107 protein-coding genes (1 of these 107 running past the window's edge) are annotated in these 114,995 nt (G+C 70.8%); 67 read left to right on the forward strand and 40 right to left on the reverse strand.

Going from position 1 to position 114,995, the window contains the following annotated elements; translation table 11 throughout:
• Positions 1-384: 384 nt before the first annotated feature.
• The 7 genes from LV75_RS18260 to LV75_RS18290 all read right to left on the reverse strand — a co-directional run bounded on the left by LV75_RS18260 (position 385) and on the right by LV75_RS18290 (position 9,007).
• Positions 385-1,383, reverse strand: coding sequence for a toll/interleukin-1 receptor domain-containing protein (locus LV75_RS18260; protein ID WP_253888149.1), 999 nt, complete (start codon positions 1,381-1,383; stop codon positions 385-387).
• A 91-nt stretch (positions 1,384-1,474) separates the two neighbouring features.
• A complete protein-coding gene (locus LV75_RS18265) occupies positions 1,475-2,410 on the reverse strand; it encodes a GNAT family N-acetyltransferase (protein ID WP_253888150.1) in 936 nt (311 codons plus the stop codon).
• A 172-nt stretch (positions 2,411-2,582) separates the two neighbouring features.
• Entirely contained in the window at positions 2,583-4,229 is a 1,647-nt protein-coding gene (locus tag LV75_RS18270; RefSeq protein WP_253888151.1) for a glycosyl hydrolase family 18 protein, read from the reverse strand.
• Positions 4,230-4,378: 149 nt separating this feature from the next.
• Positions 4,379-5,884, reverse strand: coding sequence for a glycoside hydrolase family 3 N-terminal domain-containing protein (locus LV75_RS18275; protein WP_253888152.1), 1,506 nt, complete (start codon positions 5,882-5,884; stop codon positions 4,379-4,381).
• Positions 5,884-6,717, reverse strand: a complete 834-nt coding sequence (locus LV75_RS18280) for a carbohydrate ABC transporter permease (protein WP_253888153.1) — start codon at positions 6,715-6,717, stop codon at positions 5,884-5,886. The genes LV75_RS18275 and LV75_RS18280 overlap by 1 nt, the downstream gene beginning before the upstream one ends.
• Positions 6,718-6,721: 4 nt before the next feature.
• Complete coding sequence (locus LV75_RS18285; protein ID WP_253888154.1) at positions 6,722-7,699, reverse strand: carbohydrate ABC transporter permease; 978 nt, start codon at positions 7,697-7,699, stop codon at positions 6,722-6,724.
• A gap of 9 nt (positions 7,700-7,708) precedes the next feature.
• Positions 7,709-9,007 carry a sugar ABC transporter substrate-binding protein gene (locus LV75_RS18290; protein WP_372504195.1) on the reverse strand — a complete coding sequence of 433 codons (1,299 nt, stop codon included), beginning with the start codon at positions 9,005-9,007 and terminating at the stop codon, positions 7,709-7,711.
• A 182-nt stretch (positions 9,008-9,189) separates the two neighbouring features.
• Between LV75_RS18290 and LV75_RS18295 the strand changes: the two genes are divergently transcribed.
• Positions 9,190-9,978: a GntR family transcriptional regulator gene (locus tag LV75_RS18295; RefSeq protein ID WP_253888156.1), complete on the forward strand. Its 789-nt coding sequence runs from the start codon at positions 9,190-9,192 to the stop codon at positions 9,976-9,978.
• A gap of 245 nt (positions 9,979-10,223) precedes the next feature.
• Here LV75_RS18295 and LV75_RS18300 read toward each other — a convergent pair whose 3' ends face one another.
• The 4 genes from LV75_RS18300 to LV75_RS18315 form a co-directional block, all read right to left on the reverse strand.
• The gene (locus tag LV75_RS18300; protein ID WP_253888157.1) at positions 10,224-11,744 is read right to left on the reverse strand and encodes a beta-N-acetylhexosaminidase; all 1,521 of its coding nucleotides are present in this window, start codon (positions 11,742-11,744) and stop codon (positions 10,224-10,226) included.
• A gap of 111 nt (positions 11,745-11,855) precedes the next feature.
• Complete coding sequence (locus LV75_RS18305; protein ID WP_253888158.1) at positions 11,856-12,857, reverse strand: lactonase family protein; 1,002 nt, start codon at positions 12,855-12,857, stop codon at positions 11,856-11,858.
• Between the two features lies 1 nt (position 12,858).
• Entirely contained in the window at positions 12,859-14,466 is a 1,608-nt protein-coding gene (locus tag LV75_RS18310; protein ID WP_253888159.1) for an N-acyl-D-amino-acid deacylase family protein, read from the reverse strand.
• A gap of 1 nt (position 14,467) precedes the next feature.
• Complete coding sequence (locus LV75_RS18315; RefSeq protein WP_253888160.1) at positions 14,468-15,769, reverse strand: amino acid deaminase; 1,302 nt, start codon at positions 15,767-15,769, stop codon at positions 14,468-14,470.
• 290 nt (positions 15,770-16,059) lie between these two features.
• On the opposite strand from LV75_RS18315, the gene LV75_RS18320 reads away from it, so the two are divergent.
• The 5 genes from LV75_RS18320 (at position 16,060) to LV75_RS18340 (ending at position 19,617) form a co-directional block, all read left to right on the forward strand.
• Positions 16,060-17,058, forward strand: a complete 999-nt coding sequence (locus LV75_RS18320) for a sugar kinase (protein WP_308211003.1) — start codon at positions 16,060-16,062, stop codon at positions 17,056-17,058.
• Positions 17,055-17,828, forward strand: a complete 774-nt coding sequence (locus tag LV75_RS18325) for an IclR family transcriptional regulator (RefSeq protein WP_253888161.1) — start codon at positions 17,055-17,057, stop codon at positions 17,826-17,828. The genes LV75_RS18320 and LV75_RS18325 overlap by 4 nt, the downstream gene beginning before the upstream one ends.
• Positions 17,829-17,838: 10 nt before the next feature.
• Positions 17,839-18,216: a RidA family protein gene (locus LV75_RS18330; RefSeq protein WP_253888162.1), complete on the forward strand. Its 378-nt coding sequence runs from the start codon at positions 17,839-17,841 to the stop codon at positions 18,214-18,216.
• Between the two features lie 77 nt (positions 18,217-18,293).
• Positions 18,294-19,235: a sporulation protein gene (locus LV75_RS18335; RefSeq protein ID WP_253888163.1), complete on the forward strand. Its 942-nt coding sequence runs from the start codon at positions 18,294-18,296 to the stop codon at positions 19,233-19,235.
• Positions 19,236-19,245: 10 nt separating this feature from the next.
• A complete protein-coding gene (locus LV75_RS18340) occupies positions 19,246-19,617 on the forward strand; it encodes a pyridoxamine 5'-phosphate oxidase family protein (protein ID WP_308211004.1) in 372 nt (123 codons plus the stop codon).
• 6 nt (positions 19,618-19,623) lie between these two features.
• On the opposite strand, the gene LV75_RS18345 is transcribed toward LV75_RS18340, so the two are convergent.
• Positions 19,624-19,920, reverse strand: coding sequence for a hypothetical protein (locus LV75_RS18345; RefSeq protein ID WP_253888164.1), 297 nt, complete (start codon positions 19,918-19,920; stop codon positions 19,624-19,626).
• 74 nt (positions 19,921-19,994) lie between these two features.
• Here LV75_RS18345 and LV75_RS18350 point away from each other — a divergent pair, with 74 nt between their 5' ends.
• Genes LV75_RS18350 through LV75_RS18360 form a run of 3 tightly spaced genes read left to right on the forward strand, consistent with a single transcriptional unit; the run spans position 19,995 to position 23,832 of the window.
• Positions 19,995-22,859, forward strand: coding sequence for an RHS repeat-associated core domain-containing protein (locus LV75_RS18350; protein WP_253888165.1), 2,865 nt, complete (start codon positions 19,995-19,997; stop codon positions 22,857-22,859).
• Positions 22,856-23,224: a hypothetical protein gene (locus LV75_RS18355; protein ID WP_253888166.1), complete on the forward strand. Its 369-nt coding sequence runs from the start codon at positions 22,856-22,858 to the stop codon at positions 23,222-23,224. The genes LV75_RS18350 and LV75_RS18355 overlap by 4 nt, the downstream gene beginning before the upstream one ends.
• Complete coding sequence (locus tag LV75_RS18360; protein ID WP_253888167.1) at positions 23,221-23,832, forward strand: hypothetical protein; 612 nt, start codon at positions 23,221-23,223, stop codon at positions 23,830-23,832. The genes LV75_RS18355 and LV75_RS18360 overlap by 4 nt, the downstream gene beginning before the upstream one ends.
• On the opposite strand, the gene LV75_RS18365 is transcribed toward LV75_RS18360, so the two are convergent.
• Positions 23,833-24,615: a peptidase M10A gene (locus LV75_RS18365; protein ID WP_253888168.1), complete on the reverse strand. Its 783-nt coding sequence runs from the start codon at positions 24,613-24,615 to the stop codon at positions 23,833-23,835.
• Positions 24,616-24,831: 216 nt separating this feature from the next.
• On the opposite strand from LV75_RS18365, the gene LV75_RS18370 reads away from it, so the two are divergent.
• Positions 24,832-25,557, forward strand: a complete 726-nt coding sequence (locus tag LV75_RS18370) for a response regulator transcription factor (RefSeq protein ID WP_253888169.1) — start codon at positions 24,832-24,834, stop codon at positions 25,555-25,557.
• A 98-nt stretch (positions 25,558-25,655) separates the two neighbouring features.
• Here the strand turns inward: LV75_RS18370 and LV75_RS18375 are convergent, their stop codons facing one another.
• Together LV75_RS18375 and LV75_RS18380 are read right to left on the reverse strand one after the other, a co-directional pair.
• On the reverse strand, positions 25,656-26,447 hold the full coding sequence (locus tag LV75_RS18375) for a peptidase M10A (protein ID WP_253888170.1): 792 nt from the start codon (positions 26,445-26,447) through the stop codon (positions 25,656-25,658).
• A 105-nt stretch (positions 26,448-26,552) separates the two neighbouring features.
• Positions 26,553-27,374 carry a DNA/RNA non-specific endonuclease gene (locus tag LV75_RS18380; RefSeq protein WP_253888171.1) on the reverse strand — a complete coding sequence of 274 codons (822 nt, stop codon included), beginning with the start codon at positions 27,372-27,374 and terminating at the stop codon, positions 26,553-26,555.
• Positions 27,375-27,422: 48 nt separating this feature from the next.
• Between LV75_RS18380 and LV75_RS18385 the strand changes: the two genes are divergently transcribed.
• From LV75_RS18385 to LV75_RS18405, 5 genes are all read left to right on the forward strand, one after another.
• Positions 27,423-27,626: a hypothetical protein gene (locus LV75_RS18385; RefSeq protein ID WP_253888172.1), complete on the forward strand. Its 204-nt coding sequence runs from the start codon at positions 27,423-27,425 to the stop codon at positions 27,624-27,626.
• Between the two features lie 138 nt (positions 27,627-27,764).
• Complete coding sequence (locus LV75_RS18390; RefSeq protein WP_253888173.1) at positions 27,765-30,260, forward strand: nitrate- and nitrite sensing domain-containing protein; 2,496 nt, start codon at positions 27,765-27,767, stop codon at positions 30,258-30,260.
• A 26-nt stretch (positions 30,261-30,286) separates the two neighbouring features.
• Complete coding sequence (locus tag LV75_RS18395) at positions 30,287-30,754, forward strand: roadblock/LC7 domain-containing protein (protein WP_253888525.1); 468 nt, start codon at positions 30,287-30,289, stop codon at positions 30,752-30,754.
• Positions 30,754-31,125: a DUF742 domain-containing protein gene (locus LV75_RS18400; protein WP_253888174.1), complete on the forward strand. Its 372-nt coding sequence runs from the start codon at positions 30,754-30,756 to the stop codon at positions 31,123-31,125. Before LV75_RS18395 ends, LV75_RS18400 begins: the two co-directional genes overlap by 1 nt.
• Positions 31,106-31,702 carry a GTP-binding protein gene (locus LV75_RS18405; RefSeq protein WP_253888175.1) on the forward strand — a complete coding sequence of 199 codons (597 nt, stop codon included), beginning with the start codon at positions 31,106-31,108 and terminating at the stop codon, positions 31,700-31,702. The genes LV75_RS18400 and LV75_RS18405 overlap by 20 nt, the downstream gene beginning before the upstream one ends.
• 1,136 nt (positions 31,703-32,838) lie before the next feature.
• On the opposite strand, the gene LV75_RS18410 is transcribed toward LV75_RS18405, so the two are convergent.
• A complete protein-coding gene (locus LV75_RS18410; protein WP_301319416.1) occupies positions 32,839-33,876 on the reverse strand; it encodes a hemolysin family protein in 1,038 nt (345 codons plus the stop codon).
• Positions 33,873-35,216: a hemolysin family protein gene (locus LV75_RS18415; RefSeq protein ID WP_253888176.1), complete on the reverse strand. Its 1,344-nt coding sequence runs from the start codon at positions 35,214-35,216 to the stop codon at positions 33,873-33,875. The genes LV75_RS18410 and LV75_RS18415 overlap by 4 nt, the downstream gene beginning before the upstream one ends.
• A 719-nt stretch (positions 35,217-35,935) precedes the next feature.
• Between LV75_RS18415 and LV75_RS18420 the strand changes: the two genes are divergently transcribed.
• The 5 genes from LV75_RS18420 (at position 35,936) to LV75_RS18440 (ending at position 40,964) form a co-directional block, all read left to right on the forward strand.
• A complete protein-coding gene (locus LV75_RS18420) occupies positions 35,936-36,955 on the forward strand; it encodes a tryptophan dimethylallyltransferase family protein (protein ID WP_253888177.1) in 1,020 nt (339 codons plus the stop codon).
• 47 nt (positions 36,956-37,002) lie between these two features.
• Positions 37,003-38,373, forward strand: coding sequence for a tryptophanase (locus LV75_RS18425; RefSeq protein WP_253888178.1), 1,371 nt, complete (start codon positions 37,003-37,005; stop codon positions 38,371-38,373).
• Between the two features lie 34 nt (positions 38,374-38,407).
• Positions 38,408-39,055: a DUF998 domain-containing protein gene (locus LV75_RS18430; RefSeq protein WP_253888179.1), complete on the forward strand. Its 648-nt coding sequence runs from the start codon at positions 38,408-38,410 to the stop codon at positions 39,053-39,055.
• A 69-nt stretch (positions 39,056-39,124) separates the two neighbouring features.
• Entirely contained in the window at positions 39,125-39,928 is an 804-nt protein-coding gene (locus tag LV75_RS18435) for a hypothetical protein (protein WP_253888180.1), read from the forward strand.
• A gap of 55 nt (positions 39,929-39,983) precedes the next feature.
• The gene (locus LV75_RS18440) at positions 39,984-40,964 is read left to right on the forward strand and encodes a DNA topoisomerase IB (RefSeq protein WP_253888181.1); all 981 of its coding nucleotides are present in this window, start codon (positions 39,984-39,986) and stop codon (positions 40,962-40,964) included.
• Here LV75_RS18440 and LV75_RS18445 read toward each other — a convergent pair.
• Together LV75_RS18445 and LV75_RS18450 are read right to left on the reverse strand one after the other, a co-directional pair.
• On the reverse strand, positions 40,944-43,319 hold the full coding sequence (locus LV75_RS18445) for a glycoside hydrolase family 65 protein (protein WP_253888182.1): 2,376 nt from the start codon (positions 43,317-43,319) through the stop codon (positions 40,944-40,946). The two genes, LV75_RS18440 and LV75_RS18445, sit on opposite strands and share 21 nt — an antisense overlap.
• A complete protein-coding gene (locus LV75_RS18450) occupies positions 43,316-44,050 on the reverse strand; it encodes an HAD family hydrolase (RefSeq protein ID WP_253888183.1) in 735 nt (244 codons plus the stop codon). Before LV75_RS18450 ends, LV75_RS18445 begins: the two co-directional genes overlap by 4 nt.
• A gap of 102 nt (positions 44,051-44,152) precedes the next feature.
• On the opposite strand from LV75_RS18450, the gene LV75_RS18455 reads away from it, so the two are divergent.
• Together LV75_RS18455 and LV75_RS18460 are read left to right on the forward strand one after the other, a co-directional pair.
• On the forward strand, positions 44,153-44,527 hold the full coding sequence (locus tag LV75_RS18455) for an STAS domain-containing protein (RefSeq protein WP_253888184.1): 375 nt from the start codon (positions 44,153-44,155) through the stop codon (positions 44,525-44,527).
• A 451-nt stretch (positions 44,528-44,978) separates the two neighbouring features.
• Positions 44,979-45,218, forward strand: a complete 240-nt coding sequence (locus LV75_RS18460) for a WhiB family transcriptional regulator (RefSeq protein WP_253888185.1) — start codon at positions 44,979-44,981, stop codon at positions 45,216-45,218.
• Between the two features lie 218 nt (positions 45,219-45,436).
• Here LV75_RS18460 and LV75_RS18465 read toward each other — a convergent pair whose 3' ends face one another.
• Positions 45,437-45,877, reverse strand: coding sequence for an ATP-binding protein (locus tag LV75_RS18465; RefSeq protein ID WP_253888186.1), 441 nt, complete (start codon positions 45,875-45,877; stop codon positions 45,437-45,439).
• Between the two features lie 114 nt (positions 45,878-45,991).
• Between LV75_RS18465 and LV75_RS18470 the strand changes: the two genes are divergently transcribed.
• The 3 genes from LV75_RS18470 to LV75_RS18480 are packed head-to-tail and all read left to right on the forward strand — an operon-like array spanning position 45,992 to position 46,949.
• Positions 45,992-46,396 (forward strand): phage holin family protein, encoded by a 405-nt coding sequence (locus LV75_RS18470; protein ID WP_253888187.1) that lies wholly within the window; start codon positions 45,992-45,994, stop codon positions 46,394-46,396.
• On the forward strand, positions 46,393-46,677 hold the full coding sequence (locus LV75_RS18475; protein ID WP_253888188.1) for a DUF3618 domain-containing protein: 285 nt from the start codon (positions 46,393-46,395) through the stop codon (positions 46,675-46,677). The genes LV75_RS18470 and LV75_RS18475 overlap by 4 nt, the downstream gene beginning before the upstream one ends.
• The gene (locus LV75_RS18480; protein ID WP_372504196.1) at positions 46,674-46,949 is read left to right on the forward strand and encodes a DUF4235 domain-containing protein; all 276 of its coding nucleotides are present in this window, start codon (positions 46,674-46,676) and stop codon (positions 46,947-46,949) included. The genes LV75_RS18475 and LV75_RS18480 overlap by 4 nt, the downstream gene beginning before the upstream one ends.
• 20 nt (positions 46,950-46,969) lie before the next feature.
• Here LV75_RS18480 and LV75_RS18485 read toward each other — a convergent pair whose 3' ends face one another.
• The gene (locus LV75_RS18485; protein WP_253888189.1) at positions 46,970-47,188 is read right to left on the reverse strand and encodes a hypothetical protein; all 219 of its coding nucleotides are present in this window, start codon (positions 47,186-47,188) and stop codon (positions 46,970-46,972) included.
• 101 nt (positions 47,189-47,289) lie between these two features.
• On the opposite strand from LV75_RS18485, the gene LV75_RS18490 reads away from it, so the two are divergent.
• Entirely contained in the window at positions 47,290-49,224 is a 1,935-nt protein-coding gene (locus tag LV75_RS18490; RefSeq protein WP_253888190.1) for a SpoIIE family protein phosphatase, read from the forward strand.
• Between the two features lie 3 nt (positions 49,225-49,227).
• Here the strand turns inward: LV75_RS18490 and LV75_RS18495 are convergent, their stop codons facing one another.
• Genes LV75_RS18495 through LV75_RS18505 form a run of 3 tightly spaced genes read right to left on the reverse strand, consistent with a single transcriptional unit; the run spans position 49,228 to position 51,716 of the window.
• Positions 49,228-50,202, reverse strand: coding sequence for a TIGR03557 family F420-dependent LLM class oxidoreductase (locus LV75_RS18495; protein ID WP_253888191.1), 975 nt, complete (start codon positions 50,200-50,202; stop codon positions 49,228-49,230).
• Entirely contained in the window at positions 50,202-50,597 is a 396-nt protein-coding gene (locus LV75_RS18500) for a hypothetical protein (RefSeq protein WP_253888192.1), read from the reverse strand. The genes LV75_RS18495 and LV75_RS18500 overlap by 1 nt, the downstream gene beginning before the upstream one ends.
• A 24-nt stretch (positions 50,598-50,621) precedes the next feature.
• Positions 50,622-51,716: a carboxylate-amine ligase gene (locus tag LV75_RS18505; protein ID WP_253888193.1), complete on the reverse strand. Its 1,095-nt coding sequence runs from the start codon at positions 51,714-51,716 to the stop codon at positions 50,622-50,624.
• 77 nt (positions 51,717-51,793) lie between these two features.
• On the opposite strand from LV75_RS18505, the gene LV75_RS18510 reads away from it, so the two are divergent.
• The 3 genes from LV75_RS18510 (at position 51,794) to LV75_RS18520 (ending at position 55,391) form a co-directional block, all read left to right on the forward strand.
• Positions 51,794-53,281: a CYTH and CHAD domain-containing protein gene (locus LV75_RS18510; RefSeq protein ID WP_253888194.1), complete on the forward strand. Its 1,488-nt coding sequence runs from the start codon at positions 51,794-51,796 to the stop codon at positions 53,279-53,281.
• Positions 53,282-53,430: 149 nt separating this feature from the next.
• The gene (locus tag LV75_RS18515; RefSeq protein WP_253888195.1) at positions 53,431-54,087 is read left to right on the forward strand and encodes a hypothetical protein; all 657 of its coding nucleotides are present in this window, start codon (positions 53,431-53,433) and stop codon (positions 54,085-54,087) included.
• Positions 54,084-55,391 carry a calcium:cation antiporter family protein gene (locus LV75_RS18520; RefSeq protein ID WP_253888196.1) on the forward strand — a complete coding sequence of 436 codons (1,308 nt, stop codon included), beginning with the start codon at positions 54,084-54,086 and terminating at the stop codon, positions 55,389-55,391. The genes LV75_RS18515 and LV75_RS18520 overlap by 4 nt, the downstream gene beginning before the upstream one ends.
• On the opposite strand, the gene LV75_RS18525 is transcribed toward LV75_RS18520, so the two are convergent.
• On the reverse strand, positions 55,370-55,804 hold the full coding sequence (locus LV75_RS18525) for an anti-sigma factor antagonist (RefSeq protein WP_253888197.1): 435 nt from the start codon (positions 55,802-55,804) through the stop codon (positions 55,370-55,372). The two genes, LV75_RS18520 and LV75_RS18525, sit on opposite strands and share 22 nt — an antisense overlap.
• Positions 55,805-55,967: 163 nt before the next feature.
• Here LV75_RS18525 and LV75_RS18530 point away from each other — a divergent pair, with 163 nt between their 5' ends.
• From LV75_RS18530 to malQ, 3 genes are all read left to right on the forward strand, one after another.
• Positions 55,968-56,504: a hypothetical protein gene (locus LV75_RS18530; protein WP_253888198.1), complete on the forward strand. Its 537-nt coding sequence runs from the start codon at positions 55,968-55,970 to the stop codon at positions 56,502-56,504.
• Between the two features lie 37 nt (positions 56,505-56,541).
• A complete protein-coding gene (locus LV75_RS35530; RefSeq protein WP_253888199.1) occupies positions 56,542-57,879 on the forward strand; it encodes an SDR family oxidoreductase in 1,338 nt (445 codons plus the stop codon).
• A 123-nt stretch (positions 57,880-58,002) separates the two neighbouring features.
• Complete coding sequence (gene malQ / locus LV75_RS18540; RefSeq protein ID WP_253888200.1) at positions 58,003-59,862, forward strand: 4-alpha-glucanotransferase; 1,860 nt, start codon at positions 58,003-58,005, stop codon at positions 59,860-59,862.
• Positions 59,863-60,124: 262 nt separating this feature from the next.
• On the opposite strand, the gene LV75_RS18545 is transcribed toward malQ, so the two are convergent.
• Positions 60,125-60,709 (reverse strand): DUF7711 family protein, encoded by a 585-nt coding sequence (locus tag LV75_RS18545; protein WP_253888201.1) that lies wholly within the window; start codon positions 60,707-60,709, stop codon positions 60,125-60,127.
• A gap of 124 nt (positions 60,710-60,833) precedes the next feature.
• Between LV75_RS18545 and LV75_RS18550 the strand changes: the two genes are divergently transcribed.
• Both LV75_RS18550 and LV75_RS18555 read left to right on the forward strand, forming a co-directional pair.
• Entirely contained in the window at positions 60,834-62,033 is a 1,200-nt protein-coding gene (locus LV75_RS18550; RefSeq protein ID WP_253888202.1) for a cytochrome P450, read from the forward strand.
• Positions 62,030-62,248: a ferredoxin gene (locus LV75_RS18555; protein ID WP_253888203.1), complete on the forward strand. Its 219-nt coding sequence runs from the start codon at positions 62,030-62,032 to the stop codon at positions 62,246-62,248. Before LV75_RS18550 ends, LV75_RS18555 begins: the two co-directional genes overlap by 4 nt.
• A gap of 7 nt (positions 62,249-62,255) precedes the next feature.
• On the opposite strand, the gene hisG is transcribed toward LV75_RS18555, so the two are convergent.
• The 3 genes from hisG to LV75_RS18570 form a co-directional block, all read right to left on the reverse strand.
• Positions 62,256-63,122 carry an ATP phosphoribosyltransferase gene (gene hisG, locus LV75_RS18560; protein WP_253888204.1) on the reverse strand — a complete coding sequence of 289 codons (867 nt, stop codon included), beginning with the start codon at positions 63,120-63,122 and terminating at the stop codon, positions 62,256-62,258.
• Between the two features lie 409 nt (positions 63,123-63,531).
• The gene (locus tag LV75_RS18565) at positions 63,532-64,122 is read right to left on the reverse strand and encodes an SRPBCC family protein (RefSeq protein ID WP_253888205.1); all 591 of its coding nucleotides are present in this window, start codon (positions 64,120-64,122) and stop codon (positions 63,532-63,534) included.
• The gene (locus LV75_RS18570) at positions 64,119-64,466 is read right to left on the reverse strand and encodes an ArsR/SmtB family transcription factor (RefSeq protein ID WP_253888206.1); all 348 of its coding nucleotides are present in this window, start codon (positions 64,464-64,466) and stop codon (positions 64,119-64,121) included. Before LV75_RS18570 ends, LV75_RS18565 begins: the two co-directional genes overlap by 4 nt.
• 106 nt (positions 64,467-64,572) lie before the next feature.
• Here LV75_RS18570 and LV75_RS18575 point away from each other — a divergent pair, with 106 nt between their 5' ends.
• Positions 64,573-64,989: a VOC family protein gene (locus LV75_RS18575; protein ID WP_253888207.1), complete on the forward strand. Its 417-nt coding sequence runs from the start codon at positions 64,573-64,575 to the stop codon at positions 64,987-64,989.
• A 103-nt stretch (positions 64,990-65,092) separates the two neighbouring features.
• Positions 65,093-65,446, forward strand: coding sequence for an STAS domain-containing protein (locus tag LV75_RS18580; RefSeq protein WP_253888527.1), 354 nt, complete (start codon positions 65,093-65,095; stop codon positions 65,444-65,446).
• 438 nt (positions 65,447-65,884) lie between these two features.
• On the opposite strand, the gene LV75_RS18585 is transcribed toward LV75_RS18580, so the two are convergent.
• The 3 genes from LV75_RS18585 to LV75_RS18600 all read right to left on the reverse strand — a co-directional run bounded on the left by LV75_RS18585 (position 65,885) and on the right by LV75_RS18600 (position 69,232).
• Complete coding sequence (locus LV75_RS18585; protein ID WP_253888208.1) at positions 65,885-66,295, reverse strand: hypothetical protein; 411 nt, start codon at positions 66,293-66,295, stop codon at positions 65,885-65,887.
• Positions 66,296-66,368: 73 nt separating this feature from the next.
• Positions 66,369-67,688 carry an FAD-dependent monooxygenase gene (locus LV75_RS35535; RefSeq protein WP_308211006.1) on the reverse strand — a complete coding sequence of 440 codons (1,320 nt, stop codon included), beginning with the start codon at positions 67,686-67,688 and terminating at the stop codon, positions 66,369-66,371.
• Positions 67,689-68,092: 404 nt separating this feature from the next.
• Positions 68,093-69,232, reverse strand: coding sequence for an MFS transporter (locus LV75_RS18600; RefSeq protein WP_253888209.1), 1,140 nt, complete (start codon positions 69,230-69,232; stop codon positions 68,093-68,095).
• A gap of 165 nt (positions 69,233-69,397) precedes the next feature.
• Between LV75_RS18600 and LV75_RS18605 the strand changes: the two genes are divergently transcribed.
• The 3 genes from LV75_RS18605 to LV75_RS18615 all read left to right on the forward strand — a co-directional run bounded on the left by LV75_RS18605 (position 69,398) and on the right by LV75_RS18615 (position 73,763).
• The gene (locus tag LV75_RS18605) at positions 69,398-71,950 is read left to right on the forward strand and encodes a terpene synthase family protein (protein WP_253888210.1); all 2,553 of its coding nucleotides are present in this window, start codon (positions 69,398-69,400) and stop codon (positions 71,948-71,950) included.
• 125 nt (positions 71,951-72,075) lie between these two features.
• A complete protein-coding gene (locus LV75_RS18610; protein ID WP_253888211.1) occupies positions 72,076-72,747 on the forward strand; it encodes a hypothetical protein in 672 nt (223 codons plus the stop codon).
• Positions 72,744-73,763 (forward strand): GNAT family N-acetyltransferase, encoded by a 1,020-nt coding sequence (locus tag LV75_RS18615; protein WP_253888212.1) that lies wholly within the window; start codon positions 72,744-72,746, stop codon positions 73,761-73,763. The genes LV75_RS18610 and LV75_RS18615 overlap by 4 nt, the downstream gene beginning before the upstream one ends.
• Here LV75_RS18615 and LV75_RS18620 read toward each other — a convergent pair.
• A complete protein-coding gene (locus LV75_RS18620; RefSeq protein ID WP_253888213.1) occupies positions 73,747-74,931 on the reverse strand; it encodes a hypothetical protein in 1,185 nt (394 codons plus the stop codon). The two genes, LV75_RS18615 and LV75_RS18620, sit on opposite strands and share 17 nt — an antisense overlap.
• Position 74,932: 1 nt before the next feature.
• The gene (locus LV75_RS18625; protein ID WP_253888214.1) at positions 74,933-75,745 is read right to left on the reverse strand and encodes a hypothetical protein; all 813 of its coding nucleotides are present in this window, start codon (positions 75,743-75,745) and stop codon (positions 74,933-74,935) included.
• 121 nt (positions 75,746-75,866) lie between these two features.
• On the opposite strand from LV75_RS18625, the gene LV75_RS18630 reads away from it, so the two are divergent.
• Positions 75,867-76,607 carry a hypothetical protein gene (locus tag LV75_RS18630; protein ID WP_253888215.1) on the forward strand — a complete coding sequence of 247 codons (741 nt, stop codon included), beginning with the start codon at positions 75,867-75,869 and terminating at the stop codon, positions 76,605-76,607.
• Here the strand turns inward: LV75_RS18630 and LV75_RS18635 are convergent.
• Together LV75_RS18635 and LV75_RS18640 are read right to left on the reverse strand one after the other, a co-directional pair.
• Entirely contained in the window at positions 76,598-77,398 is an 801-nt protein-coding gene (locus LV75_RS18635) for a hypothetical protein (RefSeq protein ID WP_253888216.1), read from the reverse strand. The two genes, LV75_RS18630 and LV75_RS18635, sit on opposite strands and share 10 nt — an antisense overlap.
• Positions 77,395-78,393: a hypothetical protein gene (locus LV75_RS18640; protein ID WP_253888217.1), complete on the reverse strand. Its 999-nt coding sequence runs from the start codon at positions 78,391-78,393 to the stop codon at positions 77,395-77,397. Before LV75_RS18640 ends, LV75_RS18635 begins: the two co-directional genes overlap by 4 nt.
• Before the next feature lie 50 nt (positions 78,394-78,443).
• Between LV75_RS18640 and LV75_RS18645 the strand changes: the two genes are divergently transcribed.
• From LV75_RS18645 to LV75_RS18730, 18 genes are all read left to right on the forward strand, one after another.
• Entirely contained in the window at positions 78,444-78,827 is a 384-nt protein-coding gene (locus tag LV75_RS18645) for a YybH family protein (protein WP_253888218.1), read from the forward strand.
• Between the two features lie 283 nt (positions 78,828-79,110).
• Positions 79,111-80,118, forward strand: a complete 1,008-nt coding sequence (locus tag LV75_RS18650; protein ID WP_253888528.1) for an NAD-dependent epimerase/dehydratase family protein — start codon at positions 79,111-79,113, stop codon at positions 80,116-80,118.
• Positions 80,115-81,095, forward strand: a complete 981-nt coding sequence (locus LV75_RS18655) for a glycosyltransferase family 2 protein (RefSeq protein WP_253888219.1) — start codon at positions 80,115-80,117, stop codon at positions 81,093-81,095. Before LV75_RS18650 ends, LV75_RS18655 begins: the two co-directional genes overlap by 4 nt.
• On the forward strand, positions 81,092-82,306 hold the full coding sequence (locus LV75_RS18660; protein WP_253888220.1) for an ATP-grasp domain-containing protein: 1,215 nt from the start codon (positions 81,092-81,094) through the stop codon (positions 82,304-82,306). The genes LV75_RS18655 and LV75_RS18660 overlap by 4 nt, the downstream gene beginning before the upstream one ends.
• Before the next feature lie 414 nt (positions 82,307-82,720).
• Positions 82,721-84,274 (forward strand): amidohydrolase, encoded by a 1,554-nt coding sequence (locus LV75_RS18665; protein WP_253888221.1) that lies wholly within the window; start codon positions 82,721-82,723, stop codon positions 84,272-84,274.
• Between the two features lie 40 nt (positions 84,275-84,314).
• The gene (locus tag LV75_RS18670; protein WP_253888222.1) at positions 84,315-85,484 is read left to right on the forward strand and encodes a sensor histidine kinase; all 1,170 of its coding nucleotides are present in this window, start codon (positions 84,315-84,317) and stop codon (positions 85,482-85,484) included.
• Positions 85,481-86,119, forward strand: coding sequence for a response regulator (locus LV75_RS18675; protein ID WP_253888223.1), 639 nt, complete (start codon positions 85,481-85,483; stop codon positions 86,117-86,119). Before LV75_RS18670 ends, LV75_RS18675 begins: the two co-directional genes overlap by 4 nt.
• A 91-nt stretch (positions 86,120-86,210) precedes the next feature.
• Complete coding sequence (locus LV75_RS18680; protein ID WP_253888224.1) at positions 86,211-87,476, forward strand: DUF8832 domain-containing protein; 1,266 nt, start codon at positions 86,211-86,213, stop codon at positions 87,474-87,476.
• On the forward strand, positions 87,473-87,892 hold the full coding sequence (locus LV75_RS18685; protein WP_253888225.1) for a FixH family protein: 420 nt from the start codon (positions 87,473-87,475) through the stop codon (positions 87,890-87,892). Before LV75_RS18680 ends, LV75_RS18685 begins: the two co-directional genes overlap by 4 nt.
• Before the next feature lie 36 nt (positions 87,893-87,928).
• On the forward strand, positions 87,929-89,014 hold the full coding sequence (locus LV75_RS18690; protein WP_253888226.1) for a hypothetical protein: 1,086 nt from the start codon (positions 87,929-87,931) through the stop codon (positions 89,012-89,014).
• A gap of 2 nt (positions 89,015-89,016) precedes the next feature.
• Positions 89,017-89,538, forward strand: a complete 522-nt coding sequence (locus LV75_RS18695; RefSeq protein ID WP_253888529.1) for a hypothetical protein — start codon at positions 89,017-89,019, stop codon at positions 89,536-89,538.
• 9 nt (positions 89,539-89,547) lie between these two features.
• Positions 89,548-90,030, forward strand: coding sequence for a molybdenum cofactor biosysynthesis protein (locus tag LV75_RS18700; RefSeq protein WP_253888227.1), 483 nt, complete (start codon positions 89,548-89,550; stop codon positions 90,028-90,030).
• A gap of 44 nt (positions 90,031-90,074) precedes the next feature.
• The gene (locus LV75_RS18705; RefSeq protein WP_253888228.1) at positions 90,075-91,028 is read left to right on the forward strand and encodes a small ribosomal subunit Rsm22 family protein; all 954 of its coding nucleotides are present in this window, start codon (positions 90,075-90,077) and stop codon (positions 91,026-91,028) included.
• Between the two features lie 162 nt (positions 91,029-91,190).
• Positions 91,191-91,367, forward strand: a complete 177-nt coding sequence (locus tag LV75_RS18710) for a sigma factor-like helix-turn-helix DNA-binding protein (protein WP_253888229.1) — start codon at positions 91,191-91,193, stop codon at positions 91,365-91,367.
• Between the two features lie 49 nt (positions 91,368-91,416).
• Positions 91,417-91,842, forward strand: a complete 426-nt coding sequence (locus LV75_RS18715) for an ester cyclase (protein ID WP_253888230.1) — start codon at positions 91,417-91,419, stop codon at positions 91,840-91,842.
• A 314-nt stretch (positions 91,843-92,156) separates the two neighbouring features.
• Positions 92,157-94,556, forward strand: a complete 2,400-nt coding sequence (locus LV75_RS18720; RefSeq protein WP_253888231.1) for an immune inhibitor A domain-containing protein — start codon at positions 92,157-92,159, stop codon at positions 94,554-94,556.
• A 97-nt stretch (positions 94,557-94,653) separates the two neighbouring features.
• Positions 94,654-95,343, forward strand: a complete 690-nt coding sequence (locus LV75_RS18725) for a DUF2306 domain-containing protein (RefSeq protein WP_308211007.1) — start codon at positions 94,654-94,656, stop codon at positions 95,341-95,343.
• Between the two features lie 103 nt (positions 95,344-95,446).
• Positions 95,447-96,115, forward strand: coding sequence for a hypothetical protein (locus LV75_RS18730; protein ID WP_253888232.1), 669 nt, complete (start codon positions 95,447-95,449; stop codon positions 96,113-96,115).
• A 25-nt stretch (positions 96,116-96,140) separates the two neighbouring features.
• Here the strand turns inward: LV75_RS18730 and LV75_RS18735 are convergent, their stop codons facing one another.
• The 4 genes from LV75_RS18735 to eccCa form a co-directional block, all read right to left on the reverse strand.
• On the reverse strand, positions 96,141-96,629 hold the full coding sequence (locus tag LV75_RS18735) for a sigma-70 family RNA polymerase sigma factor (protein ID WP_253888233.1): 489 nt from the start codon (positions 96,627-96,629) through the stop codon (positions 96,141-96,143).
• A gap of 150 nt (positions 96,630-96,779) precedes the next feature.
• Complete coding sequence (locus tag LV75_RS18740) at positions 96,780-97,145, reverse strand: nuclear transport factor 2 family protein (protein WP_253888234.1); 366 nt, start codon at positions 97,143-97,145, stop codon at positions 96,780-96,782.
• A gap of 10 nt (positions 97,146-97,155) precedes the next feature.
• A complete protein-coding gene (locus LV75_RS18745; protein ID WP_253888235.1) occupies positions 97,156-98,301 on the reverse strand; it encodes a S8 family serine peptidase in 1,146 nt (381 codons plus the stop codon).
• Complete coding sequence (gene eccCa, locus LV75_RS18750) at positions 98,298-102,245, reverse strand: type VII secretion protein EccCa (RefSeq protein WP_253888236.1); 3,948 nt, start codon at positions 102,243-102,245, stop codon at positions 98,298-98,300. Before eccCa ends, LV75_RS18745 begins: the two co-directional genes overlap by 4 nt.
• A 166-nt stretch (positions 102,246-102,411) precedes the next feature.
• On the opposite strand from eccCa, the gene eccD reads away from it, so the two are divergent.
• The 9 genes from eccD to LV75_RS18795 form a co-directional block, all read left to right on the forward strand.
• Positions 102,412-103,794, forward strand: coding sequence for a type VII secretion integral membrane protein EccD (eccD, locus tag LV75_RS18755; RefSeq protein ID WP_253888237.1), 1,383 nt, complete (start codon positions 102,412-102,414; stop codon positions 103,792-103,794).
• 82 nt (positions 103,795-103,876) lie between these two features.
• The gene (eccB, locus tag LV75_RS18760; protein ID WP_253888238.1) at positions 103,877-105,211 is read left to right on the forward strand and encodes a type VII secretion protein EccB; all 1,335 of its coding nucleotides are present in this window, start codon (positions 103,877-103,879) and stop codon (positions 105,209-105,211) included.
• A gap of 18 nt (positions 105,212-105,229) precedes the next feature.
• Positions 105,230-105,526 carry a hypothetical protein gene (locus LV75_RS18765; RefSeq protein WP_253888239.1) on the forward strand — a complete coding sequence of 99 codons (297 nt, stop codon included), beginning with the start codon at positions 105,230-105,232 and terminating at the stop codon, positions 105,524-105,526.
• A 63-nt stretch (positions 105,527-105,589) separates the two neighbouring features.
• A complete protein-coding gene (locus tag LV75_RS18770; RefSeq protein ID WP_253888240.1) occupies positions 105,590-105,880 on the forward strand; it encodes a hypothetical protein in 291 nt (96 codons plus the stop codon).
• Between the two features lie 118 nt (positions 105,881-105,998).
• Positions 105,999-106,373: a type III PLP-dependent enzyme domain-containing protein gene (locus tag LV75_RS18775; protein WP_253888241.1), complete on the forward strand. Its 375-nt coding sequence runs from the start codon at positions 105,999-106,001 to the stop codon at positions 106,371-106,373.
• A 42-nt stretch (positions 106,374-106,415) separates the two neighbouring features.
• Positions 106,416-108,725, forward strand: a complete 2,310-nt coding sequence (locus tag LV75_RS18780) for a hypothetical protein (RefSeq protein WP_253888544.1) — start codon at positions 106,416-106,418, stop codon at positions 108,723-108,725.
• A 225-nt stretch (positions 108,726-108,950) separates the two neighbouring features.
• A complete protein-coding gene (locus LV75_RS18785; RefSeq protein ID WP_253888242.1) occupies positions 108,951-109,349 on the forward strand; it encodes a YbaB/EbfC family nucleoid-associated protein in 399 nt (132 codons plus the stop codon).
• Positions 109,346-109,651, forward strand: a complete 306-nt coding sequence (locus LV75_RS18790) for a hypothetical protein (protein ID WP_253888243.1) — start codon at positions 109,346-109,348, stop codon at positions 109,649-109,651. Before LV75_RS18785 ends, LV75_RS18790 begins: the two co-directional genes overlap by 4 nt.
• Positions 109,652-109,718: 67 nt before the next feature.
• Positions 109,719-114,995: the 5' end (the start) of a toxin glutamine deamidase domain-containing protein gene (locus LV75_RS18795; protein ID WP_253888545.1), read on the forward strand. 5,727 nt of this gene lie beyond the right edge of the window; the window shows 5,277 of its 11,004 coding nt (coding positions 1-5,277); its start codon is at positions 109,719-109,721; its stop codon lies off the right edge, out of view.

Here is a 114,995-nt window from a genome sequence, read left to right on the forward strand (position 1 = left end):
ACACCCGTGGCAGGACCGCACAGCAGGGGCCGAAAAGCATGGCCCTGTCCGCTACCGACGCTACGGGTGCCGTCCCCCCACGCAAAACAAGTCCGCCCCATCGAGCTGGCCTGGCACCAGCGACTCCGACTGCGCGGGGCTGGGAAGGCGGGCTGAGGCGGACCTGACGAAAGCGAGTTGGCACCGCCGAGTCCGAGTGTCTAGGGGCTGAGCAGGTGGGCTGGGGCGGACCTGACGGGGACGGGTTGGCACCGCAACTTCCGAGTGTCCAGAGGGGCTGGCACTGTGGGTTGGGGTGGACCTGGCGGGGGGCGAGTTGGCGCCAAGGGGTCCGAGTGTCCAGGGCTTGCTAACCACAGCATTTGGGGTATCCAAGGGCGTGGGTTAACCGCCGGTGGGGTCGATGATGCCGAGTAGCTTGCTCTGGTGGGTGAACTCCCTGTGCAGCTTCAGAGTGTGGACTCCGGCTACCGAGGCGGTGACTGGCGGGATGAGACCCAACGCGGCTGGTCTGCTCGCCCACCTCTCCATCCACATCGCGGTCATGCCATAAGCGGCCAAGAGGCGCAGATAGATCTCCTGCCATTGGCGTATTCGGCGGCGGTCTTCCTCACTGGTCGGGAGGCGCACGGAGCTGAGTTTCCACCAGCCCGCGTCGAGGACCTCGTGGTAGCGGCGCATCTGGAGCGCGTTCGCCTTCCGCCCTGCTTTGGTCCGCAGAGGGGGGACCTCGATGTCCTGGTCGACCTTGACCAGGTTGGCGCGGATCGCCAGGCACAGTGGAGATATCTCGGCCGCGTACCGCTTGATGTCCTGGGGTGGGGCCGACCGGTGTTGGGCGGGTTCGGGCTCAGGGGGCAGCGGCGGAACGTCCCCGGGAGCGGGCTTGACCCGGCGTCGCTGTTTGGTGATCACGCGGACCAGGTCCTCGATCCCGGGGCTGCTCAGCTCGGTGACCGCGTAGTGACCGGTCAGCGCGGGCATCAGGAACCGCGGGAGGTCGGCGGGGGAGTGGGTGGGTAGGACGACCGGGAGGATCTTGGCGGTCCACTCGCGGGGGGACTGGTGCAGAAGGTCGCGCAGGATCGTCGTCTCGGCGAGCACCCGGTCGGCGTGGGCGGTTCCGCTGGCCGCGGCGGCGTAGCGGGGTGAGGCGACGGCGATGGTGTGGTCGGTGGTGAGGATCGCGCGGGTGGCCCAGGCCTGCCAGTCCTGGCGCTCGTGCACCCACTGGTCCAGCACGACGTCGATGCCTGCGGCGACCAGGAGGCGGGCGAGGAAGCGGACGTCGTCCTCGTGCTCGGTTGTGTCGTGCGCGTAGCTGACGAACACCTGGGGCAAGGTCGGGTCCCCTCCGGCGGGCGCGTGGGCGTCGGCGATCATCCCACGGGTTTCCCGGCCGCAGAAGGTAGCCGCAGAAGGCAATCGCGCCCTCAGCCGAGCATGAGGACGCGATCGTCAACCAGCGGGGTCCCTAGCCGATGGGCAGTTCGGCCCGCACGTCGTCGCCCCGGTGGGTCAGGGTGGCACCGCAGGTGCGCAGTGCCCCGAGCGCCGCGGCGTTGCCCGTCGAGGTGTCCGCGACGATCGTGCGCACGCCCGCGGCGGCGGCCTCGGTGACCAGGGCCCGCAGGGCGGCGGTCCCGATCCCCTTGCCGCGCGCGGAGCGGCCCAACCACATGCCGGTCTCCGCCTCGTCCTGCGAGAGCCGGGCCATCCGGATCATGCCGGTCAGGCTGCCCTCCGCCTCCACCGCGTACATCACCGTCCCGTTCGCGCCGTGGAAGTGCGCGCGGTGGAACTCGCGGAACGCGTTCTCCGTCGCCGGGGTCCACGTGCTCGTGCTGTCCGGGACCGGCATCACGTCGATCGGGCGCGCCTCGTGCACCGCCACGCTCAGCAGCCGCTCGGTGGTCGCCTCGTCCAGCGGCACCAACCGCACCGTCGGGTTGGTGGGCTTGTCCGCGCGCACGACGTCGTGGATGCGGTCCAGGAAGCGGCGGGCCAGGGCCAGCTCGGCCCCGTCGAACTCGCGCATGGCGTCGACCATGTCGGTGATCAGGCCGCCGTAGAACGACCAGCCGAGGCGGATCGCGTCGTCCTGGACGCTGAGCAGGACCCGTCTGCGGTCCCGGTTGTCCCGGGTTCTGCGCACGTAGCCCGCGCGGACCAAGCGGTCGACCAGGGCCGTGACCGAGGCCGAGTTGAGCGCCAGCTTGCCGCTGAGCCACCCCGGCGTCGCCGGGACCTCTTCGCGCCGCGCGTCGAGCAGGTGCATCAGCGCGCGCAGGTCCGTCGGATGCAGGCCGTTGGCGGCGGCGAACTCCGCGGCCATCAGGTCGAGTCTGCCGGTGATCCGGCGCAGCAGGTGTACCAGCTCCAGTCCCGCGTCCCCGTCGTCCACGTCCACGTGGCACCTCCGCGTGAGCGCCGCCTCGTGGGCAGGCGCGCCGAGTGAGAAGAAGTTCTAAGGGGCAGACCGGCGGTCTGCCTGCCACAACACACCCGGCTGCAACGGGCTGAGCGGCTGCCCGGGGTTGACCCGAGCAGCCGCCCACATCCGGCCCGTCCCAGCCGGAGATCTAGCCGCGCAGCGCGGTGATCAGCTCACCGTTGGAGGTGTCGCCGGAGAGCTCCCAGAAGAAGGAGCCGCCGAGACCCTGCGCCTTGCCCCAGTTGCGCTTGCCCGCGACAGTGGCGGGGGTGTCGTAACCCCACCAGTTGCCGCCGCAGAACGCGTACGCGGTGCCACCGATGGTGCCGGTGGAGGGGCACTTCGTCTTGAGGACCTTGTAGTCCTCGAACCCGGCCTCGTAGGTGCCCTGGGCCGCACCGGTCGCGGTGCCGCCCGGGGTGGCCTGCGTGACGCCGGTCCAGCCGCGGCCGTAGAAGCCGACGCCGAACAGGATCTTGCTCGCCGGGATGCCCTTGGACTTGAACTTGTTGATCGCGCCCTCGGTGGTCCACTTGTCCTTCGGGATACCGGGGTAGGCGGTCAGCGGCGAGTGCGGGTTGGTCGGGCCCTTGGTGTCCCACGCGCCGAAGAAGTCGTAGGTCATCGGCATGACCCAGTCCAGGTACTGGACCGCGCCCGCGTAGTCGGCGACGTCGAGCTTGCCGCCGTCGGCACCGTCGGCCGAGGTCGCCGCGGTGATCAGGTTGTTCGCGCCGAACTTGTTGCGCAGGGCCTGGGTCACCGCCTTGAACGAGTCCGGACCGCTGGTGTCGCAGGTCAGACCGCAGGCGTTCGGGTACTCCCAGTCGATGTCGATGCCGTCGAACACGTCGGCCCAACGGGGGTCCTCGACCAGCTTGTAGCAGGAGTCGGCGAACGCGGCCGGGTTCTTCGACGCCTGGCCGAAGCCGCCGGACCAGGTCCAGCCACCGAAGGACCAGAGGACCTTCAGGTTCGGGTACTTCTTCTTCAGCTTGCGCAGCTGGTTGAAGTTGCCGCGCAGCGGCTGGTCCCACGTGTCGGCGACACCGTCGACGCTGTCGGCGGCGGTGTAGGCCTTGTCGTAGTCGGCGTAGGAGTCACCGATGGTGCACTGGCCGTTCTGGACGTTGCCGAACGCGTAGTTGATGTGCGTCAGCTTCGCCGCCGAACCGCTGGTGTCGACGTTCTTCACGTGGAAGTTGCGCCCGTAGACGCCCCACTGGATGAAGTAGCCCACGAGCTTGTTCCCCGGCGGGGGGTTGCCCGTCGTGGTGGTCGTGGTCGACGACGAGGAGGAGGTCGTGGTCGTCGTGGTGGACGACGACGTCGTGGTCGTGGTCGACGAGGTCGGCGACGTCGTGGTCGTGGTCGTCGTGGTGGTGGTCGGGTTGGTGCCGCCGCCACACGCCTGACCGTTGAGCGTGCAGTTGCTCGGCGAGCCGGGGCCCGAGCCGTTGAACCCGAACGAGGCCGTGCCACCGGCCGGGACGTTGCCGTTCCAGGACAGGTTCGAGAACTTGTAGTGATTACCCGTCTTGGTCAGCGACGCGTCCCACGCGGACGGGATGCTGGTGCCCGCGGGCAGGTCGAACTCGACGACCCAGCTGGTGAGCGCGGAGCTGCCACCGTTGCGCACGGTGACCTTGCCCGTCCAGCCGGATCCCCAGTCCTGCGTCTTCTGGAACTCGGCGGTGGGCGAAGCGGCGCCACTGGCTGGCGCTGCCACGATTCCGAACGTGACGGCGGCCGCGGCGATGGCCGCCGCGGTCAGGTGCCATCTGATCCTGGACAATTGTTCACCTCGGAAGGGAGCAGGGATAACACTGTCTACCGTGGTCCAGACCAATTATTCGGGACAAGGTCTAGACCAATAGTCTCACTCGAATGGAGTAGTGCCGCCAATCGAACGGACCGTCTGGGTGCGCGTGCGAACACGCGCGGTCACCGATCGGTGAGACCGGTGGGGTTGGTGTGCCTGGCTCGACCGGACACCGCGGCTGCGCTGATCACCTCCGCCGCCGCGCGCAGGCTCGAGCGCGAGCCGCCGAAGGTGTCGATCCGGCCCAGCGCGCCCAGATCGGGCCCCGCCGTGCCGGTCTCCACGTGCACGACGGCGGTGGCGGCCCGCACCAGGCCCGCCACCAGCTCGAGCACCGCGGGGTGCCGGTGCGCGTCACGGGTGGTCACGACGACCTCCCGCCCGCGCGCCAGCTCGAACAGCCCGCCCGGCTCCGCCGCGGTCACCCGCAGGGCCCTCGTGCCGGGGAGCAGTTCGACCAGGTGCGGTCCGAGTCCCCAGGGGACCGGGCCCGCGGCGATGGTCGGTTCGACCTCGACGTCGACCACCACCAGTTCTTGGGACAGCGCGGGCAGGTGGGTGGTCCGGGTCGCTTTGCGCGCCACGGCCATGCCCAGCTCCACCTCGTCGCGCGCGGCGACACCGCCCGCTGGCGCGACCCCCAACGAGCGGGTGCGCTCGGCGGCCTCGGCCAACCGCTGCTCGGACAGCGTGCCCGCCACGACCTCCGCGACGATCCGCTCGACGATCACGGCCACCGCGTCGGCGTCGGCGATCTCGCCGCCGATGCACAGCGCGTCCGCGCCCGCGCGCAGCGAGCGCACCGCGGCGTCGGCGAGGCCCGCCGCGTTGCCCAGGTGCCCGGCCACCGCGCCCATCTCCAGCGCGTCGGTGACCACCGCCCCGGTGAAGCCCAGCTGCCCGCGCAGCACGTCCAGGATCGCCGTCGGGTTGACCGTGGCGGGGTCGTCGCCCCACTCGGGCACCACCAGGTGCCCGGTCATCACCGACCGCACCCCGGCGGCGATGGCCGCCCGGAACGGGACGAGCTCCACCGCGTCGAGCTCCTCCGGCGTGCGCGGCAGCACCGGCAGCGTGAAGTGCGAGTCCGAGGTGGACGCGCCGTGGCCGGGGAAGTGCTTGGCGCAGGCGGCGACACCGGCGCTCTGCATGCCGCGCACGTAGGCGGCCACGTGCGCGGCCGTCGCGTAGGGGTCCGCGCCGAAGGCGCGCACCCCGATGATCGGGTCGTCCAGGGTCAGCGTCAGGTCCGCGCACGGCGCGAGGTCCAGGGTGACCCCGCAGGCGGCGAGCCGGGCGCCCAGCGCGGTGCCGACCTCGGCGGTGAGGCCGAGGTCGCCCGCCGCGCCGAGCGCCAGCGGCCCGGGCAGCGTGGAACCGGTGGCGGCGTCGAGCCTGGTGACGTCGCCACCCTCCTCATCGATGCCGATGACCACGTCACCGCGCTCGGCCCGCAGTTGCGCGGTCAGCGCGGCGACCTGCTCGTCGTCGACGATGTTGCGCCCGAAGAGCACCACCCCGCCCAGGCCCTCGGCCAACCTGGCCAGCACCCAGTCCGGGGCGCTCGTGCCCGCGAACCCGGGCAGCAGCACGGCTTCGGCCAGCGCGTGCAAGCGCGAGGTGGCCATCAGCCCTTCACCGCCCCGGCCGTGGAACCCGAGACCAGCTTGCGCTGCACCAGCAGGAAGAAGATCAGCGCGGGGATCGCGTAGATCACCGAGGCCGCCATGATGCCGCCCCAGTCGGTGCCGAACGCGGTCTTGAACGAGGAGAGCCACACCGGCAGCGTCTGCTTGTCCTTCTCCCGCATGAACACCAGCGCGTAGAGGAACTCGTTCCACGCGGTGATGAAGCTGAACACCGAGGTGGCGACCAGGCCGGGGCCCAGCAGCGGCAGCGTGACGCGGGTGAACACGCCCCAGCGCCCGCAGCCGTCGACCATCGCGGCCTCTTCCAGCTCGATCGGGATGCCCTTGACGAAGCCGCGCAGCGTCCACACCGTGAACGGCAGCGTGAAGGCCACGTAGACCAGCAGCAGGCCCCACAGCGAGTTGAGCAGGTCGGCGTCGCGCATGATCAGGTACATCGGCACGAACAGCGCTTCCAGCGGCGCCAGTTGCGCGATCAGCACCAGCAGGATGAAGCCCTTGCGGCCGCGGAAGCGCAACCGCGCCAGCGGCACCGCGGCCAGCAGCCCCGCCGCCAGCGCGCAGGCGACCGCGCCGAGGGTGACGATCAGGCTGTTGGTCAGGAAGGTCGTGAAGTCGGGCTTGGTGATGGCGTTGACGAAGTTCTTCAGCGTCGCCGTGGTCGGGATCAGGTCGTAGGCGGGCGAGAGGATCTGCGCCGGGGTCTTGAGCGCGGTGGTGAACATCCAGTAGGTCGGGAACAGGAAGAACCCGGCCAGCACCAGGCCGAACACCGCGAGGGCCACGCGCTGGGCGGGCGACTTGTGCAGCATGGCTCTACAGCTCCGTTTCCGGTGAGCGGACCAGCAGTCGCATGTACCGCCAGGTGACCGCGACCAGGACCACCAGCATCAGCACCGCGACCGCGGCGGACACGCCGAAGTGGCTGGCCGCGATGCCCCTGAGGTAGAGCAGCACCGGCAGGGTCGTGCTCTCCCCGTCCGGGCCGCCCTGGCGGATGGCCCAGACCTGGGTGAAGACCTTGAAGTCCCACAGCACCGACAGGAACGTGACCAGGGTGAGCAGCGGGCGCACCGAGGGCCAGCTCACCGCGCGGAAGGCCGCCCACCCGGACGCGCCGTCGATCGCGGCGGCCTCGTAGAGGTCCTTCGGCGTGCTGACCAGCCCGGCGTAGAGGGTGAAGGCGATGAACGGCACCGCCTGCCACACCACCAGCAGGCCGACCACGGCCAGCGTTGAGGTGCCGCTGGTGAACCAGGAGTAGCCCTTGAAGGAGTCGAACCCGATCAGCACCAGGGTCTTGTTCAAGATCCCGTACTGCTGGTCGAAGATCCACTGGAAGACCGTGGTGGTGGCGATGATCGGGGTGGCCCAGGCCAGCACCAGGCAGACCTGCAGCACGATGCGCACCCACCCGCTCAGGTGCCGCATCAGCACCGCGATGCCCAGGCCCAGCAGCAGCGTGGTGAGCACGACGACCGCGGTGAACAGCACGGTGCGCAGGCCGATGACCCAGAACTCCGGGTCGGTCAGGATCGCGGTGTAGTTGTCGAAACCGATCCACTTGAGCTCACCGCGGACGAGTTCGCCGAGGTCGAGCTTGCGGAAGCTGATCGCCAGCACCTGCAGCGCGGGCCAGGCCAGCAGCGCCAGCATCAGCACGACCGCGGGCGCGAGCATCAGGTAGGGGAGGGCTGTCTCGGACAGGGGGCGACGGGCCCGGCGCCGCGCGCCGGGCCGCGCGGCCGGCGGGGGGTTCCCCGCAGGCCGCGCGGTGTCCACGGTTGAGGTCATCTCGTCCCGCTAGCCGGAGAACGCCTTGTTCAGCGCGTCATTGGCGTCCTTGGTGGCCTGGTCGATCGACTTGGCACCGGTCAGGTAGGCGGTGAGCAGGTCCTTGATCGGGTTCTGCCCGGCCTCGATGGTCGCCCAGCCCGGGGTGGCCGGGACGGCCTTGCCGTTGGCCGAGGCCTTGGCCATCGCGGCGTTGATCGGGTCGGCCTCCAGGGCGCTGACGTCCTTCGAGGTGCCCGGGATCATGCCGACCTTGGCGAACTCACCCTGGTACTTGTCGCTGGCGATCAGCTTCAGGTAGTCGCGGGCGAGGTCCTTGTCCTTGCTGTTGGCCGGGATGGCCAGGTTCGAGCCGCCCTGGAAGACCGGCGCGGTCTTGCCAGCGGTCTTGGACGGGATCGGGAAGGCCCCGGTCTTGTCCTTGATCGTCGGGTCCGACTTGGCGGCGGTGGGCAGCTCCCACGGCAGGCCGATGAACATGGCGACCTTGCCGCCGCCGTAGATGCCCGCCTGCTCGGGGGTCTGCTCGTCGGCGTCCTTGGGCGCCTTGGTGCCCGACTCCTCGACCAGCTTCTTGTAGAACTCCAGGCCCGCCTTGGCCTCCGCGCTGTCGAGCGTGGCGGTGAACTTGGTGCCGTCCTTCTTGGCGATGTCGCCGCCCTCGTCCCAGATGAACGACAGCAGCGAGTACCAGTTCTGGCCCGGCAGGTACAGCGCCTGGAAGTCCGGGTCGCTGCCGAACTTGGCCTTCAGCTTGCCGATGGCGGCCAGCCACTCCTCGCGGGAGGTGGGCGGCGCGGTGATGCCCGCCTGCTCGAAGAGGTCCTTGCGGTAGAGGATCTCGCGGTTCGCGGCGTAGAACGGGATGGCGTACTGCTTGCCGTCCCACGAGCCGGAGTCCTTGAGGCTGGCCAGCCAGTTGGGGCCGTTGAAGTCGGCGACGTTGGCGGTCAGGTCCTCCAGCACGTTCTCGCTGGCGAACTTGGGCGCCTGGGTGTTGCCGATCTCGATCACGTCAGGCGCGTCGTTGCTGGCCAGCGCGGTGGTCAGCTTGTCCTGGATGCCGTTCCACTGCTGGATCTCGTACTTGACGGTGACGTCCTTGTGCGAGTCCTGGAACTCCTTGTGCAGCGTGTCGGTCAGCACGGTGGGAGCCGACCCGTTCATCAGCCACACAGTCAGCGTGCGCGGACCCGAGGGCGCGGGAGCCGAGGACGAGGTCCCCGTCTCACCTCCGGAACCGGCACACCCCGCGACCGCGAGCGCGACCGCGAACCCCCCGACCAAAGCCTTCGACCAACTTCTCACGGTGATGCATTCCTTCCGGACGCTGCTCCTCCCGGCACGAGAGGAGCGAAGGACTTGAGTGGTTTAGACCATTGCGATTAGAGTGGTCCGAGCTTCTCCGGCTGTCAAGATAAATGCTTAAACGTGACATCAGATGTCCGTCTCGACACGGGTCGCCGACGCATGGGCGAGCAAGGAACAACATGGGCGAGAACCTGCCTGGCGATGCCGTGGAAAACGGGAAGAAATCGCCTCGAACACCGAAGCACTGGGAGCTCAAGGAGCGCCTGGCCGACCTCTTGCGGGCGGTGTCCCCGGGTGGCTCGCTGCCCGGGGAGCGAGCCCTGGCCAGCGAGTTCGGCGTCTCCCGCACGACCGTGCGCAAGGCCCTCGCGGAGTTGACCGCGGAGGGCAGGCTGACCCGCGTGCACGGCAGCGGGACCTTCGCTGGCGAGGGCAAGCTGACCCAGCGGCTGCAGCTGTCCTCCTACACCGAGGACATGCGCTCGCACGGCCGCAGACCGACGTCGTCGCTGCTCGACGCCCGGATCGGGGCCGCCGACCCGGAGCTGGCCGCCCTGCTGGGCATCCGCTCCGGCGACGACGTGCTGCGCCTGCGCAGGCTGCGCCGGGCCGACGGCGAGCCCATGGCGATCGAGACCTCGCGGCTGCCGCTGCCGCGCTTCCCCGGCCTGGACCGCTTCGTCGGCGACGGCTCGCTCTACGGCGTGCTCTACCAGCACTACGGGGTCGAACTGGGGCACGCGGAGGAGACCATCGAGACCGCGCTGGCCACCCCGGCCGAGGCCGCGCTGCTGGGCAATGAGGCGGGCGCGCTCATGCTGCTGCTGTCGCGCCATTCCTTCGACACCGAGGGCCGACCGGTGGAATGGGTGCGGTCGGTATACCGGGGAGACCGTTACAAGTTCGTTGCGACCTTGGTCTCCCCGCAATCGTCGGATGAATCCACCGAACGCGAGCGGGAGCGCTGAACGACCATTCCGGTTCGGCGGGTTCGCCGGGCCGGAATGCATTCCCCGAACGCCACCGGGCACCGCGCGCGCATTGTCGCTGCCGCGGTTTCCCCGGGGGGCTCCGGTGCGGTGGGGCTGGGACGCCGCGGGGGACGTCCTGGCGGCCGCCTCGGCGGTCGCGGGGTGCTCTCCTCTGCTCGGCTGCGGGGTCGTGGGCCGGGTGGTCATCGGTGCCGACTTCGGTGGGGACGACGTCGCGGGGGTCACCGGTCCGGGTAGGGCCGGCCGGGCACTCCAGGTCTGCGCTGCCAGGGCCGGGGACCGGTCAGTGGCCGGTACTCCACCCCGAGCGCGTCCAGCCGGGGCAGGTGGTGGGTGGCCACCCGCTCGACGAACTCCTCGGTGTCCGCGCGACCGGGTGCGGTCCGCGGGCTCCAGACCACCTCGGCGAACGCGGCGAGGCGGGGGAAGGCAGCGTAATCGACGCGCCGCGGGTTGTCGAAGTGCTCCGACCACAGCTGCGCCTGCGCGCCCAGCACCCGCGGGTGCGCCGCCGCGGGCAGCTCGGCGGGGATCGGCTCGTAGCCGCGCACGTCGGCCAGCGTGCGCACGAAACCGACCGGGATCGGCTCGTCCGGGTCGTCGGACTGCCGGTGGTCGAGGTAGACCCGCTGCTCGGGGCACATGACCACATCGTGCCCCGCCAGCGCCGCGCGCACACCCGCTGCCTCGCCGCGCCAGGACGCCACGATCGCGCCGTCGGCCAGGTCACCGGCGTCGAGGATCTCGTCCCAGCCCAGCACCCGTCGCCCGTTCGCGGCCAGGTGCGCGGCCATCGTGCGGATGAACCAGCCGTGCAGCTCGTCGGGGGAGTCCAGGCCGAGCTCCTCGACCCTGGCCTTGACCGCGGTGCTCGCGTGCCACTGGGTGGTCGGCACCTCGTCGCCGCCCAGGCAGATCACCGGCGAGTCGAAGATCGCGAGCACGTGGTCGAGGACCGCGCGCAGGAAGTCCAGGGTGGACTCCGCCGGGTCCAGCACGGCCTCGCTGACCCCCCAGGCGTGCCACACCTCGACCGGGTCCTTGGTGACGCCCAGGTGCGGGTAGGCCGCGATGGCGGCCTGGCTGTGCCCGGGCAGGTCGATCTCGGGCACCACGGTGATGTGCCTGGCCCGCGCGTAGGCGACGATCTCGCGCAGGTCGTCGGTGCTGTAGAAGCCGCCGTGCGGGCGGTTGTCGTGGCTGTCGTCGCCGTCGGGCTGCCTGCCGACCCACGAGCCTGCGCGCCACGCGCCGACCTCGGTCAGCAACGGGTACCCGGGCACCTCGACCCGCCAGCCCTGGTCGTCGGTCAGGTGCAGGTGCAGCACGTTGAGCTTGTGCGCGGCCATCAGGTCCAGGAACCGCAGCACGCCAGCCTTGGGCATGAAGTGCCTGGCCACGTCCAGCAGCACCCCGCGCCAGCCGAAGCGGGGGTGGTCGGTGATCTCGCCGCAGGGCAGTTCCCACGGTCCCCGGTGGACGTCGGCGGCGCGGAAGGCGTCCGGACCGAGCAGTTGGCGCAACGTCTGCACGGCGTGGAAGGCGCCAGCCGGGTCGTGCGCCCGAGCGTCTACGCCCGTGGGCGATATGGAAAGTCGGTATCCCCCGGGGCGTGGCACGGCGACCGGGTCGAGCGCCACTGTGGAGGTGTCGAGCACCGCGGCGGGGGAGTCGACCAGCAGCGCGCCGGGGTCCCGCCTGGCCGAGACCGGCCGGGGGAGCAGGGTCTCGAAGCCGGTCATCGGAGCGGCGGTCCCTTCCACGTTCGGTTGCGCTCTGTGCAACCTTCGTTTCACTGGCGGCAATGGTGTGGATGGTAGGGCCGCCGTCCCGGTGGCACAAGCACCGCCGGATCAGGCGAAGGCGACCCAGCAGGCACCACGCACGGTGACCTCTCCCGCGACCGGTCCGGGTAGCCCGGTGGCCGGGTCGAGCGGCAACCAGGCGACCGTGCCGGAGTGCTGGTTGGCCACGTACAGCCAGGTCCCGTCCGGTCCGAGCGCGCAATGCCGTGGCCATGCGCCACCCGCTGAGGAGGTCTGGACCAATTGTGGCGCACCGGGGCCGATCCGCAAAACCCCCACCGCGTTCTCACCGCGCGTGCTCACGTAGAGGAACCGGCCGTCGGGGCTGGTGATGATCTCCGCCGGGTAGGTCGGGTCCGGCGCGCCGGGGCCGGTGACGGTCACCGCGGCGCCGCGCTCGAGCACCCCGGTGGCCGGGTCCCACGCCGCCGCGGTGACCGTCGGGGTCAGTTCGCCGAGCACGAACACCCGGTCACCGTCCGGGTGGAACACCAGGTGCCGGGGCCCGGTCCTGGCCGGGAGGTCCATCCGGGAGTGTTCGGCGAGCTCCCCGGTGGCCTGGTCCAGGCGCAGCACGAACACCGCGTCGAGGCCGAGCGCGGTCGCCAGCAGCCACCGGCCGCTCGGGTCCGGCACCACCTGGTGGGCGTGCGGGGCCGCGCCGCTCGCCGGGTCTTCCAGCAGCAGCGCCGACCCCAGCGGGCGCGGTGAGCCGTCGGGGTCGAGCGGGTGGCTGGTCACGACGCCGTCGCTGTAGTGCGCGGTGACCAGGTGCCTGCCGAACACCGCCAGGTGCGTCGGACCCGCGCCGCCCGAGGGTTGCGCGGCCAGCACCACGGGCCGCTGGGGGTCGGTGACGTCCACCGCGGTCACGACCCCGTCGGGCAGTTCCGACACCGCGTAGAGGGTGGACCGGTCCGCGCTGAGGGCCAGTGCGGAGGGCTCGCGCACCTGCCGGAGCGCGCCGGTGACGGTGAGCGGCCCACCGTCCTCGGTGGCCACCACCAGCCCGTCGCCGTCGAGGGTGCCGATGTAGGCGGTACGGGTCATCTCAGGCACCTGTCCGTCGGATGGAGTGGCCGGGCAGCGCGCCGGTCGGCTCGCCGCCCTCGAGCACCGGGACACCGTTGACCAGCACGTGCGCGATGCCGGTCGCCCGCTGCCGGGGCTCGGGGTAGGTGGCGGTGTCGGCGACCGAGACCGGGTCGAACAGCACCAGGTCCGCGGCGTGGCCCACCCGGACCAGGCCGCGGTCGCTCAGCCGGAGCCTGCGCGCGGCCCGCCCGGTCAGGTGCGCGACGCACTCCTCCAGGCCCAGCACGCCCGCCTCGCGCACGTAGTGGCCCAGGTAGCGGGGGAAGGTGCCCCACGCCCGGGGGTGCGGCCGGTCGCCGACCAGCAGGCCGTCGCTGCCGCCGGTGTGCGCGGGGTGGCGCATGATCGCCCGCACGTTGTCCTCGTGGCCCACGTGCATCAGGCACGAGGTGCCCAGCCGCTCGGCGAGCAGCGTGTCGGCGAACAGGTCGAACGGGGCGACCCCGGCCGCGGCGGCCGACTCGGCGACGGTGCGCCCGACCAGGTGCCGGTTGGCCGCCAGCCGCACCGCGTTGATCTCGATGGTGGTCCAGTCCACCGGGACGCCGTGGCAGCCGTCGGAGCCGCGCACCTCCAGGTCCACCCGGACCCGCTCCCTGGTGTCCACATCGGACAACCGGACCAGGGTCTCGGCCACGCCGCCCGCGGCCGCCCAACTCGGCAGCAACGCCGACAGGTAGGTCGCGCCAGCCAGGTAGGGGTAACTGTCCAAGGTGATGTCAGCGCCCCGCGCGATCGCGTCGTCGAGCAGTGCCAGCAGGTCGCCTGCCTTGCCTGCGTTCTCGGGGAAGTTCATGGTGGCGTGCGCCAAGTGCAGCGGGCAGCCCGTGCGCAGGCTCAGCTCCACCATCTCTCTATAGGCCTCCAGTGCGCCCGCCCCGTAGCTGCGGTGGTGCGGGCTGAAGTACCCGTCGTGCGCGGCCACGACCTCGCACAGCGCCTCCAGTTCCGCCATGTCCGCGTACATGCCGGGCGTGTAGGTCAGCCCCGCGGACAGGCCCACCGCGCCCTCGCGCAACCCCGCCGCGGTGACCTCCCGCATCCGCTCGAGCTCCGCGGCCGTGGCGGGCCGGTCGTCCAGGCCCATCACCAGCATCCGCACCGTCCCGTGCGGCACCAGGTAGGCGGCGTTGACCGCGATCCCCTTGTCCAACCGGCCCAGGTAGCAGCCCACGTCGCGCCAGTTCCAGTCGAACCCGGGCGGGTCGCCGTTCCAGCCCGACAGCTGCTCGCGCAGCACCTCGATGGTGCGGTCGTCCACCGGGGCGTAGGACAGCCCGTCCTGCCCCAGCACCTCCAGCGTGACCCCCTGCGACACCTTGGCCAGGTGGTCGGGCTCGGCCAGCAGCCGCAGGTCCGAGTGCGAGTGCATGTCGATGAACCCCGGCGCCAGCACCAGCCCGTCGGCGTCCACCACCCGCCCCGGGCCCCGCCGCGCCAGCTCACCGGCCGGGTCGAGGGCGGCGACCCGGCCCGCGCTCACGAGCACGTCGGCCCGGTAGCCGGGCGAGCCGGTGCCGTCTACGACTGTTGGCCCACGGAAGAGGATGTCCGGTGCGGTCATGTCAGAAGAAGGTACGGACCAGGTCCACGACGGTCTCACCGTCGGTCCCGGTGAGCGGCAGCAGTTGCCACTTGTCGAACACCGTGCACGGGTGCGACAGGCCGAGACCGACCCAGTCGCCCACCGCGATGCGGGTGTGCGACCCGACCGCGAGGAACGCGTGCTGGTCGTTGAGCGCGCTCACCCGGGCGTCGTGCAGCCCGTGCGTGCCGGTCGCGGTCCGCAGCACCTGCGGCTCGGGCAGGTCGATGTCGTAGGGCACGTCCCGCTTGCCCACCGCCAGCAGCGCCAACCCCGGCTCCGGCCGCGACACCACCTGCGCCCAGGCCCGCAGCGCCGAGCGCAGCGGCGGCACCGAGGACACCCTCGGGTGCGCGCCCAGCGGGGAGACGCCGCGGTAGAAGCCGTCGTCGTGGGTGATGTAGGCACCGCTGCGCAACACCGGCAGCACGGGCAACCCCGCGGGCCACGGCGCGGTGAGCGCGTCGGCGACCCGGTCGAAGAACGCGCTGCCGCCCGCGGTGACCAGCACGCTGTCGGTCTCGAACTGGCCGCGCAGCATCGCCACCGTCTCGCGCATCCGGCCCAGGAACGCGTCCACCGCGGCCAGGCTGTCCTCGCTCCCGTCCGACCCGGCGGGCCCCTCGTAACCGCCCACCCCGGCCAGCCGCAGCGCCGGGCTCGCGGTGATCGCCGCGGCCACCGCGCGGGCGGTGGACTGGTCGCGCACGCCCGTCCTGCCGCCCGCGATCCCGACCTCGACCAGCACCCGCACCGGGCGCGTCAGCGGCACCGCGGTCAGCGCCTCGGTCATCAGCTCCACCCCGCGCACCGAGTCCACCCAGCAGGTGAACTCGAAGTCCGGGTCCGCGGCCAGCTCCCCGGCCAGCCAGGCCAGACCGCCCGGGTCGAGCAGCTCGTTGGCGAACAGCACCCGGCTCACCCCGAACGCCCGGTACACCCGCAGCTGCCCGACCGTGGCCGCGGTGATGCCCCACGCGCCGTGCCCGAGCTGGCGGGCGAACAACGCGGGCGCCATCGTCGTCTTGCCGTGCGGGGCCAGCGCCAGCCCGCGCTCGGCGCACCAGGCGGCCATGGTGGCCAGGTTGTGCTCGAGGGCCCCGTTGTCCAGCGCCACCACCGGCCCGGTGAACCCGTCGCGGAACAGGCCGGGGCGCCTGGCCAGCGCCTCCCGGACGGTCAGCCCGAACAGCCCGTGCGGGATCGACTTGAACCGCCAGTCCAGCCGCTCCCCGGCCAGCTCCGCCACCGCGTCCTGGTCGATGCGCGCCGTAACAGCCACCCGTGCCCCCTCGTTGTCCGGGGCGTCGGGCGCCCCGCCGGTGAATCCACCACAAGCCAACCGTGCGGTGGTGGCGGCGTCACCCGCCGACCAGGCACTCTGGCGGATCCCACCCCCGGGACGGAGCCCCGGGCGGACTCGGTTGCGTTCCGCGCGCCGACCTGGCCGCGATCCACGCGCGATCTGATTGCGTTGCGCGCAACGAGTAGTGCGCTATGTGATACGCAGTGTGTAGCATCTGGCGGGTACCGGTCAACGGCGCCGGATGCTCTGGTGGGTGTGGAGGCTGGGTGCGCGACTCTGGTGACGGGGTGTCCGGGGCACGGGTTGTGTGCCTGGGCGAGTCGATGGCCGTGTTCGTCCCGGCCGAGGCCGGGCCCGCCGAGGGGGTCACCGCGTGGACCCGCACCGTCGGCGGTGCCGAGTCCAACGTGGCCAGCACGCTGGCCAGGATCGGTGTCCCGTCGGCCTGGGTGAGCGCCGTGGGCGACGACCCGTTCGGCCGGGCCGTGCTGGCCGCGGTCGGCTCGGCGGGGGTGGACGTCAGCGGTGTCGTGGTCGACCCGACCCGGCCGACCGGGCTCTACGTCAAGGAAAGCGACGCGGCGGGCAGCCCGGTCCGCTACTACCGGCGCGGGTCGGCGGCCTCGGCGATGGGACCCGACCTGCTCGAGCGGCTCGACCTGACCGGCGTCGAGGTCATCCACGTCAGCGGGATCACCGCCGCGCTCTCACCGGACTGCCTCGCCCTGCTGCGCGCCGTGATGGACCTGCCGAGGACGGGCCACAAGGTGAGCTTCGACCTCAACTGGCGTCCCGCGTTGTGGGCCGACGCCGACCCGGCCGTGCTGCGCGAGCTCGCCGACCGCGCCGACACCGTCCTCGTCGGCGCCGACGAGGCCGAGACCGTCTGGGGCGCGACGACCCCCGCGCAGGTCCGGGCGGTCCTGCCGAACCCGGGGACCCTCGTGGTGAAGCAGGGCGCCGTCGGGGCGACCCTGCTGCGCCACGACCGGCCCGAGGTGTTCGAACCGGCGCTGGCGGTCGAGGTCGTGGAGCCGGTCGGCGCCGGGGACGCCTTCGCCGCCGGGTACCTCGCCGCGACCCTGGACGGGGCGGCACCGTCGCGGGCGCTGCGCTGCGGCCACGTGCGGGCCGCGACCGTGCTGCGCACCCACCACGACGTCGCCGACCCGGTGCCCGCCGACGTGCTCGAGCGCCTCGTCGACGTGGACGCCGCGACCTGGGCGGCGACCGCGTGGACCGGCGCCGGGGTCGGTGCCCGGTGAGCCAGAGCCTCGACCGCGCGCTGATCCTGCTCGACGCCCTCGCCGGGGGGCCGCGCACCCTCGACCAGCTCGCCGAGCACGCGGGCGTGCACAAGACCACCGTGCTGCGGCTGCTGCGCACCCTGGAGTCGCGCCGGTTCGTCCAGCGCGACGACGCCCGCCACTACCGCCTCGGCACCGCCCTGTTCGACCTGGCCAACCGCTCCCTCGACAGCCGCGACGTGCGCCGCTGCGCCGAGGCGGCGCTGCGCGAGCTCAACGAGCTGACCGGGCACACCGTGCACCTGGCCAGCTACGAGGGCGGCGAGGTCGTCTACATCGACAAGTACGAGAGCCGCCACCAGGTCCGGATGTACTCCCGGGTCGGCAAGCGGGCCGCGCTGCACTGCACCGCGGTCGCCAAGGTGCTCGTCGCCGCGCTCGAGCCGGGCCGCCGCGACCGGGTCGCCGCGGAGATCGACTACGTGCCGATGACGGCCAACACCATCACCTCCGCCGAGGCGTACCTGGCCGAACTGGCCGGGGTCGCCGCGCGCGGGTACGCGCTCGACGACTCCGAGCACGAGGACTTCATCCACTGCGTCGCCGCCCCGGTGCGCGGGCAGCGCGGCGAGGTCATCGCCGCGGTGTCGGTGTCGGTGCCGCGCGTCCTGCTCGACCACGACGGCCTGCTCGCCCTGGTGCCCGACCTGCTGCGCGCGGCGGAGCGGGCCTCGGCGGCGTGCGGGCACAACATGGCCGCGGCACCACCGACCGCGGTCGAACTCTGAGAGGAAACCCATGCCAAGGACCGCCCTGACCCCGCACACCGCGCCGTCGGACATCCCGCTCTCGCCGGGGGTGCGCAAGGGCAACATCGTCCAGGTCGCCGGCCAGGTGGCCTTCCACCCGGAGACCGGGGCCGTGGTCGGCACCACCGTCGCCGAGCAGACCGAGCAGGTCATGCGCAACGTGCTCGCCGTGCTCGCCGAGGCGGGCGCCACCGAGGCCGACGTGGTGATGTTCCGGGTCTACCTCACCGACACCGCGCACTTCGCCGAGATGAACGCCGCGTACGCGAAGTTCCTCTCCGACCCGCGCCCGGCCCGGACCACGGTCTACGTCGGACTGCCCGCGGGCCTGCTGGTGGAGATCGACGCTTTGGCCGTGCTTGACTGAACCACGGGGGGAACCACACGGGGTGTGGCGCGTCAGTAGGGGCGAGGAACGGCTCCCCGTGCGAGGAAAGGGTCACGATGGTCTTCAAGAAGATGCTGCGGGCGCTGGGGGTTGGCGGCCCGTCCGTCGACACCGTGCTGTCCAACTCCCGCGTGCATCCCGGCGGTGTGCTGACCGGTGAGGTCCGCATGGTCGGCGGCGACGCCGACTCCGACATCGACTACGTCGCGCTGTCGCTGGTCACCAGGGTCGAGCGCTCCGACGACAGCGTGGCGCCGGTCGAGTTCGACCGCGCGGTGGTCGCGGGCCGCTTCAGCCTGCCAGCCGGGCAGCAGCGGTCCATCCCGTTTCAGCTGCCGGTGCCGTGGGAGACCCCGGTGACCGAGGTGTTCGGCCGCCACCTGCACGGCATGGCGCTGGGCCTGCGCACCGAACTCGCCGTCGCCAAGGCGGTCGACAAGGGCGACCTCGACCCGCTGCACGTGGTGCCGCTGCGCTCGCAGGAGGCGGTGCTCGCCGCGTTCAGCCAGCTCGGGTTCCAGTTCAAGACCGCGGACCTGGAGGCGGGCCGCATCCACGGCGTGCACCAGCAGCTGCCCTTCTTCCAGGAGATCGAGTTCTACCCGCCCGCGCACCTGGCGCGCGGCATCACGCAGGTCGAGCTGACCTTCGTCACCGAGCCCAACGGCATGGCCGTCGTGCTGGAGGCCGACAAGCGCGCGGGCCTGTTCACCGCGGGCGGCGACGTCTACGGCCGCTTCAACGTCAGCCACGCCGACGCCGAGCGCACCGACTGGCGGGCCAACATCGAGCAGTGGCTCACCCAGGTCGCGGGCCGCCGCGCCCAGCACGGCGGTCACTCCGGTCACGGCGGGCACGGCTTCCACGGCGGCGGCCACCACGGCGGCCCCGGCGTCGGCGGCGTCGTGGCCGGTGCCGCGGCGGGCATCGTCGGCGGCATGGTCCTCGGCGAGGTCTTCGACGAGATCGGCGACTTCTTCGGCGGCGACGAGGACTAACCTGGGCGGCGTGTCACCGGACTTCGACCAGTTCTGGCGAGAACGCCACCTCTGCACCCTCACCACGGTGCGCCCCGACGGAACCCCCCACGTGGTCCCGGTAGGCGCCACCTACGACGCCGAAGCGGGCGTCATCCGCGTCATCACCTCCGGCGCGTCCCGCAAAGCCAGGAACGTCCTGGCGACGGGACGCGCCGTTGTGTGTCAAGTGGACGGTCGCAGGTGGACATCAGTGGAGGGTGCCGCCATCGTCCACACCGAACCATCCCGGATCGCCGACGCCGAACGCCGCTACGCCGAGCGCTACCGCACACCCCGGGCCAACCCGGAACGCGTGGTCATCGAGATCCGGTTCGAGCGCGTCCTGGGCACCGTGCGTTGAGCGCGCTCATGTGACCTCCAACACGGCCAACTCGACGTTGCCGGGCGTGAGGACGACAGCGTGGCTGCCGGTGACGAGCGCGGTGAACTGCACCCGTCCAGTGCCACCGCCGATCTCGGTTGTGAGGCCGAGGTCGGCGATAGACACCCGACCAGCCGCATCGGAGGCGACGGTCAGGTTGACGACCGAGCCGAGGGCGACGCGGTGCCTGCTCGACCGGTGATCGACACCGGTGTGTTCGATGTGGACGTTCACGACCGGTCGCGGGTCCGGGGTGGCCGGACCGGTCGCCGTCAGCGGCACCGCGACCGGGTTGGACGACGGTGCGGGCGGTGCCGGTTCGTCGGCCGTGCACGAGGTCGTCAGCAGTGCTGTCGGTGACCACGACGATCGCGGTCGACGCGCTCGGTCGTACGGTGAGCGAGACGCAGCCGCTCACCGCGAGCACTTCGGCCACCACTGGCTTCGGGTACGACGCGGCGGGCAACCAAACCCGCCTGACCGACGCCAACAACAACAAGACGATCTCCGGCTACAACGCCTGGAACCTGCTGGAGTCGGTCTTGGAGCCGACGACGCCGCAGCACAGCGCGGTTTCCAACCGCACCTGGACCACGACCTACGACGCCCTGCACAGACCTACGAAGATCGCGCAGCCCGGCGGTGTGGTGCGCAACCGGGTGTACGACGTGCTCGGCAACCTCACCAACGAGACCGGCACCGGCACGGCGGTCTCAACAGACGCCCGTGAGCTCGGCTACGACCTCGAAGGCCGCATCACCTCGGCGAAGGCGGGCACCGGGAACAACACCTACACCTACGACGATCGGGGAAACCTGCTGACCATGGCGGGCCCGTCCGGCACCGCGAGCCACACCTACGACGACAACGGCAGGCTCAGCAGCCGTACCGATGCCGCGGGCACTTCCTCGTTCACTTACACGCCAACCGGGAACCTGCTCACCGCGGCTGATCCCAGGACCGGGACCACCGCGACCTACGGCTACGACAACGCGGGACGGATGACCTCCGTCGGCTACGGCACCGGCAACGGCTCGCGGGCCTACACCTGGGACGACCTGGACCGAATGCTCACCGACAAGGTCAAGAACGCGGCGGGTGCGGACACCGCGTCCATCAGCTACGGCTACGACGACGCCGACCGGCTCACCAGCAAGACCACCAGCGGGACGGCGGGCGCGGCGAGCAACACCTATGCCCACGACCTGGCCGGGCGGCTCACCAGTTGGACCAGCGGTAGCACGACCACGGCCTACACCTGGGACAAGAACGGCAACAGGCTCACCGCAGGCTCGACGTCGTACACCTACAACCAGCGCAACCGGCTGGTGACCGCGGGCAGCACCGCGTACGACTTCACCGCCCGCGGGACGTTGGAGGGCACCACGACCGGCGGTGTCACCACGCAGTACCGGGCGGACGCCTTCGACCGACTGGTTGTCGACGGCACGCGCAACTACGGTTACGACAGCCTCGACCGCAGGATTGGCACCGGGGTTTCCTACAGCAGCATGGGCAACGACCTCGCGGCCGACGGGACCGCGACCTACAGTCGGCTGCCCAGTGGTGACCTGCTCGGTCTCACCCAGGGCGCCGCCAGCGGTCTGGCCTTCACCGATCGGCACACCGACCTCGTCGGCACCTACACCGCAGCCGGTGCGATCAGCGACTCCGCCGCCTACGACCCGTTCGGTTCCGTCCAAGCCCGTACCGGCCCGGCGCACCCGCTGGGCTACCAGTCCGAGTGGACCGATGACGTGACCGGTCGGGTCAACATGGCCGCCCGTTGGTACAACCCCGGCACTGGCACCTTCTACGCCCGCGACGACATCACCGGCCCGTCGGGTCCGGGCGCGGTCGGCCACAACCGCTACACGTACGGCAATGCCAGTCCGATGAACTACACCGATCCCTCCGGCCATCTGGGGCACTGCGCCGGGCCGGTGGCGTTGACTGCCCCCGCACCCCCTGTCGCCGCAGCGGTCGGGGCCATCTGCACCACCGCGACGATCCTCGTCCTTGTCTCCCGCATCGAGAAGTCGAACCTCGTGCGCAGCTTGGGACCGATGCCCCAACCGAAGCCGATCCTGCCCAACCAGCACGGTGGCCCCGACAGCCTCAGCGATGTGCCAGGGTGTCGAACGGTGGGGTGCGGGTCCAAGAAGCAGAACTCGAACCCGGTCTCGGTCGTGCCCGCTGGTGCGGGCGGCGGCGCCCCACCCAACCGTCCGCCGAAGTCGCGCGTGAGCACCGCGGCACCGGGTGGCGGTGGCGGTGGGTCGAACGGGGCGGCCGCGGCGGCGACCCGAGCGGCCCAGGCCGCTCGGGTGCTGCTCAAGGCGCTGACGCCGGTCGTCAAGCCGCCATCCGGTCCGACGCTGGCTCCCTCGGTGCTCACGCTGATCGCCGACGCGGGAACGATCGTCGCCTCGGTGGTGAGTGGCCAGACCGCCCTGCAGGGTGCGCTCCCAGGCTCTACCGATGAGCCACAACCTGGCCCGGGCGCGGGTGGGGGAGGCTCGACGGGCACGACCGGCGGGACCGATGAGAACCGCGGCAGGTGCACGCACAACTGGCAGGTATACGGACCACGTCAGCCGATCGTTCACAACGGGTTGGATGACAACCGTTCGACAATGGCAGTGGCCTGCGTCGTCTCAGTCAACACCGACGACCGGGTTGATCGGCGCTTGGAGCTTCCCGGACTCGACACCTCAGGGACATCGCGCATGGCGCGCTGCCACCTCATCGCGCACAAGCTCAACGGGTCGAACACCGACATCGCGAACTTTGTGCCCTGCGGCCAGGACCTGACCAACAACAGTTGGGGGTATTGGAAGTTCGAGTACAAGGTGGTCAAGCAGGTCAGGGATCACAACAACCCGGTACATATGACTGTGGTCCCCGTATACGCCGACGCCAACAACCCGGTGCCCACAGCCATCGTCGCGACCGCTGTGGGCAACGACAACAAGTGGGTGTGTACCGTATCCATCCCCAATGTGAACAAGGCGAAGGCAGCGGCGCATGGCATCACCTTCAAGGGGTGGCTGATTTGGTCAGTGCGATCGGTTGGTCCGGCACGCCGCACTACCTGCCGGACTGGTCGGTCACGGAGCGGTTGCTCGGGTTCGCGTTGCCCGACGACTACAAGCAGTTGCTCACCCTCGTGCCTGCGGGAGATTATGCGGGTGCAGTGCTGCTGGCGCCGCCTACGGTGAGCGGGCGTGAGGGGGACTTGCCGCACATGTTCGCGGGTGCCCTGGCGATCCTGCGGGAGGAGGTGGAGGACCTCCCGTACGGGGTCTACCCGCAGATCCCGGGCTTGTTGCCCTGGGCACGATGTACCCGCCCCGGAGCTGGCCTGCTGTTCTGGCTCGTGGACGGTGGGGATCCGGACAAGTGGCCGGTTGTGTTGTCGGATCTCAACTACGACCACTGGGAGGAGTTCGACGGCACGGCGGTCGACATCCTCTCCGCGTTGGTGGCGGGTGAGCTACCCAGTCAGATCTTGTCGCGATCAGAGGGCGCTGAGCCCTATCGCCCGCGGCAGGCCCGATCGGATGCGCACGGGAGCCTGTGGTGAGCGCGGTCGCGGAGTTGGCGACAGTGGTGGGGTGGGACGGGGCGTCCTACGCCACCACGGACTGGGACGTGGTGCACCGGGGGCTCGGGTTCGAGTTGCCCGAGGAGTACCTGGAGCTGCACCGGGTCTTCCCGCCGGGGGAGTTCTGGAGTCCTTCCGGTGACAGTGTGATCGTGCAGCCGCCGTACCGGGTTGATGGGGTTCCGGTGTTGCAGCGGCAGTTCCGCGTCGAGCTGGACGAGTTGCGGCAGTGGCGGGACGAGCACCCCGAGGACGTTCCGGATGCCGTGTTCCCCGAGCCCGGTGGGCTGGTTCCGTGGGCGCGGGGGAGCAGGCCGGTGCTGTTGTGGGATCCCTCGGCGTGGACGGTGGTTGTTTCCAGTGGCGGCATCTGGCGCTTCGACGACGACCACCCCGTTCTGGAGCGGTTCGCCTTGAGCGCCGTGGAGTTCCTGGTCGGGTACCTGACCGGGGAGGTCCGCAGTGTGCTGCTCGACCCGGAACCGGGGCCTGGTGGTCAGCCCCGGTTCCGGCCGTTGCCGAGCGACGAGTGGGAGCGGATGTCGGCGGTGCGTGGGCCGACGGTGCGCAAGATCTCGTTGCGGTGACTACTTCTTCGAGGTTCCTGCGGCCTTGAGGCCCGCGAGGTCACCGGCGCCGAGCAGCCTGCGCGAGGTGTCGCACGGGGCGCTGGAGGGGGTCATCGTCTGGGCGGCGTTGCGGACCTGGTCCACGTGCGCCAGACCCGCGGTGTGCAGGCGCTCGTGGGTCATGGTGGTCTCCAGGTCGTAGAGCTGCCCGGCGCAGTTGGCGGGCTTGGCGGTGAACCAGGTGTAGACCACGTTGTCGATCAGCGCGTCCGAGGCGATCACCACGCCCTTGGCGTTGAAGAACGTGCAGGTGTAGGCCAGCACCTTCGGCGGCAGCGCGCCCCAGCCGGTCACGCTCTTGCCGTCGTTGCCGGTGCAGGTCAGGTCGCTGGCGACCTGCGGCTTGATCTTCTCGGTGCCCGCGTACTTGTAGACCGTGGTCAGGCCGCTGGTGATCCCGCACCGGTTGAGGCCCTTCGCGACCGTGTCGCCGGAGCTGGTGATGGCGGCCAGCGCGGTGCTCGCCACCGCGGCCGGGGCGCCGTCGCCGTTGTAGTACCAGTTGTAGGTGCCGCTGACCTTCCACGTCTTGAGCGCGTAGCTGCTGTCGGTGCACGCGGTGTCCTCCGCGGGGGCCGAGGCGCCCGCGTACTGCGCGTCGTCGTCGGCGGCGTAGATCGCCTGCCCCACGACGAACACCTGCTCGTCTGCGGTCCCCGTCGACTCGGGCGCCGCCGGGGCCACCGCGAGTCCGGCGGCGAGGGCGATGGCGAGGGCGACGGTGACCTTGCTGCGGCGCATGACAAGTCCTTCCACTCGACAAAGTGTGGCGTGGGTCACTATGGCAGTCAGCTTGACACGGCCTGGGAGCGAAAGAGTTGAGCGGACAGTTGCCGTTCGGTTGCGCAACGTAGCCACCTGTGGGTGACATCCGCGTTGTGCGGGGCGGTTCGTCCGGATTTACCGTGGATCACGCCGGGCCCGTCGGGGAGCCCGGCGTCGGAGGGGGTGAGCGCGGTGCCGTCCCGGATCCTCGCGGTGGAGCACGACCCGGACGTCCTCGTGGTGCTGCGGCTGCTGTTCGACGGCGCGGGCCACGACCTGCGTTGCGCCCGCGATGGGCGCTCCGGGTTGCGCGCGCTGCACGAGTACCGCCCCGACCTGCTGCTGCTGCACCTCGGCCTGCCCGGCGTCGGCGGCATGGACGCCTGGAAGGTGCTGCGCCGGGTGCGCGAGCTCGCCGACCTGCCGGTGCTGCTGCTCTCGCCCGACCACGGCGTCGCCGACACGGTCCGCGGCCTGCGCGCGGGCGCCGACGACGTCCTCACCACCCCGTTCGCCCCGATCGAGCTGCTCGCCAGGGTCGAGGCGCTGCTGCGCAGGACCGGCCGCGACCACGCGGGCGTCGGCGAGGTCTACGACGACGGCGACGTCCGGGTCGACCCGCGCACCCGCCTGGTCACCGTCGGCGGCCGCGAGCTGGAGCTGACCGGGACCGAGTTCCGCCTGCTCACCGTGCTCGTGCGCAACGCGGGCGCCGCCCTCACCCTCACCGACCTGCTCGCCTCGGTGTGGGACGACCCGACCGGCATCGCCACCGACCGGGTCAAGTTCGCGGTGCTGCGCCTGCGCCGCAAGCTGGGCTGGGCGGGCAACGACGCGCCCCTCTCGGCCGTGCGCGGCGTCGGTTACCGCTACCGACCGGCGGGGGTCCGCCGCTACGGCCCGCTGACCTCGGTCTGACCGCTTCCTTACCGCGCCGCGTCCGCTGGCAGACCCCGAACAGGCCGGTGGCCCGCTCCCTGGTTGGGAGCGGGCCACCGGCCGTGTCGAGTGGGGGACTACCGGGTCGCGCGGGCGGCGAGGGCCTTGAGGCCCGCGTAGTCACCGGCGCCGAGCAGGCGGCGCGAGGTGTCGCAGGGCGAGCTGGCCGGGGTCATCACCTGGGCGGCGTTCTTGGCCTGGTCGACGTGCCCGAGGCCCGCGGTGTGCAGCCGCTCGTGGGTCAGCGTGGTCTGCAGGTCGTACTGCTGGCCGGTGCAGTTGGCGGGCTTGGTGGTGAACCAGGTGTAGGCCACGTTGTCGATCAGCGTGTCCGAGGCCACCACGGCGCCGCGGGCGTTGTAGTAGGTGCAGGTGTAGGCGAGCATCTTCGCCGGCAGCGCGCCCCAGCCGGTGACGGACTTGCCGTCGTTGCCGGTGCAGGTGGCGTTGGTGGCGACCTGCGGCTTGACCGCGGTGGTGCCCGCGTACTTGAAGGTGCTGGCGGTGATCGCGGCCTGGCCGCAGCGGTTGGTGGCCTTGGCGACGGTGTCGGTGGCGGCGGTGATGGTGCCCAGCGCGGTGCCCGCGATCTTGGCCGGGACGCCCGCGCCGTTGTAGAGCCAGTTGAGCGAGTTCACCTTCCACGTCTTGAGCGCGTAGGTGGAGTCGGTGCACGAGGTGTCGGCGGCGGCCTTCGCGGCCGAGCCGGTGGCGGCGTCCCCGCCGACCGCCTCGTCGTAGGTGTAGGCGGTCGCGACCAGGTACAGCTCGGTCTCGTCGGCGGCGTCGGCGACCGGCTGCTCGGCGAGGATCACGGCGCAGGCAGCGAGAACAGTGGCCAGTGCTGCGGTCATCTTGCTGCGGCGCATCGGTGGTCCCCTTCGGCTCTTGGCTTGATAGGACAAGCCTCAGCCGCGCGGGGAGTGCCCCGGTTGTGATCACGGGTGTGTTTCGGGTGTCGCCCCGAACCCTGGTCAGGACCAGGAAATGTCGGCCAACGAGCCCAACGGCGGCCGCTGCCCGAGCCCGGCCGCGACCGGCGCCACCGCGTCCGCGGCCAGCAGCGCGGGCGGGAAGCCCAGTGCCACCCGGGTTCCCAGTTCCGCCAGCGGCACCTGGTAGACCCGGAACTCGGCGAACTCCAAGCTCTCCACCCGGTTCAGGTCCTGCGTCAGCACGAACGCGCTCGCCTTGAGCACCCCGGCCTGCACCGAGGCGATCACCTTCCAGAACTCGCGCGGCAGCAGCACACCCCGGTACGCGCGGTCGTCGGCGCCGAACACCGGGCCGCCGAACACGCTGACCCGCAACCGGTCCACCTCGACCTCGGCGTAGAGCGCGTCCTCCAACCGGCCCCACAGCCCGGCGCGCACGCTCTGGTTGAAGTCCTCGACCTGCGGGGTGATGTTGGTGAAGTAGAACGAGTCCCGGTTGGCCCGCCGCGCTTCCGCCTCGGTGCCCCACAACAGGTCCGCGCGCCGCGCCAGGTGCCCGCGGTCGAGCCGGTTGCCCTGGTACACCTCGTCGCCGACCTGGACGTCGGCGGGCAGCCGGGGGTCCTTGAGGAACGGGATGCCGGTGCGGGCGAGCTTGCGCAGCCCGCCGCCGTCGACGTTCCACGCCACCCAGAACGCGAAGCCGCGCGACGCGCTCAGCGCCAGGGAGAAGTGCGTGTAGTCCACGCGCGTGGACCCGTCGAGCCGGACCGCGTCGGCGTCCGGCCCCGGACCGAGCGCGGGTACCGGCAGCGGTGGGCCGAGGAAGTCGGGGTCGTAGCCGGATCGCGGGGGTGTCATCGGGGTTCCCTTCCGCCGTGCGCCGGGGACGGGGTGAACGGTGCCGCCGTGGACCGCCCGGGGCAAGGGCCCGGCGGCCGAGGACACCGCACCGCGCCCTCGGGGGTGCCCGGGTGGGCAACCCTGCGTGCCCGCCGCCGCGATTGGTACAACGACCCGCCGCGCGCCGGGGACGCCGTCCGCCGGGTCTCCCTGCTGTTCGCCGGGGTCGCCATCTCAGGACACGGACCGGTCACGTCCGCTTACGGGTGAACCGGTACGCTCCATTCTTGCGTACCGCGTGTGATCGCTGGCGCTGAGTTAGATTGATCTTGTTTGGATCGGGTCTGTCACTCGCCAGGGCGAAACCCGCCTGGTGGCGTCAGTGGCAGCCGACGAGTGTGGAGAGCTGTGAAGCGGAACAGCGGGTCGCCCGCGAAGTCGACCACGACGATCCGGTCCCGCCTCACCGGTGTCGTGGTGGTGCCCAGCGTCATCCTGCTGGTGATGTGGGCGGTGTTCTCGTCCTACACCGTGTTCGACGGCATCTACCTCAAGGCCGTCACCAGCGGTGTGCAGGACGCTTCCATCCCCGCGGTCGACACCTTCGCCGCGCTGCAGCGCGAGCGCCAGCTCACCATGACCGTGCTGAGCTCGACCAACCCCGACACGCTCGCGCTCAAGACCCAGCAGCAGACCACCGACAAGGTGGTCCAGGAGCTGCGGGTGGCCCTCGACGGCCTCTCCGCCAACGCCCCCGCCGAGGTCAACGCCCGGGTGCAGGCCCTCAACCAGGCGCTGGCGCCGCTGCCGCAGCGGCGCGCCCAGGTCGAGTCCGGCCGCGCCAACGCCACCGAGATCTACACCTACTACAACACCGTGCTCGACGCCGGTACCGCGCTGTTCGACACCCAGGCGCGCATCGTGCCCGACTCGGTCGTCGTGCAGGCCGGTCTGACCGCCACCGACATCTTCCGCGCCGCCGACCGCATGTCGCGCGCCTCCTCCGTGGGCGCCGCCGCGCTGACCGCGGGCGCGTTCACCGCCGACCAGCACGTCGAGTTCGCCAACCTGGTCGGCTCCTACCGCGCCACCGTCGCCAACGCCGCCGCCGCGGGCACCGACGAGGTCAAGGCGCACTACCAGCGGCTGATCACCTCGGAGTCCTGGCTGCGGCTCACCGGCGCGGAGAACGCCCTGATCGGCGCCGCGCCGCGGCTGTCCGACACCGGCGGTCGCCGCGCCGAGCCGGTCGTGCTGCCGGTCAACGCCGGTGAGTGGGAGGCGATCACGCAGAGCGCCTCGGAGGAGCTGATCAAGCTCGCCGTGGAGCAGGCCACCGGCGGGGTGGAGCTGGGCCTGGACCGGGCCGACCAGAAGTTCTTCGAGGTGATCATCGGCAGCCTCATCGCGCTGCTGGCCGTGGTCACCGGCATCGTGCTCGCCGTGCGCATCTCGCGCAGGCTGGTCAACAAGGCCCTGGTCACCCGCCTCGACCAGCTCAAGAACGACTCCCTGCAACTGGCCCACGAGAAGCTGCCCGGCATCGTCGACCGGCTGCGCCAGGGCGACCGGGTCGACGTCGGCGCCGAGGTGCCGCCGCTGGACTACGGCACCGACGAGATCGGCCAGGTGGCCGACGCGTTCAACGCCGCCCAGTACACCGCCATCGCCGCCGCGGTGAAGGAGAGCCAGGCCCGCGAGGGCGTCAACCGCGTCTTCCTCGGCATCGCCCACCGCCACCAGGGCCTGGTGCACCGCCAGCTCAAGATCCTGGACAAGATGGAGCGCGAGGAGGAGAACCCCGAGCACCTCGACTCCCTCTTCCAGCTCGACCACCTCGCCACCCGCGCCCGCCGCAACGCCGAGAACCTGATCATCCTCGCCGGTGAGCAGCCCGGTCGGCAGTGGCGCAAACCGGTGCGGCTGCTCGACATCCTGCGCGCCGCGGTCGCCGAGACCGAGCAGTACGTCCGCGTCCGCGTGCGCCAGGTCCCCGACGTCGCGCTCAACGGCGTCGCGGTCGCCGACACCATCCACCTGGTCGCCGAACTGGTCGACAACGCGGCCTCGTTCTCCCCGCCGCGCTCGCAGGTCGAGGTCTACACCAGCCAGGTCTCCGGCGGCGTCGTCGTGGAGATCGAGGACCACGGCCTGGGCATGACCGCCGAGGACCGCGAGCAGCACAACCAGATGCTGACGCACCCGCCGGAGTTCGACGCGATGGCGCTGCGCGGCGAGTCCCGCCTCGGCCTGTTCGTCGTCGCCCGCCTCGCCGCGCGCCGCGCGATCCGCGTCGAGCTGCGCGAGTCGCCCTACGGCGGCACCGTCGCGCTGGTGTTCATCCCCTCCGACATCGTCGCCGAGACACCCGAGTTCGTGCCCGAGTCCGACGCGCCGAGCCCCCGGCCGCGCAAGGCGCTCGACCGCGCGGCCCCGGTCGTCGACAGCGACGCGGTGGTGGGGCCGCCGCAGCGCGGCATCGACAAGTTCTGGTCCGACGCCGGTGACGACCTCACCCGCGCGGAGGCCGAGGTGGCGGCGCAGTGGCCGCTGACCGACGAGGAGGCGCCGGAGCACCCGGTCGCCGTGGCCGGGAACGGGGTGGGGGACTCGCCGCACACGGACAACGGGCACCGCGACGGTGGCCGCCCAGAGGGTGCTCGGGCAGAGGGTGCTCGTGCGGACGGTTCCGCGGCAGCTCAGGGGGAGCGCCCGGTCCTGCCGCGCAGGCAGCGCCAGCAGAACCTGGCCCCGCAGCTGCGCGACGAGCCGGTGCTGCCGGACTGGGAGGTCGACGCCGAGCCCGAGCAGAACGAACAGACCGCGAAACGGGTCCGCGACACCATGGCCGCCTTCCAGCGCGGCACCAGGCAGGCGCGCCGAACCGATGGAGCGCAGCAGTGAACCCCCCGGGTGCGGCCGAGGGGTTGATGGCGGGGACGACGGGGAAGGAACAGCCGAAGGTGAACGACAAGATCGGTCAGGACCACCAGCTGAACTGGCTTTTGGACGACCTGGTCCGCCGGGTCGTGGGGATCCGCCACTCGGTCGTGCTGTCGGCGGACGGGCTGCTGCTCGGCCGCTCCGCCGAGCTGTCCAAGGACGACTCCGAACACCTCTCGGCGATGGCCTCGGCGTTCCAGAGCCTGGCCAGGGGCACCGGCCGCCAGTTCGGCGGCGGCCAGGTCCGCCAGACGATCGTGGAGATGGACCACGCGTTCCTGTTCGTCACCGCGGCCGGTCGCGGCGCCTGCCTGGCCGTGCTCGGCGAGGAGGACGCCGACGTGGGCATGATCGCCTACGAGATGAACATGCTGGTGAAACGGGTCGGTGCCCACCTGGCGTCGGCCCCGCGCGGTGGCGCCCCGGTCACCGTGTCCGGTCGTCGGCCCTCGTGATGTCCGGCGAGGCGGACTGGTGGTTCGACGAGGCGGCCGGACCCCTGGTCCGCCCGTACGCGATGACCAGGGGGCGCACCCGGCCCAACGCGCCCAACCTGAACCTGGTCACCCAGGTCCGGGTAGCCCGCCCGCCGTCGGACCCCTCGACGCTGAGCCCGGAGCACCTGCAGATCATCGACCTGTGCAAGGTCCCGCTCTCGGTCGCCGAGGTCGCCGCCTACCTGAACGTGCCGCTCGTGGTGGTCAAGGTCCTGCTCAGCGACCTGATCGAACGCGGCGACGTGCAGGCTGGCGCGCTGTTCCAGACCACGGAGATCAACGACACGAAGTTGCTTCAGGCGGTACTCGATGGCATTCGGAGGATCTGAACAGGTGAGCGACACCCCGGTGGTCCCCACCTCAATCAAGATCGTCGTGGCAGGCGGCTTCGGCGTCGGCAAGACCACCATGGTCAACTCGGTGAGCGAGATCCCCCCGCTGCGCACCGAGGAGGTCCTCACCGAAGCCAGCGTCGGCGTGGACGACATGCGCGGCATCGAAGGCAAGGAGACCACCACGGTCGCCCTGGACTTCGGCCGCATCACCATCAACCCCCAGGTCGTGCTGTACCTGTTCGGCACCCCCGGGCAGAACCGCTTCTGGTTCATGTGGGACGAACTCGCCCACGGCGCCCTGGGCGCGATCGTCCTGGTCGACACCCGGCGGCTGGACTCCAGCTTCCCCTCGATCGACTTCTTCGAACGCCGCGACATCCCGTTCATCATCGCGGTCAACGGCTTCGAGGGATCCTGGGAGCACACCGCCGAGGAAGTCCGCCAAGCCCTCGACATCGCCCCCACCGTCCCCATCATCAACTGCGACGCCCGCATCAAGGACTCCAGCAAGGACGTCCTGGTCGAGCTGGTCCAGTACACAATGGACCTCCTCAACAAAGCCCCCGTCTAGCCGGTCGTCCGAGCAGGCCACCATTCTGTCCAGGAGCCTGCTCCCCTTGCCCTGCCCCAATCCGGACTCTGACGCAGTGCTGCCCCCTGGACCCTCGGACCCTGCAGTGCCATCCCGCCCTCCGTCAGGTCCGCCCCAGCCCACCTGATCAGCACCTGGACACTCGGACCCTGCGGTGCCAACTCGCCCCCCCGTCAGGTCCGCCCCGACCCACCTGGCCAGCGCCTGGACACTCGGACCCGCCGGTGCCAACCCGCCCCCCGTCAGGTCCGCCCCAGCCCACCTTCCCAGCACCTGGACAGTCGGACTCGCTGGTGCCAAGCCGGCTCGATGGGGCGGACTTGTTTTGTGTGGGGGGACGGCACCCGTAGCGTTTCCGCGCGGCAGGGCCTGCTTTTGGGCCCCTGCTTTGCGGTTCTGCGTCGGGTGTTGTAGGGGCCCCGCGCAAAACAAGTTCGCCCCATCGAGCTTGTCGCATTGTCGCGGATCAGATGCAATGCCGAAGGCGAGCCGTTCACCGGAGCCGAAGGCGGAGGCCCGAATCTCTTGCCCCGCACTCCCAGCCACGGCTGACGTCAAGATCAACCTGATCGAAAGCCCCCAAATACACAGCTTACCGACGCGCACCGACACAACGGCAGCACCGAACAGCACCCTGTGGACACCCAGAACCGTTGTGGACAACCACAACCAGCCCGCAAGATCATCTACACCAAGAGCCCCCGATATACAGCCTACCGACGCACACCGACAACCCGGGAGCACCAAGCAGCAGCCTGTGGACAGCCACAACCGTTGTGGACAAACAACCCCAGCACCACCCGCCAGCCCCCAGCCATCAAGCGCATCAACCCAACCACCACACGCCAGCCACCCTCAAGCGCACCCCACTTAGCGCCACGCACGCCCTCAAGCGCACCTCACTAGGCGCCCGCGCCAGCCCTCAAGCGCACCCCGCTAAGCACCATGCGCCACCCTCAAACGCACCTCGCTAAGCGCCCGCACGCCCTCAAGCCCACCTCACTTAGCGCCACGCACCAGCCTCAAGCGCACCCACTAAGCATCGCGCGCCAGCCTCAAGCGCGTCCCACTAAGCACCCCGCGCCACCTCAAGCACACCCCACCAACACCAGCCCTCAAGCGCCAGCATCAGTCTCATCCTCAAACTCCCCAAGGATCTCCTCCAACAGATCCTCCAACGCCGCCAACCCCACAACCTCCCCACGCGCCGACACCAACGCCAACTGAGCCCGTTCCCCCCGCATCCGCCCCACCGCGTCCGCTGCCGTCAATTCAGCGTCCAGCACCAACGCGTCCGTCATCAGCCCCTCAGCAGTCACCGACGCCGACACCATCGTCGCTCGCACCGCGTCCCGCACGTGCACCAAGCCCACCGGCTCCCCACGCGCGTCCAGCACGATCAACCGCGACCGACCGCTTGTGCGGCACACGTCTTCGATCTCGCCGACCGAGGCCGATGAGTGCACCGCGACCATCGCTGACCGCGGCGCCATCACCTGGCCCACTGTCGTCCGTTGCGACTGCAGCACGCCGGAGAGCATCTGGTGTTGTTGTTCCGGCAGCAGACCGTGCTCCCGCGACTCCCGCAGCAACATCCGCAGGTCGTCCGGTCCGTGCGCTTGTGCCACCGTGTCTTGCGGTTCGACCTTCACCGCGCGCAACGTTGCGTTGGCGAGTCCGTTCAGCATGGTCAGCACCGGGCGGAAGACCCGGGTGAAGGCGCGGAACGGCAGGGCCAGCCACTGCGCGGACCGCTCGGGGTGCGAGATCGCCCAGGACTTCGGGGCCATTTCGCCGACCACCATGTGCAGGAACACCACGATGGCGACGGCGAGGATGAAGGCGATCGGGTAGCTCCAGGCGGGGGACAGGCCCAGGGCGGTGAACAGCGGGTCGAGCAGGTGCGCGACCGCGGGCTTGGCCAGGGCGCCCAGGCCCAGGGTGCACAGGGTGATGCCCAGTTGCGCGCCTGCGAGCATCACCGACAGCTCGCGGGTCCCCGCGACGGCCGCCCTGGCCGCGCGGCTGCCCTCGGCCGCGGCCTCCTCGAGCCGGTGCCTCTTGCTCGCGACCAGGGCGAACTCGGCCGCCACGAAGAACGCGTTCGCGACCAGCAGCACGAACGACACCAGCAGTGCGGGTCCGGTGCTCATGCCGACACCTCCGAGCGGACCGACACCAGCACCGTGCGCGGGACCCGGCGGTGCACCTCGGTGACCGATACGACCGCGGTGTGCGGACCCTCGTCCAGGTCGTCAGCGGCCAAGGCCACTTGGACCTCGACGTGGTCGCCGGGGCGGGGGACGCGGCCCAGGTGCTGCATGACCAGGCCGCTGACGGTGTCGTAGCCCGCGCTCTCCGGCAGTTCGATCCCGGTGACCTCGGCGACCTCGTCGACCCGCCAGCGGGCGGGCACCGACCAGGACCCGTCGGCGTGCGCCACGGCCTGGACCTCCATGTGGTCGTCCTCGTCGAGGATCTCGCCGACGACCTCCTCGGCGACGTCCTCGAAGGACACCACGCCTGCGAAGCCGCCGAACTCGTCGACGACGCAGGCCAGTTGGCGGTGCTCGGCGCGCAGCCGCTCGAGGACCTCGGGCAGCGGGAGGCTGTCGGGCAGGAACAGCGGGGCGACGGCGATCTCGTGCACCGGGGTGCTCGCCCGGTCGGCAGCGGCCACGGTCAGCACCTCGGCGATGCCGACCACCCCGATGACGTCGTCGACGTCCGAGCCGACCACCGGGAAGCGGGAGCGGCCGGTGTCGAGCAGTTCGACCACCCGGACCACGGGCTCGTCGGCGCGCAGCAGGTGCACGTCCACCCGGGGCGTCATCACCTGGCCCGCGGTGAGCGTGCGGAAGTCGAGGCCGCCCTCCAGCAGCCGGGTGGTCCCGGCGTCGAGGTGCCCGCCCTGGCGGGACTCGCCGATGATGCCGCGCAGGTCCTCCGCGGTGGCGCCCTGCGGCAGCTCCTCGATCGGCTCGATGCCCACCGCGCGCAGCAGCCGCGTCGACACCGTGTCGAACAGCCGGATCAGCGGGCCCGCGACGGCCAGGTAGACCAGGGTGGACCGGCTCAGCGACCTGGCCAGCGCCTCGGGCTTGGCGATCGCCAGGTTCTTCGGCGCGAGCTCGCCGAAGACCATCTGCACGACCGTGGAGAACAGCAGCGCGACCACCAGCGACAGCGCCGTGCTGACCCCGTCGGGCAGCCCGGCCAGGCCGAGCAGCTCGGCCGTGCCGTCGCCGAGGAAGGGCTCGGAGACGTAACCGACCAGCAGCGCGGTCACGGTGATGCCGAACTGGGCCCCCGAGAGCACGAACGACAGCCGCTGGGTGACCCGGTAGGCGCGTTCGGCCGCCTTGTCGCCGTCTTCGGCGAGCTGGCGCAACCGGTTGCGGTCGACGGCGACGTAGGCGAACTCCTGGGCGACGAAGTAGCCGGTCGCCGCGGTGAGCAGCAGGACGGACAGCACGCCGATCAGGATCAGCACCGGCCCTCCGGGGTGGTCACGGCGGGGCAGCGGGCGAGGCGAGTCTGGAGCCGGGCGTGACCCGGCCCGGGACTGCAGCCATCAGTCGAAGACATGCCCACAACGCTAACACGGTGTCCGATTCGACGTCCGATACCCGCCGCGCCCACCGTCCACCATGGACTTACCGGGAATCGCGCTGGAGCGGGGTGTCAACGGCGCACCCCGATCGGAGCATCGGGCGTCCCACGTGACGAAGATCGCGCCGTGCACGCCCGTCCGCACGCACGGTCACGGGGGCACGCGCGCGCACGCGCGCGCGTTGATCACCGGTGGACCGGTCCGCCCGCGCCGGTGGCGGGTGTCGGCACTGCTCAGTGGATCGCGGACGCGGTACGGCAATAGTTGTAAATTGTTCACGAAGTGAATTGCTTCACAGGGACCTCGGCGGTTTCCGGCGACCCTCCGTGGTCGCCGCATTGTCGCTAGCATGGCGCCCACAATCCGGCAACAGCGGATTTCGGATCCATTCCTCATTTACGCTCAGTCAGTGCTCGTCCGGAGTGGATCACCGCGTTGGCGGTAGTGAGTGGTTCGTATTCACCCGTACGTTGCCTGATGTCGTCGGTGTGGGTGAATGGCTGGGTAGGGGTCTGCACGTGAGGATCACGCGGTCGAGAGCGGTCTCGCTCAACGGACACACCGGGACACAGGTACGGCGGTTGTGTGCGGTTGTGGGCTTGACCCACCGCGCCGACGAGGTCGCCGACGTGCTCGCCGACATCATCGGGCCCGCGGGCTCCCGCCCGCTCGACGAACCCGCGCCGTGGCGCTCCGATGTGGCCGATGACCACACCCCGGTCGAGTACTCCATCGCGTTCGAAGAGGACGGTTCGCACACGCTGCGGCTGCTGGTCGAGGCGGGCGCGCGCAAGCCGGGGCCCGCGGCCAACCTGCGCGCCGCGCTGGCCGCGTTGGACCGGTTGGCGCAGCGCTACCCGCTCTCGCTCGAGCGGTTCACCGCGGTGCGCGAGCTGTTCCTGCCCGCCGAGCCGCGCGGGGTGTTCTCGCTGTGGTTCTCCATCGTGGTCACGAAAGCGCGGGTCGCGGTCAAGGTCTACCTCAACCCGCAGGTGCACGGCCAGGCCGCCGCGCCGGGCCTGGTCGCGGCCGGGCTCGACCGGCTCGGCCTGGCGGCCGCGTGGCCCGACCTCAGCGCCCACGCGCCGCGCCCGGGGTCCACATTGGACCGCTTCTCGTTCTTCGCCATCGACCTCGACGACACCCCCCGCTCCCGGGTCAAGGTCTACCAGAGCCACTTCCGCGCCGGGCTGCGCGAGCTGACCCGGTTGGGCGCGGCGTGCCCGCTCACCGACGCGGGTGTGCTCGCCGACTTCACCGCGACCATCGGCGGCCTCGACTCCTACGACGGCCGTCCGCTGGTGACCAGTCACATCTACCTAGACGGTGATGAGCGCCCGCGCGGGTTCTCCGTCTACCTGCCCGTGCGCGACTACGTGCGCGACGACGAGGTGGCGCTCGCGCGGACCAAGACCCTGTTGTCCGCGCACGGTTTCGACGCCGCTGTGCTCGACCGCGCCGTGGCCGCGGTGACCGACCGACCGCTCGACTCCGGGGTCGGCCTGATCGCGCACGTGTCGCTGCGCATGGGCAGGCCGCGGCCGGGCGTGACCGTCTACCTCTCGGCCGAGGCCTACGCCGTCGCCGCGCCCGCGGTCGAGGCGGTCGGCGCCGCCTGACCCGGGAATCCAGGGAAAACCGTCGAGGAAAAGGACGTAAACAGCAGATGCCGCTCATGGAGCCATACCGCGTCAAGGTCGTCGAGCCCATTCCGATCCTGACCCGGGCCGAACGCGAAGCGGCAATGGCCAGGGCGGGGTACAACCCGTTCAACTTGCGCGCCGATGAAATCACCATCGATCTGCTCAGCGATTCCGGTACGGGGGCGCTCTCGGCCGCGCAGCAGGCGGGCGGCGCGCTCGGCGACGAGACCTACGCGGGCTCGTCGTCCTGGTTCCGCTTCCGCGGCGTGGTCGACGAGCTGACCGGGTACCCGCACATCTTCCCCGTGCACCAGGGCCGGGCCGCCGAGCGGATCCTGTTCAACGCGCTGCTCAAGCCGGGCCAGTTGTGCGTGAGCAACACCCACTTCGACACGACCAGGGCCAACGTCCTGCTCGCGGGCGGCACCCCGCTCGACCTGCCCTGCGCCGCGGCGGCCGACCTCGACAGCGACCACCCCTTCAAGGGCGACATCGACCTCGACGCCCTGCGCGCGGTCCTGGCCGGTCCCGAGTCGGTCGGCGTGGTCGTCATGACCATCACCAACAACGGCGGCGGCGGGCAGCCGGTGTCCATGGCGAACCTGGCCGCGGTGCGGGACCTGTGCCGCGAGCACGGCGTGCCGTTCTTCCTCGACGCGGCCCGCTTCGCCGAGAACGCGTGGCTGGTCGTGCAGCGCGAACCGGGCTGGTCGGACAAGACCCCGGCCGAGGTGGCCCGGGCCGCGTTCGACCTGGCCGACGGCGCGGTGGCCTCCCTGAAGAAGGACGCCATCGCCCACATCGGCGGCTTCCTCGCCCTGCGCGACCCCGAGTTGGCCGCCCAGTGCGAGTTGGTGCTCATCGCGACCGAGGGCTTCCGCACCTACGGCGGCCTCGCCGGGCGCGACCTGGAGATGCTGGCCCAGGGGCTGACGGAGGTCGTCGACCCGCGCTACCTCGCCGCCCGCGCCGCCGCGACGCGGTACCTGGGGGACCTCATCAAGGCCGCGGGCGTGTCCATTGTGGAACCGGCGGGCATCCACGCCCTCTACCTCAACGCCGGACGGCTGCTCACCCACATCCCGCCCGCCCAGTACCCCGGGCACGCGCTGGCCACCGAGCTCTACCTGGCGGGCGGTATCCGCTGCGCCGAGTTGGGCACCCTCTACCTGGGGGAGGAGGACGAGAACGGTGACCTCGTCAAGGCCGCCCCTTACGAGTTGGTGCGGTTGGCCATCCCACGCCGCGTCTACACACAGAGCCACCTGGAGTACGTGGCCGAGGTAGTCGCGGAGATCGCTAAGAGCCCGGAGAAGGTGCCCGGCTACCGGATGGTGTCTGCCCCGCCGCTGCTACGTCACTTCAACTGCCGCGTGGAGCCCGTCCGGTCTTAGAGCATCCACAGGGTCCGCACCTACCCTGGCCGATATGGCTCTGACTGCGACAAACAGACGTACCGGTCCGTTGCTGGCGCTCGTCGGCCTGCTCGGTGGCGTCGTGTTGCTGCTGTCACTGCACCTGCTGCCGCCGACCAACCAGATCAGCCCGGTGCGGCGGACGATCAGCGAGTACGCGCTTAGTACCAACAAATGGCTCTTCGACGCCTCTATCCTGCTCATCGCCGCTGCGTCCGCTGCCGGGTTCTTCCTGCTGTGGCGCAGGCGGGCTCACCTGCCGACCGCGGTGTTCGGCGCGATCTGGACGCTGAGCCTGCTGGCCGTGGTCGTGTTCACGAAGAACAACTGGGCGATCGGTCCCAGCACGGGCGGCATGGTCCACCGCTACGCCAGCGTCGCGGCGTTCTTGTCGCTGCCGCTGGCCGTCATGCTCGCCGCCGGGTGGCTGTTCCCGCGACAACGGGCCTGGCGGTGGGCGGCGCGCGGCTTCGGGGCGCTGTCGCTGCTGTGGTTCGGCACGATCGTGGTCGGCGCGGTCAACATGCTCGCGGGCGGACCGCCGTGGTGGCGGTTCGTGCCGCTGGGCCTCGTCGAGCGCGCCATCGCGGGCTTCGCCGTGGCGGGACTGGTCGTGGTGCTGCTCGGCCTGCACCGCGCGGGTTCCCGACGAGTGGACTGATCCATCCCGCCCAAGGCCCCCGCGTGCTTCCGGTGTCACATCCGGCGTCCGATCGGCGATACGGTCTGCGTGATCGATGTCTGTACCGATGAAGGTTGGTCACTCCCGGCCGTAGGGACATATCCCTTCGGTCGCCCCGCCCTCCGCCGGGCTCCCCGCCTGCCGGAGACCGACCGCGCCGCGGCGTTCGTGCTCGGCGTCTACCCGGGTGCGCTGCGCGTGCGCTGGCACCGCCCCGGGGGACCACCCGTCGCCGCTTTAGCCGTGGACGACGAACCCTCGATCGACGCCGAAGAGGCCATGGATGCCTGGCGCGCCCAAGTGGGCTGGCGACCCGAGTGGGGCACGGTAGAGCTACCGGATCCCCCCGACGCCGCACGGTTGGTCGTCACCGAGGTCCTAGAGCCATTGGGCCTGGACCCCCGCGCCGTCTACGCCACCCACTGCGTCCCCAACTACTTCGTCAAATCCGGCGACCGGCAAGCCACTGCCATCGCCGCCTACGACCGCTTTGCCATGACGGCAGGTCTACCGCCCGCCGCATTGCACCGCCGCCCCGATCGCCACGAACTGGTCCACCTCGCCCTCCGCCGCGAAGGCCGTAACCTCCTCCGGCAACTCAAGGACGCGGACGCCCCTCTAGTGATCACCCTGGGCCGAGAGGCAGCGGACGTCTTCGCGGGCCTCGCGGGCACCGACCGCATCCCCTTCCGCCTGACCGGCACCTACGGCTCAATCCACCCCGTCCCCCTAGGCGCCCGCGAGCTCCACTGGATCCCGCTTATCCACCCCGCGACCCGCCGAGGAGCAGGCTGGCGCAACACCCACACCCGCTGGGCCCTGGAGCGAAGCCGCGTTTTGCCTGGCGGCTGACTGGGAACCTCCGCCACGTCAGTTCGGCTGGAGTCGTTCGGCTGGAGGGGGACAGGTGCGGTTGCGACGGAGTGACTGTGCTTCGCCAGGGATCCGCCGCCGCAAGGCAGGTCGGGGCTTCTCCTACAGTTCCGACGACGGAAGTCTGGTTACAGAGGCCGAGAAGGACCGGATCCGGCAGTTGGCCATACCGCCCGCTTGGCGGGAGGTATGGATCTGCCCGCGACCCAACGGCCACATCCAGGCGGTCGGCTTGGACGACGCGGGCCGCAAGCAGTACCTCTACCACGACCAATGGCGTGCGGAACGCGACGTGGAGAAGCACGAGCGGGTACTGGTGCTGGCCCGTCGCCTGCCGCGGGTGCGTGACCGGATCGAGCGGGACCTCACCACGTCCGGGCTGAGCCGTGACCGCGTCCTGGCCGGAGCGCTGCGCATCCTGGACCGAGGCGTCTTCCGGATCGGGGGAGAGGAGTACGCCGAGGAGAACGACTCTCGCGGCGTCGCGACCCTCTTGCGCCGCCACGTGACGCAGGCCAAAGGTGACCTGCACTTCGAGTTCCCCGCCAAGAGCGGGCAGCACCGCGTAGCGACTATCCACGACCCGCTGCTCTCGAAGCTCGTCGTCGCACTACGGCGGGGACGCCGCGACGATGACCGCCTCTTCCACTACCGGGACAAGGCAGGCGAAGGTGAGATTCGCGCGGATGACGTCAACGAGCGCTTCAAGGAACTGGCCGGGGACGACTTCACCGTCAAGGACATGCGCACTTGGACGGCCACCGTCCTCGCTGCCACCGAGTTCGCCGCCTACGACGGGCCGCCGAGCAAGCGAGCGGAGGCGGCCGTGATGCGCACGGTGGCCGAGCAGCTGGGCAACACGCCCGCCATGGCCCGCAAGTCCTATGTGGATCCCCGGGTGGTGGAGGCCTTCACCGAGGGCCGGACCATCAGGGCCGCGTTCAGCCGGATCGCGGGGGAGGGGCCGGTGCGCGAGCCGTTGGAGCGGGCGGTGCTACGCCTCCTCCGGGTGTGAGTCACCGGCCTTCGTCCGGCGCCGGGGCGCACGACCCGATGGTGCCTTCGGCGTCGGGAACTCCGGGGCGGCCGGGATCGGTAGCGTCACCTCACCATCGATGGTGATCGCCTGGCCGTGGTGGGCGGCCGGGATGGGGTCGCCGGAGATGAGTCGGTAGGTCGCCTCCGCCGCGGTGATCTCCACCTGGATGCGGGTGCCGCGGAAGCACATCCTGAACGCCACCCGGTCCAGTGCCGACGGCAACCTGGGCGCGAACGTCAGCTTCCCGTCGTAGTCGCGCATACCGCCCAGACCTGCCACCACGGCCTGCCATGCCCCCGCCAGCGACGCCATGTGCAGCCCGTTGGCCACGTTGTGGTGCAGGTCGTTGAGGTCCGTTAGCGCTGCCTCGGCCAGGTAGGCGTAAGCGAGGTCCAGGTGCCCGCACTCGGCGGCCACCACCGACTGCGTTCCCGCCGACAGCGAGGAATCGCGGACCGTCCGCGCCTCGTAGTACGCGAAGTCGCGGGCCTTCTGCTCCAAGTCGAAGGCATCACCGCGCAGGTGCAGGGCCAGGACCAGGTCTGCCTGCTTGACCACCTGCTTGCGATAGAGTTCGAAGTACGGGTAGTTCAGCAGCAGCGGGTAGTGCTCGGCAGGGGTGCCCTCGAAGTCCCACTCCTCGTGCACAGTGAAGCCCTCGGCCTGCTCGTGCACTTGGAGCAAGTCGTCATAGGGGATGCGCATCCGGTCGGCCGCCCGCGCCCATTCCGCGGTCTCCTCCTCCGTGACCCCGAGGCGGGTGGCCACCCGCGGGTTGCGCCCGCACGCCGCGATGGCCTCACGCAGGTTCTTCTGCGCCATCAGGTTCGTGTAGACGTTGTTGTCCACCACCGCCGAGTACTCGTCCGGCCCGGTGACCCCGTCGACGCGGAACCCGTCGTGCGGGTCGTGGTGGCCAAGTGACTGCCACAGCCGGGCGGTCTCCACCAGCAACTCGGTGCCTGCGGCCTGGTCGAACTCGGCGTCGAGGGTGGCCGCGTGGTAGCGGGCGACCGCGTCGGCGATGTCGGCGCTGACGTGGAACGCCGCCGTCCCCGCAGGCCAGTACGCCGAGCACTCCTGGCCGTTGATCGAGCGCCACGGGAACGCCGCGCCCCGCTTGCCCAGCACCTTGGCCCGGTCCTGCGCCAGCGGCAACGTCGCGTGCCGCCACCGCAGCGCGTCGCGGGCGGCCTCGGGCATCGTGTACGTCAGCACCGGCAGCACGAACGTCTCGGTGTCCCAGAACGCGTGCCCGTCGTAGCCGGGGCCGGTGAGCCCCTTGCCCGGGATGGCCCGGCTCTCCCCGCGCGCCCCGGCCTGCAGGATGTGGAACAACCCCAGCCGCAGCGCCTGCTGCAGTTCGTCGTCGCCGTCGACCTCGACGTCGGCGGCCTCCCAGAAGTCGGCGAGGAACTCCTGCTGCTCGGCGAGCAACCCCGCCCACCCGGTCTGGCGCGCTCCCGCCAGCGCCGCCTCCACCTGGGCGCGCAGCGCGGGCCCCGAGCGGCCGCTCGACCAGCCGTAGCCCAGGTACTTGGTCAGCCGCAGCGCCCCGCCGACCGGGATGTCGGCTGCCACGGTCAGCCGCGCGAGGTCGTCCTCGGCGGAGATCTCGGTGCGCAGCCCCGGTACCGCCTCGACCTCGTGGTCCATCCCGGCGGCGATCCGCAGGCCGGACTCCCTGGTCCGGTGCACCAGCACTGCGCGCAGCCCCTCGCAGTGGTGCGCCTCGGCCGCCAGCGGCGCCTTCAGCGCCAGCGCCACCCGGGGGTCGCGGGTCCTGCTCTCGATCGGCTCGTTGGCCAGCAGGTCCGACTGTGCGACCAGCTGCGTCACCTGCGGCCCGCTGTCCTCGACCGGCTCGACCTCGTAGCGGATCGCCGCGACCGCGCGCTGGGTGAACGACACCAGCCGCTTGGTCCTGACCCGCACCTTGCGACCGGTCGGCGACTCCCACAGCGTCTCCCGGGTCAGCACCCCGGTGCGGAAGTCGAGCGTGCGGTGGTGCTCCAGGGCCCGGCCGTACCGCATGTCCAGCGGCTCGTCCTCGACCAGCAACCGGATGATCTTGCCGTCGGTCACGTTCACGACCGTCTGCCCGGCCTCCGGGTAGCCGTACCCGGCCTCGGCGTAAGGCAACGCGTGCTCTTCGTAGAACCCGTTGAGGTACGAGCCGGGCAACCCCACGGGCTCACCTTCGTCGAGGCTGCCGCGCAGCCCGATGTGCCCGTTGGACAGGGCGAACACGGACTCCGTGCGGTGCAACTGGTCGACCGCGAGCCCGGTCCACCGCAGTTCCCACGGCGCCAGGTCGAACCCGCCGCTCACTTGGCCCCGTCCAGCAGGTCCGCCAGGTCGTCCACCACGATGTCCGCGCCGTGCTCCCTCAGCTGCTCCGCCTGATCCGCCCGGTTGACCCCGACGACGTAGCCGAACCCGCCCGCGCGACCGGCCTCGACACCCGACAGTGCGTCCTCGAACACCGCCGCCGCACCCGGGGCCACCCCCAGCGCCCGCGCTCCCGCGAGGAACGAGTCCGGGGCGGGCTTACCGCGCAACCTCTGCTCGACGATGGTCACCCCGTCGATCCGCGCCTCCACGAACGGCGTCAACCCCGCCACCGCCAACACGTGCTCGCCGTTGGCCGATGACGTCACCACGCCGATCCGCTTCCCCGCCGCGCGCGCCGCCTCCAGGTACGCCACCGAACCCGGGTAGGGCTGGATCCCCCGCTCATCGATCAGCCGCAGCAGCGCCTCGTTCTTGCGGTTGCCGACCCCGTTGATCGTCGCCGCGTCGGGCGCGTCGTCCGGCTCGCCCTCGGGCAACCGGATCGCCCGCGAGGCCAAGAACGTCCGCACCCCGTCCGCCCGGGGGCGCCCGTCGACGTAAGCGTTGTAGTCGTGATCGCTGAACGGCCCCCGCTCGCCCTCGGTCGCCCCGGCCAAGAACTCGTCGAAGGTCTGCTTCCACGCGATCCGGTGCAGCGTCGCGGTACTGGTGAGCACACCGTCGAGGTCGAACAAGCAAGCCGTAACGCCCACAGGCAGCCCGATCATGCCCAAACGCTACCGGCGCGGGCGCCCCGCGGCAGGCCAACCGCGGCTTCTCCCGCACCGCCCGTGGTGCCGCGGGGGTTGCGTTGCTGGGAGAATGCCCCCATGTCGGTCCCCACTCCCGAATCGGCCAGCGCCGCCCCCCTCTTCGACGTGGTCGTCGAGGAGCACCCCGATGCCGCGGTCGTCGTCCGGGCGCGGGGTGAGATCGACCTGCTCACCGCCCCCCGCTTCGCCAAGGGCATGGTCGGCGCCATCGACGGCGGGGCGCGGCTGGTCGTGGTCGACCTGGACCGGGTGACCTTCTTCGGGTCGGCCGCGGTGGCGAACCTGGCCCGGGCCGCCGAGCGGGCCGACGTGCGCGGGACCGGCTTCCGGCTGGTGGTCGGGGCGTCCATGGCGACCCGCGTGCTGGAGATCAGCGGCCTCGCCGACCTGCTGGAGCTGCGGACCACGGTGGCTGAGGCGCTCGCGGGCTAGCACCCTCGGAGTTACCGCCGGGTTACTGCGGAGAGTGATCGACGCCACCTCGGCTCGGGAACGCGCGGACCCCCTCGCGCGTTGGACCGGGTGTCGCCGCGCGGAGGAGGATCCGCGGTCGTTTCCCGGAGATGTTCCCCCCAACGTCGCTGGACGCACACCGCGTGCCTCCGCGGCGGCGACGCGAAGCCGCCGACCGGACATACCCCCACCCCAGTCCGGTCGGCGGCACCAGCCACTACGGTGCGTATCCGGTGCGGAGGTTTCCCGGGCAGGCCCACCGGGTATCGCGCTGGGCGTGAGAACCACTGTGTCGACCACTCACCCGCCCGCCGCCCAACTGCCCACCGCCCACTCGCCCACTGCCCACCCGCCCGCCACCGGGCCGCGGCAGGCCCAACCGCGAACGGCCCAGCCGCGGGTGCCCGAACAGAGGGTGCCCCAGCCCAGAATGGCCGAGCCGTGGCAGGACCACGGCGCCTGCCGGGGTGTGCCCTCGGAGAAGTTCTTCAGCCCGGACAACGAACGCGGCCGCGCCAGGGACCGCCGGGTGTTGGCGGCCAAACTGGTCTGCTCGGCCTGCCCGGTGCTGCGCCGCTGCCGCGACCACGCCCTGCGCACCGCCGAGCCCTACGGGGTGTGGGGCGGCCTGGACGAACGCGAACGCGCCGAACTGCGCCGCACCGGGTGACCCGCACCGCCTGATCCCCACCGCCTGATCCCCACCGCTTGGTCGCCTGGTCCCGTCACTTGGTCCTGATCACCGCGTGGTCCGCGCCGCCCGATCCGGACCGGCTGGTCCGCACCGCCCGACCACCGCACCTGCCCCGGTCACCGCGCCTGTCAGACCGCTACGCGCCGCCTGGCCAGACCCGCGCCGGGTGGCCCGCTGGCTTTCGGCTCCCACCGTCAGGCCGGGCCGCCGTGCGCACTCGGCGCCATCGCGAACTCGATCACCAGTTCCGCGAACACCTCGCCCGGCCGCAGCGCGCTGTGGGCGTGTTCGGCCAGCGCCGACACCAGCGTCCACCCCAGGCCGGACTCCTCGAGCGGGGCGTCGTCGAGCACCGGGACCGAGCAGCGCACCGAGACCGCGTCGCGGTCGACCCGGAACCGGACCGCCAGCGTCCCGAACGGCACGGCCCGCGCGAGCAGCATCGTGCACGCCTCGTCGACCGCCAGCCGCAGGTCGGCGATGGCGTCCATGTCGAAATCGCGCCGCATCGCCACCGCCGTCGACACCGTGCGCACCAGGGGGAGTTGCCCGAGCGCGGCGTCCACCCGCAGTTCCACCAGCTCACCCAGGTCGGTCGGCTGGGTGGCGGCGAGGTCCTGTCGGGGATCGGTCACGGGGCTCGGATACCCAGCGCGCCCTCGCCCACACCTGGTCGGTGTCGCCCGCCACCGCGCCGCGCACGCGGCCCGGCAGGAGTAACCGCACGTGATCGGGGGTAGCTCCCGGGTATGAACGAGGTGAAACAGCAGGCCGAGCCGTCCGCGGGTGAGCTGGTCGGCAAGCTGGGTGAGCAGGTGTCCCGGCTGGTGCGCGACGAGATGGCGTTGGCCAAGGTCGAACTGCGGGACAAGGCGAAGCAGGCCGGGCTCGGCGCCGCGCTGGGCGGGACCGCGGGGATCCTCGCGTGGTTCGCGGTGGGGACGCTCGTGGCCGCCGCCGTCGCCGGTCTCGCCGTCGTGCTGCCGGTGTGGGCCGCGGCGTTGGTCGTCGCCGGTGTGCTGCTCGTCTTGGCCGCCGTCGCTGGGGCGGTAGCGGCGAGCAAGGTCCGCCAGGCCACCCCGCCCATCCCCGAGCAGGCGATCAAGAGCACCCGCCGCGATGTAGCCACCGTGAAGGAGAGTGCTCACCGATGAGCAAGCAGACAGAGCAAGAGGCGTTGCGCGCCGACATCGAGCAGGCCCGAGGCGAGCTTGCCGAGACCGTGGACGCGTTGGTGGCCAAGACCGACATCAAGCGCAAGGTCGGCGACAAGACCGAGCAGGTGCGCGAGACCCTTGTCGAACGCGCACAGGAAGCTAAGGCCAAGGCCAACGGTGTTGTCGAGGTCGCTCGACATAACCCGGTGCCGGTAGCCGCAGCCGCCGCGGTTGTCGGCGCGTTGGTCGTTGTGCTCGTCCGGCTGATCGGCAGGTGAGGGGTGTGCGACTCCTCTATAGGCCGCTGAGCCTGCTCATCAGCGTCCTCGGCGGACTGCTGGCGGGCATCGTGTTCAAACGGCTTTGGCGTGGGGTGACCGGTGACGACGAGGCGCCCGAGGCGACGTCACCGGAACACTCCACCCGCGAGGTGCTGCTCGCTGCGTTGCTGCAGGGCGCGATCTTCGGTGTGGTGAAGGCCGGTGTGGACCGCGCGGGCGCCAAGGGGTTCCGCAAGCTCACCGGCGAGCACCTGGACAAGAAGGACTGAGGATCGGCACCCGGCGCGGATCAGTCGGGCGGCTCTTGGGCCTGCGGCTCGGGAGCCGCCTTGTCCGCGTTGTCGCCGTCCGTGTCATCCCCGTCCGTGTCATCCCCGTCCGTGTCATCCCCGTCCGCGTCGGCGCGCTCGACGGTGATCGACTCGTGGGTGTGCTTGCTGGCGTAATCGCCCAGCGGCTCGGTGCTGCGGTCGAGCAGCTCGTCGGCGTTCTCGTCGTTTCGGGTCACCCCCGTTGGGTATCCACCGGTTGCGATGTCCACACCGACGGCGGCGATGTTGCGCGCCGCCCGTTCGGGGTAGAGGCTGGCCGTCGAGCACCGGCGGCCTGATGGGGGGCATCGAACTGCACCAGGAGGACGCCGCGGCGCTCGCGTTCGAGGCAGCGCCCGCGATCATGTGGATGTTCGCCGGTCCCGATCACCGCATCGTCGCCGCGAACCGGCTGGCCAGGGCCAGCGTCGGCGACCGGGCGGGCCTGATCGGCAGCCCGGTCCGCGCGGCCGTGCCGGAGGCCGCCGACCAGCAGGTGTTCGAGCTGCTCGACGAGGTCGCCCGCACCGGCGAGCCGCAACTGGGCGTCGAACGGCGGGTCGAGGTGGACCTGACCGGCACCGGCGAGCTTGTCGAGGGGTTCTTCACCTACAGCGTCGTCCGGTTGTCCGCCCCCGATGGCGCCGCGCTGCTCGTCGCGCACGTGATTGATGTCTCCGAGTCGGTGCGGCAGCGCCGTGCCGCGCAAGCGGAGGTGGCCGAGGTGCGGCAACGGCTGGCCGCGGAGCGCAAGGTCGTGCTCCAACTCCAGCGCAGCCTGCTCCCGGCAGGCCTACCTCTGCTCCCGGACCTGGGCCTCAGCGCGGTGTACATGCCCGCGGGGGAGTGGATGACCGCGGGCGGCGACTGGTACGACGTTGTGCCGATGCCCGGCGATCGGGTGGGGCTCGTCCTCGGTGACGTGGTCGGCCACGGCCCCACCGCGTCCGGCGCGATGGGGCAGTTGCGCGCGGTCGCGGCTGAGCGCCTGCTGCGCGGTGGCGCTGTCGTCGAGGTGCTGCGGGCGTTGGACACCGTCGCCAGGGTGTCTCCGGACGCTCGCGGCTCGTCTGTGTGCGTCGCGGTGTTCGACCGCCTCACCAGGGTCCTTGAGTGCGGTGGGAGGGGGCACCCGCACCCGCTGCTGCTCAGCGCCGACGGTGAGCCGCGCTTCCTCGATGGACCTATAGGCCCGCCACTGGCGTTCATCGACTCAGACTCGCCCGTCTCGTACACCACCCTGAGCCCAGGGGAGACGCTGATCCTCTACTCCGACGGCCTCGTCGAGGCCCCGGGGCGCGGCTACACGGAGTCCCGCGAACGCCTCCTCGACTGCGTCGCCCACGTCGCCGCGCGCAACACCGACACCGAGCCCCGCGACCTGCCGGACCGCCTGTGCTCCGCGCTGGCGGCCATGGTCGACAACCAGACCTCCCGCGACGACGTCAGCGTCCTCGCCGCGACCGTACTTACCGGCCCACCGCCCCGCCTCGACTTGGCCCTCCCCGGCGTCGCCGAACAACTGGGCGTCCTGCACCGGGAGCTCAACGCCTGGCTCGACGCCCTCTCCGCCCATCGCGACGACCGCACGGCGATCGCCTTGTGCGTCGTGGAGGCGGTCACCAACTCGATCGAACACGGCTACCGCGACCACAGTGGCACCGTGACGGTGCTCGGCGAGCTCGATGGCTTCGGCGGGGTGACCGTAACCGTCGCCGACACGGGTATCTGGCGCGATCCGGTGGAACGCAGTCCTTATCGCGGTCGAGGCATGCTGATGATGCGCGAATGCAGCGACACTCTTCACGTCGACACAAGCGAGTCAGGCACAACCGTCTACATGCGCCGGACGATCCGGCATCCCCCGGTACCGCTGCCGGAGTACGAAGTGCCCCACCGGATTTCCGTCCCGCATTCCGTGACGGTCAAGACAGAGGTGGCAGGCACGACAGTCCGAGTGCTCGTGTCAGGCGTCGTCGACTCCTCTAACGCGGGGGAGCTCCGTTCGGCGTTGCAGGAAGCCGCGCGCAGTGGTGTGGGGGAGTGCGTCCTCACCTTGGACGCGGTAGACCTACTGACCAGTGCCGCCCTAAGAGTGCTGTTCGAACAAGTCACTGATCTGCACGCTGCTGGCCGCGAACTCAAACTGATCGCAGCCCCGGATAGCCCTGCCGCAGCCGCGTTCAACGCCAGCGGCTTCGACCAAATCCTGCCTCTACACGCTGGCGAGTGACGGTTAAGGGGCCGCCTCGCGCAGTGCGGGCAGGATCTCTTGCTCGGCGGCGGTCAAGAACCCCTCTTGGTGCTCCCCACCGATCTGGATCAGCGCGATATCGGTGAAACCCGCTTCCCAGAACGGTTTCACGGCCGCGACCACCGCGTCCACATCGGCGCCGCACGGGATCTGGTCGGCGACGTCCTCGGGCCGCGCGAACCGGGTGGCCGCCGCGAACGCCGCCGTCCCCGGCAGCTCCGCGTTGACCTTCCAGCCACCGAGCGACCAGCGGAACTGCTCGTGCGCCCGGCTCACCGCGGCGACCCGGTCGGTGTCCCAGCTCACCGCGACCTGCCCGATCTTGCGGCTCTCGGCGCGCGCCACCCCGTCCCACGCCTGGCACAGCCCCGGCTCCGGGGCGACCGCGACCATGTGGTCGGCCAGCGGCGCCAACCGCCCGATCGACTGGTCGCCCGACACCGCCGCCGCGATCGGCACCCGCACGTCCGGCAGGTCCCACAGCCGCGCCGAGTCGACCGTGAAGTGCGCGCCCCGGAAGTTCACGTACCCGCCCGCGAACAGCGCGTCGATGATCTCGACGGCCTCCACGAGCATGTCGTGGCGGGTGTTCACCGGCGGCCAGCCGCGCCCGACGACGTGCTCGTTGAGGTTTTCCCCGGACCCGACGCCCAGGGTGAAGCGCCCGCCGGAGAGCAGTTGCACCGTCGCGGCCTGCTGGGCGACGACCACCGGGTGGTAGCGGGTGGTCGGGCAGGTCACGTAGGTCATCAGCTCGACCGCCTCGGTCACCCCGGTGACCGCGCCCAGCACCGCCCACGCGTTGGGCGCGTGCCCCTGCGCGTCCAGCCAGGGGAAGTAGTGGTCGCTGATGGCCTCGAAGTCGAACCCCGCGCGCTCGGCGGCCGCGGCGTGCCCGACCAGTGCCCGGGGGCCCGCCTGCTCGGTCATCAGGGTGTAGCCGAACCGGGTGAGCATCAGCCCTCCCGCAGGGCCTCGGCGACGGACCCGCCCGCCTCGTCCGCGGCTTGGCCGTTGCGCTCGGCCTCGGTGGGCAGCGGGTGGTTCGGCTCCTCGGGCGCCGGGTCGTCGAGGTCCGCGCGGACCTGGTCGATCCGCTCGTCCACGGCCGCGAGCGGGGTGGTCGGCCCGGGCCGGTCGGGGTCGCCCGCGCTGAGGTCCGGCTCCTCCTCGGCCAGCCGCTCGTCGAGGGACTCGCCCGCGCGCTGCTCGGCCGCGGTCATGCCGTGCCGGTCGGCCTCGGCCCAGTGCTCGGGTGCGTCGATCCCCTCTTCCAGGGGGTCGACGCGCAGGTTGTCCTCGTCCAGGCTCTCCGCCTGGCTCAGGTCCGAGCCGTAGCCATCGGTGCTCATGGGCTCGTCCTACCCCGCGCGGACTCAGGGCAAACTGGCCTGGGCGGAGTCGGTCTGCCTCGCCAGCATCCGCACGACCTCGTCGACGCCGCCGCTCTCGAAGGCCTCCCGCTGCCGGTGCGCCCCGTCGCCGTGGTGGTCGAGCCAGGTCATGGTGGCCCGGACGAAGTCCAGCTCGCCGCTGCCGCGCAGCTCGGTGGTGTGCGCGCTCACCAGGTCGCCGACGATCGCCGTCGCCTCGCGCAGAGCGCCGGTCGCCGGGTCGGGCACCGACGCCGCCCGGCCGCTCTTGGCCGCCCGCCACTGCGCGGCCCGGATGATCTCCGTCGGTACCCGGGGCGGTGGCTCGGTTGAGCGCAGCGCGTCCGACACCAGCAACCGCACCAGGACCGCCATGAAAGCGGCCTCCTCCACCGAGCCCATGACGTCGAAGACCCGTACCTCCACGGTCGGCTGGGCTTCAGAGGGCCGGACGTCCCAGTAGACCATCTTGCGGTCCATCGCCGCCCCCGTGGCCAACAGCCCGTTGACGATCTCCTCGTACTCGTCCGGCGAGTCCACATAGGGCGGCGGGCCCGCCGATGGCCACCGGTTCCACAACACGTGCCGCGCGGACGCGTACCCGGTGTCGCTGCCATCGTGGAAGGCAGAGTTACCGGACACCGCTAGCAGCGCGGGCAACCACGGCCGGATGAAGTTCGCCACCCGTAGCGCGCTGGCCGTGTCCTCGACCCCGACGTGCACGTGGCACCCGCACGTCGTGCCGCTGAAGATGAACGGCCCGACGTGCCGGGCTATCTGGTGGTAGCGGGTCCCCGGCCCGATCACCGAGATGTCCTCTTGCCGGTGCGGGGCCGTCCCGGCCGCGATGAGCAGGGCGTCCTGCTCGGCGGCCCCCTTGGCCAGCCGGGCGCGCAACGCCGCCAGCTCATCGCGGATCTCACCCGCGTACCGCTGGATCCCGGTCGCGGACTCGACCTGGCAACGCAGCAGTTCCGGCTTGAGGTCGACGTCGGTCACCCCGGCCACCGCCTCCGGGCCCTGGTTCACCAGCGCCCCGTCCGGCCCGACCAGGAAGAACTCTTCCTCGACCCCCACCGTCAACGCGTTCCCGGTCAAGTGCTCTCCTCTGCTTCGCCCGAATGTCCCGTTAGTACCCACCTACGGGAACGCTCACGCGGTGACATAGTTGACTGGTGGCTACCAGAGTGCGTGAGACCGAGCGCAAGTACGAGGCACCCGCTGACTTCACCCTGCCGGACCTGACGTCGGCAGGTCCGGTTAGCGCTACCGCGGGACCCCGCAGCTCGGACCTGGACGCCACTTACTTCGACACAGCAGACCTGCGATTGGCCCGCGCGGGCATCACCCTGCGCAGGCGAACCGGTGGTGACGACGCGGGGTGGCACGCCAAGCTGCCCGTTGCGCCGGATGTGCGCGACGAGATCCGCTTCCCTCTAGGTCGTGCCAAGACCAAGGTGCCAGCTGACCTGGCTGCCTTGGTTCGCTCGCACACCCTCGGCGCCCCTCTTACGCCGGTCGTCCGCATCACCACTCAACGTGATGAGTGGGAGTTGCAGGACGCTGACGGCACCACCATCGCCCTTCTAGCCGACGACAAGGTGACCGCTCACCCGCTCGACGGCACCCCGCACTCCTGGCGCGAACTAGAGATCGAAGCCACCGACCTGGACGTCCTCGCCGCTGTTGGCACTGCCCTGGGCGCCACGCCAGCCAAGTCGACCTCCAAACTCGCCCAAGCCCTGGGCGAGCGCGCACGGCCACGCAAGCGGGTAGAGCTGTCGGCGAACCCTTCCGCTGCCGACGTCGCTTTGACCTACCTGCTCACCCAGACAGCAGCGATCCGTGCCAACGACACCGGCATCCGGCTGGACACAGATGACTCTGTGCACCAGTTCCGCGTGGCCTCACGGCGTCTGCGCAGCGCTCTACGCGTGTTCCGGCCACTGCTGGACGCCGACCGGGTCAATGCCCTGCGCGCGGAACTCAAGTGGCTCGGTGGCGTGGCCTCACCCGCGCGTGACGCCGAGGTCTTGGCCGATCACTTCGCCGCTGAGCTCAAGGAATTGCCGAGCGAGGACGTGCTGGGCAAGGTCCCCGCCCAGATCGACGCGGAGCTGAGCCGCACCCTCGCCGACGGCCGCGCCGAGATCCTGTCGGCTGTGGACAGTGATCGTTATCTTGCCCTGCTGACGGATCTGGACGCGTTCCTGGCGGATCCACCGTGGACCAAGCGTGCCCGCCGTCCCGCGGCACAGGAACTGCGCAAGCCGGTGGTGAAGGCGTGGCGGACGCTAGAAGCGTCGGTGCGGGCCGTTGAAGGTGCCGACGACCGGGACACGGCTCTGCACCAAGTGCGTAAGGACGCGAAGAAGGCCCGGTACACGGCGGAAGTCGTGGCGCCTGTGTTCGGCAAGAGGCTCGACCGGTGGGGCAAGAAGGTCAAGAAGGCCCAAACCGTGCTGGGAGTGCGACAAGACGCCGCGGTGGCGCGACAGGCCGTGCGCGAGATGGGCGTACGAGCGCACCTCGCAGGCGGGAACGGGTTCACCTACGGCGTGCTGTACGCGCGTGAGGGGGAGCGGGGCGCCCGCGCGGAAGAGGACTTCACGCGCGTGTGGCGCAAGCTCCTGGGCGTGAAGGGCCCCCGCTGGCTCCGCTGACGATCCCCGCACCGACGGCTTCTGTGCTTGATGGCTTCGGTGCTGACGGCTCAGTACTGATAGCTCAGGCGCCCACCCGCGTTCCGGTTTCACGGTGAGCTGGGGGTGGTACACCCACTGTGACCGGTTGGGTGTGGAAGGGGCCTGTCGTGGACGACAGCACGTACGTCTTGTTCTTGGTCCTGGGTATCGCGCTCGTTCTGGTGGATGGGCAGATTATCTACCGGAGCGGGCTGCGGTACCTGGCCGATTCCTACGGTGAGGCCGAGTCGGCGCGGTCTATGGCGCGGTTGGTTTCCGTGCTGTTCCACTTCTCCGTGCTGGGGGTCCTGCTGCTGATCTCGGCCATCGACATCGGTGGCGGGTCGCAGTTGGAGGCCATGGTGCGGCGGCTCGGCGTCGTCCTGCTCCTGCTGGCCGGGGCGCACTTCCTGGCGATCAGGATGTTGACCAGGATGCGCGACCGGCTGGACGCGGAGAACCTCACCAAGCAGCGGATCGACAACATGCAGCACGGTGTGCCGACCCCGCCGCAGGGCGTCGACCGCGGCGCGATCGTGGGCGGTCCGGCCGCTGGGCCGATCGACGCCGAGGACGTCGCCCGCGCCAACGGCAACGCCGAGACGAGGCTGTCGCGGGCGCCGGGCGCCGAGCCGGGCATCGGGACGGTCCCGGCCCGCGCCGACGGCACGGTCCCGGCACCGAGGGGCCAGGCGGTGCCCGGCCAGGAGGTGCCGGTGCGGCCTGACCTGGGTTCCGAGGCGGTCGCCCGCCGGGGTGGCGCGGTCGGGCCGGACGGGCATTGATCACCGACTCACCGCGGCCCGCCACCCGGCGGGCCGCGGTGCCGTTGGCGGGCGCGGCCGCGGTCACCGCGCCCGGGGTGTACCTGGGTGTCACCGGCACCCACCTCAGCCCCCCGCTCGCGGCCCTGCTGTTCGGCGTCGCCGTGGTGGGGGCCGCGTTCGTGCTGTCCTGGGTCGCCGAGGCGGTCCAGGTGGACATCTCGCCGGGGCTGGCGATCACCGTGCTGGCCCTGATCGCGGTCCTGCCCGAGTACGCCGTCGACTTCGTCTTCGCCTACGAGGGCGGTCACGCCTTCGCCGAACACGGCCCCGCTTGCGTGCCACCCGGGTCCACCGACGAATCCAGCTGTGGGCTGGCGTTGGCGAACATGACCGGTGCGAACCGGATCCTCGTCGGCGTCGGCTGGGCCGCGGTGGTCCTGCTCGCCGCGTGGCGGATCCGCCGCAACGGGCAGGACAAGCCGCGCAAGGCAGGGGTAACTCTCGAACGCACCGACGCTGTGCCGTTGGCGTTCCTCGGCGTCGCGACCCTGTACTCGTTGACCCTGCCGCTGCGCCACAGCATCACGCTCATCGACGCGATCGTGTTGGTGGGCATCTTCATCCTCTATGCGGTGCGAGTCGCTAAAGCACCGCCGGGTGACCCCGACCTGGAAGGTGTCGCGAAGGTCTTGGGGGAGCAGCCCAAGGTGCGCCGCAGGCTCGCTTGCGCGGGCCTGTTCGCCTTCGCCGCCGCGGTCATCTTGTTGGTGGCGGAGAACTTCGCGCACGCCCTGGTCGAGACCGGCACCCAGGTCGGCATCAGCCAGTTCTTCCTCGTGCAGTGGCTCGCCCCGTTGGCCTCGGAGGCGCCCGAGCTGCTGGTGGCCTGCCTCTACGCGTGGCGGCTCAAGACCACCGACGCGCTGGCCACCCTGGTCTCGTCCAAGGTCAACCAGTGGACTCTGCTCGTCGGCACGCTCCCGATCGTGTTCGCCGTCGCCTCCGGGTCGACCTCCGGCCTGCCGATCGACGCCGCCCAGCGCGAGGAACTCCTGCTCACCGCCGCCCAGTCGCTGTTCGCGGTGTCGCTGCTGCTGAGCCTGACGATCACCGTGCGCGGCGCGCTGGTGCTGTTCGGCCTGTTCGTCGCGCAGTTCGTGCTGGCCGGGGTGCTGCCGGAGTCGGTCAAGGGCGTCGAACTGGTCGCCCTGTCGATCGCCTACCTCGGCGCGGCGGTGGTCGTCACGGTCCGCTCCCGGCGCGACCTGATCACCCTCGCCAGGGACGGGTTCCGCACCCCCTACCGGGACCTCGCTGACTGACGGTGCGGCCCGAGCGGCTCGTCGACATCGCTGTGCAACCGGAACGTGCGCCGCAACCCGGTGACGTCCAGCAGCCGCGGCACCGCCCGCCCGCCGACCACCAGCCGCAGGTCGACCGCCCGCGCGCAGGCCAGGTCGCGCAGCTCCACCAGCGCGCTGAGCCCGACCGCGGCCAGGAAGTCCACTTCGGACAGGTCGACCACCAGCAGCAGCGGCTCCGGCGCGGCCAGCGCGGCCAGCAGCGCCCGCCGGGTCGCGGCGGCGGTCACCAGGTCGACCTCCCCGCGCACGGTCACCAGCACGGCCCAGGGTCCCACCGGCTCGACCCGGGTGGTCGCGGCTGAGCGCTCGCGGGTGCCCGGTGGCCTGGGCGCGGGGAGGGGGATGGCCGGGGTTCGGCTGCGAGGGACCATGCTGGCCTCGGTTCATGCCGTCGGGAAGTCCTCGAAGCATAGAGCACCGTTTTCCCAGGGCAAGGACCACAAGGGTGCTTCCCCCGATGGGCGCAGAAAGCCGCGATTGGGAGTGCCCGGACAGGGGTAGCTCACTAGTGGGCTGGTGACCCGAGGAGGACACGTGCTGCGACGAAACCTGGTGCGCTCCTACCGACTCGCTGTGACCGCGTTGTCGGCTCTAGTCGTCTTCACGGGTGTATGCGCGGGCGTGTCGGTGCTTCGTACGTGGACCCTTGTGTTCTTAGCCGTAACCGCGATCTGCCTGAGTCTTGCTCTGTCCGCCGCACTTACCGGCAACAGCAACCTCCGCGGTGTGGTGCTGTCGGCGATGATGTTCGCTGCCTTAGTCGCGACAGCTGGGCTCGTTGTCCTCGTCGAATGGGTCGCGTTCGCTCTAGTCGGGGCCTTACTCGTTGCCGCCATCCCGTTGCGTGGCGGTAGAGGCCAGAGCACGGCCTACCTCTGCGCTCGCTGGCACGACACGCTCATCGCTCTGCGGCACGCCACGAACCCCGATCAGGCAGTCACCCTCCTGCGCACTCGGCAGCGCTACCTCGACGAGCTGGAACGACGTCACCCCGAGGCGTTCCACCGTTGGCTCAGCACCCCCGACGTGGACCCGGCCAGCATCCTCGCCCCCCGGCAGAACTCGCTCTAACACGCGTACCCGCGGTCACCCGGGCAAGAATGGGGCCGTGCCCACCTGTCTCGTCCTCGGCGCCGGGGGCTACATCGGCGTCCACCTCACCGCCGCCCTGACCTCGGCGGGCCACCGCGTTCGCGCGCTCGGCAGGTCCCTCGACCCCGGGCCGGACACCATCCGGGCCGATGTGCTCGACGAGGTGGCCCTGCGGGCCGCGCTGCGCGACGTGGACGTGGTCTACCACCTCATCCACTCGATGACCGGCGCCGACTTCGCCGCCACCGACGCGGAGATCGCCCACGCCGTCGTGACCGCCGCCGCCCAGGCGGGCGTCCGGCAGCTCGTCTACCTCGGCGGCCCACGCCCCGCGGACGGTCCGGTGTCGGCCCACCTGGCCTCGCGCGCCCAGGTGGGGGACATCTTCCTGGCCGCACCCACCCCCGCCCTGGTCCTGCAGGCGTCGATGATCATCGGCGCGGGCTCCGCGAGCTTCGAACTCCTCGCCAGGGCAGCCCGCGGCGGGCCGGTACTGCCCAATCCCTCTTACATGAGCAACCGCAGCCGACCAATCGCCATCCGCGACGTCTTGCACTACCTGGTTGAGGCCGCCGAACAGGACCCAGTCAACAAGCTTGCCGACATCGGGGGGCCTGACACGGTCACCTACCTGGACCTCGTCCAACGCTGCGCCCGTATCGCGGGCTTGCCGAAGCGGCTCGCTGTCCCGGTATCCCTGCCGCCCGCTGTTGTCGCTGCCGTGACCCCTGAGCCTCTAGTCCGCTCACTGGTCGAGTCACTGCGCCACGACCTGGTTCCGACCGAGGTCCTGCCACCTCCTCCAGGCGGTGCCACCAGCGTCGACCGAGCCCTACGGGATGCCCTGGGCATACCAATCCCGCAGGGGCCGCCGATCGATTCCCCAGACCTCCTCCGCGACCGCAAGACCACCCGGGTCAGGGCCTCCCGCCACAAACTCTGGCAAGTCATCACCGACCTAGGCGGCTCCAACGGCTGGCACACCGTCCCTGGCGCGTGGTCTCTAAGAGGCGTACTGGACCACCTGGTCGGTGGTGTCGGTCTCCATCGCGGTAGACCTACCACCCTCACCCCGGGCGACACCGTTGACAGTTGGTCCGTGGTCGAGCGGTCGGACTCCACGACCGAACTCCTTCTCCGCACCGACATGCGTCTGCCTGGCCGAGCCTGGCTGTCCCTACGCGCAACCGACAGCGACAAGCCGGGGGAGAGCGGCCTCGAACAAACCACCTGGTTCGAGCCCTACGGCTTCGCGGGCAAGCTCTACTGGTACGCCCAGAAGCCCGCCCACGACGTCGTTTTCGGCTTTATGGGCAGCGGAATCGCCCGCACAGCCGAATCGAGCGACGGTTGAGGTGACGGGCTCATGTGAGGCGGGGACCACCCGCGCGGGTCGCTCGTGGTGCTTGCCACGGACCCGGCGAAACCGCCCCCGTTCCGGTTGAATGGGACCAGCCCCCTCCCGAAAGGCTCCCTTGTGGACGATCGACTTGCCGAGCTGGCCGCCGCCCACGGCGTCGCGTTGGAGTACGAGAACGGTGAGCGGCAACGTGTCCAGGTAGACCCGACGGTGGTCAGGGCGATCCTGGACGAGCTCGGCGACCCGCCCACCCGCTCCACGCTGCCATCGGTGATCCGCCAAGGTGAGCGTGTCGAGGTCGGCAGGGGAGAGGTCGAACTGGAGGACGGAAGCACCGTCGCCGTCAACGGAGCTCTACCCGCGCTCCCCCTGGGGTGGCACAAGCTACGCATAGGTGACCAGGAGACTTCCCTCGCTGTTACGCCTACCCGGCTCCCAGACCTGGAACGCACCTGGGGCTGGATGGTTCAGCTCTACAACCTGCACACCCCGGACTCCTGGGGCATCGGCGACTACCACGACCTGCGGACCTTCGTCACCCACGCCGCCGCTGACGACGCGGCCGCCATCCTGGTCAGCCCGGTCGCGGCGGGTGCCCTGACGAAGCCGGTGCGCAAGTCCCCGTACTCCCCGTCGAGCAGGCGGTTCCTCAACCCGCTGCACCTGTCCGTCACCGATACCCCCGAGTTCGCCGCCGCCGACCCGGACACCCGCGCTCAGGTGCTCGGCCTGCGCCCCGAGCTCGGCGAGCAGATCGACCACGACGCCGTCTGGGAGGCCAAGACCGCCGCGTTCGCGCTGCTCAACCCCCACCTGCCGGACTTGTCGGCCCTCGACCGGACCCTGCTCGACTTCGCCACGTTCAGCGCGCTCGCCGAACGCCACGGTCCCGATTGGCGCACCTGGCCACCAGAGCTACGCCATCCCGCCAGCACAGACGTGCTCCGGGCACGCGAAGAACTCGCCGACAGGGTTGCCTTCCACGCTTGGCTCCAACAGCGATCGGCGGCACAACTCGACTCTGTTCGGTCTGCCGCCACCGGCATGCGCGTAGGTGTGATCCACGACCTCCCCGTCGGCGTCGACCCCGGTGGCGCCGACGGTTGGTCACTGCAAGACGTTCTCGCGTCGCGAGTCACGGTGGGCGCACCCCCCGACGCCTTCAGCCCTCTTGGCCAAGACTGGGTGCTGCCCCCGTTCCGCCCCGACAAGCTCGCCGATCAGGGGTACCGCCCGTTCCGCGACATGATCCGCGCGGTCCTGACCCACGGCGACGGCATCCGGGTCGACCACGTCGCCGGACTGTGGCGGCTGTGGTGGATCCCCCCGGGCGAGTCCCCCGACCGCGGCACCTACGTGCACTACGACGGCGAAGCCATGCTCGGCGTCCTGGCTCTAGAGGCCTGTAGGGCGAACGCCGTGGTCATCGGCGAAGACCTCGGCACCGTCCCGGAGTACGTCACCGAGCAGTTGCAAGAACGCGGCGTGCTCAGCTGCGCGGTCGCCTGGTTCCAACGTGACCGGGACAACCGCCCACTCCCCGCGCACCGCTACCCCCGGCAGGCCGCCGCCAGCATCTCCACCCACGACCTCCCCACGGCCGCGGGCTTCCTCTCCGGCGACCACGTCCGCGTCCGCACCGAGCTCGGCCTGCTCACCGACCCTGCCGCCGAACGCGAGATCGCCGCGGCGGAACGCGCGGCGATCCTGGGTTTGCTGGTCGATGAGGGTCTGCTCCCGACCCAGGACACCCCGGTCGAGGAAGTCGTGCTCGCGTTGCACCGGTTCATCGCCAAGACCCCCTGTGCCCTGGTGTTCGCCGCCCCCCAAGACCTGATCGGCGAGAAACGCCAACCCAACCTGCCCGGCACCGTGGACCAATACCCCAATTGGCGGCTGCCGCTGCCTCTTACGGTCGACGAGTTGGTTGTCCACCCCGCGGTGCGCGCGGCGGTGGCGGCTCTACGAGCCCGGTGACGCCAAGAAGGCGCTGGCGCCGCGGATTCCGCGGCGCCACTACGGCAGGGCGGGCTCCGGCTCCGGGAGCGGCGCGCTGATCGGCTCCTCGGCCAAGCCCTGCTCCAACAGCAGCGCGGTGTAGATCGGGTTCAGGTCGATGTCGGCCACGGTGGTTCTGCCTTCACTCGCGTGTTCTCGGACGGTAGCTGTGTATCCAGCTGCCACCAGTCTCACACCTCCGTTCGGGTGACGGTTGCCGGTTCGCAATACACGGAAGGCGCTATTTGATCACATCGAGTAGGTCCAGGTACCCGGTACTGGCCTGCCACAGCGCGTCCGAGACCGGCTCCAGTTTCCCCGGCTTCCACCGCCGCTGCCCGTACTCGTGGGTACCTTCGCGCAGCGCGCGCAGACTTAGCGCCAACTCCGCGTCTAGTCGCTCGGTCAACTCCTCGGCAGTGGGCGCAGGCGGGCGTACCGACTCGCCGTTGCCCTCGCCGATCGCCGCCAGTGCCTCTTCGTCCACCCCGCTATAGACCGACCACACCAGCACCGGCCGCTCAAGCACGTGGTTCCACACCGGCGCGTGAGCCGATCGCCAGTACGCCGTCGCCGGGGTCTGCGGGAGCCGTGCCGCCGCCGCCCAATGCCGGGAGCCGGACGGCTCGGTGCGCCAGGGCACCTCGTCCACGTCGGCGGTCAGCGCCACCGTGATCGTCTCCAGTTCGCGGGCCCGCCCGAGGATGTCGCCCGCCGCCCACAACTCGTCCACCCGCAGCGGGAAGATCGAGGCCGGTCGGGTCGCCATGTCGGCGCAGGTCGTGGCGAGGGTGCTCAAGTGGTGCACGGCACGGGTCCAGTTCACGGGGCAATCCTGCCGCACACCTCTGGCGGTCACCGTCCGCGACTGATCGTTGACGGTCCGCCGTCGTCCGTCGTACGTTGGAGGTCAGGTGACCGGAGTGGGTGTCCCACGAAGGGGGAGCGCGATGACAGCCGCCGACGAACGCGTCCACGACTACCCGTTCAACCGCCCGGAGGGCCTCGACCTCGCGCCCGCTTACCGTGCCGCGCGAACGAGCCCCGGGATGATCCGCGTCCAACTGCCCTTCGGTGAGCCTGCCTGGCTCGCTACCCGCTACGAGGATGCCCGGTTCGTTCTCGGCGACCGCCGGTTCAGCCGTGCTGAGGCTGCCGAGCACGACGAGCCCCGGGTGCAGTACCACCGCGGTAGCGGCGGCATCCTCGCGATGGACCCGCCTGACCACACCCGGCTGCGGGTACTCGTCGCCAGCGCGTTCACCGTCCGCCGCGTCGAGCGACTGCGGCCCAGGGTCCGCGAGATCGCTGAGAGCCTCATCGACGACATGCGGGCTGTTGGGACTACCGGCGACTTGGTCGAGTCCTTCGCGCTGCCGCTCCCGGTGCGGGTGATCTGCGAGCTGCTCGGCGTGCCGGCTCGCGACCAGCACCTGTTCCGCGAGTGGAGCGACGGCCTGCTCTCGACCGCGTCACTGACCGCGGAGGAGTTCAGCCGCAACGACCAGGAGATCTCCGCCTACATGGCGGGCTTGGTCGCCCAGCGCCGCGCCGAACCCGCCGACGACCTCATGTCCGCGCTGATCGCCGCCCGCGCCGACAACGTCGACCGGTTGACCGAGCGCGAACTCGTCGAGCTGTGCGTCGGCGTCCTCGTCGCGGGCCACGAGACAACCGCGACCCAAATCCCCAACTTCGTGCACGTGCTTCTTAGCCAGCCCGACCGGTTCGCCGAACTACGGGCAGACCCCGGGCTGATCCCCGGGGCGGTGGAGGAACTCATGCGTTTCGTGCCTCTTGGCGCTACCTCGGCGTTCGCCCGCTACGCGACCGAGGACGTGCAGGTCGGCGAGGTACTTGTGCGTGAGGGCGAGGCCGTGCTCGCAGCGATCGGGTCGGCGAACCACGACGAGACCCGGTTCCCCGACGCCGACCAGCTCCGCTTCGACCGCGGCGGCAGCGGGCACCTCGGCTTCGGCCACGGTGCCCACCACTGCCTTGGCGCGGCCTTGGCCAGAGTCGAGCTGCAAGAGGCGCTGCGAGCCCTTCTAGCGCTACCGGGCCTACATGAGGCCGGGCATCCGGAATGGAAGACACAGATGCTGGTGCGCGGCCCGCGCAAGATGCCAGTGGCTTGGGAGGCGCAGTGAGCTGGTCGGTGAAGGTAGACCAAGACGCCTGCCTGGGATCGGGCATCTGTGCCGGGTCCCGCCCGGACATCTTCGGCTTCCACGGCACCCACGCCGTGGCGGTGACCGAGCGGATCGACCCGGACGAGGACCTGCTCGACCTGGCCGACACCTGCCCGGCCGCGGCCATCCTCATCCGCGACGGGTCGGGGGCGGAGCTGGCGCCCCGCCCCTGACCAGCGCCTAGATCCGGCTCGACTCCAGCGGCGTGACCAGGATCGCCCGGGCGCCGACCTCCCACAGCTCGTCCATCACGAACGGCGCCCGGTCCCGCGGGACCAGCGACCGCACCGCCACCCAGCCCTCGCGGGCCAGCGGCGACACCGTGGGCGACTCGATGCCGGGGGTCAGCGCGCAGGCCGCCTCCTGCACCGCGGTCGGGCAGTCGAAGTCGATCATCACGTACTGCCGGGCGATGAGCACGCCCTTGAGCCGCCTGCGCACCCGCTCCACCGCGGTCGCGATGGACCCGTCGCCGTCCTCGGTGTCCGGGCGGCGGATCAGCACCGCCTCCGAGCGCAGGATGGGCTCGCCGAACACCGCCAGACCGGAGTTGCGCAGGCTGGTGCCGGTCTCGACCACGTCGGCCACCGCGTCGGCGATGCCCAGCTGCACCGAGGTCTCCACCGCGCCGTCGAGCCGCACCAGGCGGGCCTCGACGCCGTGGCGGGCCAGGTAGCCCCCCACGAGACCGGGGTAGCTGGTGGCGACCCGCTTGCCAGCCAGGTCGGCCACCGCGGTCAGCTCGCCGGGGCGGGCCGCGAAGCGGAAGGTCGACTCGGAGTACCCGAGCGGGAGGACCTCCTCGGCGCCGGTGTCGGCGTCGAGCAGCAGGTCGCGGCCGGTGATGCCCGCGTCGAGGGTGCCGGAGCCGACGTAGAGGGCGATGTCGCGCGGGCGCAGGAAGAAGAAGCGCACGTCGTTGCGGACGTCATCGATCATCAGCTCGCGGTTGGCGCGATGGACCCGGTACCCCGCCGCGGTGAGGAGTTGGTCGGAGGGGAGGCTCAACGACCCCTTGTTGGGCACGGCGATGCGTAGCGTGGTCACGCGCCGGGATCCTGCCATACGGAGCAGCGCGACCGATGACCCCTGAGTGAACCCCGGGCGACCTCACAAGCCCGGCGTCTTTCGGGACCGGGCGACACCGCGGGGGAGGAGTGGCACAAGCCAGCTGCACGACCCCGCGCCGCTGGAAACCCGGCGAGGCCGGACACGCAGGGCGTAGGTCGCGTGTCCGGCCCGTACCCGTGGCCGACCCACCATTCGGGTGACCCGGGGCCCGGAGCCGACGGCCGGTTTCCGCGACGGCCGTCCGTGCTCCGATCGGAGTGGTGCAGGGTGACTTGAGCATGCCGGACTGATCGTCGACGCGCCCATCCCAATGACTCATAGTTTCGGGTTATGCACCATTCGCCCGATAGCAGGCTGGTGTGCGCCGAACGGGTGTATAGCGCGCTCAGTCCTTGACGTCGGGGCAGTATTGCGCAAGGGCGGCCGCCCGGCCTGCCTCGACCTCGGCGTCGGTCGCCACCCCGGTCGTGGCGCGCACCCAGGCGGCGATCGAGGCCAGGTTGAACCGCTGCGTCTCGATCGAGTTCGGGTCATCGGCGACCGCGCCGACCAGGTGGAGCGCGAGGCCGAGGGCCGCCCCGTCCCACCCGGGCCCGACGAAGAGCGACCCCGCCGCGCTGCCGGCGAACTCGACCGGGACCGTGTGCTCCAACTCGAGCCGGGTGTGGGTGTCGTCGCCTGATAGCCGTACCTCGACCAGGCTGCTCGGCCCGCCGAAGGTGACTCTCAGTCGCGAGGGTGGCTCGCAATGCAGGATCTCCCCGCCCGCGTTGCCCTCCAGTTGGAACTGTCCACCCGCGCGCAGGTCGCCGCTGATCGGCAGGAACCACCGCCGCAGCCGTGCCGGGTCGGTCAGCGCGTCCCACACGTCGTCGGGGGTGGCCGCGTAGTCGCGGGTCAGCAGGACCCGGATGTGGCCCTCCACCTCGGTGACCGCGCGACCGGTGGCGCCGATCTGCGCGCCGATGTCGATCATGGTGGGTCCTTCCTGGTCGGGGTGCCCCGGCGCCTGCCCCTGGCCAGCTCGGTGCCCAGCGCGTCGAGCCGCTGGTCCCAGAACCCGCGGAAGCGCTCCAGCCACCGGTCGACCTCGCGCAGCGGCTCGGCCTCGACCGAGTACAGCCTGCGGGTGCCCTCGGCGCGCACCGCGGTGAAGCCGTTCTCCCGCAACACCCGCAGGTGCTGGGAGACGCCCGGCTGGGAGATGCCGAACTCCGAGCGGATGAGCTCGGTGATGGACCCCGCGGAGCGCTCGCCGTCGGTGAGCAGTTCCAGGATCCGGCGGCGGACCGGGTCGCCGAGGACGTCGAACGCGTGCACGGCGCCACTGTGTCAGTTTGTGATTATATAAGTCAAGCCTGGCATCCACTGAGGAGTGTCGTACCCCCGGGGTAGCGTCGCGAGCACCTGAGGAGGAGGGGACCAGATGGGCTTCAAGATCGACCTGACCCTGGACTGCGTCGACGCGGAGCGGCTCGCGGAGTTCTACAAGGCCGCCTTCGGCTACCTCGACGAGCCGCCGCCCGCCCCGTTCGCCACCAGGCAGGAGTGGCTGGCGCAGTTCGAGGACGAGGACGACGGGGGTGGTGGTGCCTGGCTGTACGACCCGGACGGTGTCGCGCCGCGGCTCTGCCTGCTGGACGTGCCCGAGCCCAAGACGGCGAAGAACCGTTTGCACATGGACATCCGGGCCTCGGCGGCCGGGCCGCCCGAGCGGCGGTGGGAGCTCGTCTCCGCCGAGGTGGACCGGCTGGTCGGCCTCGGCGCGCGCCGGGTCACCGAGTTCGCGGGCCACCACGTGGTCATGGCCGACCCGGAGGGCAACGAGTTCTGCGTCGCGTGACGCCCCGTCCACTGTGGAGCAGCTGAAAACCGCCGGTCGCCGCCCGCCCGCGGCGGTTACACTTGATCGTCATGCGGATGTGTGGCGTCGGGTGGCGTCCGTGATGCGCCCCTTGCTCGCCTTCGCCAGCACCGTGGGCCCGGGCTACACCGCGCTCACCGTGTCCGGCGAGGTCGACATGTCCAGCGCGCACCTGCTCGACCAGGAGCTCAGGGCCGCCCAGGCCGACCGCGGCACCGTCATCCTCGACCTCACCGCCGTCCGCTTCCTCAGCGGCGCGGGCGTGGACGTGATCCTCACCGCCGCCCAGCGCGCCGCCGAGACCGGCACCCGCTTCGCGGTGGTGGCCCCCGCCGACGAGCCCGCCCACCGCACCATCACCCTCGCGGGCCTCACCGCCCCCGCCGAGTCGATCCCAGCCGCACTGTCCGATGCCGACCACGAGCCCCTGACCTAGTGGCGCGACCCAGAACGTCGACCGTGTCTCGACCCGCCCACGACGCGCCTGGCGGCGTTGCCGAAACGCCCAAGTACACCCAGTACGAGGACGTTCCGGCGCCTTGCCGGCCACGCCGTGGACCCGCCGACACACGGCCAACGTTCTGAGTCGAGCCACTAGCCCTGCGGCCTTGCCTCCAGGGCCTCGACCGTGCCCCGCCCCGTGCTACCCGAGCGTTCCCGGCGCCGCCGAGGCCCAGCAACGCCCCGGGGTGGACCACCGGTTGCCTGAGGGCTGTCGGACCAACCGATTCGGCCGTTCGGAGGTCTCGGTTGTTCCCGGCTGGGAGTCGCGCGGTGTCCGCCGTGGACATGGCGCCGGCGTCGCCGGTACTCGGCAGGCGCTCCGGTGGCGCATCGGCTGTCCGAGGGCTGTCGGACCAACCGATTCGGCCGTTCAGCGTCGCTGACTATCCATAGTCGACAGTTGTGCGCCCGGGTGGGCGGTGCCCGCGGACTCCACCGTGGCCGCGTAGGCGTTCAAGTACGCGGGCCCGCCGCTGTCGAGCGGGTCGCCGACCGGGATCGCCGAGCACGTGTCGAGCCGGTCGGCGGCGCGGCGGTTGACCCGGTTCCTCGGCGACCTGTTCACCGGGCTGGTCCCGGTGCGGCCCGACCGCGCGAGCGTGGTGTTCGCGGTGCCGGACCGGTGGGCGGTGTTCGGTGAGAACGCGGTCATCGCGCCGGAGGAGAGCCAGACCGGCCGGGAGTTCACCCGGCTGCTGACCGCCGAGGTCGGGTTCGCTGACGCGCGGCTGGTCCCCGGCCTGCAATGCGTCGCCGCGGTGGACTCGGCGATGTCGGGCACCACTCGCTCATGCCCGATCGGCGCTCGGGGATGGGTAGCCTGCTGTGTAAGGCTTTCGCATTGGTTTGGTCGGTCAACGATTGTCCACTACCGACAGTTGTTCGGCTCGGGCGTGGAGGCGTGTGATGTCCGCGGCGGACTTGGCGGTGTCGAGCACGATCAGGTCCGGGCGGATCAGTGCCGCGTGGACTCCTGCTGAGCGCAGCCACCCGGCGTAGGGGGAGTCGAGGTCGACCACCGCGGGGTGCGGGCCGAGCAGGTCGTCGGTCCAGCCGTCCGGCGTGGACCACTGCGGGCACAGGCGTCCCGCCAGTGGGGTCCGGCCGACCAGTGGGCCGGGGGCGAGCGCGGGGGAGCTGTAGCGCAGTGCGGCCCCGGCGACCCCGGGCAGTCGGGCGGCGCCCCGGATCACCGCGCGCCGCGCGGGCCCGGCACCCAGTGCCCACCCGACGACCTGCGCCGACCGGATGGTCCGCACCGCCTGCGCCCCCCGCTCGGACTCGTAGGTGTCGAGGATCCCGGGGTCGCCGCCGCGCAGGGCGTGCACCAGCTTCCACGCGAGGTTGTGCGCGTCGCGCAGCCCCGACCCCAACCCCTGCCCCACGAACGGCGGCCCCTCGTGCGCCGCGTCCCCCGCCAGGAACACCGACCCGACCCGCCACCGCCGCGCGACCCGGGCCCGGAACGTGTACGCCGCCTCCCGCACGACCTCCGCCCCGCCGGTCCACGGCGGAGCGGGCCGCCCACCGTCCACCCGGTACTCCCACCGGTACCGCCGCCCCACGACCCGCATGTACGTCGCCGCCCGCCGCCGGTCGCACACCTGGTGCACCCCACCCCACCGCACCAGGTCGTCCCCCTCGACGTCCACCACCACCCACGACTGCGGCCGCCCCAACGTCCGGCTCCCGATCCCCAACTCCCGCCGCACGAAGCTGTCCGCCCCGTCGCACGCCACGACGTACCGCGCCCGCACATCGCCCGCGTCCGTCCGCACACCCCACTGCTCAACACCCGTGACCGTCACCCCCCACCGAACCCGGTCCCCGACCTCGTCCAGCAACAACCGCTCCAGATCGGGCTGGTGGAACATCGACGACTCCGGGTACCCGCCCGCCCCCACCGCCGAGTCCCGGGTGAACTCCGCGAGCACCGACCCGCCCGGCCCCACCAACCGCAACCCCGGCATCCCCCGGCTGATCGCTCGAAACCTCTCACCGACCCCAACAGCCTGCAAAACCCGCGCGACCTCCCCATCCACATGCACAGCCCGCGGCAACCCGTACGGCCCCGCGTGCCGCTCCACTACCTGGACATCCACCCCACCCCGCCCCAACAACCCCGCCACCACCAACCCGACCGGCCCCGCACCAACCACCACAACCTCAGTCACCCCTCCCCCCTACCACCCCCCGCGCCTCCCCACCACCCCCCGACTTTCGGCTCCTCGAATCCCCCTACCACTAGCCGCTATCAAGATAATCTTTAGTACCCGGAACAAGCTCGCCTCAGCCCAAGAAGCCCCCCCGCAGCCGCGTCAATACCGCCGTGCGCTGTGGTGTTCCGGCGCACGGCACCGTCGCACCGGGTCCTCGGTCCGGGGCTGAGTTGTCCACAGCCTCTGGCTCGACGCCCCGGTTTTGGTGGTGTTTGTCGGTAAGCTGTATGTCGGGGGCTGCTCAGTCCGGTTTGATCTTCATCGGACCCGGATCTGTTCGGTCCGGGGCCTCAGTGTCGAATGCCTGGGGCGCCGCCGACACCGGCCGCCCAAAGACGACGCCCGCTGGTCCACGGAACCTACCGGCTGGCCAACCCGCGTCCCAGCGCCACGACCACCACCCCCGCCACAACCACCCCCACCAACCCCACCCGCAAACTCACCGCGTCCGCCACCACCCCCACCACCGGTGGCGACACCAGCGATCCGATCCGCAGCATCCAGCTCACCACCGTCAACCCCACCCCAGCCCCCAACCCCGGCAGCTCGTCCGCGCTGTGCATCGCTGCGGGCACCAAAGTCGCGGTCCCCAAGCCCGCCAACGTGAAGCCCACCAACGTCATCCCCACCGACGGCACTGCCAGCGCGACCCCCATCCCCACCGCCGCCAGTCCGCCGCCCCACCGCACCACGCGGCGCTGGCCGAAGCGGTCCGTCACGCGGTCCCCGAGCAGCCGCCCCACCGTCATCGCGGTTTGCAGGCATACGAACCCCAGGCCCGCCGTCAGCGCCCCCGCGCCCAGCGAGCCCGACAGGTAGATCGCCGACCACGAAGCTCCCGCGTCCTCCACCAGTGCTCCGCAAGCCGCCAACACCCCGAACGCGACCAGCAATCCCACCGGACGCCCGGATGTGTGGACCTGGGGGACCCGGTCGTCCCCGGGCAACATGAAGCGATAACACGCCAGCGCCACCGCGCTGAACAACGCGGCCACCCCGATCAGGTGCGCCGCCAGCGGCACCGCCAGCCCGGCCGCGGCTGAGCCGAGCAGGCCGCCGCTGACCGCGCCCACGCTCCACAGGCCGTGGAACGAGTTGACGATCGAGCGCCCGTAGCGGCGTTGGACGCGCAGGCCGTGCGCGTTCTGGGCGACGTCCACAACGGAGTCCAGGGCGCCCGCGGTGAAGAGGGCGGCGGCCAGCGGGAGCCACCCGGGGGCGAGCCCGATGGCCACGACCGCGACCGAGAGCGCCACGATCCCCCACGCCGCCACCCGGGAGGAGCGCAGGCGGGTGATCAGCGCGGGGGCGAACAACCCCGCCACCAAGGCGCCGAGGGGAGCCGCCGCCAGGGCCGTGCCCAGGGCGGCGTTGGTCAGCCCGAGACCGGCCTTGATCTCCGGCAACCGGGGGACGACGGTCGCGTAGAGGGCTCCGTTGGTCAGGAACACGCCCGCGACGGCGGCCCGGGCGCGGCGGTCGGAGGGAGTCGGCGGCATCACGAATGAGGCTACGTCACCCACCGTGAGTGGTCGTTCTGGATCTTGAGCGGCTCGATCGGGTGGATTCGGCGGTAGGGGGTTGGCTCACCGTGGCGAGCACTGGTTCTCTTCACCGCGTCCGAGGTCGTCGGGGGCGCGCGCCCCAGGAAGGTCGGGTCGTCGATGCAGCCGTTCCAGTTGCCGGAGTTCTACATGCCCTACCCGGCGCGGCTGAACCCGAACCTGGAGACCGCCCGCGCGCACACCAAGACCTGGGCCCGCTCGATGGACATGATCGACGTCCCGCAGCAGGGCACCATGATCTGGACCGAGGCCGACCTCGACGCCCACGACTACGCGCTGCTGTGCGCCTATACCCACCCCGACTGCGACGCCACCGAGCTGGACCTCATCACCGACTGGTACGTCTGGGTCTTCTACTTCGACGACCACTTCCTCGAGCTGTTCAAGCGGACCCGCGACATCCCCGGCGCCCGCGCCTACCTCGACCGGCTCCGCTTGTTCATGCCGGTCGAGGGCCCGATCACCGAGGAGCCGACCAACCCGGTCGAGGCGGGGCTGGCCGACCTGTGGGGGCGCACCACCCCGGCCATGTCCGCCGACTGGCGGCGCCGCTTCGTCGAGAGCACGAAGAACCTGCTCGACGAGTCGCTGTGGGAACTGGCCAACATCAACGAGGGCCGGGTGTCCAACCCGCTCGAGTACATCGAGATGCGCCGCAAGGTCGGTGGCGCCCCCTGGTCGGCGAACCTGGTCGAGCACGCCGTCGGCGCCCAGGTGCCCGCGGTGATCTCCGAGAGCCGCCCGATGCACGTGCTGCGCGACACCTTCGCCGACGCCGTGCACCTGCGCAATGACCTGTTCTCCTACGAGCGCGAGGTGCTCGACGAGGGTGAGCTCAGCAACGGTGTGCTGGTGTTCGAGCGCTTCCTCGGCATCGGCACCCAGGAGGCGGCCGAGCGGGTCAACGACCTGCTGACCTCCCGGCTGCACCAGTTCGAGCACACCACCTTCACCGAGCTGCCACCGCTGTTCGACGAGCACGCCATCGACCCGGCGAGCAGGCTCGGCGTGCTGGCCTACGTCAAGGGCCTGCAGGACTGGCAGTCCGGCGGCCACGAGTGGCACATGCGCTCCAGCCGCTACATGAACGGCGGCGGCGCCCCCGGCACCGGCGTCCTGGGCGGCCCGCTCGGCCTGGGCACCTCCGCCGCCCGGATCATCCCGTCGCTGCTGGCCACCCACAAGCAGCGCGAACGCTCCTTCACCCACGTCCCGTTCGAGGAGGTCGGCGCGGTCGCCCGCCCCCAGCTGCGGATGCCGTTCCCGGTCCGCTCCAACCCGCACCTGGACGCGGCCAGGGACAACGTGATCGCCTGGGGCCACGCGGTCGGCATCATCGACGAGATCCCCGGCCTGTGGGACGAGGAGCGCTTCCGCGACTACGACCTGCCGCTGTGCGCCGCGGGCATCCACCCCGACGCCACCGCCGAGGCGCTCGACATCTCCTCGGGCTGGCTGTCCTGGGGCACCTACGGCGACGACTACTACCCGGTCGTTTTCCGCGACCCGGCGCACTACCCGGCGGCCAAGGCGCAGACCGAGCGCTTCTCCCAGTTCATGCCGATCGACGGCGAGCCGACCCCCGAGCCGGTCAACGCCCTGGAGCGGGCCCTGCTCGACCTGTGGCTGCGCACCTCGGCCCCGATGGCGCTGGACAACCGGGCGCGGTTCCGCGAGGCCATCGAGGTCATGGTGGACAGCTGGCTGTGGGAGCTGACCAACTCCTACCAGAACCGCATCCCGGACCCGGTGGACTACATCGAGATGCGCAGGCACACCTTCGGCTCCGAGCTGACGATGAGCCTCTCGCGCATCGGCCACGGCCGCACCGTGCCGCCCGAGGTCTACCGCAGCCGCCCGGTGCTGGCCATGGAGAACGCCGCCATGGACTACGCCTGCATGATCAACGACATCTTCTCCTACCAGAAGGAGATCCAGTTCGAGGGCGAGATCCACAACCTGGTCCTGGTGGTGCAGAACTTCTTCGACACCGACCCGGACACCGCGATGCGGGTCGTCGGTGACCTCATGGACTCCCGGATGCGCGAGTTCGAGCACGTGACCGCCACCGGCCTGCCCGCCCTCTTCGCCGACTTCGACCTCGGCGCCGAGGCGCAGAACACCCTGCTCGGGTACGCCGAGGAGCTGCGCAACTGGCTCTCCGGCATCCTCGAGTGGCACGAGGGGTGCCGCCGCTACGCCGAGTCGGACCTGCTGCGCCACTTCCCGGAGAGCCCCGGCGCGCCGGGCACCCCGGGCTTCCAGAGCCGCCCGAGCGGCCTGGGCACCGCCGCGTTCACCATCATCACCCCGCCGCGTTCGCCGCAACCGGCCAGCGCCGTCGCCTTGGCGGCCCAGCGCAGCGGCGTCGAGGGCGCGTCCCAGCCCGCGGGGCTCGGGGTCGCCGAGACCCGGGTGAAGCTGCCGACCCCGACGAACCACGTCGAGGTCCCCAGCACCCCGTCGCTGCCGCGCCACCCCGTCGGTCTCCGGACCGAGGCACGGATCCCGTACGCCACCGCGCAGGCCCCCGCGCCCGCTCGGCCCGTCCCCGGCGGCCCCGAGTTCCAGCGCCGCCCCGCGGGTCTGGGGACAGCGGCCGCCCGGGTCACCCCGCCGACCCGCACCGCGAGCGCCGCCACCGAAAGCTAAGCGCTGGGCGCTGTCCTGTGAGTCTGGTGCGTGCGCCCGGCTTGTCGGGCAGCGCCTAGTCCGCTCGGCCCAATCCCGAGCGGGGCCCACTGCGCCGCGCGGTCCGCGTGGCACACTTCGGGATCGTGTGGACATTCGGGTGGCGGGCGCTCTACCGCCAGGTGGTGCGGTCGTCGTTCGCGACCGTCCCGTTCTACCGGGAGCTGTGGGCCGTGGACGGTCGCACCGAGCCGGTGGTGGTCAGCGGTCGGACCGGTGCGCACGGCGGCGCCGTCCCGGCCGCCGCGGTCAGCGGGCGGTTACCCGACCTGGTGCCCCTCGCGGGCGGGTCCGCCGAGGTGGATCCCCTGCGCGGCTTGGAGATGGTGCTGCACCAGTGCGCCAGGGTCACCCCGGACACGGTGATCATCGGTGCCGTGCCGCCGCACCACCCGCGCGGGCTCGCGCTGGAGTCCACACCGGACGAACCGCGGGGCGATCTCCTCGCCGTCGGCACCCCGGCGCAATTGGCCGGTGTCGCCGCGGGGATTCCCCGGGTCCCCCTGGTCACCCCCGGCGAGCGCGGGACCGAGGGCTTGCTGGTCGACGACCTGCTCGGCGTGCTGGGCGGGGTCCGCGACTGCGGGAACTGGCACCTGGATTGGCCCCGGGTCTACGCCCGGGAAACCCCGCTCGGACTCGCGTTCACCCTGCTGCTGCAACGCTCCCCGCGCCTGGTGGACATCGTGCCCGCAGGGGGCGCTGAGGGCCGGGTCGACCGCTGCCCCCAGCACCGGACCCCGGTGATCGCCGCGTGAGGGCTGACATCTTCGACCCCAGGACCGACCCGGAACCGCCGTACTGGCGGGAACTGCGCGTCACCGCGGGGTTGCGCGCGGACTGGGCTTGGGAGGTCCTCGCCGCCCAGGCCTGGGGCGCCAGGACCGTCCAGCTGATCACCGTGCTCTTCGACGGCACCACCCCGAAAGCCGTGGTCAACGCGGCCTGGCTCGGCGCGCCGCTGCACCGGTTCTCCTTCGCCGCCGCCGGGTCGCGGCCGTGGGTGGGCGCGGTGCACGTGCGCGGACCCGGCAGCGGCGCGGTCCCCGGCTGGTGGCTGGCCGACGACCTCCCGATCACCGTGCTCACCGAGGCGTACGCCCGCGCGATGCGCCGTGAACTCGGCCCCGGCTGCCTCGCCCTGGTGCTGCGGCAGGTCACCGAGGAGCAGGCGGCCCAGGCGGGACGGCTGCGGGTGGTGCGGCCGACCGAGCGGATCTGGCGGTTCCCGGTCCACGCCTGGTCGGACCCGGAGGCGTGGCTGATGACGTTGAGCCGCAGCCGCCGCAGCAACCTGCGCGGGATCTTCCGCCGGGTGCGGGAGAACGAGGACCTCGAGATCCGGATCGAGACCGGCACCACGACCCTCGACGAGGTCCGGGTCATCGAGGCGATGCGCTGGAACGACGACAAGTACGGTGGCAAGCTGATCCCCCGGGTCCGCATCCTCAGCGGGTACCTGCGGGCGCTGGTCGCGCAGCCGGACGTGCACTCCACCAGCTACATCGACCGCCAGAGCGGGGAGTTGATCGCGTTCGGCACCGCGCTGGACCACCCGACGGTGCCGATCGTGCGGTCCTGGACGCAGCGGCCCGCCGAGCAGGGCGGCGCGAAGTACCTGTACTTCTACCACCTGGCCAAGCAGGTCGACTGGGCCATCGCCGGGGGCAAGCAGTGGGTCGAGCTGGGCAAGGGCAAGGCGCAGGAGAAGCAGTCCCTCGGCGCGGTCCCGGCCGACCAGGCGGCGATGGCGGTCCCTATCCGACCGTGGTGACCTCTCTGGACAGTCTGGTGTGGAGCACGATCGCCTTGGTCGCCAGGCCGACCACCAGCGCCAGGAACGCGCCGACCGCGCCGAGCGGTCCCGTCGCGGCGATGGCGGCGACCGAGGTCGCGATGAGCGAGGCCAGCGCCGCGCTGGTGGTCAGCGACAGGACGGACCCGTTGGTGTTCTCCAACAGGAACACCGCGTAGACGACCGCGCAGAACGTCGTCATCTCGACCAGTACCACGACCCCGAGCAGGATCCGGTTGTCCGACACCGGGGCGAGGGTCCCGAGCACGGCGACGGTGACCACCACCAGGCTCGCGATCACCGCCGTCCACCCGCTGATCCGCCGCGCCAGGGCCCTGCCGCCCACCCCGCCCGTGCCGCGCAGGCGCAGTGACGTCGCGGGTTGGATCAGTCGCAGCACCAGCACGCCGAAGGCGCCCAGCGCGCTCGACACCAGGATCAGCACGTACACCAGTGCCGTCTCCGCCGGTTTCGCCGCCACCGCCAAAACGATGTAAAGCACTGAAACGCCCGCGGTGTCGGCGACATCGGAGAAGCCCAGCAAGAACACGCGCCGGTTGAGCAGCGTCGCCAAACCAGGCCGGGTCTCGTGTGGACGGTCACGGGGGACCAGGGCCGCCAGCACCGCGCACACCACGATCAGCCCGCCGGTCAACGCGAGCAGGTAGCTCACCGGACGCAATAGGCCCACAGCGGCGAGTCCGGCCATCCCGACGACCCATGCCGCGTAGCTCAAGAACGCCGCGGTGTCCCGCCCGGGTCGTGACGCCAGCCGGTGCACGGCGGCCAAGACGGACAACAGGCCCAAACCGGCGGCGTTGGTCGCCGCGGCCGCATAGAGGGCGACCAGTCCGCCGACGGGTAGTAGCGCGGCGGTGATCAGCAGCCCGATCGCGAACGGCAAGGCCGCCCGGATCAGCAGCATCCGGGTTACCTGCGGCCCCAGCATCCGAGTGCGGGGGACCGCGGTGAGCGCGGACTTCTCCACGCCGAGCACCAGGGTCTGCAACCAGGCGAAGGTCCCGGTGGCCGCGACGTAGCGGCCGAAGTCGTCGGCACCCCAGACCGGTAGCAGCGCCACCATCGACAGCTGGATACCGGCTCGGGCCGCCCCACGGCCCGCGATGACCCGCAGGGCGGCCCGCACCTCAGCCCTTGCTGGTCACGGCGGGCGACTCGTCGGTCCCGGCCGAGTCGGCCCCGTGTGAGTCGGCTCCGTGTGAGTCGGTCCCGCTCGCGGCGTCGGCCTTGGCCGACCCGCTGGCCTGCGACGACTCGCCGGACACCGGGGCCGCCTTGCCGCGGCCGACCAGCTTGCGCCACACCCGGTCCGGCAGCGTCAGGATCAGCACCGCGACCACGACGTGCACGATGATCAGCGCGAACGCCTCGTACTTCGTCGCCGGGTGTCCGAGTCGGACGGTCATGTGGTCGGCCCAGGTCCACACCTCGGGGATCGGCGTCCACGCCGGGTCGGTGTGCGGGTTGAGGGTGAGGAACGCCAGGTCCTCCAGCCCCGAGAGCTGCAGCACGATCATCGCGTAGCCCAGCCTGCGGGCCCCGCCCGGGGTGCCGCCGCCGAGGCGGTGCGACAGCGTCAGCGCCAGGATCAGGAACGGCGTCAGGGTGAGGACCAGGTAGTAGAAGCTCTTCTCGTTGGCCGCGGCGAAGAAGATCTGCGGGACGAAGTAGGCGAAGTACACCAGGAAGCACAGCGGGACCGCGACCCGCGCGATCTTGTGCCGGACCGCCAGGCTGAACCGCATCGCCGCGATCGCCTCGACGGCGAGCACGAACGGGACGAGCTTGGCCAGCAGCACCCAGATGTTCGGAATCGATTTCTGGTGCGGGAACCCGAACCAGACCGCGCCCGCCGCCGCGAACGCGAGAGCGGTGATGATGATGAACGTCCTGTGCGCGCGCAGGCCCGTGCCGGTATCCGCCATGCCGTTGAACTCCATGCCCCGTGTTGCCCCGATCCAGAATGGGCATAATACGCGGGAATCCCTTGCGTGGAAGGGGGATCGGCCCCCTGGTCGAAGCGGTGGGGCCAATCGGAGCACCCGGGGAGGGAGTGGCCGGATGGGATATTCCCAGTTGGCCTGGGAACGGGCGGCCGCCGCGGTGGGCGCGCGGGCGGTGCGCGAGGTCCCGTTTTACAGGGAGCGGCACGCCCGCGGCCTGGGTTTGGCGCCGGTGCCGACCGCGGAGCTGGAGCGGCGGCTGTGGGCGTTGTGCCCGTTGTCGCGGCCCTACCGGGCCACGGCCGAACCCACGCTGTGGACCGGGGATCCCGCTGATCTCGCCGCCGCGGTGCGCGGGTGCGGTGCCGGTGGGGGAGCCGTGGTCGAGGTGCGCTCGGCGCTGGTGCCGTGGGAGCGCCTGGGACCGCTGGGGCCCCGGTACGCGGCGGTGCTCGCACCCACGGCCACCGCGGTCGAGGTGTCCGCCTCGGACGGTCCGGCCCGTGCGCTCGTCGCGGCCGGGCGGGCGCTGCTGGTGTCCCCGCCGGACGTGGCCGCTGCCGTCCAGTCCCGGATCGGGACCGCTACAACGATCGTGCGCAGGCTGAGCAAGGTGGGTGACCCGGGCAGCCCCGCCGTCTTGTACGACCGGCACCTGGGCTACTTCGCCGCGCGACCGACCAGTTGCGGCCAGTGGCACGTGCTCTGGCGTCGTTTCCACGTCTCACCAGGGGAGACCGGCGTTCTGGTCACCGCGCTGAAGCGGCGCAGGCCGACCTTGGTGCGGGTCGCGGTCGACGTCGGGTTGGGCCGAGTGGGGGAGTGTCCCGTGCACGGCACACCCGTCCTTCAGGCCTGAAGCGCCGCCAACACCGCGTCCCGCAAGGGCTGCGCGCCGTCGCGGTAATCCCGCACCGCGGCGGAGATCTCCTCGGCGGTGAACAGCTCCAGCAGCGCCACCGGGCGCGGCCCACCGTCGGTTCCGAACAGTCCCGACCGCAACGCTGAAGCCTGTTCGCGTTCCAGGGGTTCCCCGCGCAGGTAGACCGCCGCCGCCTCGTCGACCGCGGCCGCGTCCGGCAGGTCCTGCGCCCGGCGTGACACGATCCAGCACTGGGCGCGTCCGGGGCCCGCGAGCCAGCGCCTGGCGTGGTCGACCCGCTCGCGGGCGGCGTCGGTGTCGTCGCCGAGGTCGGCGACCACGTGGTCCACCCGGTAGCACCGTTCGTGCAGCCGACCGATGATGGCCGACACCGGCGGTAGGCCACTGTGGACGGAACCATCGGCCATTCGGTCGAACCGGTTGTGCAGCTGGTAGTAGGTCGCCCGGTCGAGTTCCGCCGCCGCGAGCGCTTTCCCGGCCGCGGTTCGCGCCCACGCGAGCACGTCCGGGGCCAGGTACCTGGCGTGCGGGTCCGGCGGTGCGGGCGGGGGGCCGCTGGGGGCCGCCCGCAGCGCGTCGAGGTCCCGGGTGGACACCACGGCCTCGCAGCGGGCGCACCAGAACCGGGCCGAGCGCCTGCCCAGCCGGTACACCACGGTCGTCCCGTCCCGGCCGCACTGCGGGCACCTCGGCGACAGCGCCTCCCGCTCCGGCGAACGGCCCAGCAGCGTCGCCGCCATCCGGGCGTGCCTGGCCAGCGGGGTCACCAGCCCACCACCAGGTTGCTGGCGACCGGTCGCGCGCCGAAGCGCTCCTTGATCCTGGCCATCCCCTTGCCGGGGCGCAATGTGGCCCTGCCCAGCGAGATCGTGTGCGCGACCAGGTCGACGTAGTGGTCGAAGTAGAGGTTCGCCACGTCGCCGTCCACCCGGTCGCGGGCGCCCCAGTAGCTCATGGTCAGATCGATTCCGTTGTCGTGCACCGTCGAGAGCGCCAGCAGCCCGGACTCGTCGGAGTAGGTCGCGAACCGGGTCGCCGGGTCGGCGTTGAGGTGCTCGAGGTAGTGCTCGGGGACCGGGGTGCGCACGACCGCGCGGCGCTGGTGGCGGAACCGGATGAGGTTGATCAACCGGGCCGCCTCCGCGGTGGGCACGGTGTCCACGATCGCCCGCGTGGCGGTGATCCCGCTGCGCATCTTGCGCAACTGCGAACGCCACTTCGCGGGAAGGGTGCTCAGGTAGTCCTCCACACTGGACCATTCGGTCGACAGCACCGTGTCCGGTGAGACGGCCAGCACCCGTCGGGTCCGGCGGTCGAAGGCGGCGACGTCGTCGGATCCCACGTGCCGGTAGCAGAATCCGGCCACCCGGTGCCGGGCGCGCACGGCCCGCTCGAACGCCAGCACGGCGGCCCTTTTGCCCGCCGCGTCCAGCCCGACCGCGAACAGGTGCCCGGCGATCGAGGCGGGCGCGAGGCGGCATTCGATGAATCCCGCGCGCGGCACCGAGCCCGCCCGGTGGTAGTGGCGGTAGCCGCCCGCGCCGAGGAACCTGGTGTGGAGCAAGGCAACCACGTCCGTCCCATCGCGAACGACCGCGAGCACGGTGGCCGACTGGCTGGCCCAGGCCGCGGTCGTCAGCGGCGCCGCCCGCCACAGCACCGGCGCGCCCACCGAGGTCACGAACCGGTCCCAGTCCGGGGGCACCGCCTCGGTGAGGGGATCGAGCAGTTCCCCGTGCATGATCTCCTCGTTACGCTCCACCGACCCCGCGGGAGACACCCGCGCGGGCGACACTCTCCCGGAGGACCACCGTGCCTGTCCAGGACTGGCAGTCCGACGCCGAGGCCACCATCGACGCGCACCTGCGCGCGGTGGCCGGGCGCGACCTCGACACCCTCGCCGCGACCGTCCACCCGGACGTGACGGTGATCATCCCGTCCGGACGGATCCTGCGCGGCGCCGAGGAGGTCGTGGCCTTCCACCGGGAGTGGTTCACCGACGGTGACTGGACCTACGCTACCGAGCCGGTCCTGGCCACCACCACGGCCACCACCGCGACCCGGGTGCTGGCGGTGACCGTGGTCGGCGAGCCGGGCGCCGAGCCGTCCCGGTTCCTCATGGGACTGACCTTCGTCGCCGAGGCCGGGCGCTGGCTACTCATTCACGACCAGTGCACGATCGGCCGTCCGGCGTAGTTTCTCCGCCTCCTCACCCGCGCCGGGGAATTCCGGCGTGCATGACCCTTTTGCCACCTCAAAAGCGTTGTTATAGTCCGCGTCACTTCGTGGCAAGTCCGACTCGCACAACGGCGCCGAACCCACATCGGCGCGGATCCGCCATGCGCGCAAGCGAAACCGGGTCAAGTTCGGCGCAGCGTGACCGGACCACGAACGCGGTGTCCCACCTCACCGGTGGGCGCCGCTGGGACCAGGCGTGACCGACGCCGGGTCGCCGTCGGCTGAGGAGGGGTTCGCGGCAATGGGGAAACCGGTCCTGATAACCGGAGTGGCGGGTTTTCTCGGCAGTCATCTGGCCGATGATTTGCTCGACCGCGGTTACTCCGTTCGCGGTATCGACAACATGATCGATGGATTCAAGGAGAATATCCCGGCCGGGGTGGAGTTCCACGAAGTCGACTGCCGGGACGCGCTCGCGCACCCGGAGCTGTTCGACGGCGTGGAGCTGGTGTACCACTGCGCGGCCGCCCCCTACGAGGGGCTCTCGGTGTTCTCGCCGTTCCTGGTGCACGAGCACACGACCAGTGCCACCGTGGCGATGCTCTCGGCCTCGGTGCGCGCCGGGGTGTCGCGGTTCGTGCACTGCTCGTCGATGTCGCGCTACGGCGAGCTGGTGCCGCCGTTCACCGAGGACATGACGCCGGTGCCGCTGACCCCCTACGGCATCGCGAAGTACGCCGCGGACCTGCAGGTGCGCGCGATCGCGGGGGTGCACGGCATGGAGCACAACATCGCCGTGCCGCACAACATCATCGGCTCCCGGCAGCGCTTCGACGACCCGTACCGCAACGTCGCGGCGATCATGATCAACCGGGTGCTGCGCGGGCTGCAGCCGATCATCTACGGCGACGGCAGCCAGACCCGCTGCTTCAGCTTCGTCTCCGACGTGGTGTCCTGCTTGACGAAGCTGGGCATCGATCCCGCCATCACCGGTGAGACGATCAACGTCGGCCCGGACGAGGGCGAGGTCACCGTGCTGGCCCTGGCCCAGGAGATCTGCTCGATCGTCGGCGTCGACTGCGACCCGATCTTCATGCCCGCCCGCCCGCTCGAGGTGCACCACGCCACCTGCAGCTCCGACAAGGCGCGCCGCCTGCTGGGCTACCGCACCGAGGTCGGCCTGCGCGACGGGCTCACCGAGATGGTCGGCTGGATCGAGCGGACCGGGCCGCGCGAGTTCGACTACAACCTGGAACTGGAGATCGTCAACGAGCTGACCCCGCGCACCTGGTCGAGCAGGTTGATGTGACCGGCCTGACCGCGATCGTGCCCTGCTACAACGAGGGCGAGCAGGTCGACGTGGCCTACCGCTCGGTGTGCGCGGCGCTGGGCGGCATCGACGGGTTCGAGTTGCTGTTCATCGACGACGGCAGCCGCGACGACACCCTCGCGCGGATCAAGGCGCTCGCCGCGGCCGACAACCGGGTCCGCTACATCTCCTTCGCGCGCAACTTCGGCCTGGTGGCCGCGGTGACGGCCGGGTTCCGGTACGCCTCGCGGCCGTGGTCGGTGCAGTTGGACGCGGACCTGCAGTTCCCGGCCGAGGAGACCTGGGCGCTGCTGGACACCGCGGCGCAGGGCTACGACGTGGTGTTCGGGGTGCGCCGCGACCGCCAGGACTCGTGGCTGCGGCGGGTCGGCGCGGCGGGCACGCACTCGGTGGCCCGGCGGTTGTTGGGCATCGAGGTGCCGCAGGGGGCGAGTTCGTTCCGGGTGGTGCGCACCGCGGTCGGTCGGACCATTGTGGACTTACCGACCGGGAACTCGCACTTCGTCGCCAAGGCACCGCAGATCGGCGCGCGGTACACCACGGTGCCGGTGGCGCACGCGCCGCGCACCGCTGGCACGTCGAAGTTCCGCTTCGGCAGGCTGGCAGGCGACGCGTTCGAGCTGCTGTTCGGCTTCTCGTGGCGGCCGCTGAACGTGTTGTACGGCACGGCGGCCGCGGTGTTCGCCATCGCGGCGGTGCTGTCGTTGCTCGGCGCGTTCGGTGTCGTGTCGGGCACGGCGCTGCTGATCGCCGCGGTGCTGACCAGCGCGCTCGGCATGGCGTCGACCGCGTTGGTCGGCCGCTACCTGCACCGCCGGATGCTGGACGCGCGGCCCCGCCGGATCTACTACATCCGGGAGGCCAACCTCCCGGTCGCCGACGAGGACCTCCTCGACCGCGGCGCGTCGACCGTCCCGCCGCCCGTGCGGCGACCGAACCTCGAGGTGGCTTCATGACCCCCGCCCTGATCGTGCTCGGCGCGGGTGAGGAGCAGGTGGTGCTGTTCCGCGAGGCGCGCCGCCGCGGTCTGCCGACCATCGCGGTCGACATGCGCGCCGACCGGCCGGGCATCGCGTTGGCCGACCGGTTCCTGCAACTGTCCACAACCGACCACCAGGCGATCGCGGAGGCGTTGGCGGGCGAGGAGATCGCCGGGGTCGTGTCGACCGCGGCGGACACCTGCCTGGACTCCTGGCACCACCTGTCGGAGCACTTCGCCACCCCGTGGCGCTACCCGGCGTCGGCGGCGTCGGTGTCGATGGACAAGTCGGCCTTCCACGCCCTGGCCGCCTCGGTCGGTGTCCCGGTGTACCGCTGGGCGCAGTCGCACGACCTGGCGCACCTCGCGACCACGGCGGCGGGGTTCGGGCTGCCGCTGGTGGTCAAGCCGACCGACGCGTCGGGGTGCCGCGGTGTGCTGCGGGTGGATGATCTGTCCGAATTGGACGCCGCGCTGCACAACGCGGCGGTGAACTCCCCGAGCGGGCAGGTCATCGTCGAGGAGTTGGTGCGGGGCAAGGACTACACGGTCAACGTGTTCCTCGCCGGGGGCGAGCTCGCGCTGGCCCTGATCACCGAGAAGCACATCGTGCCCGGGCCGCGGTTCCTGATCGGCGGCCACGTCGCGCCTGCCGACCTGGACCCGGGTGTGGAGACCGCGCTGCTGGCCGACGCGCACGCCCTGTGCCTGGCGATGGGCCTGACCGACGGCCCCGCCAACTTCGACGTGATCGTCGCCCCGGACGGCACGCGCTACATCCTCGAGGTCGGCGCCCGCATGTCGGGCAACGGCTTCCCCCGCCTGGCGCACGCCGTGGCGGGTGTCGACTGCGTCGAGGCCCTGGTGTCGCTGGCCATCGGCGAACCGGTCGAGCTGCGGCGCGACCGGAGCGAGGTGGCCCGGCTGCACGTGTTGACCTCGCCGCTGGAGGAGCCGGGCGAGCTGGTCTCGGTCGGGGACTTGTCCGAAGTGGCGAAGTTGCCCGGCGTAAGTGACGTGGACGTGTTCGCAGCGCCGGGCGATGTGGTGCAGCCGTTCACCGAAGCGGGCCGCAAGCTGGGGTGGCTGGTCGTGCACGCGCCTACGCGGGCGGAACTTGAGGAGAACCTGAACGGGGCTCTTGAGGTGCTGGACCTTGTAGTGGCGCCAGCGACGGTTCCTGTGTGAGGTTCGGAGATCCGCCGCTCTGATGGGTGTTGGGTAGTGCTGTGGGCTCGATGGCGCCGGTCATCGACGTGGTCCGTGGTGGTTGGTAGTGCGGTTGGCTCGATGGGGCGAACTTGTTTTGCGCGGGGCCCCTACAACACCCGACGCAGAACCGCAAAGCAGGGGCCCAAAAGCAGGCCCTGCCGCTGACGACGCTACGGGTGTTGTCCCCCCACGCAAAACAAGTCCGCCCCATCGAGCAGTGGCAGGGTGGTGAGGTTGGGGCGGGGGTTCGTGGTGGTGGTGGTGTGCACGGCTGCCCCATCGAGCAGGAACAGGGGCAGGTTGGCGGGCTGTGTGCAGCCAGCCCATCGAGCAGAGGGCATCGGCGGTAAGTGCAAGTGGTCTCGTGGGCCGCGCCGCTAGTGTGAGGGCATGCTGGATCTGCTGCTGCGTGATGCGACGTTCCACACGATGGGTGTTGAGCGGCCGGTGGCCCGCAGGCTTGGGGTGTGGCGGGGTCGGATCGTCGGTGTTGATGAGCAGCTTGATGGGCTTCCCGCGCGGCGGGTCGTGGACCTCGGCGGCGCTACCGTGGTGCCGGGGTTCGTCGATGCGCACGTCCACATGGTGTGGGCGGGGCTGAAGGAGAACGCGCTCTCCGTGGCGCCGTGCGAGAGCGTCGACAAGGTGCTCGCTGCGATCGATCAGGCTCCGGGGGCACCGGGGGAGTGGCTTGATGTCGTTGGGTACGACCAACGGCCTCTTGGTAGGCATATCACCGCCGATGAGTTGGAGAGCGTCGCGCGCGGGCGGAAGATCTTGCTCCTGCACGATTCCGGGCACGCCTGCGTGGTCAATCACGCGGTGCTCGCCGAGCTGTCGGTCGAGCACGAGAACGGGTTCCTCGCCGAGAGCGGTATGGCGGCCGCGCGGGTGCTGCGTCAGCCCTACTCGGTGGCGGAGATGGCCGCCGCGATCTCGACCGCTGCCGCTATCTGCCTGTCTGAGGGTGTCACGACCGTGGCGGAGGCGGGCATCGGTGGTGGGCTCATCAGCCACAGCCCGGTCGAGCTCGCCGCCTACCAGCGGGCGGATCTACCGCTGCGGGTGCGGCTCATGGTGGCGGCATCCCTGCTGCGCGACTTGGGCGCCCACCCCGGTGACGACCTGCCCCGCGCGATGGACCTGGGCATCCGCACCGGGTTCGGCGGGGACCGGCTCGGCATCTCGGCGCTGAAGATCTTCGCCGATGGCGGGATGATGGCCCGCACGGCGGCGCTGACCAGCCCGTACGCGGGCTCCGCGGACAGCGGGCAGTTCTACGCCGACCCGGCCGAGATCGTCGCGCACATCGTCGACGGGCACCGCGCGGGCTGGCAGTTGGCCGTCCACGCCATCGGCGACCGGGCCGTGGACCTCGCCCTCGACGCCCTCGCCGACGCCCAGCGCCGCTACCCGCGGACCGACGCCCGGCACCGCATCGAGCACGCCGGGGCGGTCCGCCCCGACCAGCTACCCAGGTTCGCCGAGTTGGGCATCAGCGCTGTCGTGCAGCCGGGCTTCCTCTACTACAACGGTGACGACTACGCCGCCGTGATGGGACCCGACCGTGCCGACTGGCTCTATCGCGGCCAGGGGTTCCTCGACCACGGGGTTGACTTGGTCGGTAGCTCTGACCGTCCGGTGACCAATGGCGCCCCACTGCGCGCGATTCAGTTCATGGTCACTCGTCGCACCAGCAAGGGCAACGAGGTAGGCCCAGCGGAAGCCGTTAGCGTCGCCGAGGCGCTGCGCGCATTCACGATCACCGCCGCCCGCGCCTGCCGGATGGAGGACAGCGTCGGGTCGCTGGTGGAAGGCAAGCTCGCCGACCTGACCGTCCTCGCTGACGACCCGCACACCGTCGACCCGGCGAGCATCGGCGACATCCCCGTGGTCGCCACCGCCATCGACGGGGCCATCGTCCACGGCGCCCCACTCTGGTGAGTTTCGCCGTCCACGGCGCGCGGGATGCCAAGCTGTGGGGGTGCGGGACACGGCGGTGGTGCTGAAGCGGCAGGCCCTGATCGTGGCGTTCGTATGCGTCGTCGCCGACGTCGGGGTCATCCTGGCCGAGTGCCCCTGGGTCCTGTCGGACCCGTTCGGGTGGGCGGTGCTGGGGCTCGCTCTCGTCGTTGACGGGGCGTTGGCGACACCGGCTCGGTGGTCTGGGGCAGTGGCGGTCGCCCACGCGCTGGTGCAGGGGATCGGGCCGTTCCTGATCGGACCACTCGGCCAGACCTACAGCGCCCACGGCAACGTCAACGAGGTGGGCATCCTCGTCGCCGGGTATCGGGCCGGGGCGTGGTTGGGGACGACAGAGGCCGTTGTTGCTCTGATGTTCATCGCGGGCGGGCTCGCCGCTGAGCGCTTCGCCTACCCGGGGAGTTGGTGGCCGACCGTGCTTAATGTGCTGGCCAGCGGTGTGCTGCCCTGGCTGGTCGGTAGGCACACCACCGCGCGGCGGGGACACCTGGCCGAGTTGGAACAGCGTGAGACGAACCGCCAGGCGGAGGAGCGTGAGGCCGTCAGGCTGGCCGTGGCGCGAGAACGCAGCGCGATCGCTAGAGACCTGCACGACGTGATCTCGCACCACGTCAGCGCCATCAACGTCCACGCGGGCGCGGCCCGGTTGGCGCTACGAGACCGCCCGGAAGACCGGCTCCGAACCTCCCTCACCGCCGTCGAGACCGCCAGCCGCTCCGCCATGGGGAGTCTGCGCAGCCTCCTCGACCTGCTCCACCACGGCGACGATGGTGCCGTCCGCCAACCTGGCCTGGACGACCTCGACGATCTGGTCGCCCTCACCCGATCCGCCGGCCTCCCCACCCGGCTGGTCACCTCCGGCACCGGGGTAGTGGTGCCGCGCTCGGTTGACATTGCCTTGTTCCGGATAGCCCAAGAGGCGCTCACCAACGCGCTACGCCATGGCGGCGGCGAGGGGGCCACCCTCGAGCTCGCGCGCGCGGATGGAAGTCTGTGCCTGGCGATCACCAACGATCTCGGCGCATCCAAGCCCGCTGAGGTGGGACACAGGGGCCTGGCAGGCATCCGACACCGCGCGACCCTGATCGGCGCGACAGTCGAGTGCGGTCCTATAGGTCCACACTGGATCGTCCAGGTCATCGTGCCACTCGATGGTAAGGACCTGACATGACGATCACCGTCTTGCTGGCCGACGACCACGCCATGTTCCGCTCCGGCCTCCGCGCGGTCCTGGACACCCAGCCCGACCTGATCTGCGTCGCGGAGGCGGGTGACGGTGCCGCCGCCGTCGAGCAGGCGCGCGTGCACCGGCCGGACGTCGCGGTACTCGACGTGCGCATGCCGAGGATGGACGGCCTCGCCGCCACCGAGGAGATCGTGGCTAACAACCACACCAAGGTCCTGGTACTCACCACCTACGACCTCGACGAGTACCTCTATCGCGCGCTAAGGGTCGGCGCGAGCGGTTTCCTCCTCAAGAGCCTGCCGCCCGAGGAGATGGTGTCCGCCATCAAGGTCGCCGCCCGGGGGGACGCCCTGATCGACCCGTCGGTCACCAGGCGGTTGGCCGCCCGCTTCACCGACAGCATCCGGCCGACCGACGCGGGCCACGACCGGCTGACCTCCCGCGAGCGCGAGGTCCTGCTGCTGGTCGCCGAGGCGTTGAGCAACGCCGAGATCGCCGAGCGGCTGACCATCGGCGAGGAGACCGTGAAGACCCACGTCTCCCGCGTCCTGGCCAAGCTCGACCTGCGCGACCGCGTGCACGCCGTGGTCTACGCCCACCGGCACGGTTTGGTCCCCTGACGGGTCCCCCGCGCGAGGGACCCGTCGATCCCCTCGTGTCGTGACGACGGTCGGGCCCCGGCTCGGTACCGTCGATCATGTGGGGAAGGGGATGCGGCTTCTCGCCCTGTGGGGGTTCGTTCTGCTCGGCCTGGGCGGCACCGGCACGCCCGCCTGGGCGGATGGCGCCCCCGTCGGGTCGGACGTCGCGGTAGCGCAAACGTTGGGGGAGCGGGAGCTGACGGTCACGGTGCGCCGGACCGACGGCGCGCCCGCACCGCTGCAGGTCGACATCATCAACCACGTGGGCAGCCCGCTCGGCACCCTGCGGTTGAGCGCGGTACCGGCGGGCGCGCGCGCCACCAGCACGGCCACGATCGACCTCGGGATCGGGCCCTCGTCCGCGCTGCTCCGCGTAGATCGGTTCGGCTACTGGGAACTGGAGATCGACGACGGTAGTCATACCGCGCGTATCCCGTTCTCGGTGCCGGAACGTGTTGTCCCTGCCTGGGAACGCGCGGTCTATGGCGGATTCGTCGCGGCAGGGATCTTCCTGATCGGGGGTCTTGTCCTTGCCGCCAGGGGAGGCAAGCTAGTACTCGTCCCGGCGGCCGGGCTGGTAGCAGCACTGTCGGTCGCTGTCACGGCAGCGCTGCTGTCGCCGACCATCCCCGCGAAGTCCACACAGGATAACGCGCGGCCGCCGGTCAACCTTGCCGTTACAGCAGACAACCCGACCACCGGCAGCCCGGTTACGTTGGCGCTATCGGTCACCGATGGCGCTACCGGGAGGCCGGTTGATGACATCGTCCTTCACCACGGCGCTCTCATCCACCTGGCCATCGTCGGCCCCACGGGCAACCTCGCCCACGTGCACCCGGTCCGGACCGCACCCGGTGACTACCGCGCGCAGTTCACCCCAACTGAGCCAGGTCGCTACGTCATGGCAGCCGAAGTGGCCCGTGTCGGCGGTGGCACACAACAGGTCCGCGCCGACATCACCGTCACAGGCGACGCGGTCCCGCTAAGCAAAGCCACGCCGGGAACCGTCACGGTAGGCCCGCTCGTGGCAGGCGACCCTGCCACGCTCACCGCCGATTTCACCGGGAAAGACGACCTCCAGCCGTGGCTGGGCATGCGTGGCCACCTCATCGTTGTCGGCCCGCTGCCCACCCAGGACGTCTGGGCGCACGTTCACGCCATGACCACCGCCACGGCGGGCACCCAACCGGACGAGACCGTCGCGGCGTACCCGGCGAAGGTCAGCTTCACCTTCACGTTCCCCCGCCCCGGCCGCTACCTGGCCTGGTTCCAGGCTGAACGCGACTTCGCGATCCTCACCATCCCCACGACCCTCGACGTGGAGGCACAGCCATGACCCGCCTCGGCAAGAGCGTCCTGACCGTCGTCGTCGCCCTGCTCGCGGGCGCGCTCATCATCTGGTGGGTCGCCCCCGGTGACGACACCGTCGACCTTCACGCGGGGACCACCAGCTACTCGGTGCGGCTAAGTGTTACCGACCCGGCTGTGGGCACCAACACCGTCGATGTTGAGGTCGCCGACCTCAGTGGAACGTTGATCGCCGCTGACGAGGTCATCTTGGAACCGGTCATGGTCGACATGGGCCACGCTCTTACTCCCACCGCGCTCACTCCGACTGCGGCCAAGGCAGGCCAACCGGGCCACTACCGCGCCGAACGCATAGATCTGCCCATGACCGGCCCGTGGGAGCTGACCGTCACGATCCGCCACAGGAACACCACTGAGCGCGCTGTCTTCTCGCTAGTCGTCTGAGCTCTACCCGCATCTAGTGATCTGCGAGGAAGGACCATGGACACACAGACACCGAGTGCCGCGACCGGCACCCGTGGCCTCACCGCCGCGGTAGTGCTGTTCGTCGGTGCTCTGCTCACCTTCACTGGACTGACGTGGGACGTGCAGTGGCACGAAGACGTCGGCCCGGACACCTTCTTCACCCTCCCGCACCTGTTCCTCTACGCCGGTAGCGCTGTCTCCGGCCTGGCGAGCCTGACCGCTGTGCTGATGACGACCGCCGCAAGGCGCGCGGGCCAGGTACCGGACCCCACGGTGGGTGGCGTGCCGGTCGGTGTGTTCGGCCGGGTCTTCACGGCCCCCTTGGGCTACCTGGTCTCCGGTAGCGGTGCCGCCGCCTTCTTGCTCTACGGGCTGTGGGACCAGTGGTGGCACGGCATCTACGGGTTCGACGCGGTCATCGATTCACCCCCGCACGTCGGCCTGTTGCTCTCGGTGGCGATGACCCTCGTCGGCACCGTGATCGTTTTCGCCGCGTCCCGTGATCGACTGTGGGGACGGCTGGGCGTTTTCGCCGCTTTCGGCTTGCTCGCCGGATTCACCACCATCACCGCGGTCGCATTCCAGGACCTCTCCGACACCGTCGACTCGATGCACGTCGCGATGGCCTGGTTCGTGTCGTTGATCCTCTTCTCCGGTGCCGGATTCATCCGTAAAGGTGGAATCGCGGTCGCGGTGGCGCTCGGGGTCATTCAGGCCATTTCCTGGTGGTTTTCCCCCTGGGCGACCCGCCGCTACGCCGACGCCGTCGACCTCCCGGTCCGCGACTACATCTCGGGCGTTCCGACAATGCCCGCGCTCATGCCGATGGCGCTGATCCTCATCGCCCTGCTCACCTATCCGCTGCTGGCCACCACCGCCCGGTGGGCCCCGCCGGTCGCGGGCGGCCTGGCCGGTGTCGCCCTGGTCGTCCTCCAGGACTTCCAGGACGCCCTCGTCTACGGCATCCCCGCCCCCGCCGTCGACGACCTGCTGCCCACGGCCCTGGTCGCGGCCGTCCTCGGCCTGCTCGCGGGCCACCTCGGCACCCGGTTCGGCCGGATGCTGCGCCTCGCCGCTGGCGCCCGACCGGAAGGAGCATGACCGTGCGCAAGCTCGCCACCGCGCTCGCCACCGCCGCCGCCCTGCTCGTCATCGCCGCGCCGACCGCCAACGCCTACGAGCCGGTCGGGATCGTGCACACCGAGAAGGTCCAGGCAGGCCCCTACCCGATCGTGGTCGGCTTCAGCACCTGGCCGGTCCGCGCCCAGCAATCGCTGGACTTCACCTTCGCCGTCGACGGCGGCGTCCAGGGCAAGTCCGGCGTCCTCACCGTCACCGCCCCCGACGACACCTGGCGCGAACCCCTGGCCCGCCACCCCCGCAAACGCGACGTGTGGGGGCTGGACGTGCGGGCCATGCAGCAGCCGGGCAAGTACACCTTCCAGTTCCGCGTGGACGGCCCACAAGGGGTCGGTGAAGGCAGGCTCGCCGACCTCGCCGTCCTGGAACAGCCAGGCCCGCCTATGGGCCTCAGTTGGGGCATCAGCACCGTGCCCCTCTTGGGCCTAGTGGTCTTCCTCGCCGTCGCCTGGCGCCGCACTAGGAAGGCCGTGCTCGCTGGGTAGGGTCACCGCATGGCCGAGGTACTCGCTCTGGTGGTCTCGTCCGTCCACGCTTACGAGGGCCGCCCCCAGGACGGTCCCCGGCCGGACCCGGAACCGGTGTCGCGCCCCGAGGTCCGGGTCCGCGCCGGTCTGGGCCTGGTGGGTGACCGCTACTTCAACCGCCCCGCCCACCGCGCCGCCGCCGTCACCCTCTTCGCGGTGGAGTCCCTGGCCGACATCGGCGGCGACCCGCTGAACACCCGCCGCAACATCATCGTCCGGGGTATCGACGTGGACCTGCTGGCCCGCGAGAAGGCCGAGTTCACCCTGGACACCGGCGACGGCCCGATCCGCTTCCAGGCCCACACCGCCGCCACCCCGTGCCGCTGGATGGACACCGTGCTCGCCCCCGGCGCCTTCCGCGCTCTCCGGGGTAAAGGCGGCGCCCGGTGCACCCCCCTCACAGACGGCCTCTTGCGGGTAGGGCAGGCCACGTTCACGCGGCACACCTAGCCCGACCCCGGCAGGCCCGCCTGCTCCCGGCATGATTGACCGCCATGGCCACCCTGCCCGACGCCCTTGATGCCGAGGTCGCGCGGTATCCGACCAAACGCCTCGCGGACTCGGCGCAGCACCTCATCCACCGCTACCGCACCGGTGTGGACCCCTCGTCCTTGGTCCTCGACGCCGAGGTCACCGCCGCTGCCTACGCGGCCTACCGGATGCCTGCCACACATGCCGCCGTCACGGCGGCTCTCAGTGAGGTCGCCGACCTCAGGCCCGACTACGAGCCGCGCACGATGGTCGACATCGGTGGAGGAACCGGCGCGGCGGTGTGGGCGGCGACCGGCGTGTGGCCCTCGCTCGGTGAGCTCACCGTGCTCGACCAGTCCACTCAGGCGATGGCCCTGGGCAGGCGCCTCGCCGAGCACGCCGATAACGCCGCCGTCCGACGCGTGCGGTGGCAGCGCGCCACCATCAACGACCTCCAACTGCCGCCCGTCGACGTGGCCACCCTGTCCTATGTGCTCAGCGAGCTCACCGACCGTGCCCGTGCCGACACCGTCCGCGCCATGGCGACCGCCACCCTCGCCGTGGTCATCGAGCCCGGTACCCCTGCCGGGTACGAGCGCATCATGGCCGCGCGGGATGTCCTCTTGGCCGCGGGCATGCACATCGTCGCCCCGTGCCCGCACAGCGACGGGTGTCCTATCCCGCGTGGACAGGACTGGTGCCACTTCGCCGCCCGCCTCGGTCGCAGCCCCCTGCACCAGCGGCTCAAGACGGCCACCCTGAACTTCGAGGACGAGAAGTTCTCTTACGTCGCCGCCACCCGCGAACCCTGGCCCAGTGCCCCAGGCCGGGTGTTGCGGCACCCCGTCAAGCGCAAGGGCTTGGTGTCCTTGAGGCTGTGTGGACCAGATGGGCTCAACGACACGATCGTCAGCAAGCGCGACCCCGCCGCCTATAGGGCCGCCCGGGACACGTCTTGGGGCGACTCCTGGCCGTGACGAAGTGTGCACCCCTCGTAACCTGAGCCCTGTTGGAGAAATTCGCACGTAAGTGGCGTCATGCCCGTCCGGCGGGGGCGTCCCATCGGCATGCGGACGCCCAAGACGCCCCACGGCAGGCGGCTCGTGATACCCGGGCCCCGTTGTGACTCGACCGACCCGATGGCCGTGCTGACCCCGTTGCAGTTGCGGATCCTGCACCTGCGCGTGGTCGGTGGTCACACCGCCGAGCAGGTGGCCAAGAAGCTCGACATGTCGCCGACCGCGGTGCGCATCACCCAGCACCGCGCGTTGCAGCGGCTGCGCGACCAGCTCGGCGCCGACGCGGACACCACCTGACCGGGTGGATCTTGTTCCGCGCCACCGCGGTCGTCCCTAGCGTGACCGCATGAACGCCTCGACCGTGCACCGCGCGCACTGGCAGACCATCGATGTCTACGACTGGGAAGCCATGCGCGCGCACTACCACCCCGACTACCTCTACACCGACGTCACCGGCACCCGGTACACCTCAACCGACCAGCCGGTCGAGGTGATGCGCACGCTGCACGCCGCCTTCCCCGACGTGGTGTTCGACTACCGCGACTTCCACCCCAGCGCCGACGGCACCACCTCCTTCGTCGAGGTCCGCTGCGTGGGCACCCACCTGGGCCCGCTCGGCCCGCTCGCCGCCACCGGCCGCCGGGTCGCCAGCTTCGCCTGCCACGTCGTCGAGGTCCGCGACGGGTTGATCGTCGCCGAGCGCGACTACTTCGACATGGCCGCCATCCACCGCCAGATCACCGGGGATCTTGTTGTCGAACTCGACGACTGATCTGTCGGTGACCGACGAGTAGTTCGCGCAATTTGTTGGACCGGTCCCCGCCGTGTTCACGGTTTATCTGACAAAACTGTGAAAATCTTCTTTCCCCGCTGTGGTCGCCGAGCCGCCCACCTGCACCCCTCGATTGCCCTGGTCCGGCCGGTTCAACCGGCCTTTGCGCCATTCGGAGCATCACTCGGTGCTATAGGTGAATGTGATGGCTGGAATGGCTCTTGTAATCAGGTCGTGATACCTGCATAGGTCGCGCTCCCTTACAGTTTCGCCTGGCTTCACCCGGAGTCGTCCCCACGAAATTGGAGGAATGAGTGCGCCGAAGATTGGTCGTCGCGATCGCCGCGGCGACGGTGGTCGGGACCGGGGCGGTGGTGGTCAACGGTGCCGCTGACGCAGCCCCCGTCGCACCCCAACAGGCTGCCCAGGCCGCCGCGGACCACGCCGACGAGGTGGTGTCCCCGCTCGAGGAGAAGCGCCGCGCGCTGCGCCAGGAGGGCTTGGCCAAGGTTCTCTCCGGTGAGGCGAGCGCCGAGAAGCGCGGTGCCAGCACCGTGGTCAAGGTCGGCACCGCCGCCTCGGCCAAGAACAAGAGCACCGGCAAGAAGGGCGTCGACCAGTACGTCGAGTTGGCGCGGGAGAAGACCGACAAGATCTTCGTGGTCCTCGCCGAGTTCGGTGACGAGCGGCACCCGGACTTCCCGGACAAGGACACCAACCCCAACGTCCCCGGCCCGGCCCGCTACGACGGCCCGCGGCACAACCAGATCGCCAAGCCCAACCGGGCCGTCGACAACAAGACGATCTGGCAGGCGGACTACTCGAAGAAGCACTTCGAGGACATGTACTTCGCGCAGGGCGCGAACACCGAGTCCCTGAAGACCTTCTACGAGAAGGCCTCCTCCGGCCGCTACTCGGTCGAGGGCCAGGTCACCGACTGGGTCAAGGTCAAGTACAACGAGGCGCGGTACGGCCGTTCCGACGGCTACCCCTGCCCCGGCCGCATCTGCGGCAACTCCTGGTACCTGGTCTCCGACGCGCTGCAGCAGTGGGTCACCGACCGCAAGGCCGCCGGTGCCACCGACGCCTCGATCAAGGCCGACCTCGCGTCGTACGACACGTGGGACCGCTACGACTTCGACGGTGACGGCGACTTCAACGAGCCCGACGGCTACCTGGACCACTTCCAGATCGTGCACGCCGGTGGTGACCAGTCCGACGCCGATCCCGCCCAGGGTGAGGACGCCATCTGGGCGCACCGCTGGTACGCCTTCTCCAGCAACACCACCGGCCCGGTCAACAACAAGCTCGGCGGTGTGCAGATCGGCACCACCGGCCTGTGGGTCGGCGACTACACCATGCAGCCCGAGAACGGCGGCCTCGGCGTGTTCGCGCACGAGTACGGCCACGACCTCGGTCTGCCGGACCACTACGACACCGTTGGCCCGGGCGGCGCCCAGGAGAACGGCATCAACTGGTGGTCGCTGATGGGCCAGAGCCGCGTGTCCAACACCAACGAGGCGATCGGCTTGCGGGCCAACGACCTCTCGGCGTGGGACAAGCTGCAGCTGGGGTGGCTGGACTACGAGACCGTCGTCGCCGGTCAGGACAAGAAGATCGACCTCGGCCCCGGTGCGTACAACACCGACAAGGCCCAGGGCGTCGTCGTCGTCCTGCCCGACAAGCAGGTCTCGACCAGCTACGGCACGCCGTTCGCGGGCACGAAGATGTGGTGGAGCAGCAAGGGCGACAACCTGTCGAACTCGCTGACCCGGTCGGTGAACCTCACCGGCAAGACCTCCGCCGAGCTCAAGCTCAAGGCGCGCTACGACATCGAGGACTGCGACTGCGACTTCCTGTTCGTGGAGGCCTCGACCGACGGTGGCGCCAACTGGACCGCGCTCGACGGTGTGGCGAACGGCAAGCCGTTCACCCGCGACGCCGTGGGCACCCCGGCGATCACCAACACCACGAACAACGCGTGGGTTGACGTCGCCGTGCCGCTGACCTCGCTGGCGGGCAAGGACGCCCAGATCCGACTGCGCTACCGCACCGACGGCGGCGTGGCCCTGGACGGCTTCTTCGCCGACGAGATCTCCGTCGTCGCCGACGGCGCGCCGCTGTTCACCGATGGTGCCGAGGCGGGCAACAACGGCTGGACCCCGGCCGGTTTCCGGATCACCACCGGTACCGAGACCGCGAACTACGACCACTTCTACGTGGCCAGCAACCGGACTTACACCGGGTACGACAAGTACCTGCAGCCCGGCCCGTACGACTACGGCGACCCGAGCCGCCCGAACTGGGCGACCCGCTTCCCGTACCAGGACGGCCTGCTGGTGACCTACTGGGACACCTCCCAGCCGGACAACAACGCCTCCGTCCACCCGGGCGAGGGTCTGCTGTCGGTGGTCGACTCGCACCCGGAGCCCATCTACAACCTGCAGGGCCAGGCATGGCGGCCCCGCGTGGCGGGCTACGACGCTCCGTTCTCGCTGCAGAAGTCGGACTCGTTCACCCTCTACGCGGGTGGTCGGGCCAGCTACATCCGCGGGACCGAGGCCCAGCCGCTGTTCGACGACACCAAGTCCTACTTCAACGCCGCCCAGCCGACCGCGGGGGTCAAGCTGCCCGCCGCCGGTGTGAGCATCAAGGTGCTGAAGCAGGAGGGCACGTCGCTGCAGATCCGGGTCTTCCCGAGCAAGAAGAAGTAACTGGTACCAAGCTCCTGGTAGCTGTGGCGGGGCATGCCATTGCGCCGCACGAGGAGTAAGAGGGCCGGTGGTGGGGTTGTCCCCACCACCGGCCCTCGTGCTTACCGCATGGTTCGCCGCGCTCGGCGCTCTTAGCGTGATCAACATGACCCGTGCGCCCTGGGCGATCCCGGTAGCCGCCCTCATCACCCTGTTCCTGGCCTTCTCCCTGCCGCCCTACCTGACGTTCGACCCGGCGCAGTCCCGTGTGCCCGCCGGGTTCGACTTCCACTACCCGGCACTGCTCGTGCACATCACCTTCGGGGCCGTGGCGATGGTGGCAGGCTTCCTCCAGGTGTGGCCGTGGTTCAGGCAGCACTACCGGCACCTGCACGCACGGGTGGGCCGGATCTACGTCTTCGGGGGCGTGCTCCCGGCAGCCGCAGCTGGTCTGGTCGTGGGGGTGACCTCGCCGTTCGGGCCGATCGCACGGGTGAGCCACGTGCTGCTGGCCTCGTTGTGGCTGGTGTCGACCGTCATGGGGTACCGGCGGGCCCGGGCGAGGGACTTCGAGGCGCATCGGGTCTGGATGGTGCGCAGCTACGTGCTGACACTCTCGACCATCACCAACCGGGTCTGGGGTCCGGTTGTGGCTCTTGTGCTCACACCGCAGCTCGACACGATGTTCGGGGGCAGCGAGGTAGCGCTAACGCAGGCGATCGCCGGGATCACCGCTTGGCTCGGGTGGACCATCCCGCTGGTGGCGGTTGAGTGGTTTGTCCGCCGGCGCCGCCGGGTCGCTCGCTAGCCTGGGAGCCGTGGGGAACAGCAGTCCGGTTCATATCAACGGCGCGGCGGGGCGGTGGGCGGTGTGGCCACCGGACCTGCCGAACGGCTCTTGGGAGCCTCGGGTGGGTATACCGCTCGGGATGGGCACCCTCGCCGGGGTGTTCGGCGGGGCTATCGGCGGACTGGGTGCCTGGACCCTGCTTGTACCGCTACCCGCGGTTGCCTTCGTCGCGGTGGTCCGGCGAGCCCGCCGCCGTCGCGGCGAGCGGATCGTGGTGTTCGACTCGACCCGCTTCGCCGAGCTGAGCCCCGAGTCGGTCGTCCTCGCCAACCGCTTGGTGATCTCCCTGGCCACCCTGTTCGCGAGCCGGACCGCGGGCGCGGGGTGGTTGCCCCCGGCGACCCTGACGACGGCGCACGAGGTCACCTGGGCCGCGCTCCAGACGCTGTGGGACACCGCCGACCTGCACGCGCTGCTCCGCGAATCGCGCGCCTACCCGGAGTTGAGCACCGAGGTCGAGGAGCGCACCGCGCAGCTGAGGGCGGTCGAGGCGGGTGTCGGCGCGGTCGCCGACCGGATGGACGAGGTGATCGCGGCCTTGGCGATCGCCGATCAGGAGATCGCGGCAGCCGAGGCGGCCCAGGCCCGCGCTGAGCACGTGGAGCACCTGCGCGAACGCCTCTCCGGCAGCAAGGCCACCCCAGCGCCCCACCAGGTAGATCTAGACGCCATCACGGCCGCTGTTACCGCCGCCGCGGAGATCCTCACCAAAACCAGCTCAAGCATCTAGTGGCTCGACGTCTTGGGTCGCGCCACTAGGCCGCAAGTGAGGGTGCTGACTCGCGGAGAGCGCGCAGCGCGTAGTGCAGGCGGCTCTTAACGGTGCCCACCGGCACCCGCAAAGTCGCCGCGGCGCCCGCAGCCGTGCGGTCGGCGAAGTAGACCTCCACCACCGTCCGCCGGTGCGGCTCGGGCAGCGACTCCAGTGCCGCGTCCACCATGACCCGGTCGATGACCTCGTCGGTGCGGGCGGGCGCGCTGGTCATGTCGACCTCCGGCAGCTCCACCTCCGACGGCCGCGAGGCCCGGCCGCGGTGCTGGTCGATGGCGATGTTGTGCGCCACGCGCATCAGCCAGGCCCGCACGGAGCCGCGGTCCTCGGTGAGTTTGTCCTGGTGGCGCCAAGCCCGGATCCAGGTCTCCTGGACGACGTCCTCGGCGCGGAAGGGGCAACCGGTGACCCGGCGCGCGTAGCTCAGCAGTGCGGCGCGGTGGGTGGCGACGATGGTGTCGAAAGTGGTCATCTTGGCTCTCCCTGTGTCGCTGTCTCCCTCTGACACAAGGCTTCCGCTTCTTACCCCGCCGCTCTCTGGGCCAATCCCCCCAACCAGAGGGGATGTCCCGCCTCTTTGGGGAGGCCAACCACCCCCACCCCAGTGGGGATATCCCTACCCCTACAACGCCGAGGCGTGCGCGGCGATGATCCGCCACCCCGTCTCGGCGTGGACCCAGGTTCGCGTGTAACGCATCCGGGCGAGCAGCGGCACGCCGCCGACCGTCCCCTCTAGCGTGCCGAGGAACCACGTGACCCCGGTGTGCTCGGTGGCGAACACCTGTACGTCCTCTTCGTCCACCCGGGTCAGCGCGTACACGCCCGCCGAGTGCGCGGCGAGGTCATCGGCCTTCGTGTAGACCGTTCCGTCCGGACCGGTGAACCGCAGCGCGTCGTCGAGGAGTTCGGCCAGGGCGGCGACATCCGAGGTGAGTTGGGCGGTCTGCAGGCGCCGCTCCGCGGCGAGGAGGCTGTCGTGGTGGGACATACCTCCACTACTAGCGCACCGCGGGCTCCCAGCGCCGCCGACGGGCCCGGGTGATCACCGCCGCCGATCCGCCCGCGAGCGCCCCGGCCCCCGCCAGGACCGCCACGAACCACATCGCCGCACGTGCGGGGCCGGTGTCCTCGGCGGGCGGTAGCGTCAACGCCAGGTGTTCGCGCGTAGCGGACGGTTTCGTCGTCTGTCCGCTCAGGAGCGTGGTGACCGCCGCGACCGGGTCGACGATCCCGTACCCCACCGCCGGGTGCGGGACCTGCCCGGCAGGCCTATCCGCCGTCGCCATGAGCCTCTTCACGACCTCGGCCGAAGGCAGGTCCGGGTACTGGTCCCGGATCAGGGCGGCGGAGGCGGCGACGAACGCGACCGCCAACTCCGGACCTGACGCCAGCCGGTGCCCCGGCCCCGAAGGGCCGATCCCGACCAGCTGCTCGGCGGGCGCGGCCACCGTCGGCTGCGCCCCCAACTGGACGCTCTTGGCCGGACCGTCCAGTCCGATCGGGGCGACCGCGACCACCCCGTCCATCACCGCCGGGTACGCCCGCTGCTTGGCCTGCCGCGCCGCGGCGGGCGCGACCACCACCACGTCCCGCGACCGCGCCAACTCCACCGCCGCCTGCAGCTCGGGGGAGTCGACCGTGTTGATGACCCCGATCGCGATGATCCGCGCCCCGCTGTCCACCCCGGCCCGGATCCCGGCCGCCAACAACCCGGGCTCGACGCGCGCCGGGTCGTTGGTCACCCGGACCGGCACGATCTGCGCCTCGGGCGCGATCCCCACGAACGCCGTCTTCTCCCGCGGCCGGGCCGCGATCAGCCCGGCCAGGAACGTGCCGTGCCCGGCGCAGTCGGTGTTCGCCGGACCACCGGCGACGTCAACCCCCTCGGCGACCGCACCCGCCAGCGTCGGCGCTTCCGCGCTGACCCCGGTGTCGACCACCGCGATCCGCACCGCGCCTTTGGTCATCGGCCACACCCGCTGCGGCGCCAGCCGCTTCTGCGCCCACGGTTCCGGTTGCGCCACCGTCAGCTCCGGCGGCGCGCACTGCCCCGGTTGCTGGGCCAGGGCGGGAACCGGTGCCGCCAGCACCAGGGCGACCGCGACGACCGCCGTGACCACCGCGACCACCGCGTTCGTCCTCATGCCGGCTCCTCCGTCCACCCGATCTGCAGCGACGTGGCGTCGCGGCGGGTGACCAGCAGCGCCCGCCCGGGCGGCATCTGCCGCCCGCGCTGGCCGTTGAGCAGCGGCATCTCGTTGCCCGGCACCGACAGCGCCAGGTCCGGGGTGTTCGACTCCTGCAACCGGCGCACCACCGCGTCCATCGACATCCGGCCCGACCCGGCCGCGGCGCGGGCCAGGACTACGTGCAGGCCGATGTCCCCGGCCTGCGGCAGCAGCTCCACCAGCGAGTCCAGCGGGCCACCCACCCCGCTGTTGAGCAGGTCGTAGTCGTCGACGATGACGAAGTACTCCGGGCCGCTCCACCAGTCGCGCTCGCGCAGCCTGCTCGGCGTGATGTCCGCGCCGGGCACCCTGGCCTTGAGCTCGGCGGCCAGCGGCCGGATCAGCTCCGCGGCCGGACCGGAGGACACCGCCACACCGTGCCGGTACTCCTCCGGGACCGAGTCCAGCAGCCCGCGCCGCGAGTCCAGCAGCACGATCCGCGCGTCCTCGGGCCTATAGGCCTTCGGGATCGCCCGCGCGATGAGCCGCAGCACCGCAGTCTTACCGCTACCGGTGTCACCCAGCACTGTCAGGTGCGGGCGAGACGAGAAGTCGTGCCACACCGGCTTGAGGTCCAGCTCACCCGAGCCCAGCGCGACCCGCATCCGCCCTTCGGGCTCGGGCAGCTCCTCGGCGGGAAGCACCGCGGGCAGCGTCCGCACCCGGGCCGCCGACGGGCCCGTCCAGCACTCGGCGACCGAGCGGGCCAGCTCGCGGGTCGCCTCGGCCAGCCCCTCGGCGGTGGCTGCACCGTCCGCGCGGGGGACCGCGGCGAGGAAGTGCAGCTTGTCCTGGGTCAGGCCGCGGCCGGGCAGCCGGGGCACCTGACCCGCCTTGCGCATGTCGATGACCGAGTCGATCGCGTCGCCCAGCCGCAGCTCCAGCCGGGTGCCGAGCTGGTCGCGCAGCCCGCTGTGCACATCGGACCAGCGACCCGCGGTGATCATCAGGTGCACGCCGTAGGCGAGGCCGCGCACCGTCATCTGCCGGATGGTGTGGTCGTGCTGCTCGAAGTCCGCGCGCAGCGACCCCCAGCCGTCCACCACCAGGAACACATCGCCGTACGGGTCCTCGGCGAACTCGCCCGCCGCGCGGCGCTCCCGGTAGGCGGCCATGCTCTCGATGCCGTGCTCGGCGAACAGCTTCTCCCGCTCGGCGAGCACCCCCTTCACCTCGGCGATGGTGCGACCCACCCGCTCGGGCTGCAGGCGCCCGCAGACACCACCGACGTGCGGTAGGCCCTCCAGTACCGACAAGGTGCCGCCACCGAAGTCCAAGCAGTAGAACTGCACCTCCGACGGCGTGTGCGTCATCGCCAGTGCCGTGATCAGCGTCCGCAGCAAGGTGCTCTTACCGGACTGGGTACCGCCCGCGATGCCCACGTGCCCGCCGGAGCCGGACAGGTCCACCATGTGCAGGTCGCGAACCTGCTCGAACGGCTTGTCGACCACACCCACCGGGATCTTCAGGCCACCGCGCCCAGGCCAGTCGGCAGGCGTAAGACCGAACTCGGGGTCCGGCACCAACGGGGGGAGGAGCTGGTCCAGCGGCGGCGGGGAGTCCAACGGCGGCAGCCACACCTGGTGCGCGGGAGGTCCTTGCCCCAACAGCTTGTCGACGGCCACGTCCAAGACGGTGTCGATGTGCTCATCGGCGACCGGGGCGGCAGTCACCTGTTCGACCTCCATGGCCGTGGGCAACCTGCCCGCGCCGAACGCCACAACCTGCCTACGCACCTCCTCTTGCCGCTGCTCCTTCGTGCGTCGCTGATAGCGGCCAGAGACGTAAGCGGCCTTGAATCGCACAAGAGTCGCCACATCGCTGCGCAGGTAACCGTTGCCGGGAGCGCTGGGCAGCTGGTACGCGTCAGGCACACCAATGACCGACCGGCTCTCCATCGCCGAGAACGTGCGCAGACCGATCCGGTACGACAGGTGGCTCTCCAGCTTGTGCATGCGCCCGTCGTCGATGCGCTGCGAGGCCAGCAGCAGGTGCACCCCCAGCGACCGGCCGAGGCGGCCGATCATGACGAACAGCTCCGCGAAGTCCGGGTTGGCGGCCAGCAGCTCGCTGAACTCGTCGACGATGAGGAACAGCGTCGGCAGCGGGTCCAGCGCCGCGCCCGCCTGCCTGGCGCGCTCGTAGTCCAGCAGCGAGCTGTAGTTGCCCGCCGCCCGCAGCAGCTCCTGGCGGCGCACCATCTCACCGTGCAGCGAGTCCTGCATGCGGGTCACCAGCGGCGCCTCGTCGGCGAGGTTGGTGATCACCGCCGAGGTGTGCGGCAGCCGGTCCAGGCCCAGGAACGTCGCGCCGCCCTTGAAGTCGACCAGCACGAAGTTGAGGATCTCCGAGGAGTGCGTCATCGCCAGCCCCAGGACCAGGGTGCGCAGCAGCTCGGACTTGCCGGACCCGGTCGCCCCGATCAGCAGCCCGTGCGGACCCATGCCGCCCTGCGCCGACTCCTTGATGTCCAGGTCGACCGACGACCCGTCCTCCGCGATGCCCAGCGGGATGCGGAACCGCTCACTGCCCATCCCGGTGCGCCACAGCGACTTCGGGTCGAGGGCGTCCAGGTCGGCGACACCGAGCAGGCGCGGCAGGTCGAAGTCGGCGACCATCGGCTCGGCGACGTCACCGGTGGAGTTGATCCGGTAGGGCGAGATCACCCGGGCAAGCGCGCCGACGCGCGGCACGCTCAACAGGTCAGGGCGGCCCAACCGCGTCCGCACCTGCTGACCGGTGCGGTCGGTCCGGACCGTGTGCATGTCGGTTGGCGTGACCTCCAACCGCAACCGCGAACGGCCTGCGGCGCCCTCTAGCGCGCCGGAGATGTCCAACACCACGGTGTTGCGGTAGCCCGCCGCGGCCAGCCGGGACTCGGTAGGCACATCAACCCCGTCAAGCACGACGACGACGTAAGGCTCATCGCGACTCGGTGTGGCCGCGGCCTCGAACCGGGCCCGCTCCTCGAGCTCAGCTGCCAACAGCTCGGTCAGTGCGTCTACGCCATCCGCGAGCAGGCGTACCTGCCCGGCGCCGTCCTGCTCAACCGGGTGCTGCGCGTGCGGCAGCCACTTGACCCAGTCCCAGTCAGCCAGCCGATCGGGCGCCGCGCACACCGCGACCCGCAGGTCCTCGGGGGAGTGGAAGGTGACCAGCTGGGCGAGGATCGCGCGCACCGAGGCGCGGATGGTGTCCTCGTCGCCGGAGAACCGGATCTGCGCGAACCCGCGCAGGAACAACGCGGTGGGCTGGTCGGCGATCGTCGTATAGGCGTTGATGAACCGGCGCAGCGCCCGCGCCGAGAGCGGCTCCAGGTCGGCGACCGGCTTGGTGTTGAGCGGGTTCATCGCCATCGCCAGCCGCTGCGGGCCCACCCCGATGCGGACCTCGGCGAAGTCGGCGTGTGCGGCGCGGCGCTCCCACAGCCTGCTGGTCATCGCCACCGACCACAGCGCGACAGGCTCCGGGTGCCGCCAGCCCAGCGCGGTCCGCTGCTGGTCGGCGACCGCGCGGACCTGCGCACGCGTACCGGACAGGTAGCGCAGGTAGTCCCGCCGCTCGCCCCGCAGCCGCTGGCGCCGGTCGGCGCCGCCGCGGCCCATCTGGCCGAACAGCATCATGACGCCCATCAGGCCCATCATCCCGGCCATCATCAACGCCATCTGCGGGTTCTGCGGCCCCATGAAGAACAACATGGCGCCGCCACCGCCGATGACCATGGGCAGGTACATGAGCATGCCGCCCATGCCGCCGCCGATGGTCTCGGGCAGCACCGGCGGCTCCTGCAGGGACAACTCCCCGCCCGGCATCTCCGGCGGCTTCTCCCGTGCCTGCCTGCGAAACAGCGTGGTGCTCATCCGTCCACTCCCTGACCGTCCCGGCTGCTGCCCGTCACCTCCTACACGGGCGGTCGGGGTCGGTGAGTTCACCGGACTTCGCGCGGTACCACCGGTTGCCCGCGCGTCACCCGAAGTTCACCGAACCCGGCTGAACCGTCCGCGCCACCGCGCCCGTGTCCTGGGCATGGCCACCACCGCAGCCGCGGGTTCCGGCGAGATGTGCAGGCTGACCATTTGCGGGCCTGCCTCCCGCGTCGAACTCGCCGTACCAGCCCATGTCCCGCTCGCCGACCTGATGCCGACGGTCCTCGGCCACCTCGACCCCGCCCTGGCCACCACCGGCCTGGCGCACGGGGGATGGGTGTTGCAGCGCCTCGGCGAACCGCCGCTGGACGAGGACCACGGCACCGCCGCCCTCGGCCTCTACGACGGCGACCTGCTGCACCTGCGCCCCCGTGACGCACTGCTCCCGCTGGTCGACTTCGACGACCTGGTGGACGGCATCCACACCGGCTTGTCCTCTCGCGAGGACAAATGGCGGCCCGCGCTCACCAGGCGCATCTTGGTCGTGTTGATGGCTCTTACCGCCGCCACCGCCGTGTTCGCTGCGGGCGCCAATGCCATCTTCGCGGGTGCCACCGCTCTAGTCCTGCTGGCCGCTGCTGCGGCGTCGAGTCGCGCGTTGGGCGATCGCCCCGCCGCGTTGGCATTGGCCGGGATAGGGACGGTTTCCGCCACCCTGGCGGGTTTGGCGATCCCCACCGGAAGCCATCCACTGGGCAGCCTGTTCACCGGACCCGGTGTGCTGGCAGGTGCCGCTGCCGCCACCGTGGCCGCGATCATCGCCCGAGTGGCGGTAGGCGGGCCGGACGCCCCCTTCACCGCGGTGGGGCTAGCGGCGCTGCTGGCCACCATCGGCGGGGGATTCGCGACAGCCACGGGCCTCGGCGGAGCTGCCGCGGCGTCGTTGACACTGGTCATCGCTCTCACTCTGGTTCGCGCCGCACCACTTGCTTCCGCGAGGTTGGCAGGTCTCGCCGTCGACCAGGTACCCACAAGTGCCGCCGAGTTCCAGCAAGACCTCGACCCGCAACCCAGCTCGCGAGTCCTCGACAGCGCCAACCGCGCAAACGCTTACCTCACCGCGTTCTTCTTGGCTCTAGGCTTCGTCGCCGGTGTCTCTATGGTCGTCCTTGCCTTCAACAGCAAGTGGGACGCCAAGACACTCGCCGCTGTCACCGCCTTGCTGATGCTCTTGCACGCCAGGGAACTCAACGCCACATACCAACGCTTGTCCGCGATGGTCCCAGCGATCGCCGGTTTGCTCGCCTTGCTCGTGGTAGGCACAACCGAGGTGTCAGAACCGTTCCGTCCAGTTGTGGTCGGTGGGCTCATCATCGTCGCCGGTCTTGTGCTTGCTGCGGCGCACCTCATCCCCGACCGCAAACTCGTGCCGCGCTGGGGCCGTTGGGGCGACCTGCTGCACTGGGCCACCGCTCTCGCCGTCATCCCGTTGGCTCTATCGGCCATGGGTGTGTACGCCGCGATCATGGGTGCTTGGTCCTAAGAGGCGTGAACCTTTTCCCTTGCACCACACGTGTTCTGAGTAGCCGAGCAAGTTCTTAGCGAGAGAGAAGGGAGGCAGGCCCATGTACAGCAGGCGAGACCAGGTCCAGGCCCACTCGTTCCTCGTCGGCAGGCTGGTGAGCGCGGTCCTGCGGGTCGACCCCGACGCGCTGGACCGGCCGCTGCGGCGCACCGTCGTCGGCCTCTTCGGCGGCACCGCGGTCGCGGGCCTGGTGGTCGTGGTGGTCCTCGTGATCGGCCTGCTCTCCCCCGGCGGCAAGGACACCTGGCGCGAGCCGGGCGCCCTGATCGTCGACGAGGACACCGGCAGCCGCTACCTCATGCACGAGGGCAAGTTGCGCCCCGTCCTCAACTACGCCTCGGCCCGGCTGCTGCTCGGTGCCAACCCCAAGGTCGCCACCGTCGCCACCGCCGACCTCGCCGGGGTGCCGCAGGGCGGCCCCGTCGGGATCATGGGCGCCCCCGACACCCTCCCCGGCGCCGGTGGCCCGCCCCGCGCCTGGACCGTGTGCGCCATGTCCACACCGGACGGCCCCGGGGTCACCCTGGCGGTCACCGCCGACGGGCAGTCGATCCCGGCCACCGACGGCGCGCTGCTGGTCCGCGCCCCCAACGGCGCCACCCACCTCGCCTGGCGCGACCGCCGGATGCGGGTCACCGCGACCTGGGTGCCCACCGCGCTCGGTCTGGACCCCGGCTCCGCCGTGCCGGTCACCGAGTCCTGGCTCAACGCCCTCCCCGCAGGACCCGACCTCGGCTCGCCGAAGGTCGAACGCGGGGGAGAAGGACAGGTCATCGCCGGTAAGACCACCACCATCGGGCAGCTCCTCCAGGTCCCGGAAGCCGTTGTCGGTGACCGGTTCTACCTGGTCCAGCGCGGTGGCCTGCTACCGGTGAGCGCGACCGTCGCCGCGCTGCTCGTCGCCGACCCCGCCTCGACCGAGCCGCCGCGCCAGGTCACCGCCTCCGCGTTGGCCGCCGCGACAATGCTGCCCACCCCCGACTGGCAGAACGCCCTCCCGGCAGAGCTGCCCGAGCCCATGGAGATGGGCAACGGCACACCGTGCGTGCGGTGGGCGGGGGAGAAGGCCGAAGTGGTCGTCGCCCCGCGGCGCGACGGTGAGCCCGACCCCGCCGTCCAGGGAGCGGGCCGTGACAACCGCACCGCGGACCGCGTCCAGGTCGCCCCCGGCGCCGGGCTCCTCGTCCGCACCCGCCCGGCCCCCGGCGTACCCGGGGCGGGCATGTACCTCGTCACCGACGCAGGAACCAAGTTCCCCGTCGCGAGCGGCGACGCCGCCGCCGCGCTGGGTCAACCCGCGGACAGCGCCGCGCAGGTCCCCGCGGACCTCCTCGCGCTGCTGCCCACCGGGCCCGTGCTCGACAAGCTCGCCTGACACCGAAGGAGAACGAAGATGGCCAACCGTTACGGCTACGACGACGCCACCCTCCAGGGCATCATCACGGCCACCGACACCAGCCTGCAGAACATGGGCACCCTCAACCAGAACGTCATGGGCATCCAGGGGATGCTGCCCTCGGTCAACAACTCCACCTCCGGCATCAAGCTCGCCGCCGCGATCGGTGACTGGACCGGCGACTTCAACCTGGTCAAGAACCAGCTCGAGGCGCTCAACGCCAAGGCGCAGGCGCTGCTGCAGACCAACCGCACCGCCGACACCGACGCGGACTCGGCCTCCAACTCCGCCTGATAGCCCTAGCTCGACCAGATAGCGCTACCGCGAGACCCCAGAGAATCCTGAGAGGACAGTGCGATGACCGCCTTCGACATCGACCACGACGGCTACCTCGAGCTCAACGAGCAGCTCTACATGTACGTCCGCCAGCTCGGCGACATCCTCACCAACCTGAACACCTCGCTCAAGAACATCGAGGTCGCCACCCAGGGCAAGGCCACGCCGCTGTGGCAGGAGGCCCAGCAGCAGTGGACGCTGACCTACACCGACATGGAGACCAAGCTGAACTCCCAGTCGCTGTCGTCGATCAACGTGCACGAGATCTTCTCCGAGGGCGACAGCCGCGGCCAGGGCATCATGCTGGGCTGATCCCGCGGGGGCGCCGCGCTCCACTGCCTCCACAGTGGACGCGTGGCGCCCCGCCCCTGCCCCGCCCCCTCGCGCCACCCACACCCCCGCACCCCGCCGCCCACAGGGAGAACCCATCATGGCGAACATCACCTTCGACGAGGAGCGCTACAACCAGCTGATCCGCGTCCTCGACGACATGGAGGACGCGCTGCGGCTGTCCACCGACTCCGACACCATGCCGCTGGACTCCGACTTCACCGTCCAGCCCGGCACCCAGAAGTGGCAGACCGCGATCAACCTGGTCAGCAAGGGCAAGGAGTTCGGCGGCTCGGTCGAGCAGCAGAACGAGCTGATCCGCCAGGCCATCGTGAAGTTCCGCAACGCGCTCGTGGCCGCCAAGGGGATCTTCAAGGAGACCGACGACCTCGCCGAGTACGACATCACCCGCTTCATCGCCGAGTTCCCCGACTTCAACGTCGGCGGCGGCTTCAGCGGCACCCCCGGCAAGTAGCAGGCAGACGAGCCAGCAGGCAGCGACCTAGGAGCGACAGCGATGCCAGACCCCACGATCCCCGCGACCGGGGACTTCTCCGCCGCGACCTTCGAGCAGATCCTGTTCGCGGTCACCGGTTTGGGCAGCGACCTCCACGCCCTCCTCGACAACGGCGGTGGGACTGGCGAATCGCCCAACACCTGGTTCACCTTCACCCCACCCGGATCGGCGTCGAACTCCTTCTCCTACCGCGCCTGGGACAAGTACTACTTCGGCGCCGACTTCAACATGACCGCGTTCAACGCCTGGAACACCGCGTGGAACAACATCAACGACGTGGTGTACCGGGCGTCGACCGGCGTCGCCGGGCTGATGAACCGCCCCCACCTCGACGCCTCGCGCACCGTGGTCAACAAGTACCTGACCTTCCTCGACGCCCAGCGCACCAGCACCAAGACGTGGGCCGACAGCCTCGACAGCGACGACAGCGCGTTCAAGGGCAAGGCCGCCTACGCGATCCAGGTGAACCTGCGCAGGCTCAACTTCACCTTCAACGACCTGCACAGCCAGATCTCCCTGGACCGCACGCCGGCGACCCCGGCCGGTCTGGAGGCCGCCTCGACGGCGTTGGCCACCTTCGGCACCGCCATGTACAACGCGTGGCAGGAGCAGGCCACGTTCCTGCTCAACGCCCCCATGAACACCGCCAACTCCTTCGTCGGCAACGTCAACCAGTACATCAAGAACGCGGGCATCGACGTGTCCACCAAGGGCGGTACGCCCCCGTACCTGCTCGACCAGTGGGGGGCTGGGGACCGGGCCAAGGCCGAGCAGTTCATCAAGGACGCCTTCGCCCGCTACAGCACCAGCGGCGCCCCCGCGATGCCCACCGACTTCGGCACCGTCACTGGTGACCTCACCACCGCCAACACCTGGCTGAACGTCAACACCGGCATCAGCAAGGTCGCGATGGTCGCGATGACCAAGCTCGACACCGCGGCCCGCACCGCGCTTGCCAACCTGGACACCGCCTATAAGCGGGCCGCGCGCGGCTTGGGTGACCTCAAGACCAACCAGCCGCCCACCATCGGCAGCCCGCCGCCGGACCCGAACACGAATCCCAACGGGCCCAACGGCAACACCAACGTGCCACCTCCGCCGAACGGCAACACCAACGTTCCGCCGCCGCCCAACGGCAATACGAACGTACCGCCGCCGCCCAACGGCAACACCAACGTTCCCCCGCCCACCGGCGGCCCCAACGGCGGTCTCAACCTGCCTGGCGGCCCCAACGGCGGGACGAACCTGCCCGGCGGTCCCAACGGCGGCTTGAACTTGCCTGGCGGTCCTAACGGTGGTCTCAACGAGGCTCTTGGCCCCAACGGCCAACCTAACGGCATCGGCGGCCTGGGCGACCCCGCCAACGGCGGCCTCAACGGTGGCAACCTCCCCGGCGGCGCCAATGGCGGATTCGTCCCGCCGGTGCTCCCCCCGAGTCTGCGCCCCGGCGGTCGAGACATCGAGACCCCCAACGGCGGAACGAACCTCCCCACCCTGCCGGACCTGGACACCCCCGCCGACGGCACGATCGACGACGACGGCTGGTCTCCCGGTCAACCCACCACCCGCCCCCCGATACTGCCCAACCTCCCCGGCGGCACCACCGGCGGCAGCCCCAACGGCGGCGTGAACTTCGGCCCCGGTTCCCTCCCCGGAACCGGCCCCGTGCCCGGACTGGGCGGCGGTGGTCTCGGTGGCCTCGATGGCCTGGGCGGCGGCGGACTCGGTGCGGGCGGGCTCGGCGGCTCGGGCCTGGACGCCTGGGGATCCGCGGGCGGCGGCGCCGGAGTGGGCGCGGACGGGTCGTTCGGCGCGGGCGGCGGTCTGGGCGCGGACGGCGCCTTCGGTGCCGGTGGCGGCGCTGGCTTGGGTGGCGACTCGCCCTTCGGCACACCCTCCGGTGACGGGTGGTCGGACTGGACCGGCAACGGCGCCGACGGCAACAACCAGCAGGGGATCCCCGGCTCCGGCGACCACGACCAACGCGGTGGGATGCCTTTCTTCCCGCCGATGATGGGCGGCATGGGGGGCATGGGCAACCGGGGCAGCGAGGAGAAGGAGCGCGAACGCACTACCTGGCTCTCCGAGGACGAGAAGGTCTGGGGCACCGACACCTCGGTGGGCGACGGCGTGATCGGCCGCCCGAACGCGGGCGACCCCGAGATGGACGAGCCCTTGGTCGCCACGCACGTGCACCACCGCACGACTACGAAGACCCCGACCACGAAGACTCCGGTTACGAAGACCCCGACCACCCGCCCCGCGGAGACCCAGGACACCACCGGCACCTCAGCCACCACCTCCGGCTGACCCCGGCCCCACCGCCCGGAGCCCATCCCCCCAACGGGCTCCGGGCGGTGGCCCTGCCACTCCGCGAAACGCCACCCCGCCGCGCTGTTCCGGTGAACCCACCCCGCCCAGTTCTCTAGGTGAACCCACCCGCGCTGCTTTCTTGGTGAACCCACCCACCCTGTCTGGCCGTGTGACAACTGTGCGGCCCACACCGCCCCCTCCACCCCCGAGAGGAGCCGCGAGATGTCCACCCCACTGCACAACGAACTGGCCACCGCCCTGGCCGAACTCCGCCAGCAGCAGGAGCGCATCGCCACCGCCGTCGACACCGTCGCCAACGCCACCACCACGGTCGCCACCGAGGACCGCATGGTCGAGGCGACCGTCGACGGCCAGGGCAAGCTCATCGAGCTCAAGTTCACCGGCCGCCGCTGGCGCGACCTGGCCCCCAAGGAACTCGCCAGCCGCCTGGTCGACACCATCGCCAAGGCCCAGGAGCAGTCCGCCAAGTCCTCCGCCGCGGTCTTCGCGGGTCTCATGCCCGGCGAGGTCGCCCCGTCGATGTTCGACCTGTCCGACCCCGCCGCGCTCAACGCCGAGATCGGCGCCATGTTCGACAAAGCCGTCAAGGAGTGGCGATGAGCAGGCTGTCGGTCGACCCCGAGGGCCTGCGCCAGGGCGGGGTCAACATCCAGGCGACCGTGGACCTCGCGGTCAACATCTGCAACGAGCTGTTCGTCGCCGCCGAGGAGAACCGGGGCGCGGGCGGGACCGGCGAGATCGGCGAGAAGTTCGACAGCGGCTACCGGCCAGGTGAGGAGCAGGGGCTGAAGTTCCTGCGCCTCATGCAGCGCACCATCGGCGAGACCGGCAGCCGCACGGTCAAGACCGCCGGTGTGTTCAGCGAGGCCTCCGACGACGCCGACGGCGCTGTCCGGCCCTGATCGCGGGCTCCGAGCCGCCCCCACCCGAGCCACTCCCACCCGAGCTACGCCAGGAGGTGAACGACCGATGGCCATGATGGTGCCCGACGAGGTCCGCAAGCTGTTCCAGGTGCTCACCGGCGAGGAGTGGCCCGACGCCAACGAGGACAAGCTGCGCGCCCTCGCCGACGCGTGGGACCGGGCCGCCTACCGGCTCTCCGGCGAGCTCGCCCCGCAGTTGCGCACCGCCGTCGTCACCATCAGGTCGAACTTCCACGGCGCCGCCGAGCAGGCGTTCGCCAACCGGATGGCCCCCTACGTCGAGGGGGCGAACAACTACATCTCCATCGCCGACGAGCAGTTCCGCGCCCTGGCCAAGTTCCTGCGCGACCTGGCGCTGGAGGTCGAGTACATCAAGCTGGTCTCGATCCTGTCGCTGATCATGCTGATCGCCGAGATCGCCTGGGCCATCGCCGCCGCCTTCGGCACCGCGGGCGCCAGCATGGCCTGGCTCGCCGCCCGGATGGCGATCGTGCGCTGGCTGCTCAAGTCGCTGCTGGGCAGGCTGCTGATCAAGGTCGTCCAGGCGCAGATCGTCGGCATCGCGTTCCAGTTGGTCATCGACGTCGTCGCGCAGCTCATCCAGTTCGGCATGGGCACCCGCACCGAGTGGAACCCCAAGTACACCGCTAGCGCTGCAGCCGTCGGTGCCCTCGGTGGCGCTCTTACCCTGCCGCTGGCCGGTTTCGGCAAGGCGATCGCGCACATCACCACCTCTGGGCTCGACTCGTGGCTGGGCAAGATCGGCAAGGACGCCTTCGACTGGCACAAGGTCATCCCGGACAAGATCACCGAAATCGGCATCGAGGCGTTCCACGAGACTCTGACCGAGGCGCTCTATAAGTACGCCACCGAGGGCGAGTTCGAGATGAACCCGTACTCGACCACCTCTGGTGCCGTTTCCGGCACGGGTGGCGTTGTCGGCGGTGCCATCGGCGACGCTCTAGCACCGCCCAAGCCCGCCCCCACCACCAAGGGCCCGCAGACCACCCCCCAGACCCGTCCTGACGGGATTACCGGTGACACGACGGGCAAGGGGGGCTCGAACCCTCCCCCCAGCTCAACGTCCACTACGACCGTGCCGACTACCAACGTCCCGATCACCACCCCGCCCACGGGCGACCGAGGGCTGGGCGGCGGCAACAACTCCGGTCAGGTCGGCGGCACGGGCCAGCAGGGCGGCACCGGCGCGCCGGGGTCGCAGCAGGGGACTGGCACCGGAGGGAACGGGGTCGGCGGGGCCAGCACGCAGGCGCCCCCGGTCACCCAGCCCGTCAACCAGGGGCAGGGCCAGCCCGTCCAGGTCGGTGCGGGCCAGCCGGGCCAGGTCCCGCAGTCGCAGAACGGCCAGCCCCAGACCCCCCAATCCCAGAACGGCCAGCCGCAGAACGGCCAAGGGCAGAACGGCCAGTCCCAGACCCAGCAGTCCCAGACCTCCCAGTCCCAGAACGGCCAGAACGGCCAGTCCCAGAACGGTCAGAACCAGGGCGGTCAGGGGCAGCCAAGCCAGTCGCAGGGTGGCCAGAACCAGTCGAGCCAGAGCGGCCAGTCCCAGCCCGGCCAGGGCCAGTCGCAGAACGGGCAGTCGCAGAACTCGCCGACGCAGTCCCAGTCGAGCCAGACCACCCAGTCCGGTCAGACCCAGCCCGGCCAGACCCAGACCACCACCTCGACCTCCGGCCAGCAGCCGTCCAACCAGCCGGGCACCACCCAATCGACCACATCCCAGTCGAGCACCCAGTCGTCGAACCAGCCCGCGGCCACCCAGTCCACGTCCCAGTCGACGACCCACTCCACCACGCAGTCCTCGACCACCCAGTCCAGCACCACGCAGTCCTCGACCACGCAGTCGACCACGTCCCAATCGACGACCGGTCAGTCGAACCAGTCCTCGACCACCCAGTCGAACCAGCAGTCGAGCACCCAGTCCTCGAACCAGACGGCGAACAACCAGGGCGCCAAGCCGACCACCCCGGCCACCACTGCGAGCACCACCCAGTCGACGCCCCAGTCCACCACCCAGTCCAGCACCACCCAGTCCACAACGGCCCAGTCGACGGCCACCCAGTCGACCGGGAACCAGACCAGCACCACCCAGTCCTCGTCGAACCAGGCCCTCACCCAGGGCAAGCAGCCCGCCACCAGCACCCAGTCGAGCACCACCCAGTCGACCAGCACCCAGTCGAGCACGACCCAGCCGAGCACCACCCAGTCGACGACGGCCCGAACCACCGTCCCCTCGACCGCCAAGACCCCCACCCCGCCGGGCAAGCCCGTTACCGCGACCGCCTCGGTCGGTGGCAAGCAGCCCGCCAAGAGCACCGCGAAGCTCACCAAACCCGCCCCGAAACCGGTCACCAAGCCGTCCTCGACCGCGCCGACCCTGCCCAAGTCCACCCCCGGGCAGGCTCAGGAGACCGCCACCGTCGGCACCCAGCCGGTGTCCACCAAGCGCCCCCGGCGCAACCCGCCGACGTCCACGCCGAAGCTGAAGCCCACCACCGGCAAGTTCCAGGACTTCCGTGTGTGGGTCGGCGGTATCAACAGCGTCAAGGGCGACATCAACTGCGTTGACGCTTCCGTCGCGTTCCACTCCACTTGGCGCGGTAACCCCACCACGGCCGGTAAAGACCGGGCTGGCGCCAGCCTCGCCAGCGAGCGCACCGGCTACGCCCCCGCGTTCCTCGGCGACGGCAAGGCCGCCCTCGCCGAGGTGGAGAAGCGCGTCAAGCGAGGTGGCCACGGAACCGACGCCATCGTCTTCACCACCCCACCCGGTGCCAAAGACGGGCACGCCTGGAACGTCGTCAACCAGAACGGCGAGGTGTTCCATGTGGACGCCCAGTCCGGCACCTGGTCCACCACGGGTCCGGACGCGGGCAAGGTGTGGGCGATCGTGCTCGACCCCGAGGGCACCTTCGTTGATGGTGACACGGCCTTCAATGACACAGTCAACGAAAGCGCTGAATCGCAAGCGATAGGCGACTCGTTCGGGCAGCGCCCGCCCAACAACATCAACACTCTTGCCACGCAAGCGCTTAACGCCACAGAGGGCCACCGCGACGCGGCGACCCTATCGGTGAGTCGAGCCGACCACGCGCAGCGTTCGGCGCAGGCGCAGGTATACGGCGCGGCCGAGCCGCACCGGCAAGCCCAGGCAGCCGTAACTGCGACTCAGGCCGTGTCGACCCCACTAGTGCAGCAGTTGAACGCGCTGCGCGGGCAGATCAACACAGCGATCACCACGCTCGGTCTCCAAGTGCAGACCGAGAGCGGGCTCCAGCAGCAGGTCGACCAGGCGGACCAAGCCGAGGACACGGCCGGGATCGCCCTCGACAACGCCCAGACCCTGCTCGACAACGCCATCCCGGCCAACATCGGCACGGCGACCATCGCCCGCGACGCCCGCCAGACCGCGTTGGACCAGCTCGTGCTCAACCACGGCCCCCTGCGCGCCCAGTTGGCACAGGCCACCCTGACCCGGCAGGGCACGCAGACCCAGATCGCCAACCTCCGCTTGCAGGAGGCGGCCGCCCACGCCGCCGCCCGCGGTCCGCAGGCCGCCACGACCGCCGCCGCGGCGAGCGCGGTCACCGCGACCCAGCGCCTCGGGGCCGCCACCACCGAGCTGAACCACACCACCGGGCACCTGGCCACCACCCGCACCCACCAGCAGACCGCCGACCAGCACGTGACGACCGCGGCGGGCCTGGTCACCCAGATCCAGACCGAGTCGGCGACCGAGATCCTGCGGCACAACGCCGCGCAGGCCGCCGACCTCACCGCCACCACCGCCGAGCAGGCCGTCGCCCGGCTGGACCAGCAGGTGGGCGACCTCACGACCCGGATCAACACCCTGCGCGACACCGTCGCCCAGGCGAAGCTGGACGTGGCCCGCGACAAGCGCGCCGTGGCCGCCGCCAAGGCCCAACTGGCCGCCAACGCCGGATCGAGTTCGACCGCCACCCCGGGCCAGAGCACGACCACCACCACCCCCGCCCCTGCCGTCGTCGACCCGGCGATCGCGCTGCAGGAGACCGCGATCGGCAAGGCGGAGGAGGCGATCGTCCGGCAGGAGACCGAGATCGGCACCCTCGACCGGCAGCGCCAGGGCATCAACACCCAGCTCGGCACCGACCGGCCGGAGTCGGTGCGCCTGCGCGGCCTCGCCAACACCGCGCAGCTGGCCGCCGACCAGCAGGCCGACGCCGTCAACACCCTCTACACCGCGCTCACCACCGCCCGCGACAACGCCCAGTTGGCCGCGCAGAACGCCGCCGCCTCCGCCCAGTCCGCCGCCAACACCGCGCGCAACGCCAAGGACGCCGCCGCCGACGTCAAGACCGCGGCCAAGCAGGGCGACGTCGAACGCGGCCTCACGCTGCTCACCGACGTCCCCTTCGCCGAGCGGATCGTCATGGAGGAACTCGGCGACACCACCGCGGTGTCCAACGCCGTCGGCGGCCTGTTCAACGACCACCCCGGTGTGGTCAACCAGGCGGGGCAGACCGCGGCCAACGCCGTGGTGAACCACCTGGGTGACATCGTCAACCAGGGCCACGAGATCACCGTCGACCTGCCCAACGGCACGACGGCCCGGGTCCTGCTCACCGGTCGCCCCAAGCGCCCTGGTGACACCCGCAAGGCGACGACGGTCAACGCCGTGCCCAACTCGCACCCCGACGTCGTCAAGACCAAGCGCGACGACACGCACAACCCGAAGGCGGTCACGTCCTCGAGCAACCTGCCGGTGCGCGTCCCGTTCGTCTCGCTCGCCCCGATCGTCGACGGCGGCCTGTTCCTGCGCCCGATCGGGTCCGCCGGGTTCACCATGAAGCGCTCGCAGGGCATGACCTCCAACGACATCAGCAGGCCGGGTGTGCGTACCGGGGACCGGCCGTGGGTGGAGACCGACTTCGAGATCGTGGCCACCCGCATCGGTGGTCCGATCGGTCCCGTCACCGCCACCGTGCACGGCGGGGTACGCGTTCCCGCCGTGGTCCCGACCACCTCCGCGCCCCAGCCACTGCCCGCGATCGGCCGCAACGAACTCACCTCTGACGCGGTCCGCATCCCCACCGCGTTCACCGACGGTGTCGCTACCGCGCTGAACACCACCGACCACCGCAATGAGATCACCGATCTGCTCGGGTCACCCCGCGTGCGGCACATGCCTAACAACGGCACCATCACCGAGACCATCGGTGGCACTCAGGTCACGATCACCCCCAACGGCGCCCCGCAGATCACGCTCATCGGCCCGTCCACGAAGGTCGACGAGCAGCGCACGGGCGTCAACCCGTCG

Origin of the sequence: Actinokineospora diospyrosa (assembly GCF_024171925.1) — a bacterium.
GTDB lineage: Bacteria > Actinomycetota > Actinomycetes > Mycobacteriales > Pseudonocardiaceae > Actinokineospora > Actinokineospora diospyrosa.

Coding starts and splice junctions, on each gene's coding strand:
- LV75_RS18260 (WP_253888149.1), bottom strand. CDS start 1,383: ATGATCGCCGACGCCCACGCGCCCGCCGGAGGGGACCCGACCTTGCCC.
- LV75_RS18275 (WP_253888152.1), bottom strand. CDS start 5,884: ATGGCCACCTCGCGCTTGCACGCGCTGGCCGAAGCCGTGCTGCTGCCC.
- LV75_RS18280 (WP_253888153.1), bottom strand. CDS start 6,717: ATGCTGCACAAGTCGCCCGCCCAGCGCGTGGCCCTCGCGGTGTTCGGC.
- LV75_RS18285 (WP_253888154.1), bottom strand. CDS start 7,699: ATGACCTCAACCGTGGACACCGCGCGGCCTGCGGGGAACCCCCCGCCG.
- LV75_RS18295 (WP_253888156.1), top strand. CDS start 9,190: ATGGGCGAGAACCTGCCTGGCGATGCCGTGGAAAACGGGAAGAAATCG.
- LV75_RS18300 (WP_253888157.1), bottom strand. CDS start 11,744: ATGACCGGCTTCGAGACCCTGCTCCCCCGGCCGGTCTCGGCCAGGCGG.
- LV75_RS18305 (WP_253888158.1), bottom strand. CDS start 12,857: ATGACCCGTACCGCCTACATCGGCACCCTCGACGGCGACGGGCTGGTG.
- LV75_RS18310 (WP_253888159.1), bottom strand. CDS start 14,466: ATGACCGCACCGGACATCCTCTTCCGTGGGCCAACAGTCGTAGACGGC.
- LV75_RS18330 (WP_253888162.1), top strand. CDS start 17,839: ATGCCAAGGACCGCCCTGACCCCGCACACCGCGCCGTCGGACATCCCG.
- LV75_RS18335 (WP_253888163.1), top strand. CDS start 18,294: ATGGTCTTCAAGAAGATGCTGCGGGCGCTGGGGGTTGGCGGCCCGTCC.
- LV75_RS18365 (WP_253888168.1), bottom strand. CDS start 24,615: ATGCGCCGCAGCAAGGTCACCGTCGCCCTCGCCATCGCCCTCGCCGCC.
- LV75_RS18375 (WP_253888170.1), bottom strand. CDS start 26,447: ATGCGCCGCAGCAAGATGACCGCAGCACTGGCCACTGTTCTCGCTGCC.
- LV75_RS18380 (WP_253888171.1), bottom strand. CDS start 27,374: ATGACACCCCCGCGATCCGGCTACGACCCCGACTTCCTCGGCCCACCG.
- LV75_RS18395 (WP_253888525.1), top strand. CDS start 30,287: ATGGCGGGGACGACGGGGAAGGAACAGCCGAAGGTGAACGACAAGATC.
- LV75_RS18400 (WP_253888174.1), top strand. CDS start 30,754: ATGTCCGGCGAGGCGGACTGGTGGTTCGACGAGGCGGCCGGACCCCTG.
- LV75_RS18405 (WP_253888175.1), top strand. CDS start 31,106: ATGGCATTCGGAGGATCTGAACAGGTGAGCGACACCCCGGTGGTCCCC.
- LV75_RS18410 (WP_301319416.1), bottom strand. CDS start 33,876: ATGAGCACCGGACCCGCACTGCTGGTGTCGTTCGTGCTGCTGGTCGCG.
- LV75_RS18425 (WP_253888178.1), top strand. CDS start 37,003: ATGCCGCTCATGGAGCCATACCGCGTCAAGGTCGTCGAGCCCATTCCG.
- LV75_RS18430 (WP_253888179.1), top strand. CDS start 38,408: ATGGCTCTGACTGCGACAAACAGACGTACCGGTCCGTTGCTGGCGCTC.
- LV75_RS18450 (WP_253888183.1), bottom strand. CDS start 44,050: ATGATCGGGCTGCCTGTGGGCGTTACGGCTTGCTTGTTCGACCTCGAC.
- LV75_RS18455 (WP_253888184.1), top strand. CDS start 44,153: ATGTCGGTCCCCACTCCCGAATCGGCCAGCGCCGCCCCCCTCTTCGAC.
- LV75_RS18460 (WP_253888185.1), top strand. CDS start 44,979: ATGGCCGAGCCGTGGCAGGACCACGGCGCCTGCCGGGGTGTGCCCTCG.
- LV75_RS18470 (WP_253888187.1), top strand. CDS start 45,992: ATGAACGAGGTGAAACAGCAGGCCGAGCCGTCCGCGGGTGAGCTGGTC.
- LV75_RS18475 (WP_253888188.1), top strand. CDS start 46,393: ATGAGCAAGCAGACAGAGCAAGAGGCGTTGCGCGCCGACATCGAGCAG.
- LV75_RS18490 (WP_253888190.1), top strand. CDS start 47,290: ATGGGGGGCATCGAACTGCACCAGGAGGACGCCGCGGCGCTCGCGTTC.
- LV75_RS18495 (WP_253888191.1), bottom strand. CDS start 50,202: ATGCTCACCCGGTTCGGCTACACCCTGATGACCGAGCAGGCGGGCCCC.
- LV75_RS18500 (WP_253888192.1), bottom strand. CDS start 50,597: ATGAGCACCGATGGCTACGGCTCGGACCTGAGCCAGGCGGAGAGCCTG.
- LV75_RS18525 (WP_253888197.1), bottom strand. CDS start 55,804: ATGGTCCCTCGCAGCCGAACCCCGGCCATCCCCCTCCCCGCGCCCAGG.
- LV75_RS18550 (WP_253888202.1), top strand. CDS start 60,834: ATGACAGCCGCCGACGAACGCGTCCACGACTACCCGTTCAACCGCCCG.
- LV75_RS18565 (WP_253888205.1), bottom strand. CDS start 64,122: ATGATCGACATCGGCGCGCAGATCGGCGCCACCGGTCGCGCGGTCACC.
- LV75_RS18575 (WP_253888207.1), top strand. CDS start 64,573: ATGGGCTTCAAGATCGACCTGACCCTGGACTGCGTCGACGCGGAGCGG.
- LV75_RS18580 (WP_253888527.1), top strand. CDS start 65,093: ATGCGCCCCTTGCTCGCCTTCGCCAGCACCGTGGGCCCGGGCTACACC.
- LV75_RS18600 (WP_253888209.1), bottom strand. CDS start 69,232: ATGCCGCCGACTCCCTCCGACCGCCGCGCCCGGGCCGCCGTCGCGGGC.
- LV75_RS18605 (WP_253888210.1), top strand. CDS start 69,398: ATGCAGCCGTTCCAGTTGCCGGAGTTCTACATGCCCTACCCGGCGCGG.
- LV75_RS18625 (WP_253888214.1), bottom strand. CDS start 75,745: ATGGAGTTCAACGGCATGGCGGATACCGGCACGGGCCTGCGCGCGCAC.
- LV75_RS18630 (WP_253888215.1), top strand. CDS start 75,867: ATGGGATATTCCCAGTTGGCCTGGGAACGGGCGGCCGCCGCGGTGGGC.
- LV75_RS18650 (WP_253888528.1), top strand. CDS start 79,111: ATGGGGAAACCGGTCCTGATAACCGGAGTGGCGGGTTTTCTCGGCAGT.
- LV75_RS18660 (WP_253888220.1), top strand. CDS start 81,092: ATGACCCCCGCCCTGATCGTGCTCGGCGCGGGTGAGGAGCAGGTGGTG.
- LV75_RS18665 (WP_253888221.1), top strand. CDS start 82,721: ATGCTGGATCTGCTGCTGCGTGATGCGACGTTCCACACGATGGGTGTT.
- LV75_RS18675 (WP_253888223.1), top strand. CDS start 85,481: ATGACGATCACCGTCTTGCTGGCCGACGACCACGCCATGTTCCGCTCC.
- LV75_RS18680 (WP_253888224.1), top strand. CDS start 86,211: ATGCGGCTTCTCGCCCTGTGGGGGTTCGTTCTGCTCGGCCTGGGCGGC.
- LV75_RS18685 (WP_253888225.1), top strand. CDS start 87,473: ATGACCCGCCTCGGCAAGAGCGTCCTGACCGTCGTCGTCGCCCTGCTC.
- LV75_RS18690 (WP_253888226.1), top strand. CDS start 87,929: ATGGACACACAGACACCGAGTGCCGCGACCGGCACCCGTGGCCTCACC.
- LV75_RS18700 (WP_253888227.1), top strand. CDS start 89,548: ATGGCCGAGGTACTCGCTCTGGTGGTCTCGTCCGTCCACGCTTACGAG.
- LV75_RS18705 (WP_253888228.1), top strand. CDS start 90,075: ATGGCCACCCTGCCCGACGCCCTTGATGCCGAGGTCGCGCGGTATCCG.
- LV75_RS18710 (WP_253888229.1), top strand. CDS start 91,191: ATGGCCGTGCTGACCCCGTTGCAGTTGCGGATCCTGCACCTGCGCGTG.
- LV75_RS18715 (WP_253888230.1), top strand. CDS start 91,417: ATGAACGCCTCGACCGTGCACCGCGCGCACTGGCAGACCATCGATGTC.
- LV75_RS18735 (WP_253888233.1), bottom strand. CDS start 96,629: ATGACCACTTTCGACACCATCGTCGCCACCCACCGCGCCGCACTGCTG.
- LV75_RS18740 (WP_253888234.1), bottom strand. CDS start 97,145: ATGTCCCACCACGACAGCCTCCTCGCCGCGGAGCGGCGCCTGCAGACC.
- LV75_RS18745 (WP_253888235.1), bottom strand. CDS start 98,301: ATGAGGACGAACGCGGTGGTCGCGGTGGTCACGGCGGTCGTCGCGGTC.
- eccCa (WP_253888236.1), bottom strand. CDS start 102,245: ATGAGCACCACGCTGTTTCGCAGGCAGGCACGGGAGAAGCCGCCGGAG.
- eccD (WP_253888237.1), top strand. CDS start 102,412: ATGGCCACCACCGCAGCCGCGGGTTCCGGCGAGATGTGCAGGCTGACC.
- eccB (WP_253888238.1), top strand. CDS start 103,877: ATGTACAGCAGGCGAGACCAGGTCCAGGCCCACTCGTTCCTCGTCGGC.
- LV75_RS18765 (WP_253888239.1), top strand. CDS start 105,230: ATGGCCAACCGTTACGGCTACGACGACGCCACCCTCCAGGGCATCATC.
- LV75_RS18770 (WP_253888240.1), top strand. CDS start 105,590: ATGACCGCCTTCGACATCGACCACGACGGCTACCTCGAGCTCAACGAG.
- LV75_RS18775 (WP_253888241.1), top strand. CDS start 105,999: ATGGCGAACATCACCTTCGACGAGGAGCGCTACAACCAGCTGATCCGC.
- LV75_RS18780 (WP_253888544.1), top strand. CDS start 106,416: ATGCCAGACCCCACGATCCCCGCGACCGGGGACTTCTCCGCCGCGACC.
- LV75_RS18785 (WP_253888242.1), top strand. CDS start 108,951: ATGTCCACCCCACTGCACAACGAACTGGCCACCGCCCTGGCCGAACTC.
- LV75_RS18790 (WP_253888243.1), top strand. CDS start 109,346: ATGAGCAGGCTGTCGGTCGACCCCGAGGGCCTGCGCCAGGGCGGGGTC.